The following is a 115,343-nucleotide window of genomic DNA, read 5'->3' as shown; positions in this document are numbered from 1 at the left end:
ATGGTGTTTCAACAATATAACCTCTGGCCGCATCTGACGGTGCTGCAGAACCTGATGGAAGCCCCCTGCCGGGTGCTGGGTCTGAGCAAAGCGGAAGCGCGCGCACGCGCCGATAAACTGCTGGAGCGCCTGCGTCTGACATCCTTTGCTGATCGTTTCCCGTTGCATCTGTCTGGCGGACAACAGCAGCGCGTAGCCATTGCGCGCGCGCTGATGATGGAGCCGCAGGTGCTGCTGTTTGATGAGCCGACCGCCGCGCTCGATCCGGAAATCACCGCGCAGATTGTCAGCATTATTCGCGAACTGGCTCAGACGCAAATTACGCAGGTCATCGTCACGCACGAAGTGGAAGTAGCGCGTAAAACCGCCAGCCGCGTGGTTTATATGGAAAATGGCCATATCGTCGAACAGGGTGACGCCAGTCGCTTTACACAGCCGCAAACCGAGGCGTTTGCACATTATCTTTCGCACTAAGTCAGGATGTTTCTAATGAAAAAAGTCGTACTTGCTGCACTGCTTGCTGGCCTGAGCCTGAGCGCCTCTGCCGCACAAACTATCCGCTTTGCTACCGAGGCTTCTTACCCGCCGTTTGAGTTTGTCGATGCGGGTAATAAAATCCAGGGTTTTGATGTCGATCTGGCCAACGCGCTGTGTAAAGAGATGGCGGCAACCTGCACTTTCACTAACCAGGCGTTTGACAGTCTGATTCCCAGCCTGAAGTTCCGTCGCTTTGATGCCGTGATGGCGGGTATGGATATCACGCCGGAGCGTGAAAAACAGGTACTGTTCAGCCAGCCTTACTATGACAATTCAGCGCTGTTTATCGCGCAAAAAGACAAAGTGGCCAGTGCTGATGCGCTGAAAGGCAAACGCGTAGGCGTACAGAACGGCACCACACATCAGAAATACCTGACCGATCAGCACAGCGACATCACCACCGTGCCTTATGACAGCTACCAGAACGCCATCCTTGACCTGAAAAATGGCCGCATTGATGCGGTATTCGGCGATACTGCGGTGGTCAATGAGTGGCTGAAACAGAATCCGAATCTTGCGCCGGTGGGTGAAAAAGTTACCGATAAAGGCTATTTTGGCACCGGTCTGGGCATCGCTGTACGTATGGGTAACACCGAGCTGCAGAGTCAGTTTAACGCTGCGCTGGAGAAAGTGAAGGCGGACGGCACTTATCAAACGATCTACAGCAAATGGTTTCAGCAATAATTTCTGATGAATGAAATGATACCGCTCGCAAGCGCCGCCGGGATGACCGTCGGCCTTGCCGTTTGTGCACTGATCGCCGGCCTTGTGCTGGCGATGATTTTTGCTGGCTGGGAATCGCTGCGCTGGAAGCCGCTGGCGTGGATTGGCACCGGACTGGTGACCCTGATCCGTGGCCTGCCGGAAATTCTGGTGGTGCTGTTTATCTACTTCGGCGCGTCCCAACTACTGTTAACGCTGTCAGATGGTTTCAGCCTCAATCTGGGGCTGTTCAGCCTGCCGGTGCAGGTAGAAATTGAAAACTTTGACGTTAGTCCGTTTCTCTGTGGCGTGATTGCGCTGGCCCTGCTCTATTCCGCTTATGCCTCGCAAACGCTGCGCGGCGCATTGCAGGCGGTGCCGGTGGGACAGTGGGAGTCGGGTCAGGCGCTGGGCATGAAAAAATCTGTGATTTTTTTCCGCCTGGTGATGCCGCAGATGTGGCGCCATGCACTGCCGGGCCTGGGCAATCAGTGGCTGGTACTGCTGAAGGATACCGCGCTGGTGTCGCTGATTAGCGTGAACGATCTCATGTTGCAAACCAAAGGCATCGCAACCCGTACCCAGGAGCCCTTTACCTGGTATCTGGTAGCTGCAGCGATTTATCTGGTGATTACCCTGATTAGCCAGGCGATATTGAAACGCATTGAGCTGCGTACCACGCGCTTCGAACGGGGGCAACGCTGATGCTTGAATATTTACCCGAACTGCTGAAAGGCCTGCATACCAGCCTGACGCTGACGGTCGCCTCGCTGATCGCCGCGCTGGTGCTCTCCCTGCTGTTTACTGTGATCCTGGCGCTGAAGCTGCCGGTCATCAGCCAGGTGGTAAAAGGCTATATTACGCTGTTTACCGGCACCCCGTTGCTGGTCCAGATCTTCCTGATCTATTACGGGCCGGGGCAGTTTCCCTCGATTCAGCAGCTCCCCTGGCTGTGGCATCTGCTGTCGCAGCCCTGGCTCTGCGCCCTGCTGGCGCTATCGCTGAACAGCGCAGCCTATACCACTCAGCTGTTTTATGGCGCGGTGCGGGCGATTCCGGAAGGACAATGGCAGGCCTGTGCTGCGCTGGGCATGGGGCGTAAAGAGAGCCTGCGTATTTTGTTGCCTTACGCTTTTAAACGCGCTCTCTCCTCTTACTCCAACGAAGTGGTGCTGGTGTTCAAAAGCACCTCGCTGGCCTACACCATTACCCTGATGGAAGTCATGGGGCACGGGCAGTTGCTCTATGGACGCAGCTACGATGTCACGGTGTTTGCCGCCGCCGGGCTGATCTATCTGTGCGTCAATGGCCTGCTCACGCTGCTGATGCGACTGGTTGAGAGGCGTGCGCTGGCATTTGAGCGCAGAAGTTAATATCCAGGCGGGTAAATCCCGCCTTTTTTATTGCCAGCTTAAAACCACGTCCTGCGGGCGTGGTCATCAATACGTTTTGGCTCTGCCTTATCGTCTCTGGATTTGAATCTTACGGAACAGGCAGAGACTGCTTTTTAAGGTTTTTGGTACCCCCCTATGGGGTGCAATCAAAGCCGCCTTCTATGAAAGCGGCTTTTTTACTATTTATCCATTTTTATTGCATAAAAATGCAATTAGTGGCATCCTGTATTCTGTTGAACAGAACTCTTTATGTCGTATTACAGGAGCTTTACCCATGAAAAAATGGATTGTTGCTACCCTGGTGGCAACCCTGGCAATGAGTGCCCAGGCCGCAGAAAAAATCCGTTTCGCCGCTTCCGCTACCTATCCGCCGTTTGAATTTCTCGACAGCAACAATGAGATTGCTGGCTTCGATATCGATCTGGCAAAAGCGCTGTGCCAGCAGATGAAAGCTGAATGCACCTTTACCAATAACGCGTTTGACAGCCTGATCCCGTCACTGAAGTTTCGCCGCTACGACGCGATTATCTCCGGCATGGATATTACCGCCGAGCGCAGCAAGCAGGTCGATTTTACCCAGCCCTATTACGCCAACTCGGCGACGGTGATTGCCGCTAAAGGAAAATTCAGCGACTGGTCCCAGCTGAAAGGCAAACGCATCGGTATGGAAAATGGCACTACCCATCAGAAATACCTGCTGGAAAAACATCCGGAAGTGGTGGCCGTGGCTTATGACAGCTACCAGAATGCGCTGCTCGATCTGCAAAATGGCCGTCTGGATGGGGTATTTGGCGACAGCGCGGTAGTGGCGCAGTGGCTGAAGAAAGATCAGAATCTGGCTACCGTGGGTGAGCGCATTACCGACGCGCAATATTTTGGCACCGGCCTCGGCATTGCAGTACGTAAAGGCAATGACGCATTACGTAACGAACTGAACGCGGCACTGACAGAGCTCAAGGCTAACGGAACCTGGCAACAGCTTAACCAGAAATGGTTCCCGGAATAAGCTTCCCGCCAGCACAACCAGCGGCCTTCTGCCGCCATTAACGCCGCGTCAGCAGCGTCAGTACTTCAGAATGGGCGGTATGGGGAAACATATCGAACAACTGCACACGCGTGACGCGGTATTCAGTTAACCGGACAATATCCTGCGCCAGGCTTTGCGCATTACAGCTGGAGTAAAGGATATAGTCGGGTGCCATCCGGCTGAGATACGCACACAGCGCCTCGCCGATGCCGCGGCGCGGCGGATTAACCAGTACCAGTTGTGGAATATCGCTGCGTGAGGTCGCGAACTGCGTTGAATCCAGCGCGGCAAAGCGCACATGGGATAAGCCCAGCATCTCCGCAGATCGGCTGGCGCAGGCGATCGCCTCTGCGCTGATTTCAATACCAGTGAGCGCCATCTCCGGGGTCGCGCAATGCAGCCCAAAGCCACCCACGCCGCAAAACAGATCCCACATGCTGGTCACCGCCAGCGCGCGCACCCAGTCACGCGCCGTGGCGTAGAGCGCCGCTGCCACCTGCGGGTTGGTCTGAAAGAAGCTTTGCGGCCGGATCCAGAGCGGTACGTTATTCAGCTGCTCCGCCAGCGCCTGCTCCGGCGTCAGAAAGATCTCTTCATCGCCTTCCAGGATCGCCATATGCACCGGCTGAATATTGGCCGAAATCACTTTCAGCTGCGGCAGCTGCTGTTGCAGCCAGGGCAGCGCGGCACGCAGCTGCGCCAGCTTCTGCGTTGAGCGCAACACGAAACGCAGCATCATGCCGCCCTGCGTGCTTTCGGTCAGCAGTAGAAATTTCAGCTCGCCACGCTTGCGCGCCACATTGTAAGGGGTTAAGCCCGCGCGGGCGATAAACGGCTTCAGCTGCGCGAACACCGGGGCAAAGGTGTCAGGATAGAGCGGGCAGTCAGAGAGGTCCACCGCGCTGCCATCACGTTGCACCATGCCGAACAGCGGACGCTCTACGCTGCCGCTGACCACCATCTTGGCTTTATTGCGAAAGCCCTGCTGTGCCGAAGCCACCGGCGGCAGCCATGTTTCTACTGCACTGGCGGCCAGCAGTTGCTCCAGCTGAGACTGTTTCTCGCTGAGCTGATGGGCGTAGGGTTTTTCCAGCCACTGACAGGAGCGGCAACGGTTAGCGTCATAGAGCGCGCAGTGCATGGTAAAGCCTGTATTCACGATGGAGGGCAAAAGCGGAGGGCGATTGTATCATCGTCCCCGGAAAAATGCGCGACTGCTGTCAGGCATAAACAGCAGCAGTAATATCAGGAGATCGGGCAGTTTTTGCATCAGGGTGCGATGCAGCACCTGGACGTTATTTTCTCCACTGATGCTGAAAATTTCGGGGTAGATCCAGCCCAGCGAAGCCATCAGCATATAACTCAGCACCGCCACCTGACTGATGACGTAGCCCCAGCGCCCCCGGTTGGCGCCGCGCATCAGAATAATGGCGCAGCGCAGCTCAATAATGAAGATGAGCTGGCTGGCGATAAAAATCAGTGTCGAATCCCAGGATTGCGCGCTGCGGTGCACAAAATTCACCAGCTCGTTATAGCCCAGCTCATTGAACAACATCAGCACACTAAGGCAGCGCGTCGCAATAATCGCCACGCCAGCAATGGTCACCGGCACGGGCGCAACAGGTTGTGTTAAGGCGTGTTTAAAGGTTTCCGACATTGGTCAGCTCCGTAAAGCGGGCGAACTGAGCCCGCCCTTTATGGAGTAGCAAATGTTACGGAATTCAGCCACGTTTTGCTTTCTGAATATCACGCAAACGCTGCTTTTCCTCGTGGGCCATAAAGCGCCAGGCGATAAAGCCCACCAGACCCACGACAAACAGAATCAGCGAGGCCAGCGCATTGATCTCCGGATTAACGCCACGGCGTACAGTAGCGAAGATCGCCATCGGCAACGTGGTCGCACCGGGACCGGTGACAAAGCTGGAAATCACCAGGTCATCCAGCGACAGGGTAAAGGCCAGCAGCCAGCCGGTCACCAGCGCCGGTGCGATCATCGGCACGGTGATCACGAAGAACACTTTCAGCGGCGTAGCGCCTAGATCCATGGCGGCTTCTTCTACTGAGCGATCAAGTTCGCGCAGACGCGAGTTCACCACCACCGCCACATAAGCGGTACAGAAGGTGACATGCGCCAGCCAGATGGTCAGCATTCCGCGATCGGCAGGCCAGCCGAGGGCATGGGCCATCGCCACAAACAGCAGCAGCAGCGACAGGCCGGTAATCACATCCGGCATCACCAGCGGTGCCGTCAGCATAAACGCAAAGCCGTTATGCCCGCGGAAACTGCCAAAGCGCACGATAATCACCGCAGCAATGGTGCCCAGCACCACCGCCATACTGGCAGAGAGCGCCGCAATGGACAGACTGAGCAGCACTGCATCGATCATGGCATCATCCTGAAACAGCACCAGATACCAGCGGAAGGAGAAGTGCTCCCAGACCGTCACCAGCTGCGAGCTGTTAAAGGAGTAAACCACCAGCAACAACATCGGCGCATAGAGAAACAGGAAACAGAGCACCAGAATAAGGGTGCGCCAGGGCGAGCGGATTGTCGGCAGGTTGTTCATCCTTTCTCTCCCAGCTGTTTATTCTGATGCTTATGAAACCAGATGATAGGCAGGATCAGAATCAGCAGAATAATCACCGCCAGCGCTGAGGCCACCGGCCAGTCACGGTTATTAAAGAACTCCTGCCACAGGATGCGGCCAATCATAATGCTGTCCGGCCCGCCGAGCAGCTCGGGGATCACGTACTCGCCCACCGCCGGGATAAATACCAGCATCGAGCCCGCAATAATGCCGCCGCGCGTCAAAGGCACAATCACGCTGAAAAAGGTTTTCAGCGGACGCGCGCCCAGGTCCAGCGAGGCTTCCACCAGCGAATAATCGATACGCGTCAGCGCCGTGTAGATAGGCAGTACCATAAACGGCAGATAGCAGTAAACGATACCGATATAGACCGCCGTGTTGGTGTAAAGGATCACCAGTGGATGGTCGATCACCCCAAGCCACAGCAAAAAGCGGTTCAGAATACCGTTATTGTTCAGCAAGCCCATCCAGGCGTAGACGCGCACCAGGAATGAGGTCCAGGAGGGCAGCAGCACCAGCAACAGCAGAATATTACGCATCGAGGGCGAACTGTGCGCCACCGCCCAGGCGAGCGGATAGCCAATCAGCAGACAAATCAGGGTAGAGATGGCTGCCACTTTCAGCGACTGCAGATAGGCCTCAATATAGAGCGGATCGTCCGTCAGCTGCAGATAGTTGGCAAAATTCACCACCACGCTCAGCTGATCGTCCGCCCAGCTGACGAGCTCGGTGTAAGGTGGGATCGCGCGCGCAATATCCGCAAAGCTAATCTTCAGCACGATCAGAAACGGCAGCAGGAAAAACAGCACCAGCCACACATAGGGCAAGGCAATCACCAGTTTGCGGCCATGCTGCATTTTGATGCGCGTTGCCCAGCGCTGCAGCGGCGTCCCCAGCTGTATCGCCGGGGGTTTGCTGCTGCGTTCAGATATCTGGCTCATTACGCCTCCTTAAACCGTCAGGACCACACAGCTGTCGATATCCCAGCAGAGGCGGACTTCATCTCCCCAGGTGGGCGCCCCTTTGCGATAACGCCAGCTATTCTGCAACTGCGCGCTGATCATTTGCCCGCTGTGCAGGCGGACATGATAGATAGAAAGATCGCCGAGGTAAGCGATATGTACCACCTCCCCCAGGGCAAAGTTACAGCCATCGGCTGGCACCTCATCACACAGCATCACTTTTTCCGGACGCAGAGCCACGTAGACCGGCACGTTTTCAGTAATCATGGCATCGGACTGCACCTTCAGCGGATGGATCAGTCCGGGACTGTCGATCACCAGACCCTCCTCCTGACGTTCACGCAGCAGGCCTTCAAACATGTTGACCGAACCAATAAATTCGGCGCTGTAACGGCTGCCCGGATGCTCATAGATCTCTTCCGGCTCGCCAATCTGGATAAATTTCCCGCGATTCATAATAGCGATACGCCCAGCCATGGTCATCGCCTCCTCCTGATCGTGGGTGACCATCACACAGGTGGCGCCGACGCGCTCCAGAATGTCCACCACTTCCAGTTGCATGCGATCGCGCAGCTTTTTATCCAGCGCGCCCATCGGCTCATCCAGCAGCAGCAGCTTGGGACGTTTCGCCAGACTGCGCGCCAGCGCCACGCGCTGGCGCTGGCCACCGGAAAGCTGATGCGGCTTGCGCTTTGCGTACTCCTGCATATGCACCAGCGCCAGCATCTCCTCGACCCGGCTGTTAATTTCCGCTGACGGCAACTTATCCTGCTTCAGGCCAAACGCGATATTCTGCTCTACCGTCATATGAGGAAACAGCGCGTAGCTCTGGAACATCATATTGATGGGGCGCTGATAAGGCGGCACATGGGAGAGATCCTGACCATCCAGCACAATCTGGCCACTGGTCGGCGTTTCAAAGCCCGCCAGCATACGTAACAGGGTCGATTTTCCGCAGCCGGACGCCCCCAGCAGGGCAAAAATTTCCCCTTTGTAGATGGTCAGGCTGACATCATCCACGGCATGCTGACCGTCAAAGGATTTCGTCAGGTTGCGGATTTCCAGCAACGGCGTTAACGCTTTTGCGGTTTTATTTTGGGGACGGGGAATCGCGTCGTTCACTAACTTGTCTCTCCGGCACTGAGCGGAACAGCACGGCAAAGCCAGCCGCTAAAAAAGGCACAACAGAGGCCATCACCGCGCCTCTGTTGCCGTTTTATTGCAAGTAAATACGTTCAGGACGAATCACTTACCACTTTTTACTTTAGTCCATGCACGGGTACGCACACGATCCAGTTTCGGATCCTGGACTTTCAGAACAAAGAGTTTGGACATGGTTTCCTCTGTCGGGAAGATACCCGGGTTGTTACGCACATCCGCATTCACCAGCGGCAGCGACGCTTTATTGCCGCTGGCATAGTAGATTTTATTAGAAACGTTGGCGATTACCCTGGGATCCATGATGTAGTTTAACCACTGGTAGGCGGCATCCACGTTTTTCGCATCTTTTGGAATCGCCATCATGTCAAAGAATGCCAGCGCGCCCTCTTTGGGAATGCTGTAGGCCAGATGCACGCCATTATTCGCTGCGTCAGCACGATCTTTCGCCTGCAGCACATCTCCTGCCCAGCCGATCGCCACACAGGTGTTCCCGTTCGCCAGATCGTTGATGTACTGAGACGAGTGGAAGTAGCGGATATTCGGACGCAGCTTCAGCAGCAGATCGGTCGCAGCAACCGAGTAATCTTTGGCATCGCTGCTGTTGGGATCTTTGCCCAGATAGTTAAGCACGGTGGCAAACACTTCTTCCGGGGCATCAAGGAAAGAGACGCCGCAGCTTTTCAGTTTTTCCAGATTTTCCGGCTTAAATATCAGATCCCAGCTGTCAACCGGCGCATCTTCACCCAGCACGGCTTTTACTTTATCGATGTTATAGCCGATACCGGTGGTGGCCCACAGGTAAGGAATCGCATATTTATTGTCCGGATCGTGCTGCGCCACTTTTTCCAGCAGGGCCGGATCGAGATTTTTATAGTTGGGCAGCTTGCTCTTATCCAGCGGCTGGAAGACGCCAGACTGCAGCTGACGCGCCAGGAAGCTGGAGGATGGCACCACCACGTCATAGCCGGTGCTGCCTGCCATCAGTTTGCCTTCCAGCACTTCGTTGGAGTCAAACACGTCGTAGACGACTTTCGTCCCCGTCTGTTTTTCAAAGTTCGGCACGGTGTCTGGCGCAATATAATCGGACCAGTTATAAACGTGCAGCGTCTTTTCTTCTGCCATGGCGCCAGCGGAAACCGCTACCAGTACGCCAGCTACCACACCTGACAACCATTTTTTACGTTGGTTGAACATCTTTTTTCCTCCTGAGCGGGGTCATTACAACTCGGCAGAATAAGCGATCCAGCTAATGCGCTCTTCTGTAATTTACAGGCACACACAATGAATCAATATTCAGCGTTCAGTTAATAGAAAAAACCTATGCCTGCGCTGGCGTTGCACGTCTTATGCAGCCCCGCAAGAATAGCCCCCCTGATTCTTCTGTACCATACCTCAGGTTAAAAAACGCCTTTTTGCGACAGCTTATGCATGTTTCTGCTATGGGGTGTGGCTTACCTGGCATAAAGCACGACTAATATCTGGCAATAAAGGGTAAAATGCAGAATAAAAAATGGTGGGAAGAAAATGAAAACTGCCGCAAAAAGCAGCAGTTAAAACAGCAGAAAATTAATGAAGCAATGGATGACTGAGTAGCAGCGGCTGCCGCTCCTCCTCTTCGCCCATCATCAGCAAATTGTTGGCGAAAGCTTCCATGATCACCATGGAGATTTGCTCTTCACTTTGCCGGATAAAGCTGGAAAACTGGCCAAACGTCAATCCTGCGCTGGTACTGACAGACTGGCAGACAATCAGCTTCGGCAGATTGTCGTCCTGAATATCAAGAAAGGCTTTCACCGTCAGGGAACTGGCGTTAATCTGCGAGAGGTCGCCTGCCAGAGCGATAAGCGCGGTGGGTTTAACCTCAGCCAGACCAGAAAACAGAATGACATTATCGACCAGATCGATTTTGGCATCGAACACGCCTTCAAAGTTCTGCATGTGCGGCAGATGCAGAGCCTGGCAAGCGTCACACTCAAACCAGGTGATATTTTGTTGATCCAGCCAACGGCGTAATACGTCGATATCCGGAACGACAAGAGAATCCATTGTGATGTCTCGTGGGGTAAGAAATAAGCGTCTTAGCTTACGGAAAAAAAGCCGTCAATGCCACGAAAACCGCCCGGAAAGCGCGCTCAGCCCCCGGTTTTAAGACGAAAGCCTGGCTGCGCATGCCGCTCAATCCATTCGATCATCAGCGCGGCAATATTGAGTCCTGTTGTGGTTTCAATGCCTTCCAGGCCTGGCGACGCGTTCACCTCCATTACCAGCGGACCGCGATGGGCGCGCAGAATATCCACGCCCGCGACTTCCAGTCCCAGGGTCGCCGCGGCCTTCACCGCTATCGCCCGCTCCTGGGGGGTAATCTCCACCCGGTGTGCCTGACCGCCACAGTGCAGGTTCGAGCGAAAATCTCCCTCTTTCGCCTCCCGCTCTATCGCCGCCACCACCTGGTCTCCGATCACCAGACAGCGAATATCGCGCCCGCGGGCTTCTTTAATAAACTCCTGCACCAGAATATGAGCGTTCAGGCCGCGAAACGCGTCGATAACGCTCTCTGCTGCCTGTCGGGTTTCCGCCAGCACCACGCCGATCCCCTGTGTCCCCTCCACCAGCTTGACCACCAGCGGAGCACCGCCCACCATCTCGATCAGATCGCGCGTATCGTCCGGCGACGAGGCAAAACCGGTGACCGGCATATCGATACCTTCGCGCGCCAGCAGCTGCAACGAACGCAGCTTATCGCGCGCCCGGGTGATCGCCACAGACTCGTTAAGAGGATAACTGCCGCACATTTCAAACTGACGCAGCACCGCCGTGCCGTAAAAGGTGGTCGCGGGGCCGATGCGCGGGATCACCGCATCGAAGTAGCCCAGCGGCTCTCCGCCATAATGCACTACCGGCGATGCGGGATTGATATTCATATAACAGGAGAGCGGGTCAATAATCTGGATCTCATGGCCGCGCTGTTGCGCGGCCTCACGCAGGCGTTTGCAGGAATAGAGTTCGCCATCACGTGATAAAAGCGCAATTTTCACCTGACCTCCCCTGGCTCAACGGTTATCGCGTCACCCATCCCTGCTGGTGCAGATAATCGAGCATAAAGGGACGCGTTTCCTTAATAATCAGGCGCTGAATCAGCTCACTCCAGGTTTCGGCGCGCTGGTTGCTGTCGCGCTGCTGATAATAGATGCTGGTGCGATTATCGTAATCGGCCAGCACGGCCGGATCCAGCGGCTGATACTGATTTTCATGCACCAGCATCGCCTGGGGAATACGCGGCTTGATATCCGGCACGGCAGCGGCATGGCCGATGCAAAAACCAAACAGCGGCAGGACAAATTTCGGCAGTGCCAGCAGTTCAGTGACGTCAGCAATGTTGTTGCGGATACCGCCGATAAATACGCCGCCCAGGCCGAGGGATTCCGCAGCGACCATCGCGTTCTGCGCCATCAATGCAGTATCCACGCAGCCCAACAGCAGCTGCTCGGCACGCCCTAACTGCGCCTCCGGACAGATTTGCAGATGGCGATTGAAGTCAGCGCAGAACACCCAGAATTCGGCGGCCTGCGCCACCCAGGGCTGACCGCCGGTCAGGCTGACCAGTTTGTCGCGCTTCGCCTTATCGGTAATGCGGATGATAGAGGAGCACTGCAGGAAGCTGGAGGTGGAAGCCGATTGTGCGGCGGCAATAATGGCATCGCGTTGCGCTTCATCGATGGGTTGATCGGTAAAGGAACGAATGGAACGGTGGCTGCGCAATAAATCTATAGTCGGCGTCATGACAATCTCCGGCGAGGAATCAGTTATCTTTTTTGTTAGCGTTACCGAACAGCTGCGGTGCCATCGCTTTTGCGGTGCGCCACATCATCAGCCAGGCGGCTGGCAGCATCAGCAACACGCCGATCAGCAACAGTAGCGTCGCCAGCGATTTGTGGCTGACGGCGACCGGCACGGGGATCCAGCCATTCAGGACCAGTAGCGCCAGCAGCAGCATAATGCCGCCAGCGGCTTCCAGTATCAGTACCGGCTTCGGCAAAGTGGCAAGAGTTCGCATCGCAGCATTCTCCAGCGTAACGCAGTTGAAAAACCGTCAGCAACGGCCCGGGGGCAGGTTAAGCATAGACGGCGCACATCAGAGTAACAGGCATTTCCTGCTTCCTTTAAGCACTCTGAGCGGGCATGATGTTGCGCAATATGAAAAATGGTTTGTGACATATCTCACATAACAAACTGGCAAGGAGAGAACTATGTTAGCCGTAATTTTTGGACGTTCCGGTTGCCCTTATTGTGTCCGAGCTAAAGCGCTGGCGGATAAACTGACTGCTGAGCGTGACGATTTTCACTATCGTTACGTCGATATTCAGGCTGAAGGCATTACCAAAGCGGATCTGGAGGAAAAAGCGGGCAAACCGGTTAACACCGTGCCACAAATTTTCCTTGATGAGCAGCATATTGGTGGTTATACCGACTTTGCCGCCTGGACCAAAACCCACCTGGGCGTTGACGCCTGACAAGTCCTGCTTCTGACGGGCTGCTGGCCCGTTTTTTTTACGGTCGTGATTGCTGCAGCCAGGCGCTGAACAGCGCATGCGCCAGTCTGACCAGCAACGCGCCGCAGCCCGCCCAGAACAGCGCGCTGATACTCCAGGCGGAGAGTCGCAGCAGATTGTGACGCAACAGCGTATCGCTGAACAACAGCACGCCTGGCAGTGTCACGATCAGCGCCATCAGCAGCGTGCTTTTTAAAGGGCTGGCGGGCTGCAGCAGCGCCATCAGCATGCCCGGCAGCAAAAACAGTAATAATTCCGGCTCTCCCTGAATGCTCTTATTACTGGCGGCCTGGCTGGCAAAAATAAACACCACGCTGTAGAGCGTAATCCCCACGATGAACGCTGACCAACGTTTTGCGCGCTGCGACATAACAAACCTCTAATCAGAAAATAACATGGTTAAAACTCAGCTGTTTGTCTGGTGCGTTTAAGTGGAAATAAAAAACAACAGCTATCGCCCTGATAACTCAGAAAGTGCGGATAGCTGGAACTGAAATTTATGATTAGAATACCCTGCCGTTATCATTCCGGGCGTTAATGCATCTCGCATCCGATATACAGAAGGCCTGAAGAAGATAACGAAAAAATAGCTTTCTATCAATCAGTTACTCGTTAAAAAGAAGTTAAAAAGTGAATATTAACGTCGCAGATTTGTTAAGCAGTAATGACGTCCTGTTATTATTTGTTGTGCTGGCGCTGGGTCTCTGCCTGGGTAAACTTCGCCTGGGTTCTGTGCAGTTAGGAAATTCCATTGGTGTGCTGGTGGTTTCTTTATTACTGGGGCAGCAACATTTCGCGATTAATACCGATGCATTAAGTCTTGGCTTTATGCTGTTTATTTTTTGCGTTGGCGTAGAAGCGGGCCCTAACTTTTTCTCTATTTTCTTTCGCGATGGCAAAAATTATTTAATTCTGGCCACAGTGATGGTATTCAGCGCCCTGCTACTGGCGCTTGGGCTGGGTAAACTCTTTGGCTGGGATATCGGCCTGACAGCGGGCATGCTGGCGGGATCGATGACCTCGACGCCGGTGCTGGTAGGCGCTGGCGATACGCTGCGCCAGGGTATTGGCGACAATCAGCAGCTCAGCCTGATGCAGGATCATCTCAGCCTCGGCTACGCGCTGACCTATCTGATCGGCCTGGTGAGTCTGATTTTTGGCGCGCGCTACCTGCCCCGTCTGCAGCATCAGGATCTCCCTACCTGCGCCCAGCAGATTGCCCGTGAACGTGGTCTTGATGCCGACAGTCAGCGTAAAGTGTTTCTCCCGGTGATCCGCGCCTATCGGGTCGGCCCGGAGCTGGTGGCGTGGAGCGGCGGCAAGAATTTGCGCGAGCTGGGGATTTATCGCCAGACCGGCTGCTATATCGAACGTATTCGCCGCAACGGCATTCTGGCGAGTCCCGATGGCGATGCGGTGCTGCAGCAGGGAGATGATATCTCGCTGGTGGGCTATCCCGATGCGCACGCCCGTCTCGACCCCAGCTTCCGTAACGGTAAAGAAGTGTTTGACCGCGATCTTCTGGATATGCGCATTGTCACCGAAGAGATTGTGGTGAAAAACCATAACGCGGTGAACAAACGTCTCAGCCAGCTCAATCTTACCGACCACGGCTGCTTTCTCAACCGCGTGATCCGCAGCCAGATTGAGATGCCGATCGATGACAGCATTATGCTCAACAAAGGTGACATCCTGCAGCTGAGCGGTGAAGCACGCCGCGTAAAGAGCGTGGCGGATCGCATCGGCTTTATCGCGATCCACAGTCAGATGACCGATCTGCTCGCCTTCTGCGCCTTTTTTATTGTCGGCCTGATGATCGGAATGGTCACTTTCCAGTTCAGCAATTTCAGCTTTGGTATTGGCAACGCGGCAGGCCTGCTGTTTGCCGGTATCATGCTCGGTTTCCTGCGCGCCAACCACCCCACCTTCGGTTATATTCCGCAGGGGGCGCTGACAATGGTTAAAGAATTTGGCCTGATGGTATTTATGGCGGGCGTGGGATTAAGCGCAGGCAGCGGCATTACCCATGGCCTGGGCAGCGATGGCGCATTGATGCTGCTGTGCGGGTTGCTGGTGAGTCTGTTGCCGGTTGTCATCTGTTATCTGTTTGGCGCTTATGTATTGCGCATGAACCGCGCACTGCTGTTTGGCGCCATTATGGGCGCGCGTACCTGCGCACCGGCAATGGAAATTATCAGCGATACCGCGCGCAGCAATATTCCGGCGCTGGGCTATGCCGGAACCTATGCCATTGCCAACGTTTTACTGACGCTGGCCGGGACCCTGATTGTGATTATCTGGCCGGTTTTGCCCCTATAAAATATTTTTAACAGAGTACAGAACTTTTTTTTAACCCGTAAGTCTCAGTAAGTGCCACTGCTTTTCTTTGAAATCCCCAAATTGTGGAGCCCGCCAGGCAATGACTGACGGGTTTTTTTATGGCTTTTTCGCCGCGGCGTTGCTCAACCCTGGTGAGGATGAGAGCCATACGCGCCTTCGCCTGGCCCGCCGGGGGGCACAACAAAGTTAAACCAATCGCTAACCCCGCCCCGGATTCAGAGCACTGCCCTTTACCTGCAATAACTCCGCCTCTACGCTACTGCGTCGGATTTGTCCCCCCTTAGTCTCCGTGGGGACTTCCTGCCTGACCGCTTGCTGCAACCACCAGAGGAACAGACGTTGTGATGGACGCATTAAACCGCACCTTATTTTTGTGGCTGAATGCCACCCCGGCTTCCCCCGCCTGGCTGATCGATCTGGCCACCTTTATCGCCAGAGATCTGATTATCATTGTGCCGCTGTTAATCGCCACCCTGTGGCTCTGGGGACCACGCGATCGGCTCCATACGCAGCGCACACTGGTGTTGAAAAGCGGCCTGGCGCTGCTTTACGCCCTCGCCCTCTCCTGGAGCGTAGGGCAGCTGTTTCCCCATGATCGTCCTTTTGCTGTCGGTCTCGGCCATCATTTTCTCTACCATGCCGCGGATGACTCTTATCCCAGCGATCACGGTACGGCGATTTATACCTTTGCGCTGGCGTTTATTTTCTGGCATCGCCTGTGGTCTGGAATACTGATGCTGGTGCTGGGCAGCGCTATCGCCTGGTCACGGGTTTACCTTGGCGTGCACTGGCCGCTGGATATGCTGGGAGGATTTCTGGTGGGGATGTCAGGCTGTCTGCTGTCTCAACTCGCCTGGCCGCTTTACGGGCAACGCTTGCTGGCGCTGACGCAGACGCTGTATCGGGCGCTGTTAGCGATTCCCATCCGGCGCGGGTGGATTCAGGGCTAACCTGACGTGGCCCGGCTGCAGCCGGGCACAACGACATTTCCGGGCAGAGCTGTCTGCCCGGAGCGAGCGCTTAAAACCATTTTCCGAACCAGCCGTTGAGTTTCATCATAATGAAATCCCAGATACGGCCGATAAAACCGCCCTCTTTTACCTCCTCCAGCACCACCAGCGGACGCTGTTCGATGGTCTTGCCATCCAGCTGAAAATTAATGGTGCCGACCACCTGATTTTTCTTCAGCGGCGCTTCCAGTTGCGGGGAAGTAAGGGTAAAGCTCGCCTTCAGATTCTTCATCTGCCCTTTGGGGATGGTAATGGCCGCATCATCACCGACACCCAGGTTGACTTCGCTCTTGTCGCCAAACCAGACGCGCTGCCGGGTAAAGGGCGCGTTCGCTTTAATCGGCGTTACGGTTTCATAGAAGCGGAATCCCCAGGTCAGCAGCTTTTCGCTTTCACGGAAGCGTACCGCGTCAGTGGCGGCGCCCAGCACCACCGAAATCAAACGCATACCATCCTGAGTGGCGGAGGCGACCAGATTATTGCCTGCCCCCGAGGTGTGACCGGTTTTGACACCATCCACATTCAGATTGGTGCTCCACAACAGACGGTTGCGGTTGCGCTGGCGAATATTGTTGAAGGTAAACTCTTTTTCCTTGTTTAAGGCGTACTCTTCCGGCACATCGCGGATCAGCGCCTGGGCGATCAGCGCCATATCACGCGCCGTACTGTACTGGCCTTCCGCATCCAGGCCGTGCACAGTCATAAAATGGGTGTTTTTTAATCCCAGGGCCTGGGCGTAATTGTTCATCAGACCAATAAAAGCATCCTGACTGCCCGCCACATAATCGGCCAACGCGATACAGGCATCGTTACCGGACTGAATCACAATTCCTTTATTCAGTTCGGAAACCGGAATACGATCGCCGGGCTTCAGGAACATCAGTGATGAACCTTTCAGTTTGGGATTGCCTGTGGCCCAGGCATCCTGCCCCACCGTAACCATATCATCACGCGAGATTTTGCCTGCTTTCAGCGCCTGACCGACCACATAGCTCGTCATCATCTTGGTCAGACTGGCCGGATCCAGGCGCTGATCGGCACTGGACTCCGTCAGCACTTTACCGCTGGCGTAATCCATCAGGATCCAGGCTTTTGCCTCGATTTGCGGCGCAGCGGGCGCCTCTACGGCAAGCGTCGTCGCAGGGACGAGAAAAAGCAGAGCGCTGCAGGCGACGACACGCCGCAGGCCGAAAGAAAGGGATGTGTTTGTCATGGAGGCGACCACTTTGTCCTTGTTAAACGCGGATTCTTTACATTCAAAATCAGGCAAGCTAAGACGCTAACTGTTAAAACCGCTGAAAAAAACCGCCCGACCGTAAAGTTTTATAGAGTTTGTTAGAGTAACCCTGGCATTTTTCTGTCGGGGAGGCCAGCTAACTGCGGCGCGCAAGGCAAAAACGTGTGTGAAATTACGAATTTTCGCAAAACAGTTAAGTCAGTCACAAAACTCCGCTAATCTGAATTCGGTCATTTGAGGAGAATGATAATGGATTTAGCCCTTTTCGATCTGGATGAAACGCTGATTTGTGATGACAGCACCAGTTTGTGGCTGCGCTGGCTGGTTTCTCAGGGCTTTGCGCCTGCGGAATTAATCGCGGAAGAACAGGCCCTGATGGCGCAATACCACGCCGGCACCCTCTCCATTGAAGAGTACATGCAGAAAACCCTGGCCCCGCTGGTGGGCAAAGGCACCCTGACGGTCAGCGGCTGGGTACGTCGCTTTATTCATCGCGATATTATGCCGCGCGTATTTCCCGCCGCACGGGAACGTATCGCCTGGCATCAGCAGCGTGGCGATACAGTGATGATTATTTCTGCCAGCGGCGAACATCTGGTGGTGCCGATTGCTGAGCGCCTCGGCGTAGATGGCGCGCTGGCGATTGGCGTTGAGATCGTGGATGACCGCTACAGCGGTCGTACATATGGTGCCATGACTTATAAAGAAGGCAAGGTGTCACGCCTGGCGGACTGGAGGGTGCTGCAGGCGGGTAAAAGTTATCAGCATACCTGGGCCTACAGCGATTCCATGAACGACCTGCCGTTACTGGCGCAGGCCGATTACGCCCATGTCATTAATCCGGATGCGTTACTGCAGCAGGAGGCGACACAGCGCGGCTGGGAAGTGTGCCGCTGGGTACGCTGATTAACCTCTGGGCGCTTCGGCGCCCGTATCCAGTCCTACTTTCAGCAACTTGCCGTTTGCTTCGTCGGTCAGCACATACAGATAGCCATCCGGCCCCTGGCGGACGTCGCGAATGCGTTCGCCGCGATCGCTCAGCAGCCGTTGCTCCTCAATTACTTTCTCCCCGTTAATGCTGAGGCGAATCAGATTCTTTTCCTTCAGTGCGCCAATAAACAGCGAGTTTTTCCATTGCGGAAAGCGCGCACTGTTGTAAAACGCCATACCGCTGAGGGCGGGCGAGTCTTTCCACCAGAACACCGGCTGTTCGGTGCCAGCCACTTCGCCCCCTTTCGACTCCGGCACTTTGTCGCCGCTATAGTCGATGCCCCAGGTTGCCAGCGGCCAGCCATAATTTTTGCCTTTTTGCGGAATGTTGACCTCATCACCGCCGCGTGGGCCATGCTCATTTTCCCACATCTGCTGCGTCCAGGGATTTAACGCCAGTCCCTGCGGGTTACGTAAGCCAAACGCCCAGATTTCTGGGCGCGCATCCTGATGGCCAACAAAAGGATTATCCGGCGGTACTGAGCCATCCGCTTTCAGACGCAGCAGCTTGCCCTGCAGCTGGCCGAGATCCTGGGCGGTACTGCTGCGAAAGCTGTCGCCCAGGGCAATCCACAGAAAACCGTCGCGATCAAAGGCGAGACGCGTACCAATATTCGCGCCACTGGAGAGCTTTGGCGTCTGACGAATCACCACTTTAAAATCGTTCAGCTGGCGATTATCAGTGCTCAGCTGACCATAGCCCACTACTGCCCCCACTTTGCCGCTGGCATCCGCTTCGCTATAGCTGAGCCAGACGCGCCGACTGCGGCTAAAATCGGGGGCCAGCACCACATCCAGCAAGCCCCCCTGGCGTTGCGCCCACACCTCAGGCACGCCGTCGATGGGCGCGGAGAGACCACGCTGCGGATGCCAGCTGCGCAGCTGGCCTGAACGCTCGGTCACCAGCAACGTCTGGTTATCGGGCAGGAAAGTCAGTGACCAGGGGTGATCAAGCTTATCCTGTAACACCTGCACGCTGGCCTGTTCTGCACAAACAGGGAAAGTGCAGTGTAGCGCGCCACCCAGCAGCAGCGCAGCGGGAAATCGCAACATAATCCTCTCCTTTATTGGCGTGTTGCCAGTAAGGGTAGTGTTTCGCACGCGCCCCTGCCGCGTTTTACCGTACTTTACCTGTCAGCGTAGGCGCTTATCCCGCCTCAAACGGGAAGCGGATCCCCCAGTGCTGGCGGATTTCGCTCATCATGGCCACCACGTCACTGGTCAGAGTGTGCAGCGGATTCTCGCCACGCGCCACCCAGTTCTCCAGCGCGGCGATTTCATAATGTAATGCCCGGGCGGTTTCCCCTGCAGCAATCACCTCGGTTTCACCGTTCCCCCAGACCAGGGCCGCCTGCTGCGCACGGGGGAAATCTTCCACAGTGAGGAAGCCATTTTCCCAGGCGACAAGGCCGCGTTTCGGCATCCGGGCACGAAATGCCAGTGCCAGGGTGGCCATTTCCCCCTGCGCGTTATGCAGGACAATCACGGATTGCTCATCCACGCCGGTATGATATTTATTTACCGTGGTCAGTATGTTATCGGGCTGCTCGCTCATAAAGAACCGGGCGAACGAGAGTGCGTAGGTGCCGATATCCAGCAGCGCCCCGCCCGCCAGTGCCGGATTAAAGAAGCGGTTGCTGGGGTCCTCCTCCATCATCGCGCCGAAGGAGACCTGAATCATCTTCAGCCGCCCCAGCTGACCGCTCTCCGCCCGCGCTTTGAGCTGCTGATAGAGCGGCATATGAAACAGCGTCATCGCCTCCGCCACAATCAGCTGCTTTTCCTCTGCCAGACGATTGACCTCTTCCAGTTGCGCGAGGCTGACCGTTATCGCCTTTTCCACCAGCAGATGCTTGCCCTGCGCCAGCGCCTGCTTCATCAGGTCGTAATGGCTGTCATGGGAGGTGGCAATATAGACCGCATCAATGGCCGGGTCGGCAAACAGCTGCGAGAAGTCATCATAAACTTGCGGAATGCCGTAACGCTGCGCGAACACCTCCCCCTTCTGGCGGTTACGTGCCCCTACTGCCACGATCTGGCGTCCCATCTCCGCCATCGCCTGCGCAAACTGATGTGCAATCGCTCCTGGCCCCACCAGGGCCCATCTTAATGGCTGCATAGTTGTCTCCATTCCAGGGCGTAAGATTTCAGTGTAAACGCTGCTGCGCGTTATGGCGTGCGATAGCTGCATAGTCAGAGTCAATATTAGACAATAAGATAAATGGCGTTGAGATGATTAGTTTTTTGATCAATAATCTTCTCTTCCAGGACGGGATATGTTCTTGATAGCGTGGGGGCATAATGGTCGAGTTGGTTTGGTCTAAACGTGCGTTGAAACAACTGACGAAGATTGACAGCCGCTACCGAAAAACCATTAACGAGAAGACTAAACAGTTAATCAGCTTTCCTCTTGTAGCGTTAGACATTAAAAAATTACAGGACAGCGATAACCAGTACCGGTTACGCGTGGGTGATTACAAGATAATCTTTGCGCTGATGGTCAGTGAGCCGGTCATACTCAGGATCGAAGAAGTTGCACGCAGAACATCCAGAACTTACTGATACCAGGCGGGGCAATTCGCCCTTATGCACCATGACATTACCGCGACTCTTAGCCACCCGGATAAATTATGTCAAAACAGTATATTTATGATGAAGCAGGCAAACCGCAGTATGTGGTGCTGCCTGTAGCTGAGTACGAAAAACTGCTCTCAGAGGCTAAATGCGAATGGAAGAGCATCCCCGTTGAGGCTGATGAGGACGATGACGAAACCGTACCGCATGAAGTCGTGGACATTATGGTTGAACAAGATGTCAGTCTGCAGGCTGCGTGGCGTATACATCGCGGACTAAGCCAATATGCTGTCGCCGAGCGGCTTGGCATGACTCAAAGCGCTATCTCTCAATTAGAGCGGGTTGACAGCAAACCGCAGAAAAAAACGCGTGAGCGGCTGGCAAAGCTCTATGGTTGCCGTCCGGAACAGTTAGTCCTCTAAAAAGAAAAGGCCGCTATCTGACGCGGCCTTTTCTTTTACTTCAGTAATGCACCAGCGCGGAAAGCAGTGTTCTGATACAGGCCTCATTGCAGGCTTTTGACATTGATCTTCCTCCGCTTTGCTGCTCTTTTACCTCTTCTGAATGGCGTCCCGGGAATGCCTGCACAGTGCTCGGGTAAGTCCGTACAAGCGCTGCTGCGTATTATGCTGTCAGCCCGCCAGATTGCATCCGCCAGCCGCGGCATCTTTAGCCGCTTTCAGGCCCATCTGCGGATAAGGTTTTCTGTATTTATCTCTGGATATAACGGTATAAATTTCACCTTAACGCATGTAAAATCGCGCGCCAGTGCTGTGCAGAACCGGAAATTGAGCCATGTCTAATACCAATACAACGCTGGCGCCGCGCGTGGGATTCGTCTCACTCGGGTGCCCAAAAAATCTTGTCGACTCCGAGCGTATCCTCACCGAACTGCGGACTGAGGGCTATGAAGTCGTGCCACGTTATGACGATGCCGAGCTGGTGATCGTGAATACCTGTGGCTTTATTGACAGCGCCGTGCAGGAGTCACTGGAAGCCATTGGCGAAGCGCTGAACGAAAACGGCAAAGTGATTGTTACCGGCTGCCTGGGCGCGAAAGAGAATCAGATTCGCGAAGTACATCCTAAAGTGCTGGAGATCACCGGACCGCACAGCTATGAGCAGGTGCTGTCGCACGTCCATCACTATGTGCCGAAACCACAGCACAATCCTTTCCTGAGCCTGGTACCGGAACAGGGAGTAAAGCTGACGCCGCGTCACTATGCTTACCTGAAAATTTCCGAAGGCTGCAACCATCGCTGCACCTTCTGCATCATCCCGTCAATGCGAGGCGATCTCGACAGCCGCCCCATCGGTGACGTGCTGGATGAAGCGAAACGTCTGGTCGAAGCGGGCGTCAAAGAACTGCTGGTGATCTCCCAGGACACCTCCGCGTACGGCGTTGATGTCAAACACCGTACCGGCTTCTGGAACGGTTCGCCGGTGAAAACCAGCATGGTCAGCCTGTGCGAGCAGCTGGCGAAGCTCGGCGTCTGGGTGCGTCTGCACTATGTCTATCCCTACCCGCATGTGGATGATGTCATTCCGCTGATGGCGGAAGGCAAAATTTTGCCCTATCTCGACATTCCGTTGCAGCATGCCAGCCCGCGTATTCTGAAGCTGATGAAGCGTCCGGGCGCGGTTGAGCGTACTCTGGAGCGCATCAAGCGCTGGCGCGAAATCTGTCCGGAACTGACGCTGCGTTCCACCTTTATTGTCGGCTTCCCGGGCGAAACCGAAGAGGATTTTCAGATGCTGCTGGACTTTCTGAAAGAAGCGCGTCTGGATCGTGTTGGCTGCTTCAAATACAGCCCGGTTGAAGGGGCGACCGCCAACCAGCTGCCGGATCAGGTGCCGGAAGCGGTGAAAGAGGAGCGTTACGATCGCTTTATGCAGCTGCAACAGCAGATCTCTGCCGAACGTCTGCAGGAAAAAGTGGGCCGTGAAATTCTGGTGATGATCGATGAAGTGGATGAAGAAGGCGCTATCGGCCGCAGCATGGCGGATGCCCCGGAAATCGACGGCGCGGTCTACCTGAACGGCGAAACCCAGCTGAAGCCGGGGGATGTGGTGCGCGTTAAAGTGGAAAACGCCGACGAATATGACCTCTGGGGCAGCAGGATTTAACCATACTGCTGCTGGTGCGCTTTTTTGCGCGCCAGATAATCCTCATCGGCACGCAGCCGATCCCAGTACGCTTTGAAAATGGCCGCTGCAGCGGCCTTTTCTTCGTCACGACCACGGGGCAGCTCCTTGCCTTCGGCATCATACTTGCGCCCCCCTTTGTGATTGCTGTAGCGACGCGCGCGCGTATACCCCATCTGGATAAATTTGCGCGCCATGTCCATGCCGACAAAATCATCCTGTGCCCGGTAAGCTTCAAACAGCGTCATGATTTTTTCTGCGGATTTCTCAGCGATCGCCACCGTGCGAAAACGCCAGTAAGGCAGAATCTCACTCTTGTAGGGTTCGACCAGCAGCACGCCCTGTTCACCACGTCCCACCTGATATAGCTCCGGATGCTGGCGAAAGTCGATTTGTGCAAAATCCTGCTGGTAGTTAAACGGTTTGATCATCTGCGCTGCCTCCTGCATCACCTGTTCTGATGACAATAGTAGCGCAGATTTTTCAGTTGCTTCGCCTGCGCAGTAGCAGATGGAGGATCGGGCCGCAGTGCAGCCCGTGGTTCAGGTTTTCAGTTTGGGATCGAGCGCATCGCGCAGGCCGTCACCCAGCAGATTAAACGCCAGGACCGTCAGGAAGATGGCAAGGCTGGGGAAAAACGCCACGTGTGGCGCTATCACCATATCGGCGCGCGCCTCATTCAGCATCGCGCCCCACTCCGGCGTTGGTGGCTGCGCGCCCAGGCCGAGAAACGACAGGCTGGCGGCAGTGATGATTGAGGTCCCGATGCGCATGGTAAAATAGACCACAATCGACGACACCGTGCCGGGCAAAATATGGCGCATCAGGATCGTCCAGTCAGACGCCCCGATACTGCGAGCCGACTCGATAAAGGTCTGCTGCTTCAGCACCAGCGTATTGCCGCGCACCAGGCGGGCAAAGGCGGGAATACTGAAAATGGCCACCGCCACAATCACGTTGCTCATGCCGCTGCCCATAATCGCCACCACGGCGATCGCCAGCAAAATACCAGGAAAGGCAAACAGCACATCGCAGACGCGCATGGTGATGCGATCCCACCAGCCCTCATAATAGCCCGCCAGCAGTCCCAGCAGCGTGCCGATCGCCATGCCGATCGCCACCGAAAAGAAGCCAGCAATCAGGGAAATGCGCGTGCCCACCAGGATGCGGCTGAAAATATCCCGGCCAAGAGAATCAACGCCCAGCCAGTGCAGCGCGGATGGTCCCTCGTTCAGGCGATCATAATCAAAGTAATTCTCAGCATCGAAAGGGGCGATCCAGGGAGCGATAAAGGCTATCAGCACCAGTAGCAGCACAAACAGTCCGGCCACGATCGCTACATGCTGTCGGCGGAAGCGCCGCCAGAATTCGCGCCAGGGGGTACGAACCCGGTTTTCCGTGATGACCGGCATGGTTTTCAATGCCGCATCGCGTCGCCAGTTTCTCATTGCGACTCCTTATTTATAGCGAATAGCCGGGTTGATCGTGGCATAAAGCATATCAACAACCAGATTGATAAGGATGAACTCCAGTGAAAAGAGCAGCACCTCCGCCTGAATCACCGGATAGTCACGCATTTCTACCGAATCCACCAGCAAACGCCCCAGTCCGGGCCAGTTAAACACCACTTCCACCACGATCGAGCCGCCGAGCAGAAAGCCAAACTGCAGGCCCATCATGGTAATCACCGGGATCATGGCATTGCGCAAGCCGTGCTTCACCACCACCTGCGATTCGCGTACCCCTTTGGCGCGGGCAGTACGCATATAATCTTCCTGCATCACCTCCACGAAGGAGGCCCGGGTAAAGCGCGCCATTACCGAGGCTACCGCTGCGCCCAGCGTAATTGACGGCAGAATATAGTGCTGCCAGCTGTCGGCGCCCACGGTCGGCAGCCAGCCCAGCTCCACGGAGAATACCTGCATCAGCAGCATACCGAGCGCAAAAGCGGGAAACGAGATCCCTGAGACAGCCAGCGTCATGCCGAGACGATCCGGCCAGCGGTTACGCCAGACGGCGGAGAGAATACCGATAGTCATTCCCAGCAGCACCGCCCAGACCATGCTGGTCAGCGTCAGCCACAGCGTAGGCAAGAAGCGCGTGGCGATCTCTTCCGACACCGGACGTTTCGACACCATCGAGTGACCAAAATCGCCCTGCAACGCGTTGGTGATAAAATGCCAGAACTGCTGCGGCAGCGGCTGATCCAACCCCAGATCCTGACGCACCAGCGCGATAACGGAGGCATCCGCTTCCGGACCGGCGATAAGGCGTGCCGGATCGCCGGGCAAAAGATGAACAAACAGAAATACCAGCACCGCCACAATCAGCAGCGTCGGTATCAACCCTAACAGGCGTTTAAGAAAATAATTTAGCATGCGATTTCCTGCACGGTAGACAGCCAGCCCGCAGCGCGGGCTGGCGTCAACACTTACTTCAGTTCAGCCTCATCGAAATTAAATGAGGTATCAGGCATGACGTAAAAACCGTTCAGCGCTTTGGTTTTCGCGGAGAGAAGTTGCTCTACCACCAGCGGGATCCAGGGACGATCTTTCCAGATGCGGTCCTGAGCATCCTGATAAAGCTTCGCTTTCTGTTCGCGATCGGTGGTTTTGAGCGCCTCGGCCAGGTCGTTATCTACCTGCGGATTGCTGTAAAAGCCGGTATTAAAGAGCGCGGGAAGCCAGGAGCTGGTGGCGAACAGCGGCGTCAGTGCCCAGTCCGCTTCGCCGGTGGAGGCAGACCAGCCCGTGTAGAACATGCGCACCTTATTCTCTTTCGGTCCCTTACTCTCCACTTCCGCCGTGCGCTGACCGGCATCCATCGCCGTCACTTTTACCTTCACGCCAACCTGCGCCAGCTGCTGCTGGGTAAACTGCAACACTTTCTGCGCGGTGCTGTGGTTATGGGATGCCCAGAGCGTGGTTTCAAAGCCGTTGGGATAGCCCGCCTCTTTTAACAGCTCGCGCGCTTTGGCCGGATTATAAGGCAGCGGCTCATAGCTGCGGGCGAACTCGATCGCTGGCGGCACAATACCGGTAGCGGGTGTGGCGTAACCGGCGAAGGCGACTTTGACCAGCGCCTGACGGTTGATCGCGTATTCCAGCGCTTCGCGGACTTTCGGGTTATCAAACGGCTTTTGCGTCACATTCATGCTGATGTAACGTTGCATAATGGAAGGTGTTGTCACCACATCCAGCTTGCTGTTCTGCTCCAGGCGTTTGACCTGCTCGAGGGGGACCGGGAAGGCGAAACTGGCTTCGCCGGTTTGCAGCATCGCCGCACGGCTGTTGTTATCCACCACGGGACGCCAGGTAATACTGTCCAGCTTTGGATAGCCCGGCTTCCAGTAACCGTCCCATTTTTCTACCTTGACGAAATCGGTCTGATTCCAGGTCACGAATTTGTACGGTCCGGTGCCTACCGGATGGAAACCGATCTCCTTGCCATATTTTTTCAGCGCTGCAGGCGAGATCATCACCGCCGCCGGGTGAGCCAGATTGTTGATAAAGGCGGAGAACGGCTGTTTCAGAGTGACTTTTACCGTTGCAGGATCTACCACCTCCGTGCTGCCAATATGTTTAAACAGGTTATAGCGTTTGAGGTGATTGTCAGGATTGCTGGCCCGATCCAGGTTAGCTTTTACCGCGCTGGCGTCGAAGTCGCTGCCGTCGTGAAATTTAATTCCGCTGCGCAACTTAATGGTGTAAGTCAGGCCATCCTCGCTGACCTGATAACTCTCGGCCAGCACGTTATTCAGTTTCATATCTTTATCAAAGCCGAACAGACCCTGATAAAAAGATTTCGCCATTGCCTGCGAGAGGGTGTCATTGGCATCGTAAGGATCGAGAGTGGTAAAGTTCGACGCCACCGCAACAACCACATCTTTTGCCGCCCAGGCGGGTAGCGTGATCACGCTGCTCAGCAGTCCGGCGGCCAGCAATCTGTTACGTGTCATGGTGATCATGATACTGATTCTCCTGTTGTCCCTGTTTTTTTCTCGTCGCCTATGGCGACAGGGTGATGTTGTGTTTTTTTAATGGGCGGAAAGCGTGTGACGGGCAACAAAATGGCCCGGCGCGACTTCCAGTAAAGGTACGACTTCCGGCTCATCACCCAGCGCACGAACCGGGCTGGGGATCTCATCCACCAGCAGCGTGCGCTCGCGATGACGCCGGGCGGGATCGGCCACCGGCACGGCGGCCATCAGTTTTTTCGTGTAAGGATGCTGAGGTTGCTCAAACACCGCCTGTCGCGGCCCCATCTCAACGATCTGTCCCAGATACATCACCGCCACGCGATGGCTGATGCGCTCCACCACCGCCATGTCGTGAGAAATAAACAGAAAGGCGATACCGAACTCGCGCTGCAGATCGAGCATCAGGTTAATGATTTGCGCCTGAATAGAGACATCCAGTGCAGATACCGATTCGTCGGCGATCACCACTTTGGGATTGAGCGCCAGTGCGCGGGCAATACAGATACGCTGGCGCTGCCCGCCGGAAAATTCGTGCGGATAACGCTGCGCATGTTCCGACAGCAGCCCCACTTTCTCCAGCAGCCAGGCGACGCGCTGTTCCGCCTCCCGCCGCGGCATAACCCGGTGCACCAGCAGCGGCTCCATAATCGAGAAGCCAACGGTAAGACGCGGATCGAGCGACGCGTAGGGATCCTGGAAGATAAACTGAATATCGCGACGCAGGTTAGCCAGCGCGGAACCCCGTAGCGTATCGATCCGCTGACCGTTAAAGGTGATGCTCCCGCCCTGGCTGTTGACCAGCTGCAGCAGGGAACGTCCGGTGGTCGATTTTCCGCAGCCGGATTCGCCCACCAGCGCCAGCGTTTCTCCGGCGCGCAGATCAAAACTGACTTTCTCTACCGCATGCACGCGGCGCTTTACACGGTTAAACAGCCCGGCGCGAATATCAAAGCGCGTCACCAGATCGCGTACCTGCAGAACGGGCTCGGCGTCGTAGCGCACCGTATCCTGGGGGATCTCCTGCGACTCTTGCGCCCCCTCCTGCTGTAACAGCGGGAACTTCGCTGGCAGCGGCTGGTTACGCATCGAGCCCAGCTTTGGCACCGCCGCCAGCAGCGCACGGGTATAGGGCTGCTGCGGCTGGTCAAACAGCTGCTGTACCGGCGCGGTTTCTATCACATCGCCGCGGTACATCACCTGCACGCGATCGGCCATCTCCGCCACCACGCCCATATCGTGGGTGATAAAAATCACCCCCATCTCCATCTCTTGCTGCAGTTCACGAATCAGCTGCAGAATCTGCGCCTGAATAGTGACATCCAGGGCGGTGGTGGGCTCATCGGCGATCAGCAGCGCCGGTTTACAGCAGAGCGCCATGGCGATCATCACGCGCTGGCGCATCCCGCCGGAGAGTTGGTGCGGAAAGCGTCCCAGTACGTTATGCGCTTCCGGAATACGCACCAGATCGAGCATCCGGCGCGCTTCCACCAGCGCCTGCTGCTGACTTTTGCCCTGATGCAGGCGGATAGATTCTGCCAGCTGATCGCCAACCGTAAAGACCGGGTTCAGCGAGGTCATCGGCTCCTGGAAAATCATTGCCATGTCCGCGCCGCGCACTTTGCGCATCTCGGAGGAGGAAGCGCGCATCACGTCCAGCACCGAGCCGTTACGCCGACGCAGCAGGATCTCCCCGCTCGTCTGGCCGCCCGCCTGTTCAATCAGACGCATCAGCGCCAGCGAGGTAACCGATTTTCCCGATCCCGACTCCCCCACCAGCGCCAGGGTTTCGCCACGTTTCACCTCCAGAGACAGCTGGCGTACCGCGGTAGTGACGCGTCCCTCCTGCTGAAAGTTAACGCTGAGTGACCGCACTGCCAGCACTTGATCCCCGGTTAATTCGGCGGTTCGCTGCGTCGCTTTCATGCTTGCTCCTTAACTTTCACGATAGATGGCGACATCGACCTCGCCGCCCACCCGGGCATAGCCGCGATACATCCCTTCACTGTTAAAGGGCAAAGCGACATTGCCGTCTTTATCTACTGCCACCAGCCCGCCGCTGCCACCCAGCGCCAGCACTTTTTCCTGCACGACCTGGTGACTCGCTTCCGCCAGCGACAGACCGCAATAGCTCATCAGTGCCGCCACATCGTACGCCGCCAGCGTGCGTATAAAGACTTCGCCTGTACCGGTGCAGGAGACTGCCACGTTCTTATTGCTGGCGTAGCAGCCTGCGCCGGGCAGCGGCGTATCGCCCACGCGCCCGTACTGCTTGTTGGTCATGCCGCCCGTGGAAGTCGCAGCAGCCAGATTGCCGTTGAGATCCAGCGCGACCGCACCGACGGTGCCAAACTTGCGATCGGGATCGAGAGGGTCGTTACTGTGGCTCTGCGCGGCACCATCGTGATCCAGCAACGTCTGCTGGCTCTCACGCGCACGTAGTAGCTGCTCCCAACGTTCCGGCGTGGAGAAGAAGTCGGGCTCAACCCGCTCCAGTCCCTGCTCTGTCGCAAACGCTTCGGCACCCTCGCCTGTCAGCAGCAGATGTGGGCTCTGTTCCAGCACCGCGCGCGCCGCCAGTATCGGGTTACGGATGCGGCTTACGCCCGCCACCGCCCCGGCATCCTGTGTGCGCCCGTCCATAATGCTGGCATCCAGCTCATGGGTCCCCTGATGGGTGAAGACGGCCCCTTTGCCAGCATTAAACAGCGGACACTCTTCCAGCAGGCGTACTGCTTCGGTGACGGCGTCCAGCGCACTGCCGCCCGCTGCGAGGATCTCCTGACCACGGGTAACGATTTCTTTGAGTGCAAGGCGATACTCCTGCTCTTTCTCCGTGCTCATTGCTGAACGCGTAATCGCGCCTGCCCCGCCGTGAATGGCGATCACTGCTTTGACCATCATGCTTTATCCTCTGGGAACCGGGGGAATATACTGATTTTAAATATAATTAACTTTTTTTTATCAATTTTTGAATATAAAAAGCCTGTTAAGAGATGTAAAGAGAAAACGCACCATACAACCATTACTTTTCGTTATATCCTTACGCGAGCCAGCGTCTCCGCACTTCCGGCATGTGACTCCACAGGTAATTGCCACCATAATAGGCAGCAACCGTCATAACCCAGGTGCAAACCGATATGGAAAGCTTTACTGCAGGATTAATCTCCCTGGAGGAGGCGCAGAGCAAAATGCTGGCGCAACTCGAACCGATCACCGATAAAATTTCTGTTTCCCTGCAGGACGCGCCAGGCCGTATCACCGCCGAGGCGATTCTTTCTCCCGCCGCTGTACCGTCATTTGATAACTCCGCGATGGATGGCTATGCCGTACGTCTGGCGGATCTGCAGTCAGCTCAGCCGCTGCCGGTTGCCGGTAAAGCTTTTGCGGGCGTGCCTTTTGCTGGCGACTGGCCGCCTGGCAGCGTGATCCGTATTATGACCGGCGCTCCGGTGCCGGCAGGCTGCGAAGCGGTGGTGATGCAGGAAGAGACCGAGCGCCATGGTGAGGCCATCAGGGTGATGGCGCCGGTCAAAGCGGGACAAAATATTCGACGGGTCGGTGAAGATATTCAAGCCGGCGCGCAAATCCTGGATGCAGGCGTACGACTCGGTGCCGCTGAGCTGCCGCTGCTCGCTTCGCTGGGCATCGCCCGGGTAATGGTGTTACGCAAACTGCGCGTCGCCATTTTTACTACCGGTGATGAACTGCAGCCAGTGGGACAGTCGCTGGCCGCCGGTCAGATTTACGATACCAACCGTTTTACCGTTTCCCTGATGCTGAACAAGCTGGGCTGCGAAGTAATCGATCTTGGCATCATACGCGACGACCCCGCAGTGCTGCGCAGCGCCTTTGCAGAGGCCGACCGCCAGGCGGATGTGGTGATTTCCACTGGCGGCGTCTCAGTGGGCGAAGCGGACTATACCCGAGCCATGCTGGAGGAGCTGGGGGCGATCACCTTCTGGAAGCTGGCGATCAAACCCGGTAAACCCTTCGCCTTTGGCCGCCTTGCCAACAGCTGGTTCTGCGGTTTGCCGGGCAATCCGGTCTCGGCGGCGGTCACCTTCTATCAGCTGGTTCAGCCGCTGCTGGCGAGACTGACCGGCCAGCGCGGCCCGGCCCTGCCGCCGCGTCAGCGCGTACGGGCGGCGGAGCGTCTGAAAAAATCGCCCGGCCGCCTCGATTTCCAGCGCGGCATCTTTCGTCAGGCCGCTGATGGCACACTGGAAGTGTACAGCGCCGGCCACCAAGGCTCCCACGTCTTCAGCTCTTTTGCGCGCGCCAACTGTTTTATTGTGCTGGAACGCGAGCGCGGCACCGTGGAAGCGGGCGAATGGGTCGAGATTGAGCCTTTCAATGCGTTACTGGAGGGATAAATGCACCTGCCAGAACTGAGCGACGAAGAGTCGCTACGTTATAATCGTCAGATTGTGCTGCGCGGCTTCGATTTTGACCGCCAGGAGCAACTGAAAGCGTCGCGGGTATTGATTGTCGGCCTGGGCGGCTTAGGCTGCGCGGCTGCGCCTTATCTTGCCACTGCCGGGGTCGGTCAGCTGACGTTGCTCGATTTCGACACCGTCTCGCTCTCTAACCTGCAGCGGCAAATCCTGCATCGTGACGACGCTCTCGGAATGCTGAAGGTGGAATCGGCGCGACGCGAACTGCAGGCGCGTAATCCGCACTGCCAGATCGCTACCGTCAGCGAACGCCTGGAAGATGAGGCGCTGGCAACGCTGATTGCTGGCCATGATGCGGTGCTCGACTGCACCGACAATGTGGAGACGCGCGAACAGCTCAATCGCCTCTGTTTTGCCGCGCGCGTGCCGCTGGTTTCCGGCGCCGCGATTCGTATGGAGGGCCAGCTCAGCGTTTTTACCTGGCAGGAGAATGAACCCTGCTATCGCTGCATCAGTCGACTGTTCGGTGCCCAGACGCTGAGCTGTGTCGAAGCGGGCGTTATGTCGCCACTGCCGGGGATCATTGGTACCCTGCAGGCGATGGAGACGATTCGTTTGCTGACGCACTTTGGCGCACCGATCCCGGGTAAGCTGTTGATGTACGATGCCATGACACTGCAATTTCAGGCGCTGAAGGTCACGAAAGATCCCGCCTGCGAGGTATGTCATTGCCGGGATGATGCCGCTTCTTCTCATCCATAAAAAAAGCGCCTGCGAAGGCGCTTTTTTCCATCTTACTCAGTCTGTATTACACGATGCCCTGACTACGCAGGTAATCTTCATAATTACCGGTGAAGTCGATCACGCGATCCGCTTTGATTTCCAGAATACGTGTCGCCAGCGAGCTGACAAACTCACGGTCATGGGAGACAAAAATCAGCGTGCCTTCATACATCTCCAGCGCCATATTCAGCGATTCAATCGATTCCATGTCCAGGTGGTTGGTGGGTTCATCCATAATCAGGATATTGGGCTTCTGCATCATCAGCTTGCCAAACAGCATGCGCCCTTTTTCACCCCCGGACAGCACTTTGGCCGGCTTTTTAATATCATCCTGGGAAAAGAGCAGGCGTCCAAGAATACTGCGCACGGCCTGTTCATCATCGCCCTGCTGCTTCCACTGACTCATCCAGTCAAATACGCTAAGGTCCCCGGTAAAATCGTGCGCGTGATCCTGAGCATAATAACCGATGCGCGCATTCTCTGACCATTTCACCGTACCGCTTTCCGGCGTTAATTCGCCCACCAGGGTTTTCAGCAGCGTGGTTTTACCAATCCCGTTTGCCCCGAGGATCGCCACTTTTTCGCCGACCTCAACCAGCAGGTTCAGATTTTTAAATAACGGGCCGTTATCAAAACCTTTGGTCAGGGTCTCCACCTCCAGCGCGTTACGGAACAGTTTTTTATCCTGTTCGAAACGAATAAAAGGATTCTGACGGCTGGAGGCTTTTACTTCATCCAGCTTAATTTTATCAATCTGTTTTGCACGGGAAGTTGCCTGGCGTGATTTCGAGGCGTTAGCACTGAAACGACTGACGAAAGATTGCAGCTCAGCGATTTGCGCTTTTTTCCTGGCATTATCGGCCAATAAACGTTCGCGCGCCTGCGTCGCCGCCGTCATATATTCGTCATAGTTACCCGGATAAAGACGTAATTCACCATAATCCAGATCGGCCATATGGGTACAGACCATATTCAGAAAATGGCGATCGTGTGAAATGATAATCATGGTGCTGTCACGTTCATTCAGCACCTGTTCCAGCCAGCGAATAGTATCAATATCCAGGTTGTTGGTTGGTTCGTCCAGCAACAAAATATCGGGATTGGCAAATAACGCCTGCGCCAGTAGCACGCGCAACTTCCAGCCGGGCGCAATTTCGCTCATGGGACCATAATGTTGCTCTACCGGGATACCGACGCCCAGTAATAACTCGCCCGCACGCGATTCTGCACTATATCCATCCATTTCACCGTACTGCACTTCCAGGTCAGCAACTTTATAGCCTTCCTCTTCGCTCATTTCGGGCAGCGCATATATGCGATCGCGTTCCTGCTTTACTTCCCATAATTCCTGGTGACCCATAATCACGGTATCGAGCACGCTGAATTGCTCAAAAGCAAACTGGTCCTGGCGTAACTTACCGATGCGTTCATTGGGATCATAAGAGACGTTTCCGCCTGTCGGCGTCAGATCGCCGCCCAATATTTTCATAAAGGTCGATTTACCGCTGCCGTTAGCACCGATTAAACCGTAACGATTGCCGCCGCCAAATTTAACGGAGATATTTTCGAACAGAGGCTTGCTGCCGAACTGCATGGTGATATTGCTGGTAACTAACACAGAGTTGACCTTAAATTGCGCTGTAGATAGGGGAATGGTGGCTATTATGCCAGAAGGGGCCGCTGCCATGCTACCGTTGAGCCGGCCAGCAATGTAAAGGTATTGAAGTCACACCAGATAAAGTTAGTCTGTTGCGTAATTATGATGATGATACCGGGCGCGCATCGTCGGTGATTCGCTGTGAGTAAAGCGGCTTGTCTGGCAATCCCTTTTTTACCGCCAGGTTTATTGCGGGCTGCGCAACGCATAAAAAAGCCGGTAACCTTTTACAGGCCCCCGGCTCCCATCAACAAGGATTGTGAAGCTTATTTAATGAGGAAGTCGTCCAGGCTTTTACCTGCATCCAGCGCTTTTTTAATTGCGGCAGGTGTACGACCCTGGCCAGTCCAGGATTTTTCTTCACCGTTTTCGTCGGTGTAAGAATATTTGGCCGGACGCGGCGCACGCTTGGTACGTTTTTTACCCTGCTCCTGCGCACCCAGTAATTCATTAGGGTCGATACCGTCAGCCAGCAGCATTTCACGGTATTTAGCCAGCTTCTCTTCTTTTTCGCGATTTTGCGCTTCTTCAGCTTCCACTTCTTCGCGACGCTCAGTCACCACAACGGTTAATTTTTCCAGAATCTCTTCCAGATCGCTCAGTGGCAGCTCACGCGCCTGCGCACGTAATGTACGAATGTTGTTTAGAACTTTAAATGCATCACTCATCACAATGTCCTTGCTTAAGAGGGTTAATTTAACTGTAGCGCCAAGACTACCTAATTCAAATAAAAAAATAAATTAATTTTGCACAAAAGTTATTTCTTCATTGTCCATTTTCTGTAACCCGTGAGGATGTTCTGGCGTCAGGCTCCTTTATTAACGCGCAATTAACACAACGGGAAAGGCTGATGCCAGGGCTGCTGGAATCGCTGCGTGCATATCGCAAAGCTTTATACCGATTATTGTTCCAGCTATTAGTCTCTCTGCAAGAGGCAACTATTCAGCAGCGCCATTTTTGTGAAGATTCTCTGATTGTTATCTATATCAGAATGATGACCTGTAACAACATTGCTACAGCCATCACATTATGTGCTAAAAGCAGGCGCAATTAAGCGGGTTATTAAATCGTTCAGAAAAAATAATGGTAGCCGTTCAGTTAAAAATTTCATTTAACGGCGACTTTTAATTTCTTTAAGCCGGTGCTGTTACGTCATGCGGAAAGGATCGAACTGAAGCGCGTGCGGAAATAAAGAGAAGCGGCCAGCAAGCCCTGCGCTGACGCGGAGCAGGTAATTTCTGGCAGGCGAACCTGAGTGCCCGCCTGCCATCGCCATTGACGGCCGTGTTTATCGCACCTCCGTCGCCGGACCAAATACCCGGAACTGCGGGAGATCCACCTGCTGATACATCTCCCAGCCACCCCCCAGCGCTTTATACAGCGCAACCAGATCGAGTGTGCTTTGCATACGTGCCTGCGTGGACTGCTGCTGCGCCTGCGCCAGCTGACGTTGTGCGTCCAGAACTTCAATAAAGGTTGATAATCCCTGGCGGTAACTGTCACTGGCAAGATCAAACGCACGCTGCAGCGCTCCGGTGGTTTCATCCAGCTGGGTGACGCGTTGCTGATCGGCACGGTAGCTGACCAGCGCATTTTCCACATCCTGCAATGCGGTTAACACCGTCTGCCGATAGTCCAGCGCCGCGCTGGCTTGCTGCGCGCGCGCCAGCCTGACGCTGGAGACCAGCCGTCCTCCCTGGAAGATGGGAATCGACAACGAGGGACCGTAACTGTAGAAATGGCTGCTCCACTCGTCGAGATAGCTGATGTCCGTGTTACGTACTCCAAACTGGCCGGTCAGCGACAGACTGGGAAACAGCTGCGCCACCGAGACGCCGATACTGGCGGTTTGCGCATGCAGCGTCGCCTCCGCCTGGCGGATATCGGGACGACGGCGCGCCAGAGTAGAGGGAATCCCCACCGGCACCTGCGGCGGCAACGCAGGCAAGGGTCTGGTAGCGCTCAACTCATTATTCAGGGTGCCCGGCATTTGCCCCAGCAGAACGGCGAGGCCGTTCATTGCCTGACGCGCCTGAGATTGATATTGCGGCAGCTGAGCGCGCAGCGAAGCGAGCTGCGCGCGGGCATTCTCCACATCGGTCAGGGGTGCCAGACCGTTGCGCTGCTGACTGCGGGTCAGCTCCTGCGTCTGTTGCGCCACCTCAATTTGCTGCTGCAGGGCCTGAATCGTCGCCTGGGCACCGCGCAGTTGCAAATAGGCGCGGGCGACTTCCGCCTCCAGCGACACCAGCGCATCGTTACGTTGCTCAATTGCTGCCTGCTGCTGCGCCTGTGTTACCTCAACCTGACGCCGCACTTTGCCCCAGAGATCCAGCTCCCAGCTGGCATCAAAACTGCCCTGATACAGATTCACCGGCTGCGTCAGGCTGCCGAGCTGGTCGGCGATATCGCCGTCCAGCTGATTGCTGGCACCGCTGGATGCCAGCACCCCTTTCAGGCCGAGCTGCTGACGCGTTACCTGCGCCGTGCCGTTAATGGACGGGAAAAAGGCACCGCGCGCCTGGGAAAGCTGCTCGCGCGCGCCGGCAATCCGCAATACCGCCTGTTGCAGGGAGAGATTACCGGCAATGGCGCGCTCGATCAGACTGTTGAGCTGCGCATCATTAAAACTCTGCCACCAGAGCGGGCTGGTCGCGGCCGCCAGCGGGCGGGACGCGGCCTGTGAGGGCAAATCGCGATAGCGGGCGGGCGTCTGCGCTTCCGGCGGCTGATAATCGGGTCCAACGGCACAGCCAGACAGACAGAGCGCCAGGGTAAGCAGGCTGAGTGGTCGCGCGCGCAACGAGTGATACATAACCTTCATGTCAGTGTGCTCCTGCACTGCCTTCGCTCTTAATCGGCGACAGCAGCCAACAAAATGGAATCAAAATCACGGCTACAATACTCAGGCCCATAAAAACATCGATGTAAGCCAGAATGCGCGACTGCACAATCATCTCCTGATAGAGCTGACCGCTGGCCAGCGTCAGCGGATCGCCTACGGCCGAAGTGAAGTCGCGTATCGCCTGCGCCCACTGCTGCAGCGTGACGTTAAACTGTTCGTTCAGCGGTGACATGTTATGCACCATATGTGCCGAGCGTACCTGTTCACGTTCGGTGATCCCCGCAGTAGCCAGCGAAATGCCAATCGATCCCGCCACGTTACGGAACATAGTGAAGAGCGCGGAGGCATCCGCATTCAACCGTTGCGGGATGGTGATAAAGGCAATGGTGGTTAACGGCACGAACAGGAAGCCGAGCCCAATTGACTGCGCGCTGCGCATAAAGACCAGCGTTTTAAAATCGACATCAGGCGTCAGGCTGGTGGAATAGAGGAAAGCCAGCGCCAGACAAAAGAAACCGAAAGCGATGATATAACGCGTCTGCACTATCGGCATCAGTTTCAGCACCAGCGGGATGGTCAGCACGATAAGCACGGCGCCAGGGGATAACACCATTCCCGACCAGGTGGCGGTATAGCCCAGATCCTGCTGCGCCAGCTGCGGTAATACCACCGAGCTGCCGTAAAGGATCATTGCCATGCCCGCCATCAGTAACCCGGCGACCCAGAAGTTACGGTCCTTCAGGACCGTAATGTCGACCACCGGCTTGCGCGCATAGATCAGCCAGTAAATGGCGCCCACGATGCCAATCGCCGTCAACATAGCGAACAGGCGAATAAAGTGCGAAGCGAACCAGTCCTCATCTTCCCCGCGATCCAGCATCACCTGCAAACAGCCGAGCCCAAGGGTAATCAGACCGATCCCGATGTAATCGATCGTCAGCTTTCCGCGCGCCCATTTGCGCTCCCACGGCGGATCTTCCAGCAACTGATAGATCGCCAGCACGGTAAGAATGCCCACCGGCACATTGATAAAGAAGACCCAGCGCCAGCTGTAGTTATCGGTTATCCAGCCTCCCAGCGTCGGGCCGATCACCGGCGCGACGATAATGGCGATAGAGGAGAGACCAAAGGCTTTGCCGCGATCTTCTGGCTTAAAGTAATCAAGCAACACCGACTGCTGTACCGGTTGCAAGCCACCGCCAAAAAAGCCCTGCAGAATACGAAACAGGATAATCTGCCAGAGCTCAGTGGCGATGCCACAGAGAAACGAGCAGAGGGTAAACATCACGATGCAGATAAGGAAAAACTGTTTACGTCCGAACAGGCGCGAGAAAAAGGCGGAAATGGGCAGCACAATGCCGTTTGCCACCAGATAGGAGGTCAATACCCAGGTGGATTCGTCGTAGCTGGAGGAGAGCGTGCCGGCAATATGCGGCAGCGCCACGTTTACAATGGTGGTGTCGAGGATTTCCATAAACACCGCCAGGGTGACAGTTATCGCCACCAGCCACGGATTGCTGGCGGGCTGCCAGCTCTGGTTCTGGCTCATTTCACCGTGACCTTCGGCTCAACGGAGAGTCCCAGCGGCAGCGGACGATTCGGATCCAGCCCTTTATCGATCACAATCTTCACCGGGACGCGCTGCACGATTTTGACGAAGTTGCCGGTGGCGTTTTCCGCCGGGAAGGTAGAGAAGCGCGAACCTGAGCCCATCTGAATACTGTCGACATGGCCTTCCAGTTCCATATCGGGCCAGGCATCCACACTGATCGCCACCCTGTCGCCCGGATTCATGCGTGCCAGCTGCGATTCTTTAAAATTCGCCGTAATCCAGATATCTGGCGACACGAGAGAAAAGAGTGACGATCCCGCCTGCACCAGCGTGCCCAGCTGCACGTTGCGCTTAGTGACAAAGCCATCGTAAGGCGCACGTACCCGGGTATAAGAGAGATTCAGTTCAGCATTATTGAGCTGCGCCTGTGCCTGCGCCACCTGTTGCTGGCGCGCTTCAACATTCGTCTGCTGCAGACGGATTTGCAGCGCAACCTCAGAGGCCACCGCAACCTGCGCTTTGGCGCTTTGCAACTGCGCTTCTGCGGAACGTAACTGCGCCGCCGCGCTGTCGATATTGCGCTGTGAGGTGGCGCGCGGATCGACGCCGCGCTGACGGCGATAATCCGCCTGCGCATTCAGCAGGGCCGCCTGCGCGCGTGCCTGCTCAGCCCGCGCCTGGTCACGCTGTGCCGGATACTGCACGCGGGAGAGCGCCAGCTGCGCCTCGGCCTGATGCAGTTGCGCCTGTGCCAGCCCGAGCTGCGCCCGGGCCTGATCGCGCTGAGCCAGCGCATCGCGTGGATCAATCTCCACCAGCAGATCGCCCTTTTTTACCCGCTGGTTATCATTAACCAGCAGCTTCACCACATAGCCTGATACTTTGGGCGCGATGGTGACCGCCTCGCCTTCGGTAAAGGCGTCATCGGTGGTCTCTTCGTTACGGGTGCTGAACCAGAACCAGAAGCCCACCAGCAGCATTACCACGACCACAATAGCAAGGATAACAAGCGGCTTTTTGCCTGGCCGCTTACGCTCAGGCTCCTGGCTGTTTTGATCCTTTTGCTCCTGATTGTCACTGGCGTCGTTTTTATGATCTTCCTGGCGGCTGTCGCTGTTTTTTGACGATTTATTTTCAGTGTCGCTCATGATCTCTTCGCTGTCTGTGGCCCTGTTCCCGGGCGTAAAACGGTCAAATTAACCATAGATGGCAAACTGACAAATTCCACTGTTTCTTTACATAAGATTAAGAAAGGCGCATTTCCGGCCACTTAAGGCGGCAGGCGGGAGAAAAGAAGGGAAAAAATGGCAGGCAACAGAACGTCATTACGCCCTGCCGCCAGGAGTCAGCGTAGTTGTAACAGCAGCCAGCCGCCAGCCATCGCCCATAACAGCATCGGCACGGAGAAAAGATGAAAGCGCCACCAGACCTGGCGATCTTTCGCCATACGCAGGGCAATCAGATTCGCCAGGGAGCCAGGCAGCAGGCCGAAGCCGCCAATATTCACGGCCCAGGCCATGACCTCGCCGGGAGGAACCTTTTGCAACAGCAGAATAGTGGCGGGCACATTGCTGATCAGCTGCGACAGCCCCACCGCCAGCAGATAAAACTGCCCTTCACTCAGTTGTGGCAGTGCAGCAATGCCGTGCTGCAATACTGGCAAGCGCGTCAGCAGAAAGACATCAATAAACATCATAATGAATACCGCCAGCAGGCTCCAGTCGATACTCAGCAGTACCCGACGCGCCATCAGCAGATAGCAGACCGCGATCAGCAGCAGCGCCCAGAGGGTCAGTTTCATCTCCAGGGCAGCGACAAAGACGAGATAGAGCAGGACGCTGACCGCGAACAGCGGCTTTTCCCAGCGCTGCAGCGGCGGCTGCGGGTGACGTTCAATCTGCCGGGGAGAAAAAGAGAACCAGGTCAGCAGCAGCAATGAAACCAGCAGCAGCGTTGCCAGCGGCAGCATCTGCCAGATAAAGCCCGCCACGCTCAGCGAGCCCTGCGACCAGATCAAAATATTTTGTGGATTCCCCACCGGCGTCAGCAGGGAACCGGCATTCACCGCCAGCGCTTCGAAGATAATCAAACGTGAAATCGGCAATCGCGAGAATTTACGCAGCGTCAGTGTGAGCGGCACCAGAATGAACAGCGCCACGTCATTGGTTAAAAAGGTGGAGAGCAGTGCCGCGGTCGCCACCATAAACAGCGCCAGCGCACGTTCACGCCGGAAGCGCTGCATCAGCCGCCCGCCAGCAACGTCAAAATAGCCGCTTTTCTCCAGACCTTTGGTGAGCATCAGCAGACCTGCCAGCGTCACAATGGTATGCCAGTCGACAGCGGCAGGCAGTTGCTGCCAGCGGAAGTCGGCCAGCAGCAGCAAAACCACGCCGCAAGCTGCCAGCAGATGTAAAAGACGATCCTGCAAAAATGCGCGCAACAGAAATGACATAGCGCCGGAAGCCTTAACGGTTAGCGGCTTTCATAAAATTTCTGAAAGACGGCCAGCGTTTCATCGCTGACATGATGTTCAATCCCTTCTGAATCGCGACGTGCCGTCTCGGGGCTGATCCCCAGCGCCAGAAGAAACGTTTCGACAATATGGTGACGCGCCCGGCTCTCCTCCGCCAGCTTTTCTCCTTCCCGCGTCAGGAACACGCCGCGATAGGGCACCTGCTCAACCAGCCCTGCGCTGCTGAGACGTTTTAGCATTTTCGCTACTGTGGGCTGAGATACCCCTAAACGGGCCGCCATATCAACCTGGCGTGCCTCACCAAATTCCCGGATCAAATCAGAAATCAGTTCAACATAGTCGTCAATTAACTCCCGACGATGCGCCTCACGCACTTGTCGAAAACCTTCGACATGCTCTTCTATTTCTTTAAGCGGCCCCTGCGGGCTGGCTACAGCGCTTTTCGCACGACGACTCATTCAACTTCCTCTTTATAATACGCCGCACTGTACCTGCGATGCGGATTTGCTCGAGCACATTGTAAACCAGGCAGGAAGAAGCTCAAATTTTTCGTAAATAGCAGTCGCTAAAGGGTATAGCCAGTGCTATATTTGTTGATAATATCAGCAAACAGGCACTCAGCGGAATGCCGCGCTGCAGGATCGCTGAAGATCGTTGCTCCTGTTTTCTGTTTTGTTGCAAGGCTTTGACTGTTATTACCTCGTTACTGACCGGGAGGTTCCGATGAGCACAATGAAATGTTGCCTTGACTGTGGCAAGTGCTTTCAGGCTGAGAAGACAGCGCCAGCAATAGATGTGAAATCGCTGCTGTGCCTCTTTTCCCGTTCCCCTTTTGCCCTGCGTCTGATGTTGATTGAAAAGCTGGCCGGCAAAAAAATCGCTGAGCGCTCCTGCCCGAATCTGATCTGGCGCGGCTGAGTTTTCCCCGGCTGCGGCTTCAGCGTCCTTCTGTCAGGCGACAGAAGGCAAACTCTTCTGTGCTTCTTTTTCCCGATCTTTAAGCGACACCCCTGACTGGCTGCTGCGTATGCGTTTTGCTGCTGTCAGAGAGCCAGACGGGAAAAGCCGCATGTTCCGTATGCCGGAAACAGAAACGGCCCCAGAAGGGGCCGTTAATAAAACGGGTATGTCGGCGCTCAGATTAGAAGCTGTAGCCTACGCCCGCGATCCAGGTACCTACATCGACGTTACGGATACGGCTCTGCTCGTAACCTACGTCCAGCGCAACGTTTTCGATACCCAGGCTGTTAAACTGCAGACCAGCACCGTAGGAGAAACCTACATCGCTGGTGTCAGATTTATCACGTGACTGCTGGGCGTTCTGCTGGAATTTGCCGTAGCCAATACCTACTACGCCGTAGATGCTTGCCCAGTCGGTCAGACGGTAAACCGGACCACCGGTGATGCCGTAGTACTGGCCTTTGTTATAAACGCCAGATTCTGCGCGATCTTTCTCGGTATAGGTGAAAGAACCGATCCAGCCCAGCGGGTTAGATCCGTCTTCATAACGGTATTTCAGGTTGAAGCCGTTAGCTTTATTCGCGACGCCCTGCATATCGCTTTGAGCATAACCACCTGATACGGTGCTCTGCGCCATTGCGGAACCTGCAGAAACAGCCAGAACACAAGCCAGTGCTGAAAGACATGCAATTTTTTTCATAACCACCTCAAATGTGATAGTACTTCTCTCCTGACAACACTGAAAATATAACAAAAGTTAGCCAGAAACTCTGCCCGATTTTTGTTGTCTAACGAATTGTTTGGTGTAACAGAAAGTTAATGAAACTTCGTATGTCATTCTTTTTTCTTATAAAATCAGCGCTGTTTCACAAAATATTTTCTTCCCGCCATCCTGCCTTTTGAGTATATTCCTAAAGTAACCTGACATTTCTTTACTAAGCTGGCGCTAAAAGCGGCCAAAAATGCAGCAGCTTGCCTGAAAAGGGTCCTGGTACGCCTCTTCTTTTCGCGTTGAATCTATTACACTGGCAGCTTACTGCCTACCTTCACCCTGACAGGAATGATTACAGGATGTCTTCCCCCGTAAAAGCTACTTCATCGGCGCTGATCCCGGTGATTATTCTGCTGATCGCGATGCTGTCACTGCAGGGCGGCGCATCGCTGGCAAAATCGCTTTTTTCCCAGGTTGGCGCGCCCGGCATTACCGCCCTGCGTCTTGGCCTTGGCACCCTGATTCTCTGCCTGATTTTTAAACCCTGGCGACTACGCTTTACCCGGGCGCAACGCGTTCCTTTACTGATGTACGGACTGGCGCTGGGCTGTATGAACTATCTGTTCTATTTGTCGATCCGCACCGTGCCGCTGGGAGTCGCGGTTGGGCTGGAGTTTATCGGGCCGCTGGCGCTGGCGCTGCTGGGTTCGCGCCGTGCGCTGGATTTTATCTGGATCGTACTGGCTGTGACTGGCCTGTGGTTTCTTTTGCCCTTTGGTCAGGAAGTATCGCATATTGATCCCCTGGGGGCGGCGCTGGCGGTGGGCGCTGGCCTGTGCTGGGCCTGTTATATTGTTGCCGGCCAGCGCGCCGGGGCCAGCCACGGACCGGCAACGGTAGCGTTAGGCTCGCTGATTGCGTCCATAATTTTTGTTCCGCTGGGCTTAACCTTTGCCGAGCCCGGTATCTGGCAGTGGAGCGTGCTGCCTGTGGCGTTGCTGGTGGCGCTGCTCTCCAGCGCCCTGCCCTACTCACTGGAAATGGTGGCGCTGACGCGTCTTCCTGCACGTATTTTTGGCACTCTGATGAGTCTGGAACCGGCCATGGCTGCGCTGTCAGGGATGCTGTTTCTCGGCGAAACGCTGCACGCGATTCAGTGGCTGGCGCTGCTGGCAATTATCATCGCTTCCGCCGGTGCCACGCTGACCATGAAACCCAAAAAGGCGGTACTGGAAGCGGTAGAAATTAGCGCTTCGCAGCAAAAATAAGAGGCTTCAGCCTGACGGTACTTCAGGCTGAATAGCGATCCTTTAATCATTTTACTTATTTCTCTACTGAATTTAGCGTACACGTTATTATTTTGAAACAAACAGATAACGCCCGTGGCAATTTAAAAATAAAACTTTATTTTCATTGGGTTACCAATAATTTTTTTACTGACATTACGGATTAGCGCTATATTTTTCAGTCAAACAGGCGCTGACAGATCTCCTATTTCTGTTATTGCCCATTCCTTTACTCCTGCTCAGACAATGCTGCTATACTTATTTCCGTGCTTGATTAGGAAACCCATCAACAGAGGACTGAAACGATGAGTACCGCAAAACTGGTTAAAACTAATTCTACCGATCTGATTTACACCCGTAATGACGTGGCAGAGAACGATAAAAAAGCCACAATCGAGGTGCTCAACCGTCTGGTTGTGGAATTTATCGACCTGTCATTGATTACTAAGCAGGCGCACTGGAACATGCGTGGTGGCAACTTTATCGGTGTACATGAAATGCTGGACGGTTTCCGTACCGCCATCACTGATCACCAGGACACCATGGCAGAGCGTGTTGTACAGCTGGGCGGCGTAGCGCTGGGTACTACCCAGGTGGTTAACGATCGTACCCCGCTACAGAGTTATCCGCTGAACATCCACAGCGTCCAGGATCATCTGAAAGCGCTGGCTGATCGTTACGGTCTGGTGGCTAACGATGTGCGTAAAGCGATTTCGGAAGTGAAAGATGAAGATACCGCTGATATCTTTACCGCAGCTTCCCGCGACCTGGATAAATTCCTGTGGTTTATCGAAGCAAACATCGAGTAACAGTCGTTAGTGACGGCAAAAAACTGGCGGGGCAACCCCGCCTTTTTTATGCCCGCCGCACCACCAGTCTTCTGCTTTTGCCCCAGGGTTCCTGCACTTAGTGCGTCATACAGGCGTGCTTTCCTGGCGCGACGCCTCATTTCCGCCCGCCAAAAGAGGGCAAGCCATTATCTTTTTTTCCTCGCTGTGGTATTTATATTCTTAACCTGGTGAATTTTCTGAAAATGAAAATCTGGCATCAGATTTTCACAGGATGAAAGTCACTTCAGGTAAATCAGCCTGCAAGGTAATAAGGAATAATGATGAAGTCACTGTTAAAAGTTTCCCTGGCCGCGCTGGCGCTGGCCTGTTCGCTCTCCTCCACTGCAGCAGAGAAAAAGCTGATCGTAGCTACCGACACCGCTTTTGTCCCTTTCGAATTTAAGCAGGGCGATAAATATGTCGGTTTTGATATCGATCTGTGGGACGCCATTGCGAAAGAACTCAAGCTCGAATACAGCCTGAAGCCGATGGATTTCAGCGGAATTATCCCGGCGCTGCAGACGCGTAACGTTGACCTGGCGCTGGCGGGTATCACCATCACTGAAGAACGTAAAAAAGCGATCGATTTCTCTGATGGCTACTACAAAAGCGGTCTGCAGGTGATGGTGCGCGCCAATGAAGAAAACATCAAAAGCGTTGATGATCTGAACGGCAAAGTGCTGGCGGTAAAGAGCGGCACCGGCTCGGTGGACTACGCGAAGGAGCACATCAAAACCAAAGATCTGCGTCAGTTTCCGAATATCGATAACGCCTATATGGAACTGGGCACCAACCGTGCTGATGCGGTGCTGCACGATACGCCCAATATTCTCTATTTTATCCATACCGCAGGTAAAGGACGCTTTAAAGCGGTTGGCGATGCGATTGAAGCGCAGCAGTATGGCGTCGCTTTCCCGAAAGGCAGCGACGATCTGCGTGATAAGGTGAACGGCGCGTTGAAAACCCTGCGTGAGAACGGCACCTATAACACCCTCTATAAAAAATGGTTCGGCAGCGAACCCAAATAATATTCTGGCCACTGGCCTTTTGCGCAGGGACAGCCATGTCCCTGCCTTTTCCATTGCAACATAAGTATTCTGGAGTAACACCATGGAGTTCGACTGGAGCGTAATCTGGCCAGCACTGCCCCTGCTGCTGGAAGGCGCGAAGATGACCCTGCTGATTTCTGTGCTCGGTCTGATTGGTGGCCTGATTATCGGCGTGGTTGCAGGTTTTGCCCGCGCCTACGGCGGCTGGATCACCAATAACATTGCGCTGGTTTTCATTGAGCTGATCCGCGGCACCCCGATTGTGGTGCAGGTAATGTTTATCTATTTCGCCTTGCCGATGGCCATTCCCGATCTGCGTATCGACCCTTTTACCGCGGCCGTGGTCACTATCATGATCAACTCCGGCGCCTATATTGCGGAAATTACGCGCGGCGCGGTGCTCTCCATCCATAAAGGTTTTCGCGAAGCGGGTCTGGCGCTCGGCCTCTCCCGGCGTGAAACTCTGCGCTATGTAATTATGCCGCTGGCGCTGCGCCGTATGTTACCCCCGCTGGGCAACCAGTGGATCGTCAGCATCAAGGATACTTCGCTGTTTATCGTTATTGGCGTTGCCGAACTGACCCGCCAGGGCCAGGAGATCATTGCCGGTAACTTCCGGGCGCTGGAAATCTGGAGTGCCGTTGCGGTGATCTACCTGGTGATTACGCTGGTGTTGAGCTACGTGCTGCGCCGTATTGAGAAAAGGGCGAAAATCCTGTGATTGAATTTAAAAATGTCTCCAAGCACTTCGGCAAAACTCAGGTGCTGCACAACATTAATCTGAAGATTAATCAGGGCGAAGTCGTGGTGATTATCGGGCCATCCGGTTCCGGCAAGTCTACCCTGCTGCGCTGCATCAACAAGCTGGAAGAGATTACCGCAGGTGAACTGATTGTTGACGGTCTGAAAGTGAACGACCCCAACGTTGATGAGCGCCTGATCCGCCAGGAAGCGGGCATGGTGTTTCAGCAATTCCATCTTTTCCCGCAAATGAGCGCGCTGGATAACGTGGCTTTCGGCCCGATTCGCGTACGCGGGGCTAAAAAAGAGGAGGCGCACAAGCAGGCGCGTGAGCTGCTGGCAAAAGTGGGACTGGCGGAGCGTGCCCATCACTTCCCGTCTGAACTCTCCGGCGGGCAGCAGCAGCGTGTCGCCATCGCCCGTGCGCTGGCGGTGAAGCCCAAAATGATGCTGTTTGATGAGCCCACCTCGGCGCTCGATCCGGAACTGCGTCATGAAGTCCTGAAGGTCATGCAGAACCTGGCGGAAGAAGGTATGACTATGGTGATTGTTACCCATGAGGTGGGCTTTGCCCGCGAGGTGGCTTCACGACTGATTTTCATCGATAAAGGCACCATTGCGGAAGATGGCGATCCCCATACGTTAATCTCTAATCCGCCCAGTGATCGTCTGCGCGAGTTCCTGCAGCACGTTTCCTGATACTCCGCCGGGCCGCGACTGTCGGCCCGGCGCGTTTCTCTCTCACAGGCCTGCGCCTCCCCCTGCGCTTATCCCCTTTCGCAGTCAATCCACGACTATACTTTCCCTCTTGCGCTGTTTGCGCGTTGCCATGGGGTATGCTATGTCTTCAGCCGGTTTACGCCCGTACGCTTTATTACGGGGGATAGTGCTCTGCATCGCGGTTATCGCGAGTATGCTGCCTGCGGCACATGCCGTGACGCTGCCGCAGGCAGCAGTGGCTGCCAGTCAGCCAGCCGCGCCAGACGGCACAAAAGCCACTAAAGCGCCGGGCCTGGAGGAGAAAAAAGCGGCTTATGCGGCGCTGGCGAACATTCTGGAAAACGATCAGTCACGTCAGGAACTGATTGAGCAGCTACGCAGCGCGGCCGCCAGCCCCTCAGCCAGTACGGAACCGGTGTTATCCCCGCCCGAGGCGGAGCCCGAAGAGAAAACCGTGCTGCAGGGCGTCACCGAGGTGACGCGCCAGTATGGCGGCAAAGTGGCGCAACAATTTATGCGCCTGCACCACAATATTGTCTATGCGCCGCATAAGGCCTTTAACGAAAAGACCTTTGTTAACGCCCTGAACCACTTTCTGGTACTGGCGCTGGCGCTGTTTGCTTTTTACTGGCTGATACGCGGCCTGATGTATCCGATCTATCGCCAGCTTGGTCGCTGGGGACGGCAGTACAGCTGCGAGCGCCCCAGCTGGTTTCCCCTGCCCGTCGCCATCGCTACCGCGTTTATTATTGATCTGCTGCTGCTGGCCCTGGCGCTGTTTGTTGGTCAGCTCGTCAGCGATAATACGCACGGCGGCAACCGCACCATCGCCAGGCAGCAGGGCCTGTTTCTGAACGCCTTTGCCCTGATTGAGTTTTTTAAAGCGGTGCTGCGTCTGATTTTTTGCCCGCGCTTTCCCGCGCTGCGTTTTTTTCGTCTCAGCGACCAGCGCGCCCGCTACTGGAACACCCGTCTCAGCTGGCTGAGTGGGATTATTGGTTATGGCCTGCTGGTGATCGTCCCCATTGTCTCCAGTCAGGTGAATGTTCAGGTCTCGTCCCTGGTTAACATGGTGATTATGGGTCTGATGACCAGCTGGGCGCTGTGGCTGATCTTCCATAACAAGCGCGCTATCCGCCAGGCACTGCTCGCGCTGGCTGACCGCTCGCTGGCCTTTTTCGCCCTGTTTATTCGCGCCTTTGCCACCGTCTGGCACTGGCTGGCGAGCGCCTATTTTATCGCCCTCTTCCTCTTCTCGATTTTTAACCCGGGGGACAGCCTGAAATTTATGATGTCCGCCACGGTGCGTAGCCTGGCGATCATCGGTATCGCGGCGATGATCTCGGGTGTGCTGTCGCGCTGGATTGCCAGGACCATTATTCTGTCGCCGGAACTGAGGCGTAACTATCCGGAGCTGCAGAAGCGCGTGAATGGCTGGGTAGCGATGCTGCTGAAGCTGGCACGTATTCTGACGGTATTTGCCGCACTGCTGCTGTTGCTTAATGCCTGGAACCTGTTCGATCTCTGGCACTGGCTGACCGCCGGAGCCGGGGAACGGCTGGTGGATATCCTGATCAGGATCATCATGATCTTGCTGCTCTCTGCGGTGGGCTGGACACTGCTTGCCAGCCTGATTGAGAGCCGTCTCGCCTCAGATGCTCATGGCCGTCCGATGCCCAGCGCCCGTACGCGTACGCTGCTGACTCTGTTCCGTAACGCGCTGGCGGTGGTGATCAGCACCATCACCATTATGATTCTGCTCTCTGAGATTGGCGTGAATATTGCCCCGTTGCTGGCAGGTGCCGGAGCGCTGGGACTGGCCGTATCGTTCGGCTCCCAGACGCTGGTGAAAGATATTATTACCGGCATTTTTATCCAGTTTGAAAATGGTATGAACACCGGCGATCTGGTGACCATTGGCGCTATTACCGGCACCGTCGAGCGCATGTCGATTCGTTCCGTGGGCGTACGCCAGGATACCGGGGCGTATCACATCATTCCCTGGTCCTCGATTACCACGTTCGCCAACTTTGTGCGCGGGATCGGCTCTTTTGTGGCGAATTATGATGTGGATCGCGATGAAGATGCCGAACGCGCCAATAATGCGCTACGCGCGGCGGTGAAAGAGCTGCTGGAGAATGAGGAGATCCGTGCCATGGTGATTGGCGAACCCGGTTTTGCCGGCCTGGTCGGGTTAAACAATCAGGCTTTTACCGTGCGTGTTACCTTTACCACCCAGCCGCTGAAGCAGTGGACGGTGCGTTTTGCGCTGGATGATAAGGTGAAAAAACATTTCGACGCGGCCGGAATTAAAACGCCCCGCCAGCGGGTGGAAGTGGTTTCCCCTGGCGGTAACGCGCCAGCGCCTGGCAGCGACGGCGTGATTGCCCTGCCGCCGCCGGAATAAGCGGCGCGCTAACTAAGGCGTCAGATAACGGGCGCGGGTGGCCTGCGGCATAAAGCTCCAGGCAAGGAAACGGCTCTGCTTTTGCCCCTGCGCCATGTCGATGATGCGTACGTCGCTGACCGGCAGCGCCTTCAGTGCGTCACGCAGGGCGGGCAGATTCTCTTTACGCGATACCAGCGAAGTAAACCAGACACACTGGCGGGCGAAATCTGCGCTTTCGCGGATCATCTGCCCGATAAATGCCGTTTCGCCGCCCTCGCACCACAGCTCATTGTGCTGACCGCCAAAGTTAAGCGGCGTGGTGGTTTTCAGACCGAGATTGCGCGTTTTGCGCCGGGTAACCTCCTGCGCTTCAGCAGCGGAGGCGTGAAACGGCGGATTACACAGGGTAGCGTGATAAAACTCGTTCTTGTGGATAATGCCATGAAAAATGGCACCCGCCTGCTTCTGCCGCCGCAGACGGATATTGCGCTGCAGACCCGGATTGGCGTGAACAATGGCGTTTGCGGCCTTCAGCGCCTCGTCAGAAATATCGGTTCCGGTAAAGCGCCAGCCATATTCCGCCTGGCCAATCAGCGGATAGATGCAGTTGGCGCCACAGCCAATATCGAGCAGGTCCGCCTGACGCGGGATCGCGCCCTTGCCATCGCTTGCCAGCAGATCTGCCAGATGGTGAATATAATCCGCCCGTCCCGGCACCGGCGGGCAGAGAAAGCCCGGTGCCAGCTGCCACTCCAGCTGATAGAAATGTTTTAACAGCGCCTGATTCAGTAGCAGTACCGCGTCAGGATCGGCAAAATCGATCGACAGCGCGCCCCAGCCGTTGGGCCGGACCTTCGCGGCCAGCGGCGGATGGGCGGCGGTCAGGGCGGCAAAATCGTATTCGCCCTGATGACGATTTCGCGGATGAAAAAGGGGTCTGGCGGTGGGCTTGTTCATGGCTTCTCTCAGATTAACGCGGCGCGCGTAAGATACCGATTCCGCGTCGGGAAATAAACCCGCACAAAGCGCTTACCTGCTGCAACGCTTCTCACCGGATGCTGAGCAGCTATTATAACTGCCTGTTTCTCTACTCAGGAGACGTCATGACGCGTCAACGCTACTCTTATCAGCCTCGCGCAGGTCACGGTTTGCCGCACGATCCGCTCAATGCCATTATCGGCCCACGTCCTATTGGCTGGATTAGCTCAGTCAGCGCCAGCGGCGTACGCAACCTGGCGCCTTACAGCTTTTTTAACTGTTTCAACTACCATCCGCCGATCATTGGCTTTTCCAGCACCGGCTGGAAAGATAGCGTACGGAATATTCAGGAGACCGGCGTTTTTGTCTGGAATCTGGCGACACGACCGCTGGCGGAAGCGATGAACGAAAGCTCCGCCTCAGTGCCCGCCGATCAGGATGAGTTTGTCCTGGCTGGTCTGACGCCTCTGCCTGCCACACAGGTGGCGGCGAGCCTGGTGGCTGAAAGTCCGGTGAATTTCGAGTGTCGGCTGACGCAATGTATCCAGCTGCAGGATGCGCAGGGCGGGAAGATCGACAGCTGGCTGGTGCTGGGCGAAGCGGTAGCGATTCATATCGACGAAGCGCTGCTGGAAGCGGGTATCTATCAGACCGCCCGGGCGCAGCCTATCCTGCGCGCGGGCGGCCCCTCCGCCTACTATGGCATCAGTGAGGAGCAGCGCTTCGATCTGGTACGCCCGGACGCCCGTAAATCCTGATAGCGCTTCACGCCCTGCTTTTGCGGGGCGTTAATCCGCCATCGCCGACAGCGGCCATTGCGCACGCCCCCGGTAGACCACCTTACAGGGCAGCTCACCGCCCAGCCAGTAAGCCAGTTCGGCCGGGCGCGCCAGCGACCAGTGTACAAAATTCGCCACTTTTCCCGCTTCCAGCGAACCGTGGGTTTTTTCCAGCCCCAGCGCCTTTGCCCCCCATAAAGTGACGCCCGCCAGCGCCTCCTCCGGCGTCAGACCAAACAGGGTGCAGCCCATATTCAGCATCAGACGCAGCGAGAGCGCAGGCGAAGTGCCGGGATTGGCGTCACTCGCCAGCGCCATCGGAACGCCGTAACGACGGAACAGCGTCACCGGTGGCCGCTGCGTTTCCCGTAACAGGTAGAAAGCCCCCGGCAGCAGCACCGCGACTGTGCCCCCGGCCGCCATCGCCTGCACATCGCTCTCCTGCGCATATTCCAGATGATCGGCGGAAAGCGCGCCATAACGCGCCGCCAGCGCCGCGCCGCCCTGTGCGGAGAGCTGTTCCGCATGCAGTTTCAGCGGCAGCCCGAGCGCCTGCGCCGCTTTAAATACCTCTTCAACCTGCCGGGGCGAAAAGGCCAGATGTTCACAGAAGGCGTCAACCGCATCCGCCAGTCCCTCCTGCTGCACGCGGGGTAACAAGTGTTCGCAGATCAGCCTGACCCAGCCCTGCGGATCCTGTTTAAACTCGGGCGGGAAGCCGTGTGCGGCAAGACAGGTTGCGCGCACATCCGCCGGCACCGTGGCGGCCAGCTGGCGAATAGCGCGCAGCATGCGCAGTTCGCTCTCCTCATCCAGCCCGTAACCCGATTTGATCTCAACCGTAGTCACTCCTTCCGCCAGCAGGCGCGTCAGACGCCTGCTGGCGGACGCCACCAGCGCCTCCTCTGAGGCGGCGCGCGTGGCGCGTACGGTGGAGAGGATGCCGCCGCCCTGCGCGGCGATCTCAGCATAGCTGACGCCGTTCAGTCGCTGCTCAAACTCCTGGCTGCGATCGCCGCCAAACACCAGATGGGTATGACAATCCACCAGCCCGGGTGTGATAATACCGCCACGAAACATGATGCGGCGCGCCGCATTAAAAGCGGGCATCGCCGCGCGCGGACCGACCCAGACGATCTGCTCTCCACGCACCGCAATCACACCATCGTTAATCAGCTGGTATTTCCCCTCCCGCATGGTGACCAGATCGGCCCCCAGCCAGAGTGTGTCGACGCCGTATTCCTCGCTCATTACGCCTCCTGGTTGCGCCCCGTCGGCGGCAGCGCGCTAAAGTCTGTATATGTATATACAACCATGCCGTTACCGGATCAACCGTGGCCGCTTTTTATCGGGTCGGAAACGCCGCGAGGGACTGATCCTGCTGATGCCGTTTGCGCTGCCTCAGTGCGCCACGGAGACGCCTTCTATTTAATTGATCCGGCAGTAAAAAATGCGCCATGATTCGCTTGCCGACAGCCAGCAACGCCCGGTAAGCTGAAGAGAGAGCGGGCGGCGTACCGCTCGCGGTACAGAGGCAGTGGAGTCGTTACGATGAGAGAAGTTTACCGTTATCAGGATCTACCGGTCAGTCGCTGGCGCAATGGCGGTGGCGAGACACGCGAGATTATCAGCTTTCCGCCGGGTGCCGCGGAATTTGCCTGGCGCGCCAGTATCGCCACCCTGGCCGCAGATGGACCCTTCTCACGCTTCCCGGCGATCGATCGGGTAATTACGCTGCTCAATGGTGACCCTGTCACCTTAACCGGTGAGGGTACAGAACATCGTCTGCTGCCACTCCAGCCCTGGGCGTTTGCCGGTGAGCTGGCGCTTGCGGCACAGCTTAGCGGCGGCCCCAGCGAAGATTTTAACATCATGACGCGACGCGACAGCTGGCGCAGTAGCGTCAGCATCACTGATGAAGCGCAGCAGAGCGTGCACGGGGTCTGCTGGATAGTCGCGGGACGCTGGCTGCTGGATGATGCGCAGCCGCTCGGGCAGCATCAGGGGGCCTGGTGGTGCGATGAAACAACGCGTCTGAACCCGGCGAGTCACGATGCCCGCATGCTGTTTGTGGAACTCAACCGTGTCCCTTAAAACGCCCCAGCAGCTTATAGCGCGAGCCGGGATAGAGTAGCCGCGCATAGGTCACGATTTTATTATCGCTCCAGGTCTGACGGCGGATCAGCAAACAGGGCTCATGTTCATCCAGCGCCAGATGCTTACGCTGGCGGGCATCCGGTAGCACCGCTTCGACAATATGCTCTCCGGCGGTAAGCGGCGCAACGCGCATCAGATAGGTGTAAGGCGTCTGGCTGTGATAATCCTGGCTCAGGTAATCAGGAGCTACCAGCGGATTAACCAGACGATCCTCCAGCTGCACCGGCAGCTCATTTTCATAATGCACAATCAGCGAATGGAAAATGGTCTGCCCGGTGGCTAATCCCAGCACCGCCGCCTGCTCCGGATCGGCTTTGATCTGTCCCAGCGACAGAATCTGACTGCTGTGACGATGGCCTCGCTGGGCAATTTCATCGGCAATATTGTGCACTTCCAGCATCGCCGTGTAGCCTTTCATCTCTGCCACAAAGGTCCCCACCCCCTGCATGCGTACCAGAAAGCCTTCGCTGGTGAGTTCGCGCAAGGCGCGATTGATTGTCATCCGACTGACACCCAGTTCGTTTACCAGTTCGCTCTCGGAGGGAACACGCTGATTCGCTTTCCAGTGGCCGTCACGAATCTGGCTGATGATGGCCTGTTTAACACGCTGATAGATGGGCGCAGGCTCATTGCTCATGGCTGCCGCCAGTTGTGCCACTGCCGTCTGCTCGACCATATCCTTTTCCTCTTCTTCTCCTGAAACAGTGCTGAGTTTACTGTCCCGGCCTGTAGATGTATATACATGCGCGTAGCGTAGCCGCCTGCTCAGGGTGCATAGTCTGCGCGCTGCTGGTGCAAGCGCTGCGCGGCCTGGCGCTGCGCAGCGGCGTTTTACCCGGCACATCAATTTGTGATCAATCTGGCATAGCGCTTGCTAGTTGTATAGACAAGAATAGACACATATGTTTCACTCGCTTTATTCGCGCGATGGGCATTGACCATGCCTTAAACAGCAGAGACCGTTCGTCGCACACTTATCCAGACAGGAGCAGAGTATGTCAGGTTCAGCGCAGGTATGTTGCCTGGTTCCCGGTCACGTAGATCTCGCAACGTTACGCATGATATATCAGGGCGGAGTCACCCTCGCGCTTGATGAGAGCGCGCGCAGCGCCATTCTGCAGGCACGGGAAACGGTGGAGGCGATTGTCGCTTCTGGTAAAGTGGTTTACGGCATTAACACCGGCTTCGGCAAGCTGGCGCAAACCGAGATCCCGCCCGCGCGTCTGGCGGATCTGCAGCGCAATCTGGTGCTTTCCCACAGCGTCGGACTGGGCGATCTGCTGCCCGATAATGTCACCCGCCTGATTATGGCGACCAAAATTATCAGCCTGGCGCGCGGTCACTCCGGCATTCGTATCGAGTTGATTGATGGGCTGGTGGCGCTGTTTAATGCGGGTGTGATGCCCTGTATCCCGGAAAAAGGATCAGTAGGCGCATCCGGTGATCTGGCACCGCTGGCGCATCTCTCGCTGATGCTGCTGGGGGAAGGCGATGTGCAGGTTGCCGGTCAGTTTATGCCTGCCGCAGAAGGTCTGGCGCTTGCCGGACTGCAGCCGTTTGTGCTCGGTCCGAAAGAGGGTCTGGCGCTGCTGAACGGTACTCAGGTCTCAACGGCGCTGGCGCTGCGCGGCCTGTTCGAAGCGGAAAACGTGTTTGCCGCCGGGCTGCTGGCGGGCGCCCTGTCGCTGGAGGCGATTAAAGGTTCGCTGAAACCTTTCGACGCGCGCATCCACCAGGCACGCGGACAGCCGGGGCAGATAGCGGTGGCCGCGGCGGTCAGCGCGCTGATTAAGGGCAGTGAAATTCTGGGATCGCACGTCAACTGCGGCCGCGTTCAGGATCCCTACTCGATTCGTTGTGTCCCGCAGGTGATGGGCGCCTGTCTTGATAATCTCAACCATGCCGCACGCGTGCTGCAGATTGAGGCCAATGCCGCCTCCGATAATCCCCTGGTGTTCAGCGACAGCGGCGACGTGATTTCCGGCGGCAATTTTCATGCCGAGCCGGTGGCATTCGCCGCCGACATCATTGCACTGGCAGTGGCGGAAATCGGCGCCATTTCGGAGCGGCGTCTGGCGCTGCTGCTGGATACCGGCCTTTCCGGCCTGCCCCCCTTCCTGGTACGGGATGGCGGCGTGAACTCTGGCTTTATGATCGCTCAGGTAACTGCCGCCGCGCTGGCCTCAGAAAACAAATCTCTGGCGCATCCGGGTAGCGTCGACAGCCTGCCCACTTCGGCTAACCAGGAAGATCATGTCTCCATGGCGACTTATGCCGCGCGCCGCCTCGGCAGCATGTGTTTCAACACGGCCGCGGTGGTAGGTATTGAGGCGATGGCGGCGGTCCAGGGGATCGATTTTCACCGCCCGTTACAAAGCTCTGCCCTGCTGGAGCAGGAGATCGCCACCATTCGCCAGCAGGTGGCCTTTCTCGACCAGGATCGCTTGCTGGCACCGGATATTGAAAAGATGCGCCAGTGGGCCAGCCGCCACGACTGGCCAGCAGCGCTCGCTGCGCTGCTGCCTGGCCGCGCACTGATGTGATGACTGAACCAAGGAAAAAATCATGGAAACCCTGACTCAGGCGATAGCACGTGAAGTACGCGCACCGCGCGGCAGCGAATTACATTGCGCTAACTGGCTGATTGAAGCCGCCTGGCGCATGATCCAGAACAACCTCGACCCTGACGTTGCCGAACGGCCGGAAGATTTGGTGGTGTATGGCGGCATCGGTAAGGCTGCGCGTAATCACGAATGTTTTGCCCGGATCTTACGTTCACTGCGCGCGCTGCAGCCGGATGAGACCCTGCTGATCCAGTCGGGCAAGCCGGTGGGCGTCTTCCGCACCCATGCCGATGCCCCGCGCGTGCTGCTGGCCAACTCGAATCTGGTACCGCACTGGGCGACCTGGGATCATTTCCACGAGCTGGATAAAGCGGGTCTGATGATGTATGGCCAGATGACCGCCGGTTCCTGGATCTATATTGGCGCGCAAGGCATTGTACAGGGCACATACGAGACGTTTGTCGAGGCGGGGCGTCAGCACTATCACAACGATCTGCGTGGTCGCTGGATCCTGACCGCAGGACTGGGCGGCATGGGGGGTGCACAGCCGCTGGCGGGCGTGCTGGCCGGTGCTTGCGTACTGGCGGTGGAGTGTCAGGAGTCGCGCATCGACTTCCGCTTGCGCACGCGCTATCTGGATTACAAAGCCCGGACGCTGGATGAGGCGCTGGAGATGATTGCCCGGGCCACGCGCGAGAAAGAAGCGATTTCCGTCGGCCTGTTGGGCAATGCCGCCGAGGTACTACCTGAACTGGTGCGACGTGCCAGAGCGGGCGGCATGAAGCCCGATATTGTGACGGATCAGACCTCTGCACACGATCCGCTGAATGGTTATCTGCCCCTTGGCTGGGAGGTAGAACGCTGGCAGCAGGCGCGGTTAAGCCAACCCCGGGAAGTGATAAAAGCGGCGCGCGCTTCTATGGCGCAGCATGTGCAGGCGATGCTCGATTTTTATCATATGGGCGTCCCCACCGTGGATTACGGCAACAATATCCGCCAGGTGGCGCTGGAGGAAGGCGTCGACAACGCTTTTGATTTCCCCGGTTTTGTACCGGCCTATATCCGGCCCCTGTTCTGCGAAGGAAAGGGGCCGTTCCGCTGGGTAGCGCTTTCCGGCGATGCGGAAGATATCTACAGGACCGATGCGAAACTCAAAGAACTGTTTCCTGAAGATAAAAATCTGCATCGCTGGCTGGATATGGCGCAGGAGCGTATCGCTTTTCAGGGCTTACCGGCACGCATCTGCTGGCTCGGCCTGGGTGAACGCCATCGCGCCGGTCTCGCCTTTAATGAGATGGTGCGCAATGGTGAACTGAAAGCGCCGGTAGTGATTGGGCGTGACCATCTTGACTGCGGCTCCGTTGCCTCGCCAAACCGGGAAACGGAAGCGATGAAGGATGGCTCAGATGCTGTGTCCGACTGGCCGCTGCTGAACGCCTTGCTGAATACGGCAGGCGGCGCCACCTGGGTCAGTCTGCATCATGGCGGAGGGGTCGGCATGGGCTTTTCACAACATGCGGGTATGGTGATCGTGTGTGACGGCAGCGAAGCCGCCGGTGCGCGCCTTGAGCGGGTGTTGTGGAACGATCCCGCTACCGGCGTGATGCGTCATGCTGACGCAGGCTACGAGCAGGCGCAAGCCTGTGCAGAACGGCACGACCTGAATTTGCCGATGCTGCAGGCTGAGAAGCCCGCTTTCCCTCACCCCAGCCCTCTCCCGTAAACGGGAGAGGGAGCAGTCCGCAGCAGGGTTGCAGCAATGTGCGCCTGTCTCCCTCACCCGGCCCTCTCCCGTAAACGGGAGAGGGAGCGGTCCGCAGCAGGGTTGCAGCAATTGCGCCCGTCCCCCTCACCCCGGCCCTCTCCCGTAAGCGGGAGAGGGAACGGTCCGCAGCAGGATTGCAGTAATGTGCACCCGTCCCCCTCACCCCGGCCCTCTCCCGTAAACGGGAGTGGGAGCGGTCCGCAGCAGGATTGCAGCAATGTGCGCCATTCAGTCCCCTCTCCCTCCGGGAGAGGGTTAGGGTGAGGGCAAGAGCGCCCCGCACTTTGGTTCTGACTTATTCCAATTTGTTTTAGGCTATAGCGAATTTTCTCCTTTGCTGAGATAGACGTTACCCTGCGCTTACCTCTACAGTGAAGATTCAGATTTATGCGCTACGCCAACCCCGGTGTATTGCCCCCGCAAGGAGACCCCAGCCGTTATGACCCTGCCGACCACCCTGATCGTGGAGGCCATCCAGTGGCGTCAACAGTTTCACCGTCAGCCGGAACTCGGCTATCAGGAGCAGCAGACCAGCGCATTTGTCGCTGAACAGCTGGCCGCCTTTGGCCTGCAGGTATACCGTGGCCTGGCAGTTACCGGCGTTATTGGTACGCTGGAAAATGGCCCCGGCCCGACCATTGGCCTGCGGGCTGATATGGATGCGCTGCCCATTACGGAAAAAGGCGATCGTCCCTGGCGTTCACAGCGTCCGGGCGTGATGCACGCCTGCGGCCACGATGGTCACACGGCTATTCTGCTCGCCGCGGCGAAACAGCTGGCGCAGACGCGCCAGTTCAGCGGCACGGTCCACTTTATTTTTCAGCCTGCGGAAGAGAACCTCGGCGGCGCGCGCAAGATGGTGGAAGAAGGCTTGTTCCGACGCTTCCCGATGGATGCCATCTATGCGTTGCATAACTGGCCAGGATTACCAGCAGGCGCCCTGGCGGTTAATCCTGATGCCATGATGGCTTCGCTGGACGCATTTGAGATTACCCTGAGCGGCAAAAGCTGCCATGCCGCGATGCCGGAAAACGGTGCCGACCCGATGGTCGTGGCCGCCGAATTGATTCTGGCGCTGCAGACCATTCCCTCCCGTCGCCTGTCGCCTCTCGCTTCGGCGGTGGTGAGCATCACGCAAATTCAGGGCGGTGAAGCGATTAACGTTATTCCGGAACAGATTACTCTGCGCGGCACAGTGCGCTGCCTGCAGGATGATGTGCGTAACAAAGTACGCAGCCTGATCGAGGAGTTCGTTACCACCCTGCCCCAGCCCTTCGCGGTAGAGGGACAGATTGACTGGTTGCCCGGCTATCCGGTGACGGCGAACCACCTGCAACCCGCCGGACAGGTGCGTGAGGTGGCGCAGGCGCTGCTGGGCAGCGATAACGTACGCTGGCAGATTAATCCTTCCATGGCCTCGGAAGATTTCGCCTGTATGCTGGAAGCTTGCCCCGGTGCCTACTTCTGGCTCGGCGCCGATGGCGAAACGCCCTCCGCTCCCCTGCACAACGCCTGTTACGACTTCAATGATGCGCTGATTCCGCACGGTATCCGCTTCTGGCAGGCGCTGGTGGAACACTGCCTGAAACGCTGAGTGCGGCCGTCAGCCGCCCGATCAGTAACCGGCCGCATTCAGAGAGGCGAGACCTTCTTCCAGCGTGGCGACGTGTCCCGTCGCGCGCAAGCAGCAGGCTATCTGCAGACGCAGAGCCTGCGGCACCGCTATCTGCTGATCCAGTACCTGCTCAATCCAGCGTGCGGTAATTGCGGCCTCTTTCGAGGCGGCGAGTGCGACACTCACTTCCGGCTGCCGTTCAACCCACACCTCCGCTTGTGCGTCAGCCCCGGCGATAAAGCTGATGGCCGGACAGCGTTGCGGATTCGCATACACTTCCCCTTCGGTGCCGTTCAGCAACAGGGCGGGCGCGCCAATCACGCTGAAAAATTTCCCTACGCGCGGCACATATTCCGGATGTGACACGCTGGCCAGACGTAACGCGGCGGTTTCAGCAAAAGGCGTCGCCAGTTTCGCCAGCGTATGCGCGCTGTTACGCACACCCATACGCCAGCGCAGCGAGAGCTGTTTCGCCATCGGCGCGCACAGCATCTCAATGGTGAGAAAGGTCAGCTTACCCGCCTCCAGCGAGGCCTGCGCCGCCGCCGCATTCTGCACCGGCTGGATGCCCAGCTCAGCAAACACCGCCTCACTGGTGACACGCGTGGGATCGTCACTGACCCCATGCACCAGCACCGGAATACCGAGTTTTTCCAGCAGCAGCGCCAGCAGCGGCGTCAGATTACCCTGACGGCGTGCGCCATTGTAGCTGGGGATTACCACCGGCATTGGACGTCCGGCGGGCGGCTGCAGGTGCATCATCTGCTCCTGCATCGCCCGGTAGAAGCCATGCAGCTCCTCTTCCCCTTCACCTTTAATCCGTAACGCAATCAGCAGGCCGCCCAGTTCCAGATCCGGCACTTCCCCGGCCAGCATGGCGCGATAAAGAGCCTGCGCTGTGGCGAAATCGATATCCCGGGCGTGATTTTTTCCGCGCCCCACTTCTTTAATAATTTTATTCAGTTCCATCAGTCGTTTCCCGCTCGGAAGGGCCGCTGCTGCGCAGCCACAGAATAGAGTCACAGGTTACCAGATACGCCACAGTCACGCTTTTTTCCTACTGGCAGCACGTCGTGGCCGTTTGCTGCTGTCTGGCACAACTTTCACCACTTTCCCTTCCGGCAGGGCCGGTTGCTCAATAGGAAACACCGGCAGGGCAGCCAGCAGCCGGGTGCCATAACTTTTCGTCAGCAGCCGACGATCGTAAATCACAATTTCGCCATAGCATTGATGGCTGCGAATCAAACGCCCGACCTGCTGAATCAGCGTAAAGGAGGCGCTGGGCAAGCTCTGCACCTCAAACGGATAGCGCTTCAGGCTTTTCAGCCACTCCCCTTCCGTCAAAATTACCGGACTGTCTACCGGTGGAAAAGCAATTTTATGGATATGCACCTGGGACAGCAGATCGCCTTTCAGATCCAGCCCTTCGGCAAAAGATTGCAGCCCCACCAGGATGCTGGTCTCGCCCTGCTGCACACGTTTACGGTGCAACTCCACCAGCCGGTAGCGCGGCTGATCGCCCTGCACCAGCATGGCGAGCCGTAAATCAGTGACGTGGGAGAGGAACAGCTGCATGGCACGGCCGCTGGCAAACAGCACCAGCACCCCCTTGTGCTTTTTCTCCGCCATCTGCTGGCGGAAAAAGTGCGCCATTTCCGCAATATGCTCCGCTTCGTTGGCCATCAGCGGCTCATAGCGCATCTGCGGGATCACCAGTTTGCCCTGATCGACATGATTGAAAGGCGAGTCGAGGGCAATAAAACGATCGCCCGCTTTTTCATTCAGCCCGGACATCTCCTGCAGCCGGCTGAAGCTGTTCAACGAGCGCAGCGTGGCCGAAGTTAATACCACATGGGGCACCTTACGCCACAGCAGCTTTTCCAGCTGATCGCTGACGCGGATACCGGCACAGTGAAACAGCAGATGCGCCTGGCCCTCGCGCAGTTCGCGCGTGATCCATTTGGAGACCGGCGCGCCGGAGGCTTTTTCCAGTGCCGCCAGCCGCCACAGCTTGCTGATCGATTCAAACCAGCCGAAGTGGCGATTGAGCTGCAGCAGCGTACGATGCAGACGTACCAGGTCAACTTTACCGGTCTGGTCGCTTAACTCGTTCAGCAAGCCTTCCGCCAGCCCGCGCAGCGCATCGCTCAGCTTAAACAGACGGGCACAGTGGCTCAGCAGCGCTTCCGGCAGTTCGCCCAGCACAAAACGATATTCACCTGGCTGATTATCGGAGGGCAGCAGGGAATTGAGTGTAGTGCACAGCGTGGTCAGCAGCTCGCGCATCTCCTCGCAGTGTCCTTTCAGGCGCTCCGCATTACTCAGCGGCGGCGGCGATTTGGGCCGGAACTGCGCCATAATGGTTTCCACCAGGCGAATAAACAGATCGAGCTGCAGGCTGGTCCAGCCCGGGGTAATCTCCGCGCTGATTTCCAGCGCATCGCGCGCCACTTCCGGCAGGTGGTGCCCTTCATCCAGCACCAGCATCAGATTTTTTGCTGGCGGCAGCACGGATTCGTTCTCCATCGCCGCCATCACCAGCGCATGGTTCGCCACGATCACATCCACCTGCTCGATTTCCCGGCGGGCGATAAAAAACGGACATTCGCGATACCAGCGGCAGTGATGGCCCAGGCAGTTCGCTTTGTCAGTAGAAAGCCGTTGCCACAGGCTGTCGCCGATCGCTTCATCGGTGTGGTCGCGCAGGCCATCCCACTGGTGACGATTGAGTTTTTTTTCCAGGCGGCTGCAGAGGGTTTGCTCCTCTTTCGAACTGCTGATGCTGTCATCCAGCCAGAGCAGCAGATCGCCCTGCTGATCGTCATCAGCAGCCAGCGCGGCGAGATTGCGGGGGCAGACATAACGACCGCGGCCAAACGCCGCGGTAAAGGTCAGATCGGGAATGATCTTTTTCAGCAACGGCAGATCCTTGCTGAAAATCTGATCCTGCAGCGCCACGTTGGCGGTGCTGATCACCAGGCGCTTCTCCTCCGCCCGGCTGGCGGCAATGCCGGGGATCAGATAAGAGAGGGTTTTACCAACGCCGGTTGGCGCTTCGATGGCAAGATGACGTCCCTCTTCGCCCGTAAAAATTTTTGCCACTTCGGCAATCATCTGCCGCTGTGGCGCGCGGGGGATAAAGTCAGGTACCTGTTGCTGCAGCGCTTTATACCACTGCGCAATCTGGCTTTTAATCGCTGCTGTTAAGGCCATAACCGTCGCTGCCTGAAGAAACTGGCCTGTATTTTTACACAGTATGCGCACAACGTCAGCTTTCCGTTCTCCTTTTTCGAGGCGCATTCAGGATTTCACGCATGGCGCGGATCAGCGTTTCCCGGCTGCGTCCACGGCGAAAAGCAAAGGAGAAGGCAGCACGAAAATGGAAATGTTCCGGCAGCAGGCGCCGGAGCACACCTTCCTCTTCCCAGCGTTGGGCATAGTGCGCGGGCAGATAGCCAATGTAACGCCCGGAAAGGATCAGCGTCAGCTGCGCTTCGATGCTTTCAACCGAGGCGGTGCTCTGGCGGAAACCACGTTTGCTCAGCTCGGATTGATTCCAGTAGCGCCGCGTGACGATACCGCTGCGCTGTATCTGCGCCACGCTGGCGGTGCCGTGGGCCAGCGGATGGTCGGGATGACAATAGAGCCAGTGCTGCTCCTCATACAGCGGGACAGTGACCAGATTGTTGAGGCGCAGCGGAAAATGACCGATCGCCAAATCCAGCCGATCCTCCAGCAGATGCTGCTGTAGTTCGCTGGGATCGCGCACGCTCAGGCTGAGAAACACCGCCGGAAAACGCTGATTAAACCGGACGATGGCGGCGGGCAGATCCAGCGCGCTGTCCGTGACCGTGGCATCCACCACGCCCAGAGAAAAGGTGCCGCCCTGCTCGTTTTTTAACGCCGCCACCTGCTGTTGCCAGCTGCCCAGCTGTTCCAGCAGCTGCAGACTATAGGCGTAAAACTGCTCGCCCTTTGGCGTCAGGGAAAAGCCGCCGCGACCGCGCTGACAGAGCACAAACCCCAGCTGCGCTTCCAGTTCGCTCATATAGCCGCTGATGGCGGGGGTGGTCATGTTCAGCGCCTGCTGCGCCCGCGAGTAACCCTGACAGCGCACCACGCTGGTAAATACCTGCAACAGCTTCAGGTTGGGTAAGTTATGCAAGAACGGTTTCCTTCAGGGATCGCCATCTTTAGTTAAGTAATCGCTGAAGTGATTATTTGTTGTCAAGGATTTTTCCCGACGCAGCGGCAAGCCATGATGAGAAAGTTACCTGATTGCCCTGATGCGCTAACTTTTGCAGAGACAAAGAGATGACTCAACTTAACCTGATTTTTCCGGCACGCGTGGTGCGTGGCGCTGGCGTGCTCAACCAACTGGGTGAGATATGTGCCGGTCTGGGACAGCGTGCTCTGTTGATTGGCGGTAAAACCGCCCTGCAGATCGTAGAAACTCCGGTAGGTACCCAACTGCAGGCGGCAGGCGTCACGCTGCTGGCATCAGAGTGGTATGGCGGAGAAACATCGCTGCCCCAGATTACCCGCCTGGCACAGCTGGCTCAGGAGCTGCAGGCGGACGTAATTATCGGCGCGGGCGGTGGCAAATCGCTCGATACCTGTAAAGCGGTAGCCGCACAGCTTGGCCTGCCGGTGATCACTCTGCCGACCATCGCGGCGACCTGCGCCGCCGTAACGCCGTTGTCGATTCGCTACGATGATCAGGGCAACTTTGTTGATATTTTTCCATTGCCTCAGGCACCAGCGGCAGTGGTTATCGACAGCGCGCTGCTGGCAAAAGCGCCGCCGCGCTGGCTGGCTGCCGGCCTGGGCGATACCCTGGCGAAATGGTATGAATTCCGTGCGGTGAGCCAGCGTCATCCGGCACGCAGCGGCAATGCCCTCTCTTCGCTGGCGCACAGCAAAATCTGCTACGACATGATTGTGGCGCACGGACCCGCCGCCTGGGCCGATGTGCAGGAGGGACGCAGCAGCCCGGCACTCGATCAGGTGCTGGACGCGATTTTCACCTGGGCGGGTCTGACTTCGCTGATGAGCAACGGTGCCCATGCTGCCGCGGCTCACGCCATTTATGAAGGCTTCACCTTCTGCGATAAAACGCGCGAGTTTGGTCATGGTCTGCTGGTGGGCTTTGGCAACCTTTGCTTGCTGGCGCTGGAAAATCGCGCGGATGAGGAGTTGTTGCAGGAGATGCGGCTGGCGCGCGCCTGCGGCGTACCGCTGACGCTGGCGGAAATCGCCCCGCTTGAGCCCGATGAGCTGGTGCTGATTGTCCGGGAATCGGTACATGCGCCTGATATGGCGAATATGATGGAGCCGGTCAGCGAAGCGCAACTCCAGGCGGCCATCGCCCGCGTTACCGCACTGGCCGCCCGTCTCTGAGCGCCTTACTTTCCGGCGCTCAGAGTGTTGTGATCGGCAACCGGCCTTTTCCCTCACCCTAACCCTCTCCCGGAGGGAGAGGGGACAGCGCGGTGCGGTCTGACGGAACGGGTCCTGCTGCACAATCAGGTATGTCTGAACCCCGCACTCATCTCACAAACCTGCACCTCCCCCTCTCCCGCCTGCGGGAGAGGGCCGGGGTGAGGGTGAACGTTGCACATCCTGTCTGTCTGCTCCCCTCACCCTAACCCTCTCCCGGAGGGAGAGGGGACAGCACGGTGCGGTCTGACGGAACGGGTCCTGTCTGCACAATCAGGTATGTCTGAATCCCGCACTTCTCTCACAAACCTGCACCTCCCCCTCTCCCGCCTGCGGGAGAGGGCCGGGGTGAGGGTGAACGTCGCACATCCTGTCTGTCTGCTCCCCTCACCCTAACCCTCTCCCGGAGGGAGAGGGGACAGCACGGTGCGGTCTGACGGAACGGGTCCTGTCTGCACAATCAGGTATGTCTGAACCCCGCACTCATCTCACAAACCTGCACCTCCCCCTCTCCCGCCTGCGGGAGAGGGCCGGGGTGAGGATGAACGTCGCACATCCTGTCTGTCTGCTCCCCTCACCCTAACCCTCTCCCGGAGGGAGAGGGGACCGCACGGTGCGGTCTGACGGAACGGGTCCTGTCTGCACAATCAGGTATGTCTGAATCCCGCACCCATCTCACAAACCTGCACCTCCCCCTCTCCCGCCTGCGGGAGAGGGCCGGGGTGAGGATGAACGTCGCACATCCTGTCTGTCTGCTCCCCTCACCCTAACCCTCTCCCGGAGGGAGAGGGGACTGCACGGTGCGGTCTGACGGAACGGGTCCTGGCTGCACAATCAGGTATGTCTGAATCCCGCACCCATCTCACAAACCTGCACCTCCCCCTCTCCCGCCTGCGGGAGAGGGCCGGGGTGAGGGTGAACGTTGCACAGCCTGTCTGTCTGCTCCCCTCACCCTAACCCTCTCCCGGAGGGAGAGGGAACTGACCGGTGCCTTACTCCCTGTCCGCCAGCCAGCCTACCTTTTTGTACATCAGGGTGGTGGCTTCCAGCTGGCCTGAACCGGAGGCAGCGTAAAAAGGAATAGTGCCGGCCACTTGCCAACCCAACGACAGGTAAAGCTGACTGGCAACATCGCCGCTGCGGGTATCAAGCACCAGCAGCAGACATCCTCTCGCCAGCGCCAGCGCTTCCGCCTGCTGCATCAGGCGACGCGCAATGCCCTGGCGTCGCGCCTGCGGGTGTACCAGCAGCTTGCTGATTTCTGCCCGATGGCGGCCATTTGGCATGCCGCTGTAGCCTGTCATGACCGTGGCGACCACTACTCCGGCTTCCCGGGCGACCAGTAACTGCGTTTCCTTACGGGCAATACTGGCGATCCGGCTCTGCCAGAAAGCGTTTAGCGTCTCACTGTCGTCCGCATCAACGAACCCGACGCTGGCCCCCTCTGCGACGCAGGCGCGCAGCACTTCACACAATTCCGGTAGTGCCTGCCGGGCTTGCGATGCATTCATTTCCTCAATCATGGCCGACATACCACCAGCAGATAGTGCGCCTCTGCGTTAACGCCGGCGTAAAAGGCCGATTTCCCGGTTAAATGAAAGCGCAGACAATCGCCTGCCCTGAGCGACCAGCGTTGATCTTCCAGTACAATATCCAGCGCGCCGCTCAGCAGCCAGATATGCTGCTCCATGCCCGTCACCGGCGGAGCTTCATACTCAATGCGGGCACCGGGGCGCAGCCGCGCCTCAATCATCTCAGTTTTAAAACCGTTGGCCGGGGGTGACAGATTACGACGATAAAAGCCGCTCTCTTCATCACGCCATACCGGTTGCTGGTCAGAGGTGAGCAATAACGCATTGCCTGACTCGACCTCACTGAGCAAGCGTGACATAGTTAATCCGTAAGCCACGCACAGCCGGTTAAGTAATGCGGCAGTTGGACTGGTCTCCCCGCGCTCAATTCGCGACAATGAGGCGCGACTGATGCCGGTAGCCATGGCAAGTTCATCCAGCGACCAGCCGCGTATAAGACGCAGTTCTGCCAGCCGTGCGGCCAGACGCTGTTCAGTATCAGGTTGCTGCATTAGGTTTTTCTCACTTTAGGGATAAATTTCTCATATGTGAGATATAACGCTAAAAACAACACCATATCAAGCTGTACAGCAAAAAATAAATTGTACAACTTAGTAGGCTTCGCTAGAGTTAACTGGCCTACAGGCAGTGATTTGAGGAATGCATGGTCTTATACAGTATCGGTGAGGTTGCCGAACGCTGTGGAATCAACCCGGTAACACTGCGCGCGTGGCAGAGACGTTACGGTCTGTTAAAGCCACAGCGAACCGAAGGCGGACATCGACAGTTTGATGATGAAGACGTTCAGCGCATTGAGGAGATCAAGCGCTGGATAGAGAGCGGCGTGCCTGTCGGCAAAGTGAAAGCCCTGCTCACCGGTGAAGAAGTTAATGCCCACGATGGCTGGTTCGCTCTGCAGGAAGAGCTGATGAGCGTGCTGCGCCATGTGCGTCCGGCCAAACTGCGGGCAAAGATAGCGGCAATCGGGCGGGAAAATTCTGCGGATGTGGCGATCGACCATATCTTTGTGCCAGTACGTCAGCGGCTCGGTCTGGATCAAAACACTGCGCGTGCTATGTGCAGCCTGCTGGATGGCGCGCTGATTGACTATGTTGCCTTCTGCCTGACCGGCGTGCGTAAAAAGCCGGGCAAGGATGCGTTGATTATTGGCTGGGGCGGCGAGGATCGCACCCGTCTCTGGCTGGAAGCCTGGCGTCTTTCGCAGCAGGGCTGGCGTATGGACGTGCTGGCGGAGCCGCTGGAACTGCCGCGCCCTGAACTGTTTCCCGGGCAGATGATTTTTCTCTGGACCGGCAAAAAACTCACGCGCCGCCAGCAGGAGCAGTTAAGTCACTGGCAGGAACAGGGATTTTCGGTCCAGATACACGGCAGCCCGTAACTTTTCTGCGGGCACCCTCTGCAACGCAGAGAAAAGGCACGCATGGCCCTTGGTGCGGCGCGTCGTCCACGTTATTATTGCCCTTCTTTGACACGCATCAGGTTTCTTATGAACTGGCAAAAAATCGCAGTTACCCTTCTTTTTCTCACTATGACTGTCGGCGGCGTGGGTGGCCTGATGCTGGTGGGTTACACGGTTGTGCTGCATGCACGCTGAGCCGACGCTGCAGGCGTTCAAACAGGCGATCGCTGACGACCGCCAGCAGCGCCACCAGTAACGCCCCCTGAATCACATAAGCCGTATTAAAACCGCTCAGGCCAATAATCACAGGTGAGCCGAGGCTTTTTGCGCCCACCGTTGAGGCAATCGCCGCCGTGCCAATATTGATTATCACCGAGGTGCGCACCCCGGCGAGAATGACCGGTGCCGCCAGCGCCAGTTCCACCTGCCATAAGCGCTGCCAGGGGCTCATGCCTACCCCTTGTGCAATTTCGCGGCTGCTGGCGGGGACGCTATCCAGTCCCGCCAGGGTCCCCTGCAGAATCGGCAACAGGCCGTAAAGCAGCAGCGCTATCACCGCTGGCCAGGCGCCAAATCCCATCACCGGCACGGCTATCGCCAGCACCGCAACCGGCGGAAATGTCTGGCCGGCAGCGACGATCGTCTCGACCAGCGGCCGAAAGGCACGCCCCTGGCGGCGCGTGACCAGCACGCCGCTGCCGACGCCAGTCACCAGCGCCAGCGCACTGGCTGTCAGCACCAGCGTAATGTGCGCCAGCGCCAGCTGAAAGAAACTTTCCTGCTGATAAAGAGGCCGCTCCAGCTCGGGGAACCAGGCGGCAAACAGCGGACCGCTATAGGGCATCGCCCAGAGCAGAGCGACAAATAACAGCAGCAGCCAAAGCAGAGGATCTTTTAACCCGCGCATCCGCTCACCTCACGCTGACGCAGCAGATCGTTAAAATGCAGCACGCCGATCGGCTGCTGGCGCTCATCCACCACCGGCAGCTTATCGGTCTGGCGGGCGATAAACTGCGACAGCGCCTCGCGCAGCGTCAGGCTGGCGGCAATCGCCTCGCCCTCCAGCCACTCGCCGCGTCGCGCGCTGGTGCCTGCCAGACCTAACGAGAGCAGGCGCACCCCAAACTCGCTGCGGCCAAAGAAGTCACGCACAAACGGGGTTTTCGGCTGAGTGAGCAGCTCCACCGGCCTGCCTTGCTGCACAATTTTCCCCTCATCCATCAGCACCAGCCGATCCGCCAGCGTCAGCGCCTCGTCAATATCGTGGGTCACCAGCACGATGGTGCGACCGGAGAGGCGATGTATACGCAACATCTCCTGCTGCAATACGCCGCGCGTAACCGGGTCCAGAGCGCCAAAAGGTTCATCCATCAGCAGCACCTCAGGATCGGCGGCCAGCGCTCGCGCGACGCCGACACGTTGCTGCTGGCCGCCTGACAGCTGATACGGATAACGTGTGGCCAGCGCAGGATCGAGATTCAGCAGCCCCAGCAGCTCGTCGATCCGTGCCGCGATACGTGCCCGCGGCCATTTCAGCAGCTGCGGAACCGTGGCGATATTTCTGGCCACCGTCCAGTGCGGGAACAGGCCAATGGACTGAATGGCGTACCCCATACGGCGGCGCAAACTGCGTGCGTCCAGCTGGCGGATCTCCTCACCGGCAAAGCGAATCTGTCCGGTATCATGTTCAACCAGACGGTTAATCATTTTCAGCGTGGTCGATTTACCCGATCCGGAGGTGCCAATCAGCACAGCAAATTCGCCCGCCGCAATGTCCAGCGTCAAATCGCTGACCGCAGGCATACCGGCAAACGACTTACTTACCCGTTCAAACTGAATCATCGGTTTGTTACCTCCAGCAGGGAAATCACCAGCCGGAACAGCGCATCCAGAACAACGGCCAGCGCAATCACCGGAATCACGCCGAGCAGTACCAGATCGAGCGCGCTGCTCAGCAGGCCCTGAAAAATAATCGCCCCAAAACCCCCGGCACCAATCAGGGCGGCGATCACCGTCATGCCCAGGGTTTGCACCACCACCACGCGTAAACCGGCCAGCCAGCCCGGGAGCGCCAGCGGCCCTTCAGCATGCCAGAACTGCTGCAGCGGCCCCATCCCCATCCCGCGCGCCGTTTCCCTCCCCCCGGCGGGCACCTGCTGCAGACCCGCCACGACACTGCGCACCAGTGGCAACAGTGCATAAAGTACCAGCGCAATCAGCGCCGGCGCCGCGCCAATGCCGCCGATGCCCCAGTCGCCCAGCGCGGGAAAGCGCTGCACCAGTCCGGCCAGCGGCGCAATCAGCAAACCAAACAGCGCTACCGAGGGCACCGTCTGAATCACATTCAGCACGCCAAAGGTTGCTGACTGCCAGCCGGGCCGCCGGCAGAGCCAGATACCCAGCGGCATGCCGATAAGCAGCGCGGTCAGCAGCGTGCCTACCAGCAAAGCCAGATGGCGGGCAAACGCCTGGTCAAAAACCTGCTGGCGACTGGCATACTCTTTCAGTAATGACAGCTGATCCAGTTGCCCGCTGAGCAGCATCAGCAGCGGCAGCAGCCAGACCTGAGCGTTAAGCAGCAGTCGCCAGAGTGGATGAGGGGTGAGATGACGAATCGCCTCAGCCGCCAGCAGCAGACATAGCGCGGCGGAGAGCCACAGGCCGCTGCCAAAAGCGGTACGGGCCAGACGGCTGCCCTCTGCCGCCAGCGCGGCGGCATGGTGACCGCTGAGGAAAACCATGCCCGCCAGCAGCAGTTCGGCCAGCAGCAACAACAGCAGAAAGGTCGCAGGTCGTGGCGGACGCCATACCAGCAACCAGAGCAGCGCCAGCGGCAGCAGCAGTCCGGGGCCGTGCGTCAGTTGCCACAGCATGATCGGCTCGCCCGCCACCAGGCGGTTAGCCGCGTAAGTGAGAAACGGCAGACCGCCCAGCGTCAGGCTCAACAGCGCCAGCAGCAGCAGCGGAACCGGATGGTAAAAACGTATGTGCTTCATCTTTCCCTGGGCAGTTTCCGCTACAGCAATTTCTTCTGCTGCAGATAGTGCGCCGCGACACTGCTGGCATCCTGCCCTTCTACCGCAATTTGCGCATTCAGCTGTTGCAGCGTTCTGGCATCAAGCGACGCGAACACCGGCTGTAGCCATTTTTCAAGATCGGGATACTGTTTCAGCACTGCGGCGCGCACCACCGGTGTGGGAGCGTAGATCGGCTGCACGCCTGCCGGATCGCTGAGCGTTTGCAATCCCAACGCCGCCACCGGACCGTCGGTGCCATAGGCCATGGCGGCATTCACGCCGGAGGTTTGCTGCGCCGCCGCTTTCAGGGTGACGGCAGTATCCCCGCCCGCCAGCGACAGCAGCTGATCCTGGTTGAGTTTGAAGTTATAGGCTTTTTCAAACGCGGGCAGCGCATCACTGCGTTCAATAAATTCCGCCGAGGCCGCCAGCTTAAAGCTGCCACCGTTGCGCAGATATGCGCCGAGATCGGCAAGCGAGTTGAGGTTATTTTTTTGCGCTACGTCGCTGCGCACCGCAATGGTCCAGGTGTTGTTGGCTGGCGCGGGGGTCAGCCATACCAGCTGATTTTTTTCCGCATCCAGCGTCTTCACCTTCTGGTAACCCGCCTCGGCATTTTTCCATGCGCTATCTTGCTCATCATTAAAGAAAAACGCACCGTTACCGGTATATTCCGGATAGATATCCAGCTCGCCTGCCAGAATAGCGCCGCGCACCACCTGCGTATTACCGAGCTGAATTTTATTCACGGTTTTCACGCCGTGCTTTTCCAGCACCTGCAGAATAAGATTGCCCAGCAGAGAGCCTTCGGTATCAATTTTCGATCCTACCCGCACCGGATCGGCCGCCTGGGCCCCGCCAGCAAGCACCAGCAACGCCATCCCCAGTAAACCATAACGCCAGTAAAACCCAGCCATAATTAAGTCCTTGTTTGCTGTTCAACTTTTATCTGTTTAAAAGCGTAGCTCAATGCGCTCCGCTTGCGGCAACGATCGTACATTTCGTGAGCAACACCGCGTCACGCGCTCAGAGCCTGTGGTTCTGAGTTATAACAAAATGGAATTTATGAGAATGACGCAGCGGATTATTCTCATTTGCACAGATAATCCTACAATAAAGACAACATCATGTCCGACTTAACTTCCTCCGCGCATGTCGCGCAAACAGGAAACCTACCCACCGGGAAAACGCAGTGGATCCGTAGCGCTGCCGATGTCTCTGCGCTGGTTAATGACAGCACTCAGTCGCGCAGCAACGCGCGTATCGTCGTGGCGATTGCGCTGGGCGGTGTTTTTCTTGACGCCTATGACCTGGGCGCTCTGGCGTTCGGCATTAAAGATGTGGCGCGGGAATTCAACCTGACGCCTGCCGGCACAGGTATGGTGGCTTCCGCCATTACCTTCGGCGCCATTGTCGGCGCCCTGATCGGCGGCTACCTTACCGACAAAATTGGCCGCTACCGCGTTTTTATGGCGGATATGTTTTTCTTTGTTTTCGCGGCCCTCGCCTGCGCCTTCGCGCCGAATGAATATGTGCTGGCGGGCGCCCGTTTTGTGATGGGACTGGGGGTAGGTATCGACTTGCCGGTAGCCATGGCGTTTCTGGCTGAGTTTTCAAAGCTGCGCGGCAAAGGCAACAAGGCGGCCAGCGTGGCGATGTGGTGTCCCACCTGGTATGCCGCCATCAGCGTCTCCTATCTGCTGGTGCTGCTGCTCTATGCGGTGCTGCCGGAGAGCCACACTGACTGGCTGTGGCGCGTGATCCTTGGTTTTGGTGCCGTGCCAGCGATAGCGATTATTGCCATCCGCAGCCGCTATATGAGCGAATCACCGATCTGGGCCGCAAATCAGGGCAATCTGAAAGGGGCCGCAGCGATCCTGCGCAGCTCCTATAACATCAATGCCGAAGTGGCACCGGATGCGGACCTCAGCAAGTTAAAACCCGCGCGACGCGCCAGCTGGCGTAACTACGGCGCGCTGCTGCAGGGCATCTATCTGCGGCGTACGCTGCTGGCGACCATTACCTCTGTCGCCTCCTCCTTTGCCTATAACGCCGTGGCCTTTGGCCTGCCGGTGATTATCTCCAGCTTTCTGGCTCAGTCGATGTTGACCACTATCCTGGTGTCGCTGGCGCTCAACCTGCTGTTCGCCTTTGTCGGCGGCCTGCTGGCGGTGCGTCTGGTGCCTGCGCTGGGAGCCTGGAAGATGTCGGTGGCGGGCTACGCCTGTCAGTGCATCGCCCTGCTCGGTCTGGCGCTGATTGGTCGTCCCGACGGCGGGCAGGAAGCGGCGCTGGCGATTGCGATGCTGGCGCTGTTCCTGTTTGGCCAGGGCTTTGGCCCCGGTTCGCACACCATGACCTTCGCGTCGCTCAGCTACCCTACCTCGCTGCGCGGCGTGGGCGTGGGCTTTAACCAGACACTGATGCGTGGCAGCTCCACCGTCTCGCTGTTCGCGTTTCCGGTGCTGGCCGCCACGCTCGATACACAGGTCTTTTGGGTAATCTTCCTTGCGCCGCTGGCGGGGCTGCTGGCGCTGCTGGCGATTCGCTGGGAGCCGTCAGGTTACGATGTGGATGCCGAGGATTTTTCCCGCTGATGGCGAAGCCGCGTCAGGGACGACGCGACACCGGCCTCAGGCGGGCAGGCTAAATGCCTCAAGATAATCAGGAATACGCGGAAAGGTGTGCAGAAACCAGGGGGTAAAACGCCCGGGATCGCGCGCTATTTCATCACGCAGCGCACTGACCGGACGATAACACCAGGCATCCGCTTCTTCCGGATTCAGCACCGGGTGCGCATCGCTGACAGCAAAAAAGACATGACCAAATTCATGCTCGGTCAGCCCGTTACTGAGCGGCAGGTTGTAGCTCAGACTAAATACCGGCGTCAGGCGCAGATCCATCCCCATCTCTTCCGACAGACGTCGCTCCGCGGCCGCCTGCGTCGTCTCATGGGGATAGGGATGACCGCAGCAGGTATTGCTCCACAAGCCGCCGCAGTGGTATTTATCGCTGGCACGGCGCTGCAGCAACAACTCATGGCGCGAATTAAACACATAAACCGTCACGGCGCGATGCAGTAATCCTTTTTCATGCACTTCCAGCTTTTCCATTTTACCGGTGGGACGATCAAGATGGTCGACGAGGATAACTTCAATTGCGGGCATGACAACTCCTTCAGAAAAATCCTAACCATTTTACACCATCACTTCTTTTCGGGCGGCAAAAAGGCGAGCAGAAAGATGGCATTCCGTGCGGTTGAGTCGCCCCGGCACGACAGACAGTAAATGGCTGAAAATTGCAGTTTCTGTAGCAGAATCTCTGGTAAGCGTAGCAGTGAACAGGGAAAGTGGGTAAAGCGCGGAAAAAAAAGCACAGCGCGACCCGAAGGTCGCGCTGCGGTTATCCCGGATCCTCAGAGTTTAAAGCGCTGCACCACCTGTTCCAGCTGGATGCTCTGCTCCTCCATCGCCCGGGCGGCACCAGAAACCTGCTCTACCAGCGCCGCATTCTGTTGCGTGGTGCCATCGAGCTGATTGATCGCTACGTTAACCTGTTCGATCCCCATACTCTGCTCGCGGCTGGCTGACATGATTTCGCCCATCAGCGTGGTCACGCTGTTGACGCCCTGCATCAGTTCATCCATGGTCTGACCCGCCTGCTCAACCAGCTGGCTGCCGGCATCGATATTTGCGACCGAGGTCTCAATCAGCGTCTTGATTTCGCGCGCGGAATTGGCGGAACGCTGCGCCAGGTTGCGCACCTCTGAAGCCACCACGGCAAAACCGCGTCCCTGCTCGCCAGCACGCGCCGCTTCTACCGCCGCGTTCAGGGCAAGGATATTGGTCTGGAAGGCGATACTGTCGATCACGCTGATAATATCCACCACCTTGCGCGACGACTGATGGATCTCCCCCATGGTACTCACCACCTGACGCACCACTTCCGAACCGCGCGCCGCCACCTGCGATGCGCCGCCCGCCAGCTGATTGGCGTCAGTGGCGTTGTCGGCATTCTGGCGTACCGTACCGGTCAGTTGCTCCATAGAGGCGGCGGTTTCCACAATCGAGCTGGCCTGCTCTTCGGTGCGCGCAGAGAGATTGGCGTTGCCTCTGGCGATTTCGCGCGACGCGACGGTAATCGCCAGCGCGCTGTCGCCTACCTGTCGCATTAAGCCTTGCAGGTAGCCAATAAACTGGTTAAAGCTCTGCGCCACCGCATTGAATTCCGGACTGTTACTGGCGGGTAAACGCTGCGTCAGATCGGCGCCACCCTTCGACAGCGCCTGGATGTTGCTGTTGAGATGGTCGAGACGTTTCATCATGGTACGCACAAAGCCCAGCAGTACCAGCAACAGCAGCAGCGCCAGTGGCACCTGCACCAACCCAAGGCGGGTTAACATGCTGTTGGTCTGCTGCTCCAGCAGGCTGGTGGGCACATCGCTGGCCAGATACCAGGGGCTGCCGGGAATGGGCTGCAGGAACAGGGTATGATCCCCCTCTGTACCGCTGTAGTGGCTCTGCTTCGGTTCCGTACCCGCCTCAGCCAGCAGCGCTTTCAGCGGTGCCGCCATCGCCAGGCTCAGCTCGCTGAGATTCTCCAGCTTCGGCGTCCCCTCTGACAGCGCGCCATTGCCGACAACTTTGCCATCCGCTTCCACAATCAGCACACGTCCCTGAATCGCGTCGCCCATCTGCTTTGCCAGCTGGTTAAAGAAGCCCAGGGTCACATCGATGGTCGCCACACCCCAGGCGTTCCCGTTACGGTAAATGGCCATCGCGCAGTTGGTGCGTGGCTGCGGGCTGGCCGCATCCTGATACGCTTTTGCCCAGGCGCACTCGCCTTTCGGCGCGGCAAGGCCCTCTTTGTACCAGGGCTGCTGCCAGTAGTTATCCGCAGCGGCTGAATTCCAGTAGCTGTTCGCCTGCAGCTGGTTGCTGCTGTCACGGGCGAAAAAGCTGCTGTCCTTCTCTTTTTGCGCGTCACGACGATGGGGCAACGGCCAGATCCCGCCGCCAAACACGTTGACATCCTGATACTGATTGACCAGCGCGGGCAGCAGCTGATCGATAGTCGCACTCTCCATCACCGCCGCTGCTTCGGTAATCGCGCGCTGTTGCGCCTGGACGCGGTTCATCTGTTCAATGATCCGCATCGCCAGGCTGTCTACTTCGTAACGTACCAGACGGCTCTCGTTATGGCTCAACTGCGGAGCGACGAGCTGATTAATCATCACCACGGTGACGAGCATCAGCAGAAGAAAAAATGCAACTAACGTTGCGGTAAAGCGTGACTGGGTAGTTTTTAACATAGATGAGCCCTTAACCTGGCGTGCGCGATTGCCTCACTTCGGTTAACGGCGTTGCAGAGGAGGAACTTGATATCAGCGGCAGGGTAAAAACAAAATAATTACGTTTCGCAACTGTAAAGTTTTCTGACCGCCGGCGTGCACGCCCTGTGCCACCGGCGGCAAAAACAGCTGTCAGGCTTCCGCGTCAACCACCTGCTGACGCGGACGAAAGATATGATTATTACCGTCCGCCAGCAGCAGGCTGAGCAGCTGCTGACCACCGTTGTCGCTGCGCTGTGCGAACTGACGTTCCGCTTCAGTGACCGGTGTGGCCCAGAGCAGAGTGACACGATCGCCGTCACGTTTCGGCAGCCTGAAGCGAGCGCTCTCCGCGGCCAGCCCGTTGGCCAGCAGAAAACCTTCAAACCCGACCGGCGCCACTTCTGAAGCAAGGATATGACCTTCGCCTACCCAGGTCAGACGGGACCAGGGAATATGGGCGAACTCCGCCAACGCGCTGGCCATCTGAACCGCATTGGCTTCGGTCATCACATTGCCATCCACCGCCAGCGCCAGTTCGACGCGGCGATATTGTGGTGCCAGCTCCTGATAGAGAAAATCCACCTGCGGCATCGGACGAATACTCATGCCCAGCGTCAGAAAATACCAGACGCCGTGATACCAGTGCTGCGAGATCGCCATCGGCGGCCAGTTGCCCTGGTCGATGGCGTAATATTTTATCGACTCGCCAAACTGCGTCTGATAGGTCTGCAGCAGTTCATGCTGGACCAGTTCCCACAGATGACCGTCGTGCCAGTCACGCCAGAAATGACGATGCTGTTCGGCCAGGGCGTAATAGAGATTGGTCGACGCGGAGCCCAGCGGCGCGGTCAGGCGGTTTTTGCGGATACAGCCCGCGGAGAAGCTAACCTGTTTATCCTGATAAAGACTCCAGCCCGGAATCACTGCCAGCAGCTGGCCGTTATACCAGAGAGCGGCGCCCTCATCGCCAGGTTCCCAGATAACCTGTAAACCAGCGGGATCGAGCGGGGGTTCCGCTTCCAGGGTGCGGCAATATTCCGCGCTCAGCAGCGGCGCAATGCCCTGCTCCATTGCGGCGCGATCTTCCTGCGCTGGGGCAGGCAGTAAATTGCGTAACCAACAACCGCGCACCGCATACCGGCTGCGAAACAGATCGTTCGGCCAGATATAAAAATAGGCGGTACGTTCATCCTGCTCGACGATGGCCGTGAGGGTACGTTGCTGATTGGTGGCTTCGGCGATCAGATGTTGATGTGACATAGTACCTCGACAAACGCGTAGAGGAATCCTTTTTCCCCGAGAATAGAGCAGAATCGGCACTCGTGCCATGTGAAGCAAGGGTAAAATTCCCAAAGTGTGGGCGGGGAACCGTCGGGTAGGGATCAGGCAGATCAGGCGCGGCGGAAAGCGCTGAGCAAGGCCGCGCCGGGTTTCATGAAAAGGGAGTTAGTGCAGGCGTCCTACCCGTTTCATCGCCCGATGATAAGCGCCGCGCTGAATGGACCAGCGCAGGGCGGCGGCAATCAGCTGAATTTGCCGATCCACCGCCATCCGTTCCAGGGCGCTGAAGCGGTAGCCGCTCTGCTGTTGCGCCCAGTCCGGCAGCAGCATCATGCCCGCTTTCAGCATCACTTTCATTACCGGTTTCGCCTGCCAGCTGGGTGCCGGGGCATGCATCAACAGACGCGTTACCTCGCGCGTGCGATTGTCGACTTTCAGCTCGCCACGTATCTGACGAAAATAGTCCGCCACTGCCGCACCGCTTTTCGGCACGTTTTGCGCGCCCAGCGCTTCGGCAATCAGCGCCGCTTCCGTGTAGTAACGATCCTGTTCGGCGACGCTGAGCCGGGGATTTTTATAGCGCAGATGCGCGGCGAGAAAGCGGCTGGTCTCGGCCACATGCACCCAGGTCAGCAGGTGCGGATCGCTGGCGGCGTAGGGCTGACCATAAGCGTCCACACCGGTAACCTGCAAATGGATGCGTTTGACACGCTCAATCAATGTCTGCGCATCGGCACGGTTACCAAAAGTGGTGACGGCAATAAACTGGCTGGTGCGCCGCAAACGTCCCAGCATATCCTGGCGAAAGTTAGAGTGATCCCAGACCCCCGCCAGAGCCGAGGGATGCAGCATCTGCAATAACAGCGCACTGATGCCGCCGCACATCATCGAGGTAAAGTCGCCGTGTACACGCCAGATCACGCTGTCCGGGCCAAACAGCCCCGGATCGCCCACGGGTTGGGAGATATCAAATTCGTTCAGCGACAGGCCATTCAGACGAAAGACCTGCTGCTCAATGCGTTGACGAAGAATATTCATAATAGAGGGCCGCTGACGCGGCCCGTTATCCACTCAAAGATAATCGAATTGTGCATCCTGCGTGCGTACTGAATCCAGCCCGATCATGATATTAAATTTCCCGGGCTCCGCCACGTGCTGCATCTTCTGATTCCAGAATTTCAGCGCGTCCTCATCGATCTTAAAGGTAACGGTCTGTGACTCTCCCGCTTTCAGCATAATACGCTTGAAGCCACGCAGCTCACGCACCGGGCGGCTGATGCTGGCAACCGGATCGTTCAGGTACATCTGCACCACCGTTGCCCCGTCACGCGCGCCATTGTTGGTCACCGTAACGCTCGCCTCCAGAGTGCCGTGACGCGCCATGGTTCTGGCTGACAGCTTGACCGGCGACACCTTAAAGGTGGTGTAGCTCAGACCGTAACCAAAGGGATAGAGCGGGCCGTTGGCGGTATCATAGTAGTGCGAGGTATATTTGTTCGGCTTCGTCGGGTTATAAGGCCGTCCGGTAGGCAGATGGTTGTAGTAGAGCGGGATCTGTCCCACGTTACGCGGGAAGGTCACCGGCAGCTTGCCGGACGGGTTATAGTCGCCAAACAGCACATCGGCAATCGCATTGCCGCCTTCGGTGCCGCTGAACCAGGTTTCCAGCAGCGCATCAGCCATCTGATCTTCCTGTACCAGCGTCAGCGGACGGCCATTCATCAGAACGATCACCAGCGGTTTGCCGGTGGCTTTCAGCGCCTGCAGCAGTTTTTTCTGGCTGGCCGGAATGTTCAGCTCGCTGCGGCTGGATGCCTCATGCGCCATGCCCTGCGCCTCGCCTACTGCAGCCACCACAACATCCGCCTGGCGCGCTTTCTCTACCGCTTCATCAATCAGCTGTTGCGGCGTACGCGTATCGACGCTGACCGCTTTCTCATACAGATTCAGAAAGTTCTGAATACCGGGATGATCAGAGATGTTCGCCCCTTTGGCATACAGCAGCGTGGCTTTGCCCGCAGTGGCGTTGCGCATCCCCTGCAACAGCGTGACGGATTGCTTCGCTACCCCTGCCGCCGACCAGCTGCCCATGATGTCACGCTGGCTGTCTGCCAGTGGCCCCACCAGCGCGATGGTGCCGCTTTTCTGCAGCGGCAGCGTTTCCAGCCGGTTTTTCAGCAGTACGATGCTTTTACGCGCCACGTCGCGCGCTTCGGCACGATGCAGACGACTTTCCGCGTTATTATCCTGCGGATCGCTCTCTTTCGGTCCCAGATGGCTGTAGGGATCGTTAAACAGTCCCATATCATATTTTACGTTCAGCACGTGACGGGCGGCATCGTCAATCTCCGCCATGCTCACCGCGCCGCTTTTCACCAGCCCAGGCAGGTACTGGCTGTAATATTCGTCGCTCATGCTCATATCGACGCCCGACTTCAGCGCAATACGCACGGCATCTTGCGGATCGCTCGCCACGCCATGCTTCAGCAGCTCTTTTATAGCACCGTGATCGCTGATGGTGATGCCTTTGAATTTCCACTCGTCGCGCAGCAGATCTTTCAGCAGCCAGCTGTCTGCGGTCGCCGGTACGCCGTTGATAGCGTTGAGCGCTACCATCACCCCGCCGCTGCCTGCATCAAGCGAGGCTTTATAGGGCGGCAGATAGTCCTGAAACATACGCTGCGGGCTCATGTCCGCCGTGTTGTAATCGCGTCCGCCTTCAACCGCGCCGTACAGCGCGAAATGCTTCACGCTGGTCATCAGGGAGTAACGATCGGCGGGACTGTTGCCCTGCATCGCTTTTACCATCGCGCTGCCCATCTGCCCGGTGAGGAAGGTATCCTCGCCGAAACCTTCAGAGCCACGGCCCCAGCGCGGTTCACGGCTGACGTCCACCATCGGCGCCCAGGTCATATTCAGGCCATCATCCGCCGCTTCACAGGCGGAAATGCGCCCGACGGTGCTGACGGCATCAAGATCCCAGCTGGCGGCGAGCCCCAGCGGAATGGGGAAAATAGTCCGCTGACCATGCACCACGTCATAGGCGAAAAAGAGCGGAATTTTCAGGCGGCTGAGCTGCATCACCTGATCCTGCATGGCACGAATATCGGAACGCGTGACGGTATTAAAAATCGCTCCGACCTGCCCTTTCTGAATCATGTCGCGAATCGCTGATTTCGGGTTGTCCGGCCCGACGCTGATCAGGCGCAGCTGACCTATTTTTTCATCCAGCGTCATTTTGGTCAGCAAATCGCTGACAAAGGCGTCGCGCGCCTGTTCATTTATCGGATGAGGGCCAAAAAGATCGTCGGCGAGGGCGGGCTGAATGACCAGGGAAGCGGCCAGGCTAACAGAGTAAATCCATTTCATCAGTTTGGGTTCTCTTAAGTGACTGCGCTGTAACAGATTATGGTTGTAGCAGGACAGGCGTCAGTGTGCCACAAGATGAGAATAGCAGGTAGTTTTGCGCCACCGCCATTTTCCTGTCTCGTGATACAGTAGGGAGGCAACCAAAAGACAAGGGAAAGGCATATGACCGATTCGTCCTCTCGCGCTGACCTGCTGGCGGAACTACGCCGCCTCGTTGGCTCCTCTCATTTGCTGACGGAACCCGCGCAAACCGCGCGCTACCGTAAAGGCTTTCGCTCTGGCGAAGGCGATGCGCTGGCCGTGGTGTTTCCCGGCTCGCTGCTGGAACTGTGGCGTGTGCTACAGGCGCTGGTCTCCGCCGATACCATTATCCTGATGCAGGCCGCCAATACCGGTCTGACGGAAGGCTCTACCCCGCACGGTAATGACTATGATCGCGATATAGTGATTATCAGTACGCTGCGCCTCGATAAACTGCAGCTGATTGATGATGGCAAACAGGTGCTGGCGTTTCCTGGCAGTACCCTCTATCAGCTGGAGCGCGAACTTAAGCCGCTGGGCCGTGAGCCGCATTCGGTGATCGGTTCCTCCTGTATTGGCGCATCCGTGCTGGGCGGCATCTGTAATAACTCCGGCGGTTCGCTGATCAAACGCGGCCCTGCCTACAGTGAAATGGCGCTGTTTGCTCAGATTGATGAACAGGGCAAACTGAAGCTGGTGAACCATCTCGGCATCCAGCTTGGCAGTACGCCGGAAGAGATCCTCGGGCGTCTTGATGACGACCGCTGGCAACAGAGCGATGTGCAGTATGACCAGCGCCACGCCTCCGACCACGATTACGCCACCCGGGTGCGCGATATCGAGGCGGATACCCCGGCGCGCTTCAATGCCGATGCGCGTCGTCTGTTTGAAGCGTCCGGCTGTGCCGGCAAGCTGGCGGTGTTTGCCGTGCGTCTCGATACCTTTCCGGCCGAGCCGCAGCAACAGGTGTTCTATATCGGCACCAACGATCCCAACGTCCTGAGCGATATTCGTCGCCATATTCTCGCCCACTTCGCCAGCTTGCCGGTGGCAGGCGAGTATATGCATCGCGATATCTTCGACGTGGCGGAAGTGTATGGCAAAGATACCTTTCTGATGATCGACAAGCTGGGCACCGATAAAATGCCGCGCTTTTTCACCCTGAAAGGCCGCGCCGATGCCTGGCTGGAAAAAGTGCCCTTTATCAAACCGCACTTCAGCGATCGCATGCTGCAGCGTCTGAGCCAGTTTTTCCCGGCTCACCTGCCGAAACGCATGAAGCAGTATCGGGATAAATATGAACACCATCTGCTGTTAAAAATGTCAGGTGACGGGGTCGGTGAAGCGCGTCACTACCTGAAAGAGTATTTCCGCGAAGGCGGCGGCGACTTTTTTGAGTGTACGGCGAAAGAAGGGGCGCACGCCTTCCTGCATCGCTTTGCCGCAGCAGGCGCAGCGGTACGTTATCATGCAGTACACGCTGATGAGGTGGAGGATATTCTGGCGCTGGATATCGCTTTACGGCGCAACGATCGCGACTGGTTTGAAACTCTGCCGTCGGAATTCGATAACGACCTGATCCATCGCCTCTATTATGGTCACTTCTTCTGTCACGTTTTCCACCAGGATTACATCGTGAAGAAAGGAGTGGATGTTCATGCGCTGAAGGAGAAGATGCTGGCGATCCTCAATACTCGCGGCGCCGAATATCCGGCTGAGCATAATGTGGGGCATCTCTACCCGGCCAAACCACAGCTGCAGGCGTTTTACCATCAGCTCGATCCCACCAACAGCTTTAACCCGGGCATCGGGAAAACCAGCAAACAGAAAGGCTGGGGCGTAAAAGCGGGCTAACCCCGGACGAAAAAAAGGCCGAATATTGTCGGCCTTTAATACGTTATGCTTGCGGTTCGCTGCTGCGACTGGCGTCCTGCTGGCGTCGTTCAATAATCATCGTCTGCGGCGTGGAGAGCACAATGCCCTCCTGACGCAGACGCGTCAGGATATTGAACAGCAGATCGCTTTTCACGCTGCCCACCAGACGCTGGCTGGGCACGTTGCCGGTCACGCTCAGTACAATGCCCTGCGGCGTAAGATCTTTAAAGGTCACCGAGGGCGCAGGCTGCTCCAGAATGCGCTCATTTTCGTTGTAGACCTGCAGCAAAATATCACGTACCCGTTCCGGATCGATATTCAGCGGGAAGGTCAGCAGAATGGTAGCCACCCCCTGCGCGTTACCCATGGTCGCGTTACGTACGTTCTGAGAAATCAGCTGCGAGTTGGGCACGATGACCGTGGATTTGTCGCCCAGCTGGATTTCCGTGGCGCGCACGTTAATGCGGCGAATATCCCCTTCTATGCCGCTGATGCTCACCAGGTCGCCCACTTTCACCGGACGTTCGGTCAGCAGAATCAGACCGGAGATAAAGTTCTTCACAATCTCCTGCAGGCCGAAACCGATGCCCACCGACAGGGCGCTGACAATCCAGGCCAGCTTATTCCACTGCAGGCCGATAATTGACAGCGTCAGCAGGATAATCAGCACGTAACCGATGTTACTGAACAGCGTCACCAGCGACACGCGCATGCCGACATCCATAGTGGTTTTCGGCAGAAACTCCTTGTCCAGCCAGCGACGCACCGAGCGCAGCACGTAGATACCGGCAATCAGCGTCACCAGCGCGCTGACCAGATGTGCCGGCACGATATTCAGGGTTTCGAGACCTTTGCCTCCCCAGAACTCAATCGCCTTTTGCACCAGTTCAATGGGCGATGCCGACGCGAAAGTGCCGTTCAACAGCGCAATGGACAAAAACAGGATCAGCAGCGTTTTGCCGATGGCCGTCAGCAGCGTGGCGGCCTGCTGCAGATGACGCGCATCAATATTCAGCGAACTCTGGATGCGCTTGCCGGTGCTGTTACTGGTGGAAAAGAAGCTTTCGCACAGGTCAGCCACCAGATGGCTGAGGAAATAGTATGAGCCAAACAGAATGCCGCACCAGATCACTTCATAACTGAGGAAGCGGGCCAGTGCCACATAACCAATCATAAGAGAAATCAGAATAGCGATGGCGGTCAGCGTCAGCGCCATCTGAATCAGCCCTACCAGCGTCGAGCGTGCCTCAGGCGGGTTACCCTGCTGCGTCATGCGTCGCCGTACGCGGTTGGTGCGCATACTGATGGCCAGCGCGGTGCTGCCAATCAGCAGCGCCGTCAGGCCGTTAGCAAAAATCGTGGTATTCAGGCTGGTGCCCACGGTGGTGTTAAAGGCTTCCAGCGTCTGGAAAATAAATACCAGCGCGGCGGTAATTGGCGGGAAGGGTTTTAACGCCTGCGCCACTGGATCAGCGATCACCGGCAGACGCCAGCTGGGGCGCTGCGTGGAAAGAAACGCGCGTCCCAGTCCGGCAATCAGCCCGCAAAATACGCTGAGATCCACCAGACGGTCGACAAAATCCTGCACATCGCCGGAGACGGCCTCGCGGCGGGTCAAGGCGAGCGCCACGAAGTTAAACGCCAGCACCACTGCCGCCAGGGTGGTAAGTGCGATGGCCGCTGCCAGAAAGCTGCGACGCAAGCGCCCTTCCGGTAGTTTGCGAATGCTGACCCAGGCAAGAAACTCTTCGCTGTAGTAGCGTCCCAGCGTCATCACCAACAGCGCGGCGACCATCCAGCCTACCGTACCGATACGCCAGCCCGCCTCCCAGGCGAGTTGCGCGGTCGCCAGCAGCTCATCGCGGAAACTGCCGATTTTTTCCCGGTCATTATCCTGCACGCTGTAGAGCGGCGCCCAGAAGCGTGGGCCAAAAATGGTGCCGGTATTCAGCGCCAGTTGGTTTTTCAGCTGATCGCGCCGCAGGTTAACGATCTGCGAAGAGAGCACCAGCGCATTATTTTTGATGGCATCCGCCTGCGTGATTTGGTCGTCCAGCTTATTTTTCTGGCTTTCCAGCGTATGACGTTTGCGCGTCACCTCCGGCGTCTCTTTGACCCCGCTTTCCGCCGTCGGTGCCGGGCCCAGCACCGCCAGCTGCGCATCGAGCTGCTGACGCTGCGGAATCAGCGCCTGCCCGAGGGTGTCGGCACTGGCAGAGAGTTCCTGCGCCAGGTTGTTCAGCTGGTTCAGCTGGTTTTCATTGTTTTCCCCCGATACCTGACCTTTGATTTTATCGAGGATTTTCTGCATTTTTGGCAGTTCTGCCGAAGCATTTACCTGCGGAACGCTGGCTTCATCCGCTGTCGCGGGCGCCGGCTCATCGGCAGCCCGGCTCAGCGCGGGTAACAGTACGATCAGCAGCATAAAAAGCGTGAAAAAAGTTTTAATCTTATTCATTCATGAATATTTCCAGTGCAACAGGTCACGTAAACCCCGTCCTTAACAGACTCGCGGCTAATTTACCATGAAAGTTTAACGATTAATAACCTTATTATTTTTAATATTACAATATGAATGAATATAAATATTACATCTATTTAATTATCACCTGGCACAATGACGCCTCCACCCAATAAAAGCGGCAAATTATCCATTTACTAAACAAAGCGCTGAATAAAAATTAATTCCCCGCAAATTTGATTTCCATCAAAAAAAGCGCCGCCCCCCTGATCAATGATAATTATCCTTTGCCATTCCGTATTACTCTCTAATTTTAAGGTGAAATTATGCATGCCGATTTATATTCTTATTTACAACGTCGCAGCGCTGGCGTCTACAGTTATGATATCGCCTGTGAACTGGGCGTCTCTGAAGGCGAATTAGTGAAATCCCGCCTGACGCATGATGCCTTTCTGCTGCGCATTAAAGATATTAAAACTTTTATTGGTGAACTGGAAACGCTGGGGGAAGTCACTGCCGTCACCCGCAATCCTTATGCCATCAGCGTGCTGACCGGCGCGTACAACAATCAGTATCTTAACGGCTATAAGCGCATGGATATCAGCGCCCAGGCTGGTTTAATTTTAAATCCCGGCGCGCTGGATTTAAGAATATTTTTTCGTCACTGGGCCCATGTTTTTTATATTCAGGATAAAGATCGCGGTGACGCTTTCCAGATTTTCAACAGGGAGGGAAATGCGTTACATAAAATATACACCACGCCAGCTACTCACCTTGATCAACTAAGATCCATCGCCGAAAAATATCGTTCACATGATAATGATATTGAATTCTCCACTCCCCCGTCCTTATGTCCGCCGAAGACCAGTCAGTATAATGCGGCGATTGATCAGGCGTGGCGGAATATGCAGGATGTGCATGACTTTTATCTGTTAATGCATCAATACCAACTGGATCGTCTGGCCCTGTTAAAAAGCGTGAAGAGTGATCTAGCCCATCAGGTCGCCACCGACACCGTGCAGCGCATCTTTGAAAACAGTCAGACCCTGAAAAGCGAGATCGTGATATTTATCGCCAACCAGGGGTGCATACAGATATTTACCGGCGTGCCAGATAAGATCGTGGCGAAAAACAACTGGTTAAACATTCTTAATGCGCGCTTCAGGCTGCATGTGGTGCAGAACAGCATTCATTCATGCTGGCGGGTTAAAAAGCCCTGCGACGCGGGTTATGTCCATTCTGTCGAAGCCTATGCTGCTGATGGCAGCCTGATTTTGCAAATTTATGGTCAGCGTGATGAACATCAGCCGGAAAGCGCCCTGTGGCAAGAGATTCTTAGCCGATCGGTTGACGATAACGGCTGCCCGTAACGCCAGGCAGCCGCCGGTAATTACTCGACCTGTGCCTGACCGGATCCGTTACTGGCAGTTTGCCCCGCCTTCTGTTTTTTATAGGCCAGCGCGGCTGGCGGGACGGGGGCGGCTTTACCGGTTTCCAGCCAGTCGCGCAGCCGTTTCGCATCGGCAAAGTGGGTATATTTGCCGAAGGCATCCAGCACCACCAGCGCCACCGGGCGGTTATTCATCAGGGTACGCATCACCAGACAGTGCCCCGCTTCATCGGTATAACCGGTTTTGGTCAGCTGAATGCGCCAGCCAGCGTTATACACCAGATGGTTGGTGTTGCGGAATGGCAGCGCGTAAGCGGGATGACTGAACTGCGCCGTCTGCTCTTTTTGCGTACTGAGCTCACCCAGCAGTGGATACTGGCGCGTCGCTTTTAACAGTTTGATCAGATCCTCTGCCGTGGAGACATTACGCGTCGATAAGCCGGTGGGCTCGACATAACGCGTATGGGTCATGCCGAGCGCGCGTGCTTTCGCATTCATGGCATGAATAAACGCGTTATAGCCGCCGGGATAGTGGTGCGCCAGGCTTGCCGCCGCACGGTTTTCCGATGACATCAGCGCCAGCAGCAGCATATTGCGTCGGCTGATGGTGCTGTTCAGCCTGACGCGGGAATAGACGCCGCGCATTTCCGCCGTCTGGCTGATATCTACAGCGAGCTGTTCGTCCAGCGGCAACTTCGCATCCAGCACCACCATGGCCGTCATCAGCTTGGTGATCGAAGCGATGGGGCGCACGCGATTGGGATGGCTGGAAAAGAGCACTTTATTCGTCGTGAGATCGACAATCATCGCACTGCCGGAGGCGATCTGCGGCTGCGCAAGCGGCACCATGGCAGAGAGCGCAGGCGCGGCCAGTGCCGGTGTAGAGAGCGCCGCGCCGTTAAAGAGGAGCGCCAGCGAAAGCAGGGAATAGCGAATGTTTACAGGCATCGGAAACGTGTACCGGTTAAAATTTGGCGCTGTGTCAGACACAGGCTGCCCGCATTCAGACGATGCGCGGGCTGGCCGCAGCATCATACGCGGTTCACGAAAATATGTCCTGAGGGAGAGTGTTGCGGTACGTTAAAAGGCTGTATCCTCTGCCAGAACACAGCCTTCAGCGGATTAAAACAGCCGTGGCCCGTAGCCCCAGATCACTACCGTCAGCGCCAGCAGCACTTCCAGTACCAGTACCCCAATCGCCAGGGTTGAACCGGAAATACGCAGACTCTCATCCTGTTCGATATTGAGGAACACCGGAATACCGATGTAGAGCAGGTAGCCGGTGTAGATCAGCGCCAGGGCGCCAACCAGCACACAGAGCCAGACCAGCGGATAGAGCGCCACCAGGCCGCTCAGGAACAGGGGCGTCGCCACATAACCCGCAAACACGGTACAGCGCTGAACCGAAGGGCGTTGCGGATAATCGCGCGCCATCCAGTGGATAACGCGTCCCATCACGGCAACGCCACCCAACATCAGCAAATAAAACACAATGCCCAGAATAACGCCGGTACTCAGACTAAGCTGAATCAGGCGTCCTGCGCCCAGGTTCCAGCCCAGCTGCGTGGTGCCAATAAAAGCGCAGATGACCGGAATCGCTGCCATCAATAACACATGATGCGTGTAATGGTGGGAAACGCTCTCGTTTTCCTGCTTGATATGACGCATTTCATGATTCGGATGCGCCAGAAGTCCCCAGACATGATTCATAAAATCACTCCTCTGATACCACTGGCTGCCCGACTCAGGCGTCAGGCAACGTCACTTCAAGTATAAGCGGCGCTGGTCAGTACGTGAGCAAATAATCAGCAAAAAAACGCGCCGCGCGCGCTTCTGCCGATGCGGTATAGACTTGTGTAGAGGCTGGCTGTCACAGGAAGAACGCTTTTGCATATCGATATCAATGCATTAATCGCGCAATATGGCTATCTGGCGCTGCTGTTTGGCTGCATTCTGGAGGGCGAAACCTTTACGCTGCTGGGAGGCATTGCAGCGCATGAGGGGCTGCTTCCCTGGGGCGGGGTGGTCATCGCCGCCATGGCAGGCGGCGCGCTCGGCGATCAGCTGCTGTACTGGCTGGGACGACGCTACGGCACGCGCATTCTGCGCCGCTTTAAAAAGCAGCAGGATCATCTGGTCAAAGCCAACCACCTGATTCAGCGCCATCCCAGTCTGTTTGTGATCGGGGTGCGCTTTATGTATGGCTTTCGCCTGATCGGCCCGATTATTATCGGCGCCAGTCATCTGAAACCGCTGAAGTTTTTCCTGCTGAATCTGATCGGGGCCGCCATCTGGGCGCTGCTGTTTGTTACCCTGGGCTATTTTGCCGGTGAAATGATTGCCCCGCTGCTGCACAAAATCGACCAGCACATCAAGCATCTGCTCTGGCTGGCCGCGGCGGTGCTGTTCGCCTTTCTGCTGCGCTTCGTTATCCAGCGCTGGAATAACAAACGGGCGGGCTGAAAAGCGTGCCAGGACGCCCTTTTTTGCTCAGCTACGGCTGGTCATACCCCTTGAACTGCGGGTTTGCCAGCATAAAACCGCCGTCAATAATAAACGACTGTCCGGTGGTATAGGTTGCCCATTCGGAACAGAGCCAGGCCACCATACTGGCGATCTCCCGGGTATCCCCCGGTCGGCCAGCCGGAATCTCCGGAATTTTAATTTTATGCGCATCCTCATTGCTCATATTATTCATCGGCGTGGCGATGGCCCCCGGCGCTACCGCATTCACCAGAATGTTATGTGGCAGCAGGCTGAGCGCCATCGACTTGGTGAGGCCGCCCAGCGCATGTTTGGCGGCGGTATAGGCCACCGAACCGGGCAACGGCGTATGTTCATGCACTGAGGTGATATTAATAATGCGTCCGCCGCTGCCCTGTTCGACCATCTTACGCGCCGCGATCTGACCGCAGATAAACGCACCATCCACATCCACACTGAAGACCTTACGCCAGTCATCAAAGGTCACGTCGAGAAATTCGGCTTCGGCGTTGGTGCCTGCGTTATTGACCAGCACGTCAATACGCCCCAGCCGTTCGATTAAGCTTTGCAGCGCTTTTCCTCCTTCCTGCGGGTCGGAGAGATCCAGCTGGATAGTTTCGGCGCGACGCCCCAGACGACGTACCTCTTCGGCCGTGGATTCTGCACCTTCTGAATCGGAACGCCAGGTAACGCCGATATCGAATCCCTGCTCCGCCAGCATCAGCGCACAGGTTTTACCAATGCCTGAATCAGACGCCGTGATCACTGCTACTTTCTGCTGTTGCCCGGTCATAGCTACCTCCTGTGATGAGTGTCAGAAGAGTATAGTTGTTATCCGTTCGTGCTCAGCTGCGCGCTCGCCAGCCGCTTTGTCTATAGTTAAGAGACATTCTTGCCGGGGGAAACCTATGAGCCAGGTGAAACGCAGAATTGAAGATCACGGCGTTATCGGTGATCTGCGCACCTGCGCGCTGGTCGCCAGTGACGGCACTATCGACTATTTTTGCTGGCCCAACCTCGACAGTCCCTCGGTATTTTCCGCCCTGCTGGACAGCGATGAGGCGGGCCTGTTTTCACTGGCGCCGCAATGGAAAGATGTGCGTCATCAGCAACTCTATCTTCCGGACACTAATATCCTGCAAACCCGCTGGCTGGGCGCAGAGGGCGTCGCGGAAATCACCGACTATATGCCGTTGTGCGATGCCGCCGATAAACAGCCACGCATTATCCGTCGGGTAAAAATGGTGCGCGGCAGCGCCTGTTTTGATCTGCGTTGTGCGCCGCGCCACGACTATGGCCGCGCGCCAACCCACGCCGTGGCCAACCATGGCTGTATCGAGTTTCACGCCGAAGGCCAGCCATCGCTGCGCCTGGCGTCCACCGTGGTAATGACGCTGGAGGAGAATGCCGCCACTGCCAGCTTTATGCTGCAGACGGGTGAACATGCGGAATTTATTTTCGGCAGCGTGGATGATGGCCATCTCGATCATATTTCCACCGGGCGCTGCTTTGAGCATACCCTGAGCTACTGGCGCAGCTGGACCAGCAAAAGTAACTATCGTGGCCGCTGGCAGGAGATGGTGAGCCGTTCCGCCCTGACGTTAAAGCTTCTCACCTCATGGCAACATGGATCCATTGCCGCCGCCGCCACTTTTGGTCTGCCGGAAGAGCCGGGCGGCGTGCGCAACTGGGACTATCGCGCCTCCTGGATCCGCGATGCCTCGTTCAGCATGTATGCGCTGATGCGCCTGGGTTACACCGCTGAGGCAAAAAATTTTACCCAGTGGGTCAGCCGCTGCGTGGAGAACAGCCATCATCAGGAGGCGCGCCTGCAGGTGATGTACCGACTCGACAGCAGCACGGAAATGCATGAGAGCGAGCTGCTGCATCTCTCCGGCTATGCCGATTCCACCCCGGTACGCATTGGTAACGACGCCTGGCAGCAGAACCAGCTGGATATTTATGGCGAACTGATGGATGCCATCTACCTTGCCAACAAATATGGCGAAGCGATTTCCCAGCGCGGCTGGCGCTACGTGGTGAATATGGTGGATTACGTCTGCGATAACTGGAATCAGCCGGACGCCGGTATCTGGGAGATGCGCGGCGAGCCTCAGCATTTTCTGCATTCACGCCTGATGTGCTGGGTCGCGATTGACCGGGCGCTGCGCCTCGCGCTGAAGCGCTCCCTGCCGATGCCCTATGCCCGCTGGGATCAGGCACGCAGCGAGATCCGGGAAGATATCTGGAATAATTTCTGGAACGCGGAGCGCGGCCATTTTACCGCTACACGTCATGGCGAGTATCTGGATGCCTCAATGCTGCTGATGCCGCTGGTGCGTTTTGTCAGCGCGACCGATCCCGACTGGCTCGCCACGCTGGATGCCATCAAAACCCATTTGGTCAGCGATGGCCTGGTACGACGCTATAATATCCACGAGACGCCCGCTGACGGCCTGCAGGGCTCGGAGGGGGCTTTTGTCGCCTGCTCGTTCTGGTACGTGGAGTGTCTGGCGCGCGCCGGGCGCATCCATGAGGCGCACTTCGAATTTGAAAAGCTGCTGAGCTATGCCAATCCGCTCGGCCTGTATGCGGAAGAGTTCGATCAGCGCGGCTGCGCGCTGGGTAACACGCCGCAGGCGCTCTCCCATCTCGCCCTGATCAGTGCCGCATTTTTTCTCAATCGTAAGCTGAGCGGTGAGGTAACCTTATGGCAACCCTGATCAATTTGCCTGAAATTGCAAAGAGAATGGTCTGGTTAACCACGGAGATTCGCTCAATGATTGAGCTGGCGCTAAAATCTTGATTCCCATCAACAGTTCAATGCACATATAATGTGCAGCAGGTCACGCTGACCAGCATGGGTTCGATAATCTAACAAGCCTGATTAAAGGCATTAACTACCTGTAAAAACATGAAAAAAAGCATTCGCGCGTTCGCTTCACTGGCCCTGGCACTGGCGGCTTTCAGCCATTCAGCCTTTGCTGTGGTCTACCCCCTGCCGCCGGCTAACAGCCGTCTGGTAGGCGAAAATATTGAAATTACTATACCTCAGGAGAGCAAACTCCCGCTGGAAGCCTTTGCCGCGCAGTATCAGATGGGGCTCAGCAACATGCTGGAAGCCAATCCGGGCATTGACGTTTATCTGCCGCAGCCTGGCAGCAAAATGATTGTGCCGCATCAGCTGATTCTGCCCGATGCCCCGCGTGAAGGCATTGTTATCAACAGCGCAGAAATGCGCCTCTACTACTACCCGAAAGGCACCAAAACGGTTGTTGTACTGCCCATTGGTATCGGTGAACTGGGTAAAGATACCCCGGTGAACTGGACTACCAGCGTCCAGCGCAAAAAAGCGGGCCCGACCTGGACCCCGACCAAAGCGATGCACGCGGAATATGCCGCACGCGGTGAGAGCCTGCCTGCAGTATTCCCGGCTGGCCCGGATAACCCGATGGGTCTGTATGCGCTCTATATTGGCCGTCTGTACGCTATTCATGGTACGAACGCTAATTTTGGTATCGGCCTGCGCGTCAGCCACGGCTGTGTGCGTCTGCGTGCCGATGACATTAAGTGGCTGTATGAGAATGTGCCGGTCGGTACCCGCGTCCAGTTTATCGATCAACCGGTGAAGGCGACGGTAGAGCCGGACGGTTCGCGCTATGTAGAAGTGCATAACCCGCTCTCTACCACCGAAGAGCAGTTTACTTCTCGTGAGCCGGTGCCGATTACGCTGACCTCTGCTGTCAGCAAGGTCGTGGCCGATGTCAGCGTTGACCAGAACCGCTTCAACCAGGCGCTGCAGGCGCGTAACGGTATGCCGGTGAAGGTGAACGGCATGGCGGATAATGAGCAGCCGGTACCGGAGACGCCAGCGGCGCAGCCGCAAGAAGCTCCGATGACGCCGGTTACGCCTCAGGGCGCCAGCGTGACAGAAGCGCAGCCCGCTACCGAAGGTGATGTCGTGCCGGTTGTGCCGCAGGATGTCACTTCAGCCGGTGAACCGCAGCCTGCGGTTGCGGCAGAAAATCCGCAATCCTGACAGTTGCAGACGATATAAAAAAAAAGCCAGCGGCATGCCGCTGGCTTTTTTTATGCAGGTTGCTGACGCCTGGCATGACTGTCGATAACCTCCGCAATCTCTGCAGAGACTTTCAGCGTGCGGATGACGCTGAACAGCGGATCCGCCTCGACGTAAGCTTTACGCAGATAGCCAAGCCACTGCTTAATGCGCGCCACATGATAGAGGCCGGTATCGCCCTGCTTTTCCAGGCGGGTATATTTTTGCAGCAGCTGCAGCACCTGTGGCCAGGCCATTGCAGACTCGTTGTATTTCACCACCCGGCTGAGGTTGGGCACGTTTAACGCGCCACGACCAATCATCACCGCCTCGCAGCCGGTAATGCGCAAACAATCCTGCGCACTCTGCCAGTCCCAGATTTCACCATTGGCGATTACCGGGATCGACAGCCGCTGGCGGATTTCACCAATCGCCTGCCAGTTAATACATTCGGCGCGGTAGCCCTCTTCTTTGGTTCGCCCATGCACCACCAGCTCGCTGGCCCCGGCCTGCTGTACCGCATCGGCGATCTCAAAGCGCTGTGCGCCCGAGTCCCAGCCCAGGCGAATTTTCACCGTGACCGGCAAATGGGCAGGCACCGCCTCGCGCATCGCCTTTGCCCCGCGATAGATCAGTTCAGGATCTTTCAGCAGCGTGGCACCGCCGCCGCTGCCGTTAACCACCTTTGACGGGCAGCCACAGTTCAGATCCACGCCCCAGGAGCCGAGCTCAACGGCTCGCGCCGCGTTCTCGGCCAGCCACTGCGGATACTGCCCCAGCAGCTGGACGCGCACCCGGGTACCCGAGGGGGTATAACTGGCGTGATGCAGTTCCGGACAAAGACGGTAAAACGACTTCACTGGCAGTAACTGATCAACGACACGCAGGAATTCGGTAATACAGAGATCGTAATCATTAACTTCGGTAAGCAGCTCCCGCAGCAGCGAATCCAGTACCCCTTCCATGGGGGCGAGCAGTACCCGCATGATATTATGCGATTCCCTGCTTTTTCGCTGCCGGGCGACGCGAACGGGCGTTATCGCCCGCATAGCCGCTATGCTGACGTGGCGCCGCACGACGATCGCCCTGCGGACGACCCTGGCCGTTGCCTGCTCCGCGACCGCGTGACGGCTGCTGACGACCATTCTGAATCGGCTCAGCCCTGATGCTGGGGTCCGGTTCATAACCGGCAATCGCCATACGCGGAATTTCCCGCTTCAGCAGACGTTCAATATCACGCAGCAGCTTGTGTTCATCGACGCAAACCAGCGAGAGCGCCGCACCGGTGGCGGCCGCGCGTCCGGTACGACCGATACGGTGTACGTAATCTTCCGGCACGTTCGGCAACTCATAGTTAACCACGTGCGGTAGCTCTTCAATATCGAGGCCGCGCGCCGCGATATCGGTCGCTACCAGCACGCGAATGCCGCCGGATTTAAAGTCTGCCAGCGCACGGGTACGCGCCCCCTGACTTTTATTGCCGTGGATCGCCGCGGCGGTGATGCCATCTTTGCCCAGCTGTTCCGCCAGATGGTTCGCACCGTGCTTGGTACGGGTAAATACCAGCACCTGCTGCCAGTTATCGCGCCCAATCAGATAAGAAAGCAGCTCGCGCTTGCGCTTCTTATCGACCAGATGCACATGCTGACTCACCTGTTCAGAGGCGGTGTTACGGCGCGCCACTTCAACGCTTTCCGGGTTATGCAGCAGTTTTTCCGCCAGGGTTTTGATCTCATCAGAGAAGGTGGCGGAGAACAGCAGGTTCTGACGCTTCGGCGGCAGCTTCGCCAGCACGCGACGGATATCGTGGATAAAGCCCATATCGAGCATACGATCCGCTTCGTCGAGTACCAGAATCTCAACCTGCGACAGGTCAACGGCGTTCTGATGCACCAGGTCCAGCAGACGGCCCGGGGTCGCCACCAGAATATCGACGCCCCCGCGCAGTTTCATCATCTGCGGGTTAATGCTGACGCCGCCAAATACCACCAGCGAACGCAGGTTCAGGTATTTGCTGTAGTCACGTACGTTTTCGCCCACCTGGGCCGCCAGCTCGCGCGTCGGGGTCAGGATCAGCGCACGTACCGGGCGACGCCCTTTCGCCGCAACCGGGCTGGTGGAAAGGCGCTGTAACAGTGGCAGGGTAAAACCTGCCGTTTTGCCGGTACCGGTCTGGGCGCTCGCCAGCAGATCGCGTCCGGCCAGCACCACGGGGATCGCCTGGCGCTGCACAGGTGTAGGTTCACGGTAGCCCTGTTCGGCGACCGCGCGCAAAATATCGGCACTCAGGCCGAGAGAGTCAAAAGACATGTAAATGTTTTACTCCGGTCCGCCCTGGCCGTGAAGCACGGTGTAGTTTTCAGGGGGATAGTGACGCCAGCCTGCGCTGACGTATGAAAAGGGCACAAACTACGATGCGTAAGGGCAGCAGTGTAGCAGCTTTCCGTTGCCAGCGCGAGATCGCGCCGTCAGGTATTCCGCCTGCGCCTTTTCGGGACCGGCAATATCAGAAGCCGTCAAAAATGAAGTCGAGGGCATTTTTGATCACCTGACGAAATGGCCGGGCATCCATGACTTCTGTACCTAACTGGGACAGCCTGACACTGGCCATTTCATGCGTCATCAGCAGATAATCACTGCCTTCTACTGATAACAGGGGCGTCAGCCGCTTAACCGGGGGAGCGATGATATTGCTGACCGGGTAAAGAGGGATAACCAGGCGGGTATGCAGTTCATCAATAATATCGCTTTGAATATCCAGTAAATAAGGATACGCCTTGCTGTTACCCCTGTTGCGATAAACAACATATTGCATGTTTAAAATGTCCTGTACTCATCTGACAACAGACCATGCTCCTCAGTGATTCGGTTAAGCTCCTGCAGCCCAGAGCGGTTCTCTCTTTTCCAGCGTTCTGCTCCCGTCGCGTTAATTTCCCGCTTCAACGCTTCAGTCAGCACTGCGGATAAGTTGAGACCGGCATCGCGTGCTTGCTGGAGTAAAACGGGTTCCAGCGTGACGCTCACTGTTTTTTTATGACGGATAGTTGCACCTGGCATAATGCCCTCACAATGACACGGGTAAAATACACGTGTCATGAGTATGCTCGAAAGCGTCGGACACTGCAATGCTGCAGCAGATATGTCAGGAGGACTGTGCTGACTGGCCGGGAAAGCCCATTTTTCTTATTGTCAGTTTGTCAGCGCGCCATACTGCGGCCAGTAAAGAAAAAGGCCACCAGCGGTGGCCTTTATCGTTATCAACTGTGCGTTTAGCTGCGTTTCTTCTGCACGCGCCGGGCCGGCTCTTTTGCCAGCAGGGAAACCACCGCCGGACCGACCAGCATCACCAGCCCCAGGCATCCCAGCAGCAGGTTGTTATGGATGAAGCGGGACACCAGGTACAGCGACAGCATCGCCGCGCCAAAGTAGTAGGTGGTGGTCGCTTCTTCCAGATAATCGCCCAGCATCCGGAAACGGGGCATACGTTGGGTAACGATCATGGCGACGAACACCAACGCATAAGCGCCAACCAGAGTGCCGCACACTTCTGGCAGTGCCTGGTTTTTCCAGCCCCAGACCAGCAGTGAGATCAACAGCAGATGCATAGCAATATGCACACAGGTTTGACCGGTAACAATCTGAATTCGATTAGCCCATTTCATTCTTCTCTCCTGGCTGACCTGACAGGTCGCTCAAGTGCACCCGACCGAAACAGGTAACGGGTTTTCTCAATCTAACGCACTTCTCGGACAACACCTTAAATTTTCCCCGGCATCAGCATCAATTTGTGACAGGGACTACACTCTAACCTGTTAATGATGAAAAGGAGTGCGTCGAGAGTATGCCACAGATTACGCAAGGATTTTCATTTAAGGTCCTGACGATCAATACCCATAAGGGTTTTACCACTTTCAACCGACGCTTTATCCTACCGGAATTGCGCGACGCGGTACGCGCCACCTCCGCAGACATTGTTTTCCTGCAGGAAGTGATGGGCACCCATGCCGTGCATCCGCTGCAGGTGGAAAACTGGCCAGATACGCCGCATTACGAATTTCTCGCTGACACAATGTGGAACGATTATGCCTACGGGCGTAACGCTGTCTACCCTGAAGGGCATCACGGCAACGCGATATTGTCACGTTTTCCCATTGTTGAGTATGAAAATCGCGACATTTCTGTTGCCGGAAGTGAAAAGCGCGGCATGTTACACTGCCGTATCACCCTGCCGCAACCGCATAAAGAGCTGCATGTGATCTGTGTACATCTCGGGCTGCGCGATATGCATCGTCGCGCCCAGATGAAGATGATGTGCAGGATGATCGCCTCGTTGCCGCCCGATGCACCGCTGGTGGTGGCCGGTGATTTTAACGACTGGCAACTGCGTGCTAATCACGTTCTTAAACACTGTGCAGGGCTGGATGAAGTTTTCAGCATAAAACATGGACGACCGGCACGGACATTCCCGGCTCGTTTTCCGCTGCTGCGCCTCGATCGTATTTATGTGCGTAACGCCTCGGTCAGCCGTCCCTGGGCGCTGCCGATGCGGCCCTGGTCCCATCTCAGCGACCACGCACCGTTAGCCGTGGAGATCCATTTATGAATTTCGGGTGGCGTGAAGGCAATCAGATTCGCCTGCTGGAAAATGGCGAACAATTCTTCCCGCGCGTATTCGGCGCGATTCAACGTGCCCAGCGTTCTGTACTGCTGGAAACTTTTATTTTGTTTGAGGATGAGGTAGGCAAGGCGCTGCATGAGGTGTTAATCGACGCGGCGCAGCGCGGCGTGAAAATAGAGATGATGGTGGACGGTTATGGCTCACCCAATCTTTCCGACGAGTTTGTCACCTCGCTCACGACGCTGGGCGTACGCTTTATCTATTACGATCCGCGCCCGCTGGTGATGGGGATGCGTACCAACGTGTTCCGTCGCCTGCATCGCAAGATTGTGGTAGTCGATGAAGCGGTCGCCTTTGTCGGCGGCATTAACTTCTCTGCTGAGCACAACACCAGCTATGGCCCGGAAGCGAAACAGGATTATGCCGTTGAGGTCAAAGGTCCGATCGTTGAGGATATTACACGCTTTGTGCAGCAGGCGATCGGCAGCGAGCAGGTGACGCGGCGCTGGTGGGGCCATCGTTCCCATCAACCGGCGCGAAACAGTACGCCCGGCGATGCACAGGCGCTGTTTGTCCATCGCGATAACGATGAGCATCGCGACGATATTGAGAAGCACTACCTGGAAATGCTGCAGAAGGCCAAACAGGACGTCATTATCGCCAACGCCTACTTCTTTCCGGGCTATCGCCTGCTGCGTGAAATGCGCAACAGCGCCCAGCGTGGCGTGCGCGTGCGGCTGATTGTGCAGGGCGAGCCCGATATGCCGATCGTCAAGGTAGGTGCTGAGTTGCTTTATAACTACCTGGTGGATGCTGGCGTAGAGGTCTATGAATATTGTCGCCGTCCGCTGCATGGCAAGATCGCAGTGATGGATCAGCAGTGGTCCACGGTAGGCTCCAGCAATCTCGATCCGCTCAGTCTGTCGCTGAATCTTGAGGCGAATCTGATTATCCATGATCGTCAGTTTAACCAGACGCTGCGTGACAACCTGGAACAGCTGCTGAGTAAAGATTGCGTCCGCGTGCAGGATGACCGCCTGCCGCCGCGTACCTGGTGGCATCTCACCAAAAGCGTTATCGTCTTCCACTTTCTGCGTCACTTCCCTGCCATCGCGGGCTGGCTGCCCGCCCATACGCCGCGGTTATCGCTGATGAAGCCGCCGGTACAGCCGGAAATGGAAACTCAGGACAGAATCGAAGCGGACAATGAAGGAGCGAAATCCTGATGGCAAAAAAACATCCTCGCTGGAAGCTGGTAAAGAAAATCCTTACCTGGCTGTTCTTCATCGCCGTGATTGTGCTGCTGGTAATCTACGCCCGTAAGGTCAACTGGGAAGATGTCTATAAAGTCATTGTTAACTATAACCGTTTTGCCATTCTGAGTGCGGTCGCGCTGGTGATCCTCAGCTATATCACCTACGGCTTTTACGATTTAATCGGTCGTGCCTACTGTGGACATAAGCTGGCTAAACGCCAGGTGATGCTGGTCTCCTTTATCTGTTACGCCTTTAACCTGACGCTCAGCACCTGGGTTGGCGGCGTGGCGATGCGCTACCGACTCTATTCACGTCTTGGCCTTAACAGCGGCACCATTACCCGCATTTTCTCCCTGAGTATCGCTACTAACTGGCTCGGCTATATCCTGCTGGCAGGGGTGGTGTTCAGTGCCGGAATGGTGCCGATCCCGGCGGGCTGGTTTATCGGCGGCACCACGCTGCGCATTATTGGCGTGCTGCTGCTGATTGCGGTTGCGGCTTATCTCTGGGCCTGCGCCTTCTCAAAACAGCGACGCTGGAAAATCCGCGGCCAGAAGCTGGCGCTGCCCTCGCTGCGTATGGCGCTGTTTCAGTTCGCCGTCTCCTGCGCCAACTGGATGGTGATGGGCACCATTATCTGGCTGCTGCTGGGACGTGATGTGCACTATCCGGTGGTGCTGGGCGTACTGCTGATCAGCAGTATCGCGGGGGTGATCATTCATATCCCTGCTGGCATCGGCGTGCTGGAAGCGGTGTTTCTGGCGCTGCTGAGCGGCGAACACACCACTCATGGCGCCATTATCGCCGCCCTGCTCGCCTATCGCGTGCTCTACTTTATTCTGCCCTTGCTGCTGGCGCTGGTGCTCTACCTGTGGCTGGAGAGCCGGGCGAAACATCTGCGCAAGAAAAATGAGCAGAAGCTGCAGAATCACGAAGGGGCATAATGCGGAAATGATCTCCTGCCTTCTCAGCGAATAAGGCAGGAGATGAGACTTAGCGGCGGTTGCCCATAATACGCAACAACATCAGGAACAGGTTAATAAAGTCCAGATAGAGGGTCAGCGCGCCCATAATCGAAGCCCGACGCAGATTCTCCTTATCCTCAACGTTTATCCCTTCACCGATATTTTTCAGACGCTGCGTGTCATAGGCGGTCAGGCCGACAAACACCAACACGCCAATATAAGTGATCACCCACATCAGCGTTGGGCTTTTCAGCCAGAAGTTCACCAGCGATGCCAACAGGATGCCGATCAGCGCCATAAACAGCAGGCTGCCGAAGCGACTGAGATCGCGTTTGGTGGTGTAGCCATAAAAACTCATCGCCCCGAACATCCCGGCAGTGACAAAAAAGGTGCTGGCAATCGACGAATAGGTATAAACCAGAAAGATACTCGCCAGCGTCAGGCCGGTCAGCGCCGAATAGAGCATAAACAGCGCGGTAGCGACCCCCCCACTCAGCTTATGTACCAGGCCCGACAACACAAACACCACCACCAGCTGCGCAATGATCAGACCAAAGAAAGTGATGCGGTTAGCAAACACCATCTCCATAACGGCTGGCGTACGGGCTGCAAACCAGGAGACAAAAGCGGTCAACAGCAAACCACAGGTCATCCAGCCATACACCTGAGACATATAGGTTTGCAGCCCGGCAGATGCCTGCTGCACGACGGAACCGTTTGAACGTGGATATCGCTCCATGATGCACCTCTCATTGATTAAAGAAATCAGTGTTAAGTGTGGCACAGCATCTGCTGTCTGCACCCTCACCGGTCTTATTGCCGCTTCAGACACTGCTGATAACGGCTCTCTACCCGCTGAGCAAACCAGGCGGTGGTCAGATTACGGGTGATTTTTGGGCTTTCAAGCTTAATGCCCGGCAGCATTTCTCGTGGCAACTGACGCCCGGCCATCTTATCGGCCAGCGTAAAGACCTGCTGCCATAAATCCGTATCACTGAAGCTGGCGCTGTCACCCTTCTCCAGATCGCGCCGGATTTCGCGCGGGCGCATATCAATCCGCTGCGCCAGGCTGCGTACTGCCAGTTCGGTCGTCCCCGGCTTATCGGAGCCGTAAATAATCAGATCGCCATCCAGCGCCAGATCGATGCCGCTGGCGCGCGCCACCGCCGCCTGGAACGCCGCGTTACGACTGGCATACCAGCCCGCATTAAAATCAGCAAAACGGTAGAGGGGACGCGAGTAGTTCGCCGGGTAGCCGAGCAGATGTTTGACGCCGAACCAGATGCCGCCGCGCCGGGTAAACACCTCCTTGCGGATGCTCTGTTCCACCGGCCAGGGATAGCCGTCGGCGTGCGCTTCAGCAAAAGCGATGCTGACCTGCATCGGCCCTCCGGTACGCACCGGGTTCAGGCTGCCGAACAGTTTCTGCCCCATCGGCACCCTGTCGATCAGATCGTCAAAGATATCGCTCAACGCTTTTTCGCTGCGCACCTTATCCAGTCGGGCGGCGTAGCTTTCACCCGTGGATGAAGGGATCATCAGGGCGGTGCGTACCAGAAAGGCGGGGATATGCAGTCTGGCTGCGCGGCGATTGATCTCCTTCCAGGCGATATCAGGCAGGCCTGCCACGCTGGCCTCAGCGCTGAAGTTCGATTCCTGATCGGTTACGGCAATCACCGCACAGAGATTACTGACGCTGGCATCCAGGTTTTGCGTCTGAAAGGCGGTATAGATATCGTTGGTCCAGGCGCTTCGCTGGCTGACTTTGGCGGGTAACAGCTGACGGAGCTGCGTTTTAACCTCAGCAGGCTGGCGCTCAGGGACTTCCGGCGCCTTTTTCGTGCTACAGCCCGCCAGCAGCAGTCCGGCAATGAAGATAAAACGGTGTCTGACAGGCTTTGTATTAAACATAAGTTTCCTTGCCGTTGCTTTGACAGATGCCTTCCGATCCACAGAAACTGAATTACCCAGACAATAACATAAGTTTTTATTTTTTTACCAGAATTAACCCGCCACCGATATAAAAACCCGCCTGCGACAAACCGCCACTCAGAATATTCAGAAGGGCGAAAACTGATATTTATCCCCGGGCAAAAACGCTATAACCGTCATTTTCCTCCCCGGGTTAACGACATGCCTGATTTAACCATCAATAATGCGTCAGCTTTTCCCCTTTGTGCCAGCTCACAGCGCCCATGCCAATCAAACCATCAGAATATACCGCTCTGTGCCTGTAATAACGCCGCCAGTTTTCCCGCACCGCTCGCCAGGGTGCAAGACCGCCCTTCCCGTCCGTCTGTCAGCCTGACGCCGACCTTAAGCGAACAAATTACCAGAATAATTAATCCTGAAACGGGAAACCGGGAAACCTGGGCTTTAATAAAAATCGTCACTGCCCAGTGGGCCAGTCGCAATCAGCCATTAAGCCAGCATATCAGTAATGAGAAAATTATTGACTTATTAAGCCAATATCAGCATCAACACCACGCCCCGCTGCCCGCTGAATTACGTGCCATAACAAGCATTATTGCCGCCGACATTAAACGCCAGCCCCACTTATATGAACATGTAATTACTCAGCATAACAGCGTGAAAATAGATGCAGACAAATTACTCCGCAATATTATCTGGAATAGTCTGCAAAAGCTGATCGGAAAATTACTTTTTGCCCTGACCTCGACGCAAAAGCTGAAAGCGCTCAGTGACGAGCTGAGAGTTCTTTATTCCGCCAGTATGTCACCCGGTAAAAAAATACAAGAGATGGCCGACCTGTTAGCGCGTGCCAGTCTGATCACCACACACCCCCGCTTGTCCACGATGCGCCGCTGCTTAGGGTATATCGCTTCCCTGCTGACTGAAATAAGCGGCCAGTGGGAAACGCTTGTCGCAGAAGCCGAAAACTTCCAGCGCAGTCAAACGCTGGTCGATAAACTTATCGCTATCCTCTCGCTGGGCGAGGCGATTTTTTCTGAGCGGGCCCTGCAACTGTTGTGTAACCCGGAAGATATCTCACCTTTTCGCCATCAGCTCCGGCGCTGTAAAACGCTGCTGTGCCAGCTGCAGTTTCTGCAATCCAGCGGGGAGATTGTCTGGTCTGACTGGCTGAGGTTGTTAACCGGCATCCCGGAGATGACAACACTGCTGCATGCGTCAGTACGGGATCTGGCACTGACGCTGGCGCAACAGCCCGCTTTCGCCGCCTGGCCGCTCAGGGCAGGAATCAGCGACCAGCTGAGATGGCTCACCGCCCGGTTAGCCGATCCTCAGTTACGTCCGGCGTTACGTCCGCTGATGGCCCGCCTCTGTGCAGATGAGGCGCAGATCGACTCGCTTTTTGCGCTCTTTTCCCTGGCCGGAGCGCTGCACAGCTACCCGGCGGACGCGGCGTTGAGCACTCAGCTCAGCTGGCTCTGCGCCCAGCTCAGGCAGAACGACATTACTGCGCTGCCGCCGCTGGCCTGGCTGACCGGCAGCGGAGAGGAGCAGAACAGCCTGAAGCTACTGGAAGCGATGATTTGCCCGACACAGCGCAATGTAGAAGCGGTGCTGCGGCAGGGCGTTTATGCGCTGGCACCGCTGCTCATGAATCATTTCGCGGGCGCATCTCTTCCGGCCGAACTGCTTCGCAATTTATGGCACTGCTACCAGCGCGCCAGCACGACGGAGAGCTGGAGCGAGATGTTTATCCGCCTGGCTGAGACGCTGCAGGGTACGCTGAAACATTATGCGCACAGTTGTCTGATTGACTGGTTGACCGCTAACCCACTCGCAGCCGCCACCCTGAACTGTGCCCGGGAGATCTCTGCCCTTAACAGCTGGGAGAGTGCTTTACGCTGGTTTGCCCTTCACGACCGGAGCAGCGATCACCAGATACGCTTTTTTTATCAGCACTATCTGTATGCCATGCTGCTATTACAGGTTTATCAGGCGCTGCGGGCGAAAGACCACCAGCGCAGCAAAGAGGCGTTGACACGTCTGGCGGCACAACTGAAGGATCACCCGGTGGTCGAACGTTATCCCCAGTTAAGCAGAATCATTGATTTGCTGCCGTTTATCCCCCTGTTCCGTCAGGCCTGGCAGCGGATGCCCGGGTTACCGTCAGGCGCAAGCTGGTGGGAATGGAGCCTCAACGGGATCAATGCGTTAATCAACAGCCCGCATCCGGAGTTTCAGACCCTGGGGCAGTGGCTGACGCACAAAGTGGAGGAGTGGCTTTCTGACGCGCTGATGCAGGGCATAGAGCAGATGCATTTTCCCTCTCTGTTGCCGGGCGCTGCCGCCGCCAGCGCCAGTGGCGCGCCAGTCGTGTCACCCGCCCATGCATCCGCCTGGTCCGCCGGGCTTAGCCTGACTACCGGCGTTTCGCTGGAAATTGTTGGTGCGGGCGCCCTTGTGTATGCCCTCTGCCAGCGCCATCAGTCAGCTGACGGGATGCGCTCACCGGCTGACAGGCAAAGGCGTGCTCTCGCCCCGCTTCCTCTTCTGTCCGGCATGATGGCTCTCAGCATCGGCAGCTGGCTTATTTATCGCGGTATAACACGTCCGACGGCGGCGCCCCGGCGGGCAGAAGAGGCGCTGCCCGCTGGCCTGGTCGCCGATATCACCAGCCTGCCTGGCTTCAGTGCACTGATCGCGTTAACAGAACGGGATGCTGACAGCTATATCGAGGCTGTCACCATCCCGCCTGCGGTTTCCGCAGTACGGGCGAAACGTCACTCCGCAAGCGGCCTGGCGGAGAAGAGTGAAAAACCGGAGGGTACGCCACTCCCTTTTTACCTGCACAACGATCCGGCAGAACTCTTACGCACCCTCTTTCCTGCCTTCACGGATGAAAAAAGTGACGCGTCTCTGATTCTGGCGCTGATTATTCAGGGTGCGCTGAAACATCACCATGTTATTGAGCACGGCATACGTAAAGGGGCGCCAGATGAAAAACGCATGCCCTACCAGGGGCAGGTCAAATTTCCTCTACTGGCGATTGAAGTTATCGAGACCCTGAGCAAACTGATCGCCCTGCAGGAAAACGACTATTTTTTCACCCGCACGCAGGCGGTAGCCAGCGAGTTAAAAGATGCCCTGAGCACGCTGTTTGCGATGCTGAGCGCGCAGAAATATACCGCTTTAAAGAAATATTGCGCCGACCATAAGCAGAGGTTCTTTTTTTATGCGTCCGCCATTTGTCAGCAGGATTTTCTCGCTACCGGCTACCCGTGTCTGATTGCCGGGCTGCCTGACGAGCCACTGCAACAGCGGATTAAAAGCTATGTAGCCTTTCTGTATCAGAAACAACCGCCAGACCAGCCCCCTCTGTTCGCCGGTGAGGCGCTGTTAACCCATTTAGCCGCCCAGCTGGTGAGTGAAGGAAAAACAATCTGTAAGCACCACCTGTTTATCAGCCACAGCGATCTCAGTTATCTGCAGCATATCTGCTTGCTGCTGCATAAAATCGGGCCTTATACCCGCCATTATATTGCGGTACATCGTCCCCATCTCACCGCCAGAATAACCCGCCTGAACACCACCCTGAAAAAAATCACGGCCTTTTATGACGGGTTTTATATCTGCCAGCTGTTCCGGCAGATGGACAGCGCAGCGGTTGCATTCGCATTTGCCGCGCCCGTCGTTGCCGGGCGGGCGGAAAATGATTATCAGGCGCTGGCAGAAAAGTTTTTTCATTTTACCCTCCAGCGCCTGAACAGGATTTTTGCTCAACGGGACGTAAAGAATCTGCATGCTCTCGCGCCTTTCAGTGAAGCCAGCCAGCTGCGGGACTATTTTGTCGCTATGCTGCCTCAGGCCAGCCCCGCGGAGAGCGCAACAGGGAAATTTCTTTCCGGTGAACTGACGCCACAGGAAGGAGAGCATCACGCCGCGCATTTTGCCCGCCTGGTGATACAAACCCACCTGCAGCCGACGTTGATGCGCATTATTACTGCGCTGCAACAGGAACAGGATCCGCCGGCATTTCTGACCCAGGCGCGTTTTCATCAGCTGTTCGCGCTGAATTACCCGTTGCTGAGCGCCCCGTCCGCCCTGCCTGTCGGCAACATGCTGAGCGTCGGACAACAAATCAGCGTCAATGCCAATCTCGAAGAGCAATATCTTTTCTATAAGCTGCTGCTCACTAATCAGCGGATTAACACCACCGTCAGCCAGCAACTGGAAAAGTCGTCAGGTAACTCACCGGCGGCGCTCGCTTTATTTAAAGATCATCGCTACAGCATTATGCGCAAGGCAGAGGCTGACGCCGCCGGGAAACAGACGCTTAAAACCTTTCTTGATCTGAATGAGTCTCTGCTGCTGCAGATGCTCGCTTATGACATGCCCGGCGACCTTTCACTACAGGCATGGTTAACCGACCTGTTTAATACTTTGATCCGTCACGCCAGCGACGCCCTCACCCGCACCTGCACCCAGGCTGTCAGGTTCAGCACTGCGTCCGCCCGCACCACATCCCGCGAACCGCTGGAAAAGGCGGCAACGGAAATCGCTTTTTTGCATGATGCCTTTGACGGACGTAAAAAGATCGCGGCGTTGCTCGCATTGATTATTGATAAAGCGGGCATGAAAAATAGCGCCCGGTTAAATCCCCTGCCAGGCATCATCGCCCGCTCCCCGGCCAACAGCGCTGAAGAGAAAATAAATGATACGAAAATCGCGGCCGTGGAGTTTTTTATTCAGGCGGATGGCCTGAACAGCATCCAGGCGCTGAATATTTATCATCAGGTAACGCGCAGTGAACATATTGCGGCGGAAGCGCTGCTGCTGTTTGCCAGCCTTTACTGGCTGCTTTATTACGACGAAAGGTTTACGCCTTTGCGCCCGGCGCTGCTGAGCATGTTTGCGACAGATACACTTCACCATCCCACCCGTCAGGAGAGCTTGAAAAGCGCGCTGATATGGCATTTCCTGTCACCCGCAAAGCTCATCGCCATATTTTTAAAAAACGAGCGTGAGATCGGCAACAAGCAACTGCTTGATCAATATTGCGCCACTTACCGTTCGGTCTTTTCGCTGAAAAAACGCTCTGAATTAGCGGACCAGAGCCTGGCCAGCTATACGGCGCAGTTTGTTAACTACCGCAAAAATGATCTGCGGAATGAGGCGCAAAAAACCGCCTGGCTGCAGTTACTGCTGTGCGGCATCGATGAAAAAGAGCTGACGCAACCGGCAAAGAAAATCTGGTATGCCCGCCATGTTAATGAGCGGGCCATTCGCAAAGCGGCGGTTGCCCCTTTTCCACCGCTGGACGGGCGGGAAAACGATCTCTGCATTATTCTCACCGCCGGAAATAATTTTATCGTTTCCTGTACTACCGAGGGCGTTTTCGCCATGCGTTATTTCAGGATGACACAGCCTGTCGTCGGTTTGCAGGATTTGCCGTGTCTCAGACAATATTCAGCCCGGCAGCTGCAAGATAACCTGATCCCTTTTCATTTTAAGGAAGATGAACGCAGCCTGGAGTATTTCCCGACAGCGCCGCACAGCCAGGAATGTATTATTGCCCTTAACAGCCTGGGCAGCGCACCCGCCCGCTGGATCAGACACAGCACGCTGGAAATCAGCGGACAGGAGAAAATCGCCGTCTATCGTTTTCAGGAACAGCCGGGTCAGCTGGCTATCGTGGCAACCATCAATACGCAGTACCAGCAGGCGTTAACGGAAGTCGCAGAAAAAATGGAGGTGATTTACAACGATATTGAAAGCACCGGGGAAAAGATCCTGAGCTTTATCCCTTTCGGCACCATTATTAATGAGAAAATCCATGACGGAAACTACCCTGTCAGCGCCAATAGCTATGCGGTTGAAAGCCTGTTCCTGTTATTAAACCTGACCGATACGCTTAATGAACTGGTGCAGGGAAGTTACAGAGCCACCGACGCGTTTATTCACCAGGCCTCGCGCACCGGCATTCGCCGCGCCACTACCCGTTTGTTAAGCGAACTGGGTAAAAATGCCCCGACGCTCGCGAAAAAGACGGCGCTTTTAGCGCTGCGCGCCTTTAATCCGCTGCCCTTTACGGAACTGGCAGCCCGTTACGCCAGCGAAAAATTTACCCGTTTTTTATTTAAAAACCGGGCAAAGCGCACCGGGGAGCTGTTGAGTCTGGCGCTGTCCGGACATAAAGAACATCTGTTTGACAGTATCTTCCATGGACAGGCCGCTTCACCCGGTGATATCAGCCAGCCGCGGCTGCTGCACGGCGAGCGTTATCGCTGCCTGGAGCATCTGCTGTGCTGGCGCAGACCCGCCGGTGAGGAGGATGCGGCGGAGCATTTGTCGGATACAGGCGCGTCGCATAGCCCGTCCACCTCCCCGGTGGAGACGCCCATCTCTTCAGACTCTTTGCCGAGTCTCGAATCTTATCCCTCAGATCTGTTTGATGCGCCGGTGGAGGTGCAGCCCGCGCCGGGTGACAGGGCGACGCTGGTAGCGGATATGCAGGAACAGGGCATGACGGTCTACGGCCCGGGTTATATCGGCCTGCAGCGCTTGCCGACCGCAAAAATGAAAGAATATGCCGTCCGGGCCATGAACCTGCTGCCACAGGTGAAAAGCAAAATTATCAAAGCGATTACAGTTATCGAGAAGGCGAAAGCGGGTGATGAGGCGATAAAGCGCGCCCTCTACGGTTTAATCAGTCCGCTGATTAACAGCGAACTGCCGCACTATATCGAAACGGTACTGAACAATCTCAATGCGCGCAATAAAGCCATTAACCGCCTGAATATCACCAGCGATAATCTGTTTTTTTATCAGGAACGGGAAGAAGTGGGTATGCCCAGAACCGTTGCCTTTATTCATCCGCGCGATGCCAAAAGGACCATTTTTATTAATATGGCTAATGCGGCTTACGCCTCTGACGGTTTATCGGGATCGTTAATCCATGAACTTTCGCACTTTGCCTGGACCCGGGATTTAATCTATCTGAAAAACGTCGATGGCATACCGGATACCCTGGCCGGCCTGCAATTAAACCGCGATTACAATATCTCTTACCCTGAAGACACGGTCAGAGCCTTTTTTAAACTTTCTGAAGATGAGGTGGTCACCGACAGTCTCAGACAGCAATTCCTGAATAGCATGGACGATCCCTGGTGGCGGACAAAACTGGTCGCGAATAATGCCGATTGTCATGCGGATATCGTGATGAAAATCGATAAGGCTTTTTCCGTTTCAGCGCAGGGCGAGGTGAGCATAGTTCCCGGTGGGATCAACAAACGCAGTCCCGACGTCACTGCAGCACCCGAACACGCAAATGCGCAAATGCTTAGCGGGCTGATAAAGCTCTTTTCCGCACTGGTTGAGCGTGAAGCGGAAAAGCGCGTTCAGCCGGTGATATTTTAAACCGCGCCCCCCTTCCCTTGCGGGCGAAAAACCGGAGCTTCTGGCGGCATCCACTATACTCAAATTTTTACTGGTGGAGAGAAGCATGGTGAAGTTCTGGTCAGGCCTCGCGCTGTCGCTGCTGGTAAGCGGCTGCGGCGCCAATAATACACCGGCGCAGGTCAATACCCCGGGCGCGCCTGCCTCGGGCAAGTTAGAGATGCTGGATGCGGGCGCAGCGCTGATGCAGTCGCGCCCACCCATTGAGGCGATCAATGCTTATCTGGATGGCTTCCATTTCTATAATGGCGATCGCAACGGGCAAATGGAAGCGCACCATTATGTGACCGTACTGAATGAGGATGTGATGCAGGCGGTGATCTACGATGGCAACACGCGCGATGCCCGGCTGATGGGTGTGGAGTACATGATCAGCGAGCGCCTGTTCAAAACGCTGCCGCCGGAAGAGAAAAAGCTGTGGCACAGCCACCAGTACGAAGTGAAATCGGGTTCCCTGATCGCCCCCGGCCTGCCCCAGACCGCAGAGAAGGCGCTGATGACCAAAGTGGCTAACACTTACGGCAAAACCTGGCACACCTGGCATACCGATCGCGATAAAACCTTACCGGTAGGGATTCCGGCATTAATGATGGGCTTTACCGCAGATGGTCAGCTGGATAATCGTCTGCTGGCCGATCGCGACAAGCGTTTCGACGTCGACAGCAAAGCAATTCGGCAGCAGCGGGCCGATATTGTTACCCGGCCCACGGTGCCCGGCGCTAACGCCTGGCAGCAGGGTGAGGTGATTCAGCTGCAGCGCGTCAAAGGGAGCGGCGAACACGCCCAGGGTGAAACTCATTTCGCCCCGGCGGAGCAGCTGAAGCACACCACGCCTTAATCCCAGCGGCTGGCCGCCTGATGGTCGCTGTCGCGCGCGTCAACCCAGCGATCGCCTCCGGCGGTCGCTTCCCGCTTCCAGAAGGGCGCGCGCGTTTTCAGGTAATCCATCATAAATTCGGCAGCGGCAAAGGCAGCGCCGCGATGGGCGCCACTGACGCCGACCAGCACAATCTCATCGCCGGGAAACAGTTCGCCTACACGATGGATCACCGTGACGCGCTGCAGCGGCCAGCGCTGCCGCGCCTGTGTCACGATCTCCTGTAACGCCTTCTCGGTCATGCCGGGATAGTGTTCCAGTGTCAGGGCGGCCACGCTGTCGCCCAGATTGTGGTTGCGCACCTTACCGGTGAAGGTGACCACGGCACCATCGTCATCACAGGCGGCGAGCCACTGATACTCCTCCGCCATGCTGAAAGGGGCGCTGCCGACACGAATACGGGTATCCATCTCAGCCTCCGGTCACCGGTGGGAAAAAGGCGACTTCATCGCCCGCCTGCAACGGATGCGTCATCGGCACCAGCGTCTGATTAACCGCCGCCAGCAGCTTGCCGGACTCCAGCGCCAGCGCCCAGCGATCGCCACGCTGCGTCAGCGCGGCGCGCAGTGCCGCCACATCGGAAAAAGAGGCTTCCACCTCCAGCGAGGCGGTGCCGGTCAACTCACGCACCTGGGCGAAAAAAAGCACTTTAATCATTGTCTGCCACCTGAAAATCGCCTGATTTACCGCCGCTTTTGCTCAGCAGACGCAGCTGATCAATCACGATATCCTTCTGCACCGCTTTGCACATATCGTAAATGGTGAGCGCGGCCACGGAAGCCGCGGTCAACGCCTCCATCTCCACGCCGGTTTTGCCGGTCAGACGGCACAGCGTATCGATACGCACCCGGTTATGTTCCGGCTCTGCCATCAGGTTCACTTCTACCTTACTCAGCATCAGCGGATGGCAGAGCGGGATCAGTTCCCAGGTGCGCTTGGCCGCCTGAATACCGGCGATGCGCGCGGTAGCAAAGACATCCCCTTTGTGATGGCTGCCCTGCATAATCATCTGCAGGGTTTCGGCGTTCATCAGGACAAAAGCCCCGGCACGCGCTTCGCGCACCGTTTCCGCCTTGGCGGAGACATCCACCATGTGCGCTTCGCCGGCGGCGTTAATATGGGTTAGTTGCGACATACTCAAACTTTCTTCAGGTGAGAAATAAAATTACAGGGGCGCGTACGGGCGTCGATCTGATCGCTGATGATGCGCTCCCAGGCGCAGCGACAGGCGCTGCCCGAGCCGGGCACTGCGAAAATCAGTGTTTCATTGGCCAGACCAGCGACGGCACGGGATTGCAGGGTGGCGCTGCCGATATCCTCATACGAGAGCATACGGAACAGCTCGCCAAAGCCCTCAATTTCCCGGTCGAACAGCGGCAGCAGCGCTTCCGGGGTGCTGTTTTTGCTGTGAAAACCGGTACCGCCGTTAACAATCACCACCTGAACATCTCTGCTGGCAATCCAGCTGGAGACCGTGGCGCGAATGCGGTAGCGGTTATCCGCCACGATAGCGTGGTCAATCACGCTGTGTCCGGCGGCGATCACCGCCTCGCGCAGGTAGTCGCCGGAGGTGTCATTGCTCGCGTCACGGCTGTCAGAGACGGTTAAGATGGCGACCTGAACGGGAAGAAGTTCGCCAGAAGGTTTACTCATTGCCTTAGCTCCTGTGATTATCCGCCGATAAACGAAAGATTTTGCGTAATGCCGGTATTGCCCTGATGCAGAAAATGGGTCTGCTTTTTCTGTCCCAGGCTATGGGCAATGCGCGCCTGCAGTTCCGCCTGCTGATCGTCAGAGGCAAGCAGATCACGCAGGGGAACGCCGCCATCGCCAAACAGGCAGAGATGCAGATTACCGATGGCTGAGACGCGCAGACGGTTACAGCTGGCGCAGAAATCTTTTTCATAGGGCATAATCAGGCCGATCTCGCCCTGATAGTCGGGATGGCGAAACACCTGCGCCGGGCCATCGCTGCGGCCGCGCACCTGACGCTGCCAGCCCTGCATAATCAGCTGATCGCGAATGACTTCGCCGGAAATATGCTGCTGGCGGAACAGCGCTCCGCCATCGCCGGTTTCCATCAGCTCAATAAAACGCAGCTGAATCGGACGATGACGGATCCAGTCCAGAAAGGTAGCGAGACTGTGGCTGTTGAGGTCGCGCATCAGCACGCTGTTGACTTTGACTTTTTCAAAGCCAGCGTCAAATGCGGCGTCGATGCCCGCCATCACCTGATGGAACTTATCCTGTCCGGTAATGGCGTGAAACTGGCGGGCATCGAGACTGTCGACGCTGACGTTAACCGAGGTCAGACCAGCAGCGCGCCACGCTTTGATGTCGCGCGCCAGGCGATAGCCATTGGTGGTGACCGCGATCTGGCGGATGCTGGCGTTTTCACGCACGGCAGCGATGATGTCAGTGAAATCGCGGCGTAACGACGGCTCGCCGCCGGTTAAACGCACTTTTTCCGTACCGGCAGCGGCAAAAGCACGGGTTACGCGCCGGATTTCATCAAGCGAAAGGAAACTTTTATTGCGTACGCCCTGGGGTTTATAGCCATCAGGCAAACAGTAGGTACAGCGGAAATTACAGACATCCGTGACCGACAGGCGCAGGTAATAAAACCGGCGCGAGAAAGCATCAGTAAATTGTGACACCAGAACACCTTTCCAGATTCGGGAGATGCAGTCATTTCTTCCTGCACCCTGGCAGCTCGACGGCTACGGCCTGAACCCCCTATCGTTTGACTTAGGCATTCAGGCTTGAGTGTAAGTTGTTCTCCAGGAACAACGCGGTAGCGATTATGGTAGCGCGAAATTTCTTAGCGCGCCAACCACAGATTTCGCTGTATAGATTGATACATAACGAATTATCGCCGCATCATCACTACAGAATAGGCTAAAATGCGCTGCAAATTTTGGCCTCAGTTGCTACTGTCTGGCGAAACGGATAATAAGGAGCCCTATGAATCGTACTCTGGCAGATCTTGATCGGGTGGTCGCGCTGGGCGGCGGCCACGGATTAGGACGCGTACTCTCTGCCCTCTCGTCGCTCGGCTCGCGTTTAACCGGCATTGTCACCACCACCGACAACGGTGGGTCGACCGGACGTATCCGCCGCTCGGAAGGCGGCATCGCCTGGGGCGATATGCGCAACTGCCTGAACCAGCTGATCACCGAACCCAGCGTCGCCTCGGCAATGTTCGAATATCGCTTCGCCGGTAATGGCGAGCTGGCTGGCCATAATCTCGGCAACCTGATGCTGAAAGCGCTGGATCATCTCAGCGTCCGTCCGCTGGAGGCGATCAACCTGATCCGTAATCTGCTGAAAGTCGATGCTTTTTTGATCCCGATGTCGGAACAGCCGGTGGACCTGGTGGCGCAGGATGCAGAGGGCAACATGGTGTATGGCGAAACCGCTATCGATGAGATGCCGCAGCCGCCCGAGGCGTTAATGCTGCATCCCAACGTGACGCCAACGCGCGAAGCGCTGGAAGCGGTGGCCGACGCGGATTTAATCCTGATCGGCCCCGGCAGCTTTTATACCAGCCTGATGCCGATTTTGCTGATGGATGAGATGGCGCAGGCGCTGCGTCGTACCCCGGCCACCATGGTGTTTATTGGTAATCTCGGGCGTGAACTCAGCCCGGCCGCCAGCCTGAAAGTGGCAGACAAGCTGGCGATTATGGAAAAAGCGATTGGCAAGCGGGTGATTGACGCCGTGGTGGTCAGCCCCTGCGCCGATATCAGCGGCGTGGAAGATCGGCTGCTGGTGCGCGAGCCGCTGGAAGCCGCCGATATCCGTTACCGTCACGACCGCCAGCTGCTGCATGCGGCGCTGGAGCACGCCATCCAGGCGATGAAATAGCGCCTCAGGAGGTGGCAATAAAGAGTTCGCGCAGCTCGTGCAGCTGATCGCGCACGCGCGCCGCCTCTTCGAACTCCAGATTCTGGGCGTGCTGCTGCATCTGTCCCTCCAGCTCGTGAATTTTCTTCTGCAGCGCCTGCGGCGTAAGCGCCAGATAACTCGCTTCCGCCTCGGCCGCGGTGCGCGTGGTGGTTTTGCCGCGACCTTTGGTTTTGGCGAGACCCTGACCCAGTTCCAGAATATCGGTGATTTTCTTATTCAGGCCCTGCGGCACAATGCCATGCTCTTTATTGTACTGCTGTTGTTTCTCACGGCGACGCTCGGTCTCCTCAATGGCGCGCGCCATTGACGGCGTAATTTTGTCACCATAGAGAATCGCTTTACCGTTGACGTTACGTGCCGCGCGCCCGATGGTCTGGATCAGCGAGCGTTCGGAACGCAGGAAACCTTCTTTATCGGCATCCAGAATCGCCACCAGCGACACTTCCGGCATATCCAGCCCCTCACGCAGCAGGTTGATGCCTACCAGCACATCAAACTCGCCAAGGCGGAGATCGCGAATAATCTCCATACGTTCAACCGTATCGATATCAGAGTGCAGATAGCGTACGCGTTCGCCATGCTCTTCCAGATACTCGGTAAGATCTTCCGCCATCCGTTTCGTCAGGGTGGTAACCAGCACGCGTTCGTTCACCGCCACGCGCTTGCGGATTTCTGACAGCAGATCGTCCACCTGGGTGCTGACCGGACGTACTTCCAGCAGCGGATCCAGCAGGCCGGTAGGACGCACCACCTGATCGATCACATCCCCCCCCGATTTCTCCAGCTCATATTTGCCTGGCGTCGCCGAGACGTAAATGGTCTGCGGGGCCAGCGCTTCAAACTCTTCAAAGCGCATCGGACGGTTATCCAGCGCCGATGGCAGGCGGAAACCATATTCCACCAGCGTCTCTTTACGTGCCCGGTCCCCTTTGTACATGCCGCCGATTTGCGGGATGGTGACGTGTGATTCATCCACCACCAGCAAGCCATCGGCGGGCAGGTAGTCAAACAGAGTCGGTGGCGCTTCGCCCGGTCCGCGCCCGGAGAGATAACGGGAGTAGTTTTCGATACCGGAGCAGTAGCCCAGCTCGTTCATCATCTCCAGATCGAACTGGGTACGCTGCGTGATGCGCTGCTCTTCCAGCAGCTTGTTGTTTTCCAGCAGCACC

103 protein-coding genes and 1 riboswitch (2 of these 104 only partly in view) are annotated in these 115,343 nt (G+C 56.7%); of the genes, 41 read left to right on the top strand and 62 right to left on the bottom strand.

The annotated features are described in order from the left end of the window. The 5 genes from artP to E0E17_RS13500 form a co-directional block, all read left to right on the top strand. Positions 1-474 carry the 3' portion of an arginine ABC transporter ATP-binding protein ArtP gene (gene artP / locus E0E17_RS13520; protein ID WP_130834560.1) on the top strand. The gene continues 255 nt to the left of window position 1, outside the view, so the window shows 474 of its 729 coding nt (coding positions 256-729); the start codon falls outside the window, past its left edge; it ends in the stop codon at positions 472-474. A gap of 15 nt (positions 475-489) precedes the next feature. Then, entirely contained in the window at positions 490-1,221 is a 732-nt protein-coding gene (artJ, locus tag E0E17_RS13515) for an arginine ABC transporter substrate-binding protein (RefSeq protein ID WP_130834559.1), read from the top strand. A 6-nt stretch (positions 1,222-1,227) separates the two neighbouring features. Continuing rightward, a complete protein-coding gene (gene artQ / locus E0E17_RS13510; protein ID WP_130834558.1) occupies positions 1,228-1,944 on the top strand; it encodes an arginine ABC transporter permease ArtQ in 717 nt (238 codons plus the stop codon). After that, entirely contained in the window at positions 1,944-2,612 is a 669-nt protein-coding gene (artM, locus tag E0E17_RS13505) for an arginine ABC transporter permease ArtM (protein WP_130834557.1), read from the top strand. Before artQ ends, artM begins: the two co-directional genes overlap by 1 nt. Before the next feature lie 295 nt (positions 2,613-2,907). Then, entirely contained in the window at positions 2,908-3,639 is a 732-nt protein-coding gene (locus E0E17_RS13500; RefSeq protein ID WP_130834556.1) for an arginine ABC transporter substrate-binding protein, read from the top strand. A gap of 37 nt (positions 3,640-3,676) precedes the next feature. On the opposite strand, the gene rlmC is transcribed toward E0E17_RS13500, so the two are convergent. From rlmC to E0E17_RS13450, 10 genes are all read right to left on the bottom strand, one after another. After that, entirely contained in the window at positions 3,677-4,801 is a 1,125-nt protein-coding gene (rlmC, locus tag E0E17_RS13495) for a 23S rRNA (uracil(747)-C(5))-methyltransferase RlmC (RefSeq protein ID WP_130834555.1), read from the bottom strand. A gap of 48 nt (positions 4,802-4,849) precedes the next feature. Beyond that, positions 4,850-5,317, bottom strand: coding sequence for a YbjO family protein (locus tag E0E17_RS13490; RefSeq protein WP_130834554.1), 468 nt, complete (start codon positions 5,315-5,317; stop codon positions 4,850-4,852). Between the two features lie 64 nt (positions 5,318-5,381). Next, positions 5,382-6,227 carry a putrescine ABC transporter permease PotI gene (potI, locus tag E0E17_RS13485; RefSeq protein WP_130834553.1) on the bottom strand — a complete coding sequence of 282 codons (846 nt, stop codon included), beginning with the start codon at positions 6,225-6,227 and terminating at the stop codon, positions 5,382-5,384. Next, on the bottom strand, positions 6,224-7,189 hold the full coding sequence (gene potH, locus E0E17_RS13480) for a putrescine ABC transporter permease PotH (RefSeq protein ID WP_130834552.1): 966 nt from the start codon (positions 7,187-7,189) through the stop codon (positions 6,224-6,226). Before potH ends, potI begins: the two co-directional genes overlap by 4 nt. Before the next feature lie 9 nt (positions 7,190-7,198). Continuing rightward, positions 7,199-8,332 carry a putrescine ABC transporter ATP-binding subunit PotG gene (gene potG / locus E0E17_RS13475; protein ID WP_130834551.1) on the bottom strand — a complete coding sequence of 378 codons (1,134 nt, stop codon included), beginning with the start codon at positions 8,330-8,332 and terminating at the stop codon, positions 7,199-7,201. Between the two features lie 123 nt (positions 8,333-8,455). Beyond that, positions 8,456-9,565, bottom strand: coding sequence for a spermidine/putrescine ABC transporter substrate-binding protein PotF (potF, locus tag E0E17_RS13470; RefSeq protein ID WP_130834550.1), 1,110 nt, complete (start codon positions 9,563-9,565; stop codon positions 8,456-8,458). A 372-nt stretch (positions 9,566-9,937) separates the two neighbouring features. Then, positions 9,938-10,417 carry a YbjN domain-containing protein gene (locus E0E17_RS13465; protein ID WP_130834549.1) on the bottom strand — a complete coding sequence of 160 codons (480 nt, stop codon included), beginning with the start codon at positions 10,415-10,417 and terminating at the stop codon, positions 9,938-9,940. A gap of 86 nt (positions 10,418-10,503) precedes the next feature. Continuing rightward, positions 10,504-11,406 (bottom strand): 30S ribosomal protein S6--L-glutamate ligase, encoded by a 903-nt coding sequence (gene rimK, locus E0E17_RS13460; protein ID WP_130834548.1) that lies wholly within the window; start codon positions 11,404-11,406, stop codon positions 10,504-10,506. A gap of 22 nt (positions 11,407-11,428) precedes the next feature. After that, positions 11,429-12,151, bottom strand: a complete 723-nt coding sequence (nfsA, locus tag E0E17_RS13455; protein ID WP_130834547.1) for an oxygen-insensitive NADPH nitroreductase — start codon at positions 12,149-12,151, stop codon at positions 11,429-11,431. Between the two features lie 19 nt (positions 12,152-12,170). Continuing rightward, positions 12,171-12,425 carry a DUF1418 family protein gene (locus E0E17_RS13450; RefSeq protein WP_130834546.1) on the bottom strand — a complete coding sequence of 85 codons (255 nt, stop codon included), beginning with the start codon at positions 12,423-12,425 and terminating at the stop codon, positions 12,171-12,173. 193 nt (positions 12,426-12,618) lie between these two features. Here E0E17_RS13450 and E0E17_RS13445 point away from each other — a divergent pair, with 193 nt between their 5' ends. Then, positions 12,619-12,882: a GrxA family glutaredoxin gene (locus E0E17_RS13445; protein ID WP_130834545.1), complete on the top strand. Its 264-nt coding sequence runs from the start codon at positions 12,619-12,621 to the stop codon at positions 12,880-12,882. Positions 12,883-12,919: 37 nt separating this feature from the next. On the opposite strand, the gene ybjM is transcribed toward E0E17_RS13445, so the two are convergent. Continuing rightward, positions 12,920-13,291 (bottom strand): inner membrane protein YbjM, encoded by a 372-nt coding sequence (gene ybjM / locus E0E17_RS13440; RefSeq protein ID WP_130834544.1) that lies wholly within the window; start codon positions 13,289-13,291, stop codon positions 12,920-12,922. Between the two features lie 260 nt (positions 13,292-13,551). Here ybjM and E0E17_RS13435 point away from each other — a divergent pair, with 260 nt between their 5' ends. Both E0E17_RS13435 and ybjG read left to right on the top strand, forming a co-directional pair. Next, positions 13,552-15,240: an aspartate:alanine antiporter gene (locus E0E17_RS13435; protein WP_130834543.1), complete on the top strand. Its 1,689-nt coding sequence runs from the start codon at positions 13,552-13,554 to the stop codon at positions 15,238-15,240. A gap of 365 nt (positions 15,241-15,605) precedes the next feature. Beyond that, entirely contained in the window at positions 15,606-16,211 is a 606-nt protein-coding gene (gene ybjG, locus E0E17_RS13430) for an undecaprenyl-diphosphate phosphatase (RefSeq protein ID WP_130835551.1), read from the top strand. Positions 16,212-16,281: 70 nt separating this feature from the next. On the opposite strand, the gene E0E17_RS13425 is transcribed toward ybjG, so the two are convergent. Further along, the gene (locus E0E17_RS13425) at positions 16,282-17,484 is read right to left on the bottom strand and encodes a serine hydrolase (protein WP_130834542.1); all 1,203 of its coding nucleotides are present in this window, start codon (positions 17,482-17,484) and stop codon (positions 16,282-16,284) included. A gap of 273 nt (positions 17,485-17,757) precedes the next feature. On the opposite strand from E0E17_RS13425, the gene E0E17_RS13420 reads away from it, so the two are divergent. Beyond that, positions 17,758-18,414: an HAD family hydrolase gene (locus tag E0E17_RS13420; protein ID WP_130834541.1), complete on the top strand. Its 657-nt coding sequence runs from the start codon at positions 17,758-17,760 to the stop codon at positions 18,412-18,414. On the opposite strand, the gene E0E17_RS13415 is transcribed toward E0E17_RS13420, so the two are convergent. Then, the gene (locus E0E17_RS13415; protein WP_130834540.1) at positions 18,415-19,551 is read right to left on the bottom strand and encodes a PQQ-dependent sugar dehydrogenase; all 1,137 of its coding nucleotides are present in this window, start codon (positions 19,549-19,551) and stop codon (positions 18,415-18,417) included. A 94-nt stretch (positions 19,552-19,645) separates the two neighbouring features. Continuing rightward, positions 19,646-20,617: a Gfo/Idh/MocA family protein gene (locus tag E0E17_RS13410; RefSeq protein WP_130834539.1), complete on the bottom strand. Its 972-nt coding sequence runs from the start codon at positions 20,615-20,617 to the stop codon at positions 19,646-19,648. Positions 20,618-20,799: 182 nt separating this feature from the next. Here E0E17_RS13410 and E0E17_RS13405 point away from each other — a divergent pair, with 182 nt between their 5' ends. The 3 genes from E0E17_RS13405 (at position 20,800) to rimO (ending at position 23,199) form a co-directional block, all read left to right on the top strand. Continuing rightward, positions 20,800-21,060 (top strand): type II toxin-antitoxin system RelE family toxin, encoded by a 261-nt coding sequence (locus tag E0E17_RS13405; RefSeq protein WP_130834538.1) that lies wholly within the window; start codon positions 20,800-20,802, stop codon positions 21,058-21,060. 68 nt (positions 21,061-21,128) lie between these two features. Beyond that, complete coding sequence (locus E0E17_RS13400) at positions 21,129-21,494, top strand: helix-turn-helix domain-containing protein (RefSeq protein WP_130834537.1); 366 nt, start codon at positions 21,129-21,131, stop codon at positions 21,492-21,494. Between the two features lie 373 nt (positions 21,495-21,867). Then, entirely contained in the window at positions 21,868-23,199 is a 1,332-nt protein-coding gene (gene rimO / locus E0E17_RS13395; protein WP_130834536.1) for a 30S ribosomal protein S12 methylthiotransferase RimO, read from the top strand. Here the strand turns inward: rimO and E0E17_RS13390 are convergent. The 6 genes from E0E17_RS13390 to E0E17_RS13365 all read right to left on the bottom strand — a co-directional run bounded on the left by E0E17_RS13390 (position 23,196) and on the right by E0E17_RS13365 (position 30,094). Continuing rightward, positions 23,196-23,645: a DUF4385 domain-containing protein gene (locus E0E17_RS13390; protein WP_130835550.1), complete on the bottom strand. Its 450-nt coding sequence runs from the start codon at positions 23,643-23,645 to the stop codon at positions 23,196-23,198. The genes rimO and E0E17_RS13390 overlap by 4 nt on opposite strands. Positions 23,646-23,759: 114 nt before the next feature. After that, positions 23,760-24,665 carry a glutathione ABC transporter permease GsiD gene (gene gsiD, locus E0E17_RS13385; protein WP_130834535.1) on the bottom strand — a complete coding sequence of 302 codons (906 nt, stop codon included), beginning with the start codon at positions 24,663-24,665 and terminating at the stop codon, positions 23,760-23,762. Positions 24,666-24,674: 9 nt separating this feature from the next. Then, positions 24,675-25,595: a glutathione ABC transporter permease GsiC gene (gene gsiC, locus E0E17_RS13380; RefSeq protein ID WP_130834534.1), complete on the bottom strand. Its 921-nt coding sequence runs from the start codon at positions 25,593-25,595 to the stop codon at positions 24,675-24,677. A 53-nt stretch (positions 25,596-25,648) separates the two neighbouring features. Beyond that, positions 25,649-27,187: a glutathione ABC transporter substrate-binding protein GsiB gene (gene gsiB / locus E0E17_RS13375; RefSeq protein ID WP_207302086.1), complete on the bottom strand. Its 1,539-nt coding sequence runs from the start codon at positions 27,185-27,187 to the stop codon at positions 25,649-25,651. A 66-nt stretch (positions 27,188-27,253) separates the two neighbouring features. After that, positions 27,254-29,119: a dipeptide ABC transporter ATP-binding protein gene (locus E0E17_RS13370; protein WP_130834532.1), complete on the bottom strand. Its 1,866-nt coding sequence runs from the start codon at positions 29,117-29,119 to the stop codon at positions 27,254-27,256. A 9-nt stretch (positions 29,120-29,128) separates the two neighbouring features. Continuing rightward, complete coding sequence (locus E0E17_RS13365) at positions 29,129-30,094, bottom strand: isoaspartyl peptidase/L-asparaginase family protein (protein ID WP_130835549.1); 966 nt, start codon at positions 30,092-30,094, stop codon at positions 29,129-29,131. Positions 30,095-30,333: 239 nt separating this feature from the next. Between E0E17_RS13365 and moeA the strand changes: the two genes are divergently transcribed. Both moeA and moeB read left to right on the top strand, forming a co-directional pair. After that, on the top strand, positions 30,334-31,569 hold the full coding sequence (gene moeA / locus E0E17_RS13360) for a molybdopterin molybdotransferase MoeA (RefSeq protein ID WP_130834531.1): 1,236 nt from the start codon (positions 30,334-30,336) through the stop codon (positions 31,567-31,569). Then, on the top strand, positions 31,570-32,352 hold the full coding sequence (gene moeB / locus E0E17_RS13355) for a molybdopterin-synthase adenylyltransferase MoeB (protein WP_130834530.1): 783 nt from the start codon (positions 31,570-31,572) through the stop codon (positions 32,350-32,352). A 46-nt stretch (positions 32,353-32,398) separates the two neighbouring features. Here moeB and E0E17_RS13350 read toward each other — a convergent pair whose 3' ends face one another. The 7 genes from E0E17_RS13350 to mntR form a co-directional block, all read right to left on the bottom strand. Beyond that, positions 32,399-33,991, bottom strand: coding sequence for an ABC-F family ATPase (locus E0E17_RS13350; protein WP_130834529.1), 1,593 nt, complete (start codon positions 33,989-33,991; stop codon positions 32,399-32,401). A gap of 305 nt (positions 33,992-34,296) precedes the next feature. Then, positions 34,297-34,698 (bottom strand): H-NS family histone-like protein, encoded by a 402-nt coding sequence (locus tag E0E17_RS13345; RefSeq protein WP_130834528.1) that lies wholly within the window; start codon positions 34,696-34,698, stop codon positions 34,297-34,299. 620 nt (positions 34,699-35,318) lie between these two features. Continuing rightward, positions 35,319-36,854: an efflux transporter outer membrane subunit gene (locus E0E17_RS13340; protein ID WP_130834527.1), complete on the bottom strand. Its 1,536-nt coding sequence runs from the start codon at positions 36,852-36,854 to the stop codon at positions 35,319-35,321. A gap of 1 nt (position 36,855) precedes the next feature. Further along, positions 36,856-38,424: a DHA2 family efflux MFS transporter permease subunit gene (locus E0E17_RS13335; protein WP_130834526.1), complete on the bottom strand. Its 1,569-nt coding sequence runs from the start codon at positions 38,422-38,424 to the stop codon at positions 36,856-36,858. Next, positions 38,421-39,575, bottom strand: coding sequence for an HlyD family secretion protein (locus E0E17_RS13330; RefSeq protein WP_130834525.1), 1,155 nt, complete (start codon positions 39,573-39,575; stop codon positions 38,421-38,423). The genes E0E17_RS13335 and E0E17_RS13330 overlap by 4 nt, the downstream gene beginning before the upstream one ends. 197 nt (positions 39,576-39,772) lie before the next feature. After that, positions 39,773-40,879 (bottom strand): SLC13 family permease, encoded by a 1,107-nt coding sequence (locus E0E17_RS13325; protein WP_130834524.1) that lies wholly within the window; start codon positions 40,877-40,879, stop codon positions 39,773-39,775. 20 nt (positions 40,880-40,899) lie between these two features. Continuing rightward, positions 40,900-41,358, bottom strand: a complete 459-nt coding sequence (gene mntR, locus E0E17_RS13320; protein WP_130834523.1) for a manganese-binding transcriptional regulator MntR — start codon at positions 41,356-41,358, stop codon at positions 40,900-40,902. 265 nt (positions 41,359-41,623) lie between these two features. Here mntR and E0E17_RS13315 point away from each other — a divergent pair, with 265 nt between their 5' ends. After that, on the top strand, positions 41,624-41,818 hold the full coding sequence (locus E0E17_RS13315; protein ID WP_130834522.1) for a hypothetical protein: 195 nt from the start codon (positions 41,624-41,626) through the stop codon (positions 41,816-41,818). A 223-nt stretch (positions 41,819-42,041) separates the two neighbouring features. On the opposite strand, the gene ompX is transcribed toward E0E17_RS13315, so the two are convergent. Then, positions 42,042-42,560 carry an outer membrane protein OmpX gene (ompX, locus tag E0E17_RS13310; protein WP_130834521.1) on the bottom strand — a complete coding sequence of 173 codons (519 nt, stop codon included), beginning with the start codon at positions 42,558-42,560 and terminating at the stop codon, positions 42,042-42,044. Positions 42,561-42,931: 371 nt separating this feature from the next. Here ompX and rhtA point away from each other — a divergent pair, with 371 nt between their 5' ends. From rhtA to ybiO, 6 genes are all read left to right on the top strand, one after another. After that, positions 42,932-43,840, top strand: coding sequence for a threonine/homoserine exporter RhtA (rhtA, locus tag E0E17_RS13305; RefSeq protein WP_130834520.1), 909 nt, complete (start codon positions 42,932-42,934; stop codon positions 43,838-43,840). A gap of 323 nt (positions 43,841-44,163) precedes the next feature. Beyond that, positions 44,164-44,667, top strand: a complete 504-nt coding sequence (gene dps, locus E0E17_RS13300; RefSeq protein WP_130834519.1) for a DNA starvation/stationary phase protection protein Dps — start codon at positions 44,164-44,166, stop codon at positions 44,665-44,667. Between the two features lie 302 nt (positions 44,668-44,969). Then, positions 44,970-45,716 carry a glutamine ABC transporter substrate-binding protein GlnH gene (glnH, locus tag E0E17_RS13295; RefSeq protein WP_130835548.1) on the top strand — a complete coding sequence of 249 codons (747 nt, stop codon included), beginning with the start codon at positions 44,970-44,972 and terminating at the stop codon, positions 45,714-45,716. Positions 45,717-45,798: 82 nt separating this feature from the next. Further along, on the top strand, positions 45,799-46,458 hold the full coding sequence (gene glnP, locus E0E17_RS13290) for a glutamine ABC transporter permease GlnP (RefSeq protein WP_130834518.1): 660 nt from the start codon (positions 45,799-45,801) through the stop codon (positions 46,456-46,458). Beyond that, positions 46,455-47,177: a glutamine ABC transporter ATP-binding protein GlnQ gene (glnQ, locus tag E0E17_RS13285; protein WP_130834517.1), complete on the top strand. Its 723-nt coding sequence runs from the start codon at positions 46,455-46,457 to the stop codon at positions 47,175-47,177. The genes glnP and glnQ overlap by 4 nt, the downstream gene beginning before the upstream one ends. Positions 47,178-47,319: 142 nt before the next feature. After that, the gene (gene ybiO / locus E0E17_RS13280; RefSeq protein WP_130834516.1) at positions 47,320-49,605 is read left to right on the top strand and encodes a mechanosensitive channel protein; all 2,286 of its coding nucleotides are present in this window, start codon (positions 47,320-47,322) and stop codon (positions 49,603-49,605) included. 12 nt (positions 49,606-49,617) lie between these two features. Here ybiO and rlmF read toward each other — a convergent pair whose 3' ends face one another. Then, positions 49,618-50,544, bottom strand: a complete 927-nt coding sequence (rlmF, locus tag E0E17_RS13275) for a 23S rRNA (adenine(1618)-N(6))-methyltransferase RlmF (protein ID WP_130834515.1) — start codon at positions 50,542-50,544, stop codon at positions 49,618-49,620. Positions 50,545-50,690: 146 nt separating this feature from the next. On the opposite strand from rlmF, the gene E0E17_RS13270 reads away from it, so the two are divergent. Further along, positions 50,691-51,323, top strand: coding sequence for a flavin reductase family protein (locus E0E17_RS13270; protein ID WP_130834514.1), 633 nt, complete (start codon positions 50,691-50,693; stop codon positions 51,321-51,323). Positions 51,324-51,353: 30 nt separating this feature from the next. Here the strand turns inward: E0E17_RS13270 and hutI are convergent, their stop codons facing one another. Then, positions 51,354-52,595, bottom strand: a complete 1,242-nt coding sequence (gene hutI / locus E0E17_RS13265) for an imidazolonepropionase (protein WP_130834513.1) — start codon at positions 52,593-52,595, stop codon at positions 51,354-51,356. Between the two features lie 300 nt (positions 52,596-52,895). Between hutI and E0E17_RS13260 the strand changes: the two genes are divergently transcribed. Continuing rightward, positions 52,896-53,438 (top strand): HutD/Ves family protein, encoded by a 543-nt coding sequence (locus E0E17_RS13260; RefSeq protein WP_130834512.1) that lies wholly within the window; start codon positions 52,896-52,898, stop codon positions 53,436-53,438. Here E0E17_RS13260 and hutC read toward each other — a convergent pair. After that, positions 53,422-54,177, bottom strand: coding sequence for a histidine utilization transcriptional repressor HutC (gene hutC / locus E0E17_RS13255; protein ID WP_130834511.1), 756 nt, complete (start codon positions 54,175-54,177; stop codon positions 53,422-53,424). The genes E0E17_RS13260 and hutC overlap by 17 nt on opposite strands. A gap of 319 nt (positions 54,178-54,496) precedes the next feature. On the opposite strand from hutC, the gene hutH reads away from it, so the two are divergent. The 3 genes from hutH to E0E17_RS13240 all read left to right on the top strand — a co-directional run bounded on the left by hutH (position 54,497) and on the right by E0E17_RS13240 (position 59,424). After that, complete coding sequence (gene hutH / locus E0E17_RS13250) at positions 54,497-56,044, top strand: histidine ammonia-lyase (protein WP_130834510.1); 1,548 nt, start codon at positions 54,497-54,499, stop codon at positions 56,042-56,044. Between the two features lie 19 nt (positions 56,045-56,063). Then, entirely contained in the window at positions 56,064-57,788 is a 1,725-nt protein-coding gene (gene hutU / locus E0E17_RS13245) for a urocanate hydratase (RefSeq protein ID WP_130834509.1), read from the top strand. A gap of 481 nt (positions 57,789-58,269) precedes the next feature. Next, positions 58,270-59,424: a M20 aminoacylase family protein gene (locus E0E17_RS13240; RefSeq protein WP_130834508.1), complete on the top strand. Its 1,155-nt coding sequence runs from the start codon at positions 58,270-58,272 to the stop codon at positions 59,422-59,424. A gap of 21 nt (positions 59,425-59,445) precedes the next feature. Here the strand turns inward: E0E17_RS13240 and ybiB are convergent, their stop codons facing one another. The 3 genes from ybiB to E0E17_RS13225 all read right to left on the bottom strand — a co-directional run bounded on the left by ybiB (position 59,446) and on the right by E0E17_RS13225 (position 63,610). Continuing rightward, complete coding sequence (gene ybiB / locus E0E17_RS13235) at positions 59,446-60,414, bottom strand: DNA-binding protein YbiB (RefSeq protein WP_130834507.1); 969 nt, start codon at positions 60,412-60,414, stop codon at positions 59,446-59,448. Positions 60,415-60,489: 75 nt separating this feature from the next. After that, a complete protein-coding gene (gene dinG, locus E0E17_RS13230) occupies positions 60,490-62,658 on the bottom strand; it encodes an ATP-dependent DNA helicase DinG (RefSeq protein ID WP_130834506.1) in 2,169 nt (722 codons plus the stop codon). Positions 62,659-62,713: 55 nt separating this feature from the next. After that, positions 62,714-63,610 (bottom strand): LysR family transcriptional regulator, encoded by an 897-nt coding sequence (locus E0E17_RS13225; RefSeq protein ID WP_130834505.1) that lies wholly within the window; start codon positions 63,608-63,610, stop codon positions 62,714-62,716. A gap of 149 nt (positions 63,611-63,759) precedes the next feature. Between E0E17_RS13225 and E0E17_RS13220 the strand changes: the two genes are divergently transcribed. After that, positions 63,760-64,845, top strand: coding sequence for an iron-containing alcohol dehydrogenase family protein (locus E0E17_RS13220; protein ID WP_130834504.1), 1,086 nt, complete (start codon positions 63,760-63,762; stop codon positions 64,843-64,845). 1,031 nt (positions 64,846-65,876) lie between these two features. On the opposite strand, the gene E0E17_RS13215 is transcribed toward E0E17_RS13220, so the two are convergent. Both E0E17_RS13215 and E0E17_RS13210 read right to left on the bottom strand, forming a co-directional pair. Next, entirely contained in the window at positions 65,877-66,395 is a 519-nt protein-coding gene (locus E0E17_RS13215; RefSeq protein WP_439654635.1) for a GNAT family N-acetyltransferase, read from the bottom strand. Between the two features lie 8 nt (positions 66,396-66,403). Next, the gene (locus E0E17_RS13210; RefSeq protein ID WP_130834502.1) at positions 66,404-66,967 is read right to left on the bottom strand and encodes a helix-turn-helix domain-containing protein; all 564 of its coding nucleotides are present in this window, start codon (positions 66,965-66,967) and stop codon (positions 66,404-66,406) included. A gap of 152 nt (positions 66,968-67,119) precedes the next feature. Here E0E17_RS13210 and E0E17_RS13205 point away from each other — a divergent pair, with 152 nt between their 5' ends. Both E0E17_RS13205 and E0E17_RS20680 read left to right on the top strand, forming a co-directional pair. Then, on the top strand, positions 67,120-67,854 hold the full coding sequence (locus tag E0E17_RS13205; RefSeq protein WP_130834501.1) for a MerR family transcriptional regulator: 735 nt from the start codon (positions 67,120-67,122) through the stop codon (positions 67,852-67,854). A 42-nt stretch (positions 67,855-67,896) separates the two neighbouring features. Next, complete coding sequence (locus tag E0E17_RS20680) at positions 67,897-68,070, top strand: YohO family small membrane protein (RefSeq protein WP_500812373.1); 174 nt, start codon at positions 67,897-67,899, stop codon at positions 68,068-68,070. Here E0E17_RS20680 and E0E17_RS13200 read toward each other — a convergent pair. The 4 genes from E0E17_RS13200 to osmF are packed head-to-tail and all read right to left on the bottom strand — an operon-like array spanning position 68,003 to position 71,773. Next, complete coding sequence (locus E0E17_RS13200) at positions 68,003-68,782, bottom strand: ABC transporter permease (protein WP_130834500.1); 780 nt, start codon at positions 68,780-68,782, stop codon at positions 68,003-68,005. The genes E0E17_RS20680 and E0E17_RS13200 overlap by 68 nt on opposite strands. After that, positions 68,770-69,717: an ABC transporter ATP-binding protein gene (locus E0E17_RS13195; protein WP_130834499.1), complete on the bottom strand. Its 948-nt coding sequence runs from the start codon at positions 69,715-69,717 to the stop codon at positions 68,770-68,772. Before E0E17_RS13195 ends, E0E17_RS13200 begins: the two co-directional genes overlap by 13 nt. Continuing rightward, the gene (locus E0E17_RS13190) at positions 69,714-70,871 is read right to left on the bottom strand and encodes an ABC transporter permease (RefSeq protein WP_130834498.1); all 1,158 of its coding nucleotides are present in this window, start codon (positions 70,869-70,871) and stop codon (positions 69,714-69,716) included. The genes E0E17_RS13195 and E0E17_RS13190 overlap by 4 nt, the downstream gene beginning before the upstream one ends. Before the next feature lie 20 nt (positions 70,872-70,891). Continuing rightward, positions 70,892-71,773 carry a glycine betaine ABC transporter substrate-binding protein OsmF gene (osmF, locus tag E0E17_RS13185; RefSeq protein WP_207302085.1) on the bottom strand — a complete coding sequence of 294 codons (882 nt, stop codon included), beginning with the start codon at positions 71,771-71,773 and terminating at the stop codon, positions 70,892-70,894. Positions 71,774-72,019: 246 nt separating this feature from the next. On the opposite strand from osmF, the gene E0E17_RS13180 reads away from it, so the two are divergent. After that, positions 72,020-73,489, top strand: a complete 1,470-nt coding sequence (locus E0E17_RS13180) for an MFS transporter (protein ID WP_130834496.1) — start codon at positions 72,020-72,022, stop codon at positions 73,487-73,489. 36 nt (positions 73,490-73,525) lie between these two features. Here the strand turns inward: E0E17_RS13180 and idi are convergent, their stop codons facing one another. From idi to bglX, 5 genes are all read right to left on the bottom strand, one after another. Next, a complete protein-coding gene (gene idi, locus E0E17_RS13175; protein ID WP_130834495.1) occupies positions 73,526-74,059 on the bottom strand; it encodes an isopentenyl-diphosphate Delta-isomerase in 534 nt (177 codons plus the stop codon). A gap of 248 nt (positions 74,060-74,307) precedes the next feature. Further along, positions 74,308-76,203, bottom strand: a complete 1,896-nt coding sequence (locus tag E0E17_RS13170; RefSeq protein WP_130834494.1) for a methyl-accepting chemotaxis protein — start codon at positions 76,201-76,203, stop codon at positions 74,308-74,310. A gap of 171 nt (positions 76,204-76,374) precedes the next feature. Beyond that, positions 76,375-77,484: a suppressor of fused domain protein gene (locus E0E17_RS13165; RefSeq protein WP_130834493.1), complete on the bottom strand. Its 1,110-nt coding sequence runs from the start codon at positions 77,482-77,484 to the stop codon at positions 76,375-76,377. Between the two features lie 186 nt (positions 77,485-77,670). Continuing rightward, positions 77,671-78,543 carry an oxygenase MpaB family protein gene (locus E0E17_RS13160; RefSeq protein ID WP_130834492.1) on the bottom strand — a complete coding sequence of 291 codons (873 nt, stop codon included), beginning with the start codon at positions 78,541-78,543 and terminating at the stop codon, positions 77,671-77,673. Between the two features lie 33 nt (positions 78,544-78,576). Further along, complete coding sequence (bglX, locus tag E0E17_RS13155) at positions 78,577-80,874, bottom strand: beta-glucosidase BglX (RefSeq protein ID WP_130834491.1); 2,298 nt, start codon at positions 80,872-80,874, stop codon at positions 78,577-78,579. 162 nt (positions 80,875-81,036) lie between these two features. On the opposite strand from bglX, the gene dld reads away from it, so the two are divergent. After that, positions 81,037-82,749, top strand: coding sequence for a D-lactate dehydrogenase (gene dld / locus E0E17_RS13150; protein WP_130834490.1), 1,713 nt, complete (start codon positions 81,037-81,039; stop codon positions 82,747-82,749). A 43-nt stretch (positions 82,750-82,792) separates the two neighbouring features. Here the strand turns inward: dld and E0E17_RS13145 are convergent, their stop codons facing one another. Next, positions 82,793-85,228: a DUF3772 domain-containing protein gene (locus tag E0E17_RS13145; RefSeq protein WP_130834489.1), complete on the bottom strand. Its 2,436-nt coding sequence runs from the start codon at positions 85,226-85,228 to the stop codon at positions 82,793-82,795. A gap of 329 nt (positions 85,229-85,557) precedes the next feature. On the opposite strand from E0E17_RS13145, the gene E0E17_RS13140 reads away from it, so the two are divergent. After that, complete coding sequence (locus E0E17_RS13140) at positions 85,558-86,601, top strand: ChuX/HutX family heme-like substrate-binding protein (RefSeq protein WP_130834488.1); 1,044 nt, start codon at positions 85,558-85,560, stop codon at positions 86,599-86,601. A 20-nt stretch (positions 86,602-86,621) separates the two neighbouring features. Here the strand turns inward: E0E17_RS13140 and pbpG are convergent, their stop codons facing one another. Together pbpG and E0E17_RS13130 are read right to left on the bottom strand one after the other, a co-directional pair. Then, positions 86,622-87,569: a D-alanyl-D-alanine endopeptidase gene (gene pbpG / locus E0E17_RS13135; protein WP_130834487.1), complete on the bottom strand. Its 948-nt coding sequence runs from the start codon at positions 87,567-87,569 to the stop codon at positions 86,622-86,624. A 174-nt stretch (positions 87,570-87,743) separates the two neighbouring features. After that, the gene (locus E0E17_RS13130) at positions 87,744-88,331 is read right to left on the bottom strand and encodes a Yip1 family protein (protein WP_130834486.1); all 588 of its coding nucleotides are present in this window, start codon (positions 88,329-88,331) and stop codon (positions 87,744-87,746) included. A 177-nt stretch (positions 88,332-88,508) separates the two neighbouring features. On the opposite strand from E0E17_RS13130, the gene E0E17_RS13125 reads away from it, so the two are divergent. Then, positions 88,509-89,084 carry a DedA family protein gene (locus E0E17_RS13125; RefSeq protein ID WP_130834485.1) on the top strand — a complete coding sequence of 192 codons (576 nt, stop codon included), beginning with the start codon at positions 88,509-88,511 and terminating at the stop codon, positions 89,082-89,084. 31 nt (positions 89,085-89,115) lie between these two features. On the opposite strand, the gene E0E17_RS13120 is transcribed toward E0E17_RS13125, so the two are convergent. Continuing rightward, the gene (locus tag E0E17_RS13120; protein WP_130834484.1) at positions 89,116-89,898 is read right to left on the bottom strand and encodes an SDR family oxidoreductase; all 783 of its coding nucleotides are present in this window, start codon (positions 89,896-89,898) and stop codon (positions 89,116-89,118) included. Between the two features lie 115 nt (positions 89,899-90,013). On the opposite strand from E0E17_RS13120, the gene E0E17_RS13115 reads away from it, so the two are divergent. Further along, positions 90,014-91,828, top strand: a complete 1,815-nt coding sequence (locus E0E17_RS13115) for a glycoside hydrolase family 15 protein (protein ID WP_130834483.1) — start codon at positions 90,014-90,016, stop codon at positions 91,826-91,828. Positions 91,829-92,019: 191 nt separating this feature from the next. Next, complete coding sequence (locus tag E0E17_RS13110; protein WP_130834482.1) at positions 92,020-93,144, top strand: L,D-transpeptidase family protein; 1,125 nt, start codon at positions 92,020-92,022, stop codon at positions 93,142-93,144. A gap of 50 nt (positions 93,145-93,194) precedes the next feature. On the opposite strand, the gene dusC is transcribed toward E0E17_RS13110, so the two are convergent. The 5 genes from dusC to E0E17_RS13085 form a co-directional block, all read right to left on the bottom strand. Continuing rightward, entirely contained in the window at positions 93,195-94,148 is a 954-nt protein-coding gene (gene dusC / locus E0E17_RS13105; RefSeq protein WP_130834481.1) for a tRNA dihydrouridine(16) synthase DusC, read from the bottom strand. Positions 94,149-94,152: 4 nt separating this feature from the next. Beyond that, entirely contained in the window at positions 94,153-95,472 is a 1,320-nt protein-coding gene (gene rhlE, locus E0E17_RS13100) for an ATP-dependent RNA helicase RhlE (protein ID WP_130834480.1), read from the bottom strand. Between the two features lie 196 nt (positions 95,473-95,668). After that, the gene (locus E0E17_RS13095) at positions 95,669-95,977 is read right to left on the bottom strand and encodes a CcdB family protein (protein ID WP_130834479.1); all 309 of its coding nucleotides are present in this window, start codon (positions 95,975-95,977) and stop codon (positions 95,669-95,671) included. Between the two features lie 2 nt (positions 95,978-95,979). Beyond that, a complete protein-coding gene (locus tag E0E17_RS13090; protein ID WP_130834478.1) occupies positions 95,980-96,219 on the bottom strand; it encodes a type II toxin-antitoxin system CcdA family antitoxin in 240 nt (79 codons plus the stop codon). Positions 96,220-96,431: 212 nt separating this feature from the next. Continuing rightward, positions 96,432-96,824, bottom strand: coding sequence for a YbhQ family protein (locus tag E0E17_RS13085; RefSeq protein WP_130834477.1), 393 nt, complete (start codon positions 96,822-96,824; stop codon positions 96,432-96,434). Positions 96,825-97,003: 179 nt separating this feature from the next. On the opposite strand from E0E17_RS13085, the gene E0E17_RS13080 reads away from it, so the two are divergent. The 3 genes from E0E17_RS13080 to E0E17_RS13070 are packed head-to-tail and all read left to right on the top strand — an operon-like array spanning position 97,004 to position 99,980. Then, entirely contained in the window at positions 97,004-97,765 is a 762-nt protein-coding gene (locus tag E0E17_RS13080; RefSeq protein ID WP_130834476.1) for an endonuclease/exonuclease/phosphatase family protein, read from the top strand. Then, complete coding sequence (clsB, locus tag E0E17_RS13075; protein ID WP_130834475.1) at positions 97,762-99,006, top strand: cardiolipin synthase ClsB; 1,245 nt, start codon at positions 97,762-97,764, stop codon at positions 99,004-99,006. The genes E0E17_RS13080 and clsB overlap by 4 nt, the downstream gene beginning before the upstream one ends. After that, positions 99,006-99,980, top strand: coding sequence for a lysylphosphatidylglycerol synthase domain-containing protein (locus E0E17_RS13070; RefSeq protein ID WP_130834474.1), 975 nt, complete (start codon positions 99,006-99,008; stop codon positions 99,978-99,980). The genes clsB and E0E17_RS13070 overlap by 1 nt, the downstream gene beginning before the upstream one ends. 49 nt (positions 99,981-100,029) lie before the next feature. On the opposite strand, the gene E0E17_RS13065 is transcribed toward E0E17_RS13070, so the two are convergent. Together E0E17_RS13065 and E0E17_RS13060 are read right to left on the bottom strand one after the other, a co-directional pair. Further along, positions 100,030-100,740 carry a Bax inhibitor-1/YccA family protein gene (locus E0E17_RS13065; protein ID WP_130834473.1) on the bottom strand — a complete coding sequence of 237 codons (711 nt, stop codon included), beginning with the start codon at positions 100,738-100,740 and terminating at the stop codon, positions 100,030-100,032. 74 nt (positions 100,741-100,814) lie between these two features. Beyond that, positions 100,815-101,912, bottom strand: coding sequence for a DUF1615 domain-containing protein (locus E0E17_RS13060; RefSeq protein ID WP_130834472.1), 1,098 nt, complete (start codon positions 101,910-101,912; stop codon positions 100,815-100,817). Between the two features lie 678 nt (positions 101,913-102,590). On the opposite strand from E0E17_RS13060, the gene E0E17_RS13055 reads away from it, so the two are divergent. Together E0E17_RS13055 and E0E17_RS13050 are read left to right on the top strand one after the other, a co-directional pair. Then, entirely contained in the window at positions 102,591-109,349 is a 6,759-nt protein-coding gene (locus E0E17_RS13055; RefSeq protein ID WP_130834471.1) for a hypothetical protein, read from the top strand. Positions 109,350-109,434: 85 nt separating this feature from the next. After that, positions 109,435-110,226, top strand: coding sequence for an OBAP family protein (locus E0E17_RS13050; protein ID WP_130834470.1), 792 nt, complete (start codon positions 109,435-109,437; stop codon positions 110,224-110,226). Here the strand turns inward: E0E17_RS13050 and moaE are convergent. The 5 genes from moaE to moaA all read right to left on the bottom strand — a co-directional run bounded on the left by moaE (position 110,223) and on the right by moaA (position 112,925). Next, positions 110,223-110,675: a molybdopterin synthase catalytic subunit MoaE gene (moaE, locus tag E0E17_RS13045; protein ID WP_130834469.1), complete on the bottom strand. Its 453-nt coding sequence runs from the start codon at positions 110,673-110,675 to the stop codon at positions 110,223-110,225. The two genes, E0E17_RS13050 and moaE, sit on opposite strands and share 4 nt — an antisense overlap. A 1-nt stretch (position 110,676) precedes the next feature. Then, positions 110,677-110,922 carry a molybdopterin synthase sulfur carrier subunit gene (gene moaD / locus E0E17_RS13040; RefSeq protein WP_130834468.1) on the bottom strand — a complete coding sequence of 82 codons (246 nt, stop codon included), beginning with the start codon at positions 110,920-110,922 and terminating at the stop codon, positions 110,677-110,679. Further along, a complete protein-coding gene (gene moaC, locus E0E17_RS13035; RefSeq protein ID WP_130834467.1) occupies positions 110,915-111,400 on the bottom strand; it encodes a cyclic pyranopterin monophosphate synthase MoaC in 486 nt (161 codons plus the stop codon). Before moaC ends, moaD begins: the two co-directional genes overlap by 8 nt. Positions 111,401-111,402: 2 nt before the next feature. Then, positions 111,403-111,918, bottom strand: a complete 516-nt coding sequence (gene moaB / locus E0E17_RS13030) for a molybdenum cofactor biosynthesis protein B (RefSeq protein ID WP_130834466.1) — start codon at positions 111,916-111,918, stop codon at positions 111,403-111,405. A gap of 17 nt (positions 111,919-111,935) precedes the next feature. Beyond that, positions 111,936-112,925 (bottom strand): GTP 3',8-cyclase MoaA, encoded by a 990-nt coding sequence (moaA, locus tag E0E17_RS13025; RefSeq protein WP_165446260.1) that lies wholly within the window; start codon positions 112,923-112,925, stop codon positions 111,936-111,938. After that, a riboswitch (molybdenum cofactor riboswitch) is annotated at positions 112,912-113,046 on the bottom strand. Its footprint overlaps the gene before it by 14 nt. Before the next feature lie 183 nt (positions 113,047-113,229). On the opposite strand from moaA, the gene E0E17_RS13020 reads away from it, so the two are divergent. Further along, entirely contained in the window at positions 113,230-114,132 is a 903-nt protein-coding gene (locus E0E17_RS13020) for a gluconeogenesis factor YvcK family protein (RefSeq protein ID WP_130834464.1), read from the top strand. 4 nt (positions 114,133-114,136) lie between these two features. Here the strand turns inward: E0E17_RS13020 and uvrB are convergent, their stop codons facing one another. Next, on the bottom strand, positions 114,137-115,343 hold the 3' portion of the coding sequence (gene uvrB / locus E0E17_RS13015) for an excinuclease ABC subunit UvrB (RefSeq protein ID WP_130834463.1). 815 nt of this gene lie beyond the right edge of the window; only the last 1,207 of its 2,022 coding nucleotides appear in the window; its start codon lies off the right edge, out of view; it ends in the stop codon at positions 114,137-114,139.

It is taken from the genome of [Erwinia] mediterraneensis (assembly GCF_900604315.1).
Classification (GTDB): domain Bacteria; phylum Pseudomonadota; class Gammaproteobacteria; order Enterobacterales; family Enterobacteriaceae; genus Pantoea; species Pantoea mediterraneensis_A.
This window is presented reverse-complemented; position numbering and strand designations above follow the sequence as displayed.

What these genes read in the sequence shown, in the direction of transcription:
- artJ (WP_130834559.1), top strand. Translation starts at nt 490, where the DNA reads ATGAAAAAAGTCGTACTTGCTGCACTGCTTGCTGGCCTGAGCCTGAGC.
- artQ (WP_130834558.1), top strand. Translation starts at nt 1,228, where the DNA reads ATGAATGAAATGATACCGCTCGCAAGCGCCGCCGGGATGACCGTCGGC.
- artM (WP_130834557.1), top strand. Translation starts at nt 1,944, where the DNA reads ATGCTTGAATATTTACCCGAACTGCTGAAAGGCCTGCATACCAGCCTG.
- E0E17_RS13500 (WP_130834556.1), top strand. Translation starts at nt 2,908, where the DNA reads ATGAAAAAATGGATTGTTGCTACCCTGGTGGCAACCCTGGCAATGAGT.
- rlmC (WP_130834555.1), bottom strand. Translation starts at nt 4,801, where the DNA reads ATGCACTGCGCGCTCTATGACGCTAACCGTTGCCGCTCCTGTCAGTGG.
- E0E17_RS13490 (WP_130834554.1), bottom strand. Translation starts at nt 5,317, where the DNA reads ATGTCGGAAACCTTTAAACACGCCTTAACACAACCTGTTGCGCCCGTG.
- potI (WP_130834553.1), bottom strand. Translation starts at nt 6,227, where the DNA reads ATGAACAACCTGCCGACAATCCGCTCGCCCTGGCGCACCCTTATTCTG.
- potH (WP_130834552.1), bottom strand. Translation starts at nt 7,189, where the DNA reads ATGAGCCAGATATCTGAACGCAGCAGCAAACCCCCGGCGATACAGCTG.
- potF (WP_130834550.1), bottom strand. Translation starts at nt 9,565, where the DNA reads ATGTTCAACCAACGTAAAAAATGGTTGTCAGGTGTGGTAGCTGGCGTA.
- E0E17_RS13465 (WP_130834549.1), bottom strand. Translation starts at nt 10,417, where the DNA reads ATGGATTCTCTTGTCGTTCCGGATATCGACGTATTACGCCGTTGGCTG.
- nfsA (WP_130834547.1), bottom strand. Translation starts at nt 12,151, where the DNA reads ATGACGCCGACTATAGATTTATTGCGCAGCCACCGTTCCATTCGTTCC.
- E0E17_RS13450 (WP_130834546.1), bottom strand. Translation starts at nt 12,425, where the DNA reads ATGCGAACTCTTGCCACTTTGCCGAAGCCGGTACTGATACTGGAAGCC.
- E0E17_RS13445 (WP_130834545.1), top strand. Translation starts at nt 12,619, where the DNA reads ATGTTAGCCGTAATTTTTGGACGTTCCGGTTGCCCTTATTGTGTCCGA.
- ybjM (WP_130834544.1), bottom strand. Translation starts at nt 13,291, where the DNA reads ATGTCGCAGCGCGCAAAACGTTGGTCAGCGTTCATCGTGGGGATTACG.
- ybjG (WP_130835551.1), top strand. Translation starts at nt 15,606, where the DNA reads ATGGACGCATTAAACCGCACCTTATTTTTGTGGCTGAATGCCACCCCG.
- E0E17_RS13425 (WP_130834542.1), bottom strand. Translation starts at nt 17,484, where the DNA reads ATGACAAACACATCCCTTTCTTTCGGCCTGCGGCGTGTCGTCGCCTGC.
- E0E17_RS13420 (WP_130834541.1), top strand. Translation starts at nt 17,758, where the DNA reads ATGGATTTAGCCCTTTTCGATCTGGATGAAACGCTGATTTGTGATGAC.
- E0E17_RS13415 (WP_130834540.1), bottom strand. Translation starts at nt 19,551, where the DNA reads ATGTTGCGATTTCCCGCTGCGCTGCTGCTGGGTGGCGCGCTACACTGC.
- E0E17_RS13410 (WP_130834539.1), bottom strand. Translation starts at nt 20,617, where the DNA reads ATGCAGCCATTAAGATGGGCCCTGGTGGGGCCAGGAGCGATTGCACAT.
- E0E17_RS13405 (WP_130834538.1), top strand. Translation starts at nt 20,800, where the DNA reads ATGGTCGAGTTGGTTTGGTCTAAACGTGCGTTGAAACAACTGACGAAG.
- E0E17_RS13400 (WP_130834537.1), top strand. Translation starts at nt 21,129, where the DNA reads ATGTCAAAACAGTATATTTATGATGAAGCAGGCAAACCGCAGTATGTG.
- rimO (WP_130834536.1), top strand. Translation starts at nt 21,868, where the DNA reads ATGTCTAATACCAATACAACGCTGGCGCCGCGCGTGGGATTCGTCTCA.
- gsiD (WP_130834535.1), bottom strand. Translation starts at nt 24,665, where the DNA reads ATGAGAAACTGGCGACGCGATGCGGCATTGAAAACCATGCCGGTCATC.
- gsiC (WP_130834534.1), bottom strand. Translation starts at nt 25,595, where the DNA reads ATGCTAAATTATTTTCTTAAACGCCTGTTAGGGTTGATACCGACGCTG.
- E0E17_RS13370 (WP_130834532.1), bottom strand. Translation starts at nt 29,119, where the DNA reads ATGAAAGCGACGCAGCGAACCGCCGAATTAACCGGGGATCAAGTGCTG.
- E0E17_RS13365 (WP_130835549.1), bottom strand. Translation starts at nt 30,094, where the DNA reads ATGGTCAAAGCAGTGATCGCCATTCACGGCGGGGCAGGCGCGATTACG.
- moeA (WP_130834531.1), top strand. Translation starts at nt 30,334, where the DNA reads ATGGAAAGCTTTACTGCAGGATTAATCTCCCTGGAGGAGGCGCAGAGC.
- moeB (WP_130834530.1), top strand. Translation starts at nt 31,570, where the DNA reads ATGCACCTGCCAGAACTGAGCGACGAAGAGTCGCTACGTTATAATCGT.
- E0E17_RS13345 (WP_130834528.1), bottom strand. Translation starts at nt 34,698, where the DNA reads ATGAGTGATGCATTTAAAGTTCTAAACAACATTCGTACATTACGTGCG.
- E0E17_RS13340 (WP_130834527.1), bottom strand. Translation starts at nt 36,854, where the DNA reads ATGAAGGTTATGTATCACTCGTTGCGCGCGCGACCACTCAGCCTGCTT.
- E0E17_RS13335 (WP_130834526.1), bottom strand. Translation starts at nt 38,424, where the DNA reads ATGAGCCAGAACCAGAGCTGGCAGCCCGCCAGCAATCCGTGGCTGGTG.
- E0E17_RS13330 (WP_130834525.1), bottom strand. Translation starts at nt 39,575, where the DNA reads ATGAGCGACACTGAAAATAAATCGTCAAAAAACAGCGACAGCCGCCAG.
- E0E17_RS13325 (WP_130834524.1), bottom strand. Translation starts at nt 40,879, where the DNA reads ATGTCATTTCTGTTGCGCGCATTTTTGCAGGATCGTCTTTTACATCTG.
- mntR (WP_130834523.1), bottom strand. Translation starts at nt 41,358, where the DNA reads ATGAGTCGTCGTGCGAAAAGCGCTGTAGCCAGCCCGCAGGGGCCGCTT.
- E0E17_RS13315 (WP_130834522.1), top strand. Translation starts at nt 41,624, where the DNA reads ATGAGCACAATGAAATGTTGCCTTGACTGTGGCAAGTGCTTTCAGGCT.
- ompX (WP_130834521.1), bottom strand. Translation starts at nt 42,560, where the DNA reads ATGAAAAAAATTGCATGTCTTTCAGCACTGGCTTGTGTTCTGGCTGTT.
- rhtA (WP_130834520.1), top strand. Translation starts at nt 42,932, where the DNA reads ATGTCTTCCCCCGTAAAAGCTACTTCATCGGCGCTGATCCCGGTGATT.
- dps (WP_130834519.1), top strand. Translation starts at nt 44,164, where the DNA reads ATGAGTACCGCAAAACTGGTTAAAACTAATTCTACCGATCTGATTTAC.
- glnH (WP_130835548.1), top strand. Translation starts at nt 44,970, where the DNA reads ATGAAGTCACTGTTAAAAGTTTCCCTGGCCGCGCTGGCGCTGGCCTGT.
- glnP (WP_130834518.1), top strand. Translation starts at nt 45,799, where the DNA reads ATGGAGTTCGACTGGAGCGTAATCTGGCCAGCACTGCCCCTGCTGCTG.
- ybiO (WP_130834516.1), top strand. Translation starts at nt 47,320, where the DNA reads ATGTCTTCAGCCGGTTTACGCCCGTACGCTTTATTACGGGGGATAGTG.
- rlmF (WP_130834515.1), bottom strand. Translation starts at nt 50,544, where the DNA reads ATGAACAAGCCCACCGCCAGACCCCTTTTTCATCCGCGAAATCGTCAT.
- E0E17_RS13270 (WP_130834514.1), top strand. Translation starts at nt 50,691, where the DNA reads ATGACGCGTCAACGCTACTCTTATCAGCCTCGCGCAGGTCACGGTTTG.
- hutI (WP_130834513.1), bottom strand. Translation starts at nt 52,595, where the DNA reads ATGAGCGAGGAATACGGCGTCGACACACTCTGGCTGGGGGCCGATCTG.
- E0E17_RS13260 (WP_130834512.1), top strand. Translation starts at nt 52,896, where the DNA reads ATGAGAGAAGTTTACCGTTATCAGGATCTACCGGTCAGTCGCTGGCGC.
- hutC (WP_130834511.1), bottom strand. Translation starts at nt 54,177, where the DNA reads ATGGTCGAGCAGACGGCAGTGGCACAACTGGCGGCAGCCATGAGCAAT.
- hutH (WP_130834510.1), top strand. Translation starts at nt 54,497, where the DNA reads ATGTCAGGTTCAGCGCAGGTATGTTGCCTGGTTCCCGGTCACGTAGAT.
- E0E17_RS13240 (WP_130834508.1), top strand. Translation starts at nt 58,270, where the DNA reads ATGACCCTGCCGACCACCCTGATCGTGGAGGCCATCCAGTGGCGTCAA.
- ybiB (WP_130834507.1), bottom strand. Translation starts at nt 60,414, where the DNA reads ATGGAACTGAATAAAATTATTAAAGAAGTGGGGCGCGGAAAAAATCAC.
- dinG (WP_130834506.1), bottom strand. Translation starts at nt 62,658, where the DNA reads ATGGCCTTAACAGCAGCGATTAAAAGCCAGATTGCGCAGTGGTATAAA.
- E0E17_RS13220 (WP_130834504.1), top strand. Translation starts at nt 63,760, where the DNA reads ATGACTCAACTTAACCTGATTTTTCCGGCACGCGTGGTGCGTGGCGCT.
- E0E17_RS13215 (WP_439654635.1), bottom strand. Translation starts at nt 66,395, where the DNA reads ATGAATGCATCGCAAGCCCGGCAGGCACTACCGGAATTGTGTGAAGTG.
- E0E17_RS13210 (WP_130834502.1), bottom strand. Translation starts at nt 66,967, where the DNA reads ATGCAGCAACCTGATACTGAACAGCGTCTGGCCGCACGGCTGGCAGAA.
- E0E17_RS13205 (WP_130834501.1), top strand. Translation starts at nt 67,120, where the DNA reads ATGGTCTTATACAGTATCGGTGAGGTTGCCGAACGCTGTGGAATCAAC.
- E0E17_RS20680 (WP_500812373.1), top strand. Translation starts at nt 67,897, where the DNA reads ATGGCCCTTGGTGCGGCGCGTCGTCCACGTTATTATTGCCCTTCTTTG.
- E0E17_RS13200 (WP_130834500.1), bottom strand. Translation starts at nt 68,782, where the DNA reads ATGCGCGGGTTAAAAGATCCTCTGCTTTGGCTGCTGCTGTTATTTGTC.
- E0E17_RS13195 (WP_130834499.1), bottom strand. Translation starts at nt 69,717, where the DNA reads ATGATTCAGTTTGAACGGGTAAGTAAGTCGTTTGCCGGTATGCCTGCG.
- E0E17_RS13190 (WP_130834498.1), bottom strand. Translation starts at nt 70,871, where the DNA reads ATGAAGCACATACGTTTTTACCATCCGGTTCCGCTGCTGCTGCTGGCG.
- osmF (WP_207302085.1), bottom strand. Translation starts at nt 71,773, where the DNA reads ATGGCGTTGCTGGTGCTTGCTGGCGGGGCCCAGGCGGCCGATCCGGTG.
- E0E17_RS13180 (WP_130834496.1), top strand. Translation starts at nt 72,020, where the DNA reads ATGTCCGACTTAACTTCCTCCGCGCATGTCGCGCAAACAGGAAACCTA.
- idi (WP_130834495.1), bottom strand. Translation starts at nt 74,059, where the DNA reads ATGCCCGCAATTGAAGTTATCCTCGTCGACCATCTTGATCGTCCCACC.
- E0E17_RS13170 (WP_130834494.1), bottom strand. Translation starts at nt 76,203, where the DNA reads ATGTTAAAAACTACCCAGTCACGCTTTACCGCAACGTTAGTTGCATTT.
- E0E17_RS13165 (WP_130834493.1), bottom strand. Translation starts at nt 77,484, where the DNA reads ATGTCACATCAACATCTGATCGCCGAAGCCACCAATCAGCAACGTACC.
- E0E17_RS13160 (WP_130834492.1), bottom strand. Translation starts at nt 78,543, where the DNA reads ATGAATATTCTTCGTCAACGCATTGAGCAGCAGGTCTTTCGTCTGAAT.
- bglX (WP_130834491.1), bottom strand. Translation starts at nt 80,874, where the DNA reads ATGAAATGGATTTACTCTGTTAGCCTGGCCGCTTCCCTGGTCATTCAG.
- dld (WP_130834490.1), top strand. Translation starts at nt 81,037, where the DNA reads ATGACCGATTCGTCCTCTCGCGCTGACCTGCTGGCGGAACTACGCCGC.
- E0E17_RS13145 (WP_130834489.1), bottom strand. Translation starts at nt 85,228, where the DNA reads ATGAATAAGATTAAAACTTTTTTCACGCTTTTTATGCTGCTGATCGTA.
- E0E17_RS13140 (WP_130834488.1), top strand. Translation starts at nt 85,558, where the DNA reads ATGCATGCCGATTTATATTCTTATTTACAACGTCGCAGCGCTGGCGTC.
- pbpG (WP_130834487.1), bottom strand. Translation starts at nt 87,569, where the DNA reads ATGCCTGTAAACATTCGCTATTCCCTGCTTTCGCTGGCGCTCCTCTTT.
- E0E17_RS13130 (WP_130834486.1), bottom strand. Translation starts at nt 88,331, where the DNA reads ATGAATCATGTCTGGGGACTTCTGGCGCATCCGAATCATGAAATGCGT.
- E0E17_RS13120 (WP_130834484.1), bottom strand. Translation starts at nt 89,898, where the DNA reads ATGACCGGGCAACAGCAGAAAGTAGCAGTGATCACGGCGTCTGATTCA.
- E0E17_RS13115 (WP_130834483.1), top strand. Translation starts at nt 90,014, where the DNA reads ATGAGCCAGGTGAAACGCAGAATTGAAGATCACGGCGTTATCGGTGAT.
- E0E17_RS13110 (WP_130834482.1), top strand. Translation starts at nt 92,020, where the DNA reads ATGAAAAAAAGCATTCGCGCGTTCGCTTCACTGGCCCTGGCACTGGCG.
- dusC (WP_130834481.1), bottom strand. Translation starts at nt 94,148, where the DNA reads ATGCGGGTACTGCTCGCCCCCATGGAAGGGGTACTGGATTCGCTGCTG.
- rhlE (WP_130834480.1), bottom strand. Translation starts at nt 95,472, where the DNA reads ATGTCTTTTGACTCTCTCGGCCTGAGTGCCGATATTTTGCGCGCGGTC.
- E0E17_RS13095 (WP_130834479.1), bottom strand. Translation starts at nt 95,977, where the DNA reads ATGCAATATGTTGTTTATCGCAACAGGGGTAACAGCAAGGCGTATCCT.
- E0E17_RS13090 (WP_130834478.1), bottom strand. Translation starts at nt 96,219, where the DNA reads ATGCCAGGTGCAACTATCCGTCATAAAAAAACAGTGAGCGTCACGCTG.
- E0E17_RS13085 (WP_130834477.1), bottom strand. Translation starts at nt 96,824, where the DNA reads ATGAAATGGGCTAATCGAATTCAGATTGTTACCGGTCAAACCTGTGTG.
- E0E17_RS13080 (WP_130834476.1), top strand. Translation starts at nt 97,004, where the DNA reads ATGCCACAGATTACGCAAGGATTTTCATTTAAGGTCCTGACGATCAAT.
- clsB (WP_130834475.1), top strand. Translation starts at nt 97,762, where the DNA reads ATGAATTTCGGGTGGCGTGAAGGCAATCAGATTCGCCTGCTGGAAAAT.
- E0E17_RS13070 (WP_130834474.1), top strand. Translation starts at nt 99,006, where the DNA reads ATGGCAAAAAAACATCCTCGCTGGAAGCTGGTAAAGAAAATCCTTACC.
- E0E17_RS13065 (WP_130834473.1), bottom strand. Translation starts at nt 100,740, where the DNA reads ATGGAGCGATATCCACGTTCAAACGGTTCCGTCGTGCAGCAGGCATCT.
- E0E17_RS13060 (WP_130834472.1), bottom strand. Translation starts at nt 101,912, where the DNA reads ATGTTTAATACAAAGCCTGTCAGACACCGTTTTATCTTCATTGCCGGA.
- E0E17_RS13050 (WP_130834470.1), top strand. Translation starts at nt 109,435, where the DNA reads ATGGTGAAGTTCTGGTCAGGCCTCGCGCTGTCGCTGCTGGTAAGCGGC.
- moaE (WP_130834469.1), bottom strand. Translation starts at nt 110,675, where the DNA reads ATGGATACCCGTATTCGTGTCGGCAGCGCCCCTTTCAGCATGGCGGAG.
- moaD (WP_130834468.1), bottom strand. Translation starts at nt 110,922, where the DNA reads ATGATTAAAGTGCTTTTTTTCGCCCAGGTGCGTGAGTTGACCGGCACC.
- moaC (WP_130834467.1), bottom strand. Translation starts at nt 111,400, where the DNA reads ATGTCGCAACTAACCCATATTAACGCCGCCGGCGAAGCGCACATGGTG.
- moaB (WP_130834466.1), bottom strand. Translation starts at nt 111,918, where the DNA reads ATGAGTAAACCTTCTGGCGAACTTCTTCCCGTTCAGGTCGCCATCTTA.
- E0E17_RS13020 (WP_130834464.1), top strand. Translation starts at nt 113,230, where the DNA reads ATGAATCGTACTCTGGCAGATCTTGATCGGGTGGTCGCGCTGGGCGGC.